Consider the following 115343-nt stretch of genomic DNA (forward strand, 5'->3'; position numbering starts at 1 on the left):
AGCCCCCTATTATAATTTGCTATTCTGCCAGAGTATTCAGCAATGAAACTATCTCTAGCTGCATTCAACATTGACTTCAACCAGATTTTCTTGCTCTTATTTAATTCTTCTTCATTTTTTCTTGCTGTAATATCTGTTACTGCACCAACAAATCGTTTTACTTCTCCTTTACGATTATAGATTGCCCTGCCTTTGATATTAATAAACTCAATACCTGATGCTGCATTTAAATTATTATTGCATTTAATATCAAGATCTATAGGTTCATGAAATAAGGATAGCTTCTTTATTGCGTTGATCATTGGAAACAGATAAGGTGTATCAACGAAATTTAGAATAGCCTTTAATGATAGATTTCGATGTTTATCATCTTTTAGTCTAAGCATACTAATAAGATGATCTGACCAGTAAAAACGATTATTTTTTACATCAAAAACCCAATTCCCAACTTTGGTGACTCTTTGAATTTCCTTTATATAGGATTCGTTCCTTTTCAAAAGGTTTAAAGAATGCTTTTGCTCGGTTATATCTTGCAATGCTCCATACAAACCAACAATTCTTTGATGTCGTACAATAGGTTTTCCGTTTAACCTTACCCATTGTTCTCCTTTAAATTTTGAATTTATTTTTAATTCAAAATTGAAGTTAGTTTTATTTCTAAAAGCAGATAATAAAATTTCTTTAGCTTGTTCTTTTGATGTTTCATCAGAGTTATTTAAAAGGAATGTAGGATTTTTTTCTACAAACTCTTTTGACACTCCTATAACTTGTGCCACTTCTTCTGTGACTAGCATTTTCTTAGAAAAGCGATCATATACCCATCCACAAGCTTTAATTAGCCTTTGCATCTCGTGAAGTATATGAGAGTTTCTTTCTTTAAGGGTTATATTTTTAAGCGTTACGAATAAGGCTGATTTATGATCAGACAAAATCACTTTCTTATTCTCCAACTCAAACAATAAGGAATCGTTGTCTTTCTTTTTAAGATCAAGAAACATATTGTTTTTATTGACCAACCACTCTTTATTACGGAGTAATTGGGAAAATTCACCTTGAACCTCTTTTTTAATGGTTGAATGAACAAAATCAACAAAATCTCTATTGATAAATTCTTCTTCCTTGTACCCCAATAAATCCTGAAGATGTTTATTGATCTTTATGATCTTTCCTGTATCACTCACTAATACATATCCAGTATTACTACTATTAAGCATTACACTGAACATATCTTCAATGGAATTCCTAGCGGTAACATCTCTTGACTTTACTAGACAAGCGATGACATTATTTTGATAATCGTGTAGTGGTGAGTAATCTGTTCGAATAAATACCAAATCATTTGATTCTGACAAATAGGTTACTTCTGTTTGGTATTTTTCTCCATTTAAGGCTTTATTGATCCCAGTATTTACCCTTTTTGATTTATTGAGTAATTCTTCAAATCGATTATTTGATGAAATTGGCTTTCTAATTAACCGTTCCAATAAATTTTCTAAAGGGATATTCTTTTTTATCATCTTCTTATCGGAACTAATAATAGCAATTGCATCATTTGTTGTTTTTAATAAGTGATCAAAAAGAGTATGAAAGTTGAAAGTTTTTGATTCAGTTAATAACGGATTAATTCTAAATATCTTAAAAGTGTTTTCCTCATTTTCTATTCTTACAAGCGATTTGTTACCATCGTTATCATATAATTCCTTGATAATACAAGTGTTTCGGATAACTTCTTTAAATGCTCCTCTAAAAATCCCTTGCCATTCTTTTGGACAAACATCAAAAAAAGAATTTAATTTGTAGTCGTGTTCACTCACAGAAAAAACAAACTGCTGCTCATCATAACCCGAAAGCAATAGGAAATCTACTTTCTGAATTATCAAAAAGGGATAATTTTGTATTTGCTCATTGTATATTTGAGGAGAAAAATTCATTTCGCAGTTAATTTCTGGGCCGTCGAACAGTAGTTAAATACAACTTAATGATCACAATTTAAAGATTAAATTGGATAAAAAGAAAAATATTGACCGTATTATGATTTCAAAAATAGTCACAGGTGTTTGGAATTGGGGAGCTCATACCCCTCAGCAAATCAACGAATTAATTCAAAGAAGTATTGATGCAGGGATCACTACTTTCGATCATGCTGATATTTATGGCGGTTATACCATCGAAAAGTTATTTGGAGATGCTTTATCGCTTACTCCTTCTTTAAAAGATAAATTACAGATTGTTACAAAATGTGGAATTAAGTTGGTTCACCCGAATCGTCCTAACCATGCTATCAAATCTTATGATACAAGTAAACAACATATTGTTACTTCTGTAGAAACTTCTTTAAAGAACCTTCAGGTAGATACTCTAGATTATTTACTTATTCACCGCCCAGATCCTTTGATGAATATCGATGAGGTGAGCGAGACTATAGAGGGTTTGAAAAAAGAAGGTAAGATCAAGGAGTTTGGTGTGAGTAACTTCTTACCTCATCAGGTAGAGATGTTGAAATCAAGAGTTGATATTAAAATCAACCAAATTGAGATTTCTCCACTAAAGACAGATGCATTATATGATGGATCATTAGATCAATGCCAACAATGTGGTATCACACCAATGGCTTGGTCTCCGCTTGGAAATGGCAAAATCTTCACTGGTCAAGATGAAAAAACGCTTCACCTAAAGAATACTTTAGCACAGGTTGGAGAGAAATATAACTTGGCATTAGATCAAACAATCTTTGCATGGCACTTAACGCACCCTGCCGGAATTACTCCTGTTTTAGGAACAACAAAAGCAGAAAGAATTGAGACTGCCGCAAAAGTAATGTCAATAAAACTAGAAAATGAAGATTGGTTTAGAATATTAGAGGCGGCTGAAGGAAACGAAGTGCCTTAAAAATATGGCAGATAAAAATAAAAAAATATTAGACCCAGGGGTTGGTGCTTCTTACAGACAAAGAACGAAAAGAATCATCAACCCTGATGGTACATTTAATGTTCGTAGAATTGGGACGCTTAATGTAATACAAGATGCCTACCACTGGTTAATTACCATTCCTTGGCTACCTTTTATTGCTGTTGTAACGTCTGTAATTCTTTCAACAAACTTTTTGTATGCCTATATCTATTGGTTTATTGGCATTGAATACATCGGTGGTGCACCTACGGGATTCTTTTGGGATGACTATGTGAGTGCCCTCTTTTTTAGTGTGCAAACTTTTACTACCGTTGGCTATGGAGCAATGTCGCCCGATGGACAATTTGTAGGTTTAATTGCTTCTTTGGAAGCATTCAACGGACTTTTGCTTTCGGCATTTTCTACCGGTATTCTGTATGGTCGATTCTCACGTCCAATGTCCAAAATCAAATTTTCTGAGGTAGCACTGCTTACACCTTATAAAGGAACGGATGATTATTCTATCCAATTTAGGATTATCAATAAACGATCGAATACCGTACTTCATATGAAAGCGTCTGTATTTTTATCACTAAATGATAAAAACGATAGAGATGGAACGTATTCACATCGTAGGGATTTTTATGATCTGTCTTTAGAAAGATCGAGTATCATGTTTATGCCTCTTTCATGGACGATCGTACATATCATTGATAAAAATAGTCCTTTATATGGCATCACTCTTAAAGAGTTGGTCGAAAGGCAGGCCGAAATGTTGATTACCTTAAACGGTTATGATGAAACATTTGGGCAAGACACCTATTCTTATCACTCCTATGTTGCCGATGAGTTTGAAGAAAACAAACGATTTATTAGAAACTTTAATGTTGCTGATAATGGTGATATTCTACTTCATGTAAATGATGTGGACCTAAGAGAAGACATTCCGCCAAAAGAAGATAAAGAGTCATAAAGTAAATCCCCCTTTCAAATTGATATTTATGAAAGGGGGATTTTTTTATGCTAAACCGTCTTTTACTTTTTGCGCTTTACTCTGACCAACCACATGTGCTACTTCTTCTATGGGAGCAGATTTAATATTTGATATCGTTTTAAACTGCTTGAGTAATTTTTGAATAGTATTCGGTCCAATACCTGGAATCTCTTCTAGTTTAGATTGAATACTTCCTTTACTTCTTAGATTCCTATGGAATGTGATGCCAAATCGATGGGCTTCATCTCTAAGTCTTTGAACCAACTGTAAAGACCTCGACTTTTTACTCAAATGTAATGGAATGGGATCTTCAGGAAAGAAAATTTCTTCTAGCTTTTTAGCAATACCTATAACAGGTAGCTTACCATAGAGTCCTAAACGTTCCAACGCTGTAACTGCAGAACTCAGCTGACCTTTACCTCCATCGATAATCACCAATTGAGGGAGTTTCTGTTTTTCATCAAGTAGTCTTCTATATCTACGATAAACTGCTTCTTCCATTGATGCAAAATCGTCTGGACCTTCTACTGTTTTCACATGAAAATGTCGATAGTCTTTTTTCGATGGCCTTCCATCCTTAAATACCACACAAGCAGATACAGGATTTGTTCCTTGAATATTGGAGTTATCAAAACACTCGATATGAACAGGTATTTCACTTAACTGAAGTTCATTTTTCAGTTGAACGAGTACTTGATAATTACTTTTCTTATCACTTATCTCCCCTCTTGACGTTTCCCTCTCTCTCTTATAATACATTGCATTCTTAAAAGAAAGTTGAATCAGCTTTTTACCATCACCTATTTTCGGAACTGTAAATTCTAACCTTTCATCTTCGTCCAATTGATCACTTAAATCGATGTTTGTATATATTTTTTGAGAAGAGGTGTTATATCTATTTCTAAACTCCATGATGGCATAAATCAATAACTCTTCATCTGATTCGTCCATCTTTTTAGTCAGCTGTGTGGATTCTGTCACCATAATTCCACCGTTGGTGATTTTGATGAAGTTGACATAAGCGAACTTCTCATCTGAAACGATGGCGTACACTTCACAATCTCTAAAAGTAGGTGATACCACTAGCGATTTTGATTGGTAGTTGGTCAGTAAGTCTAATTTTTGTTTCCATTTTTGTGCCTCCTCGAAAGCCAACTGTTCCACCGACTCTTGCATCTTTTGGGTGAAATAATCCTTTGGTATACTCAAATTACCTTTCAAAATTTGTAATACCTGATCGATATCCTGTTGGTAATCTTCCTCTTTTTGTTTCCCCTCGCAAGGTCCTAAACAGTTATTGATATGAAATTCCAAACATACACTATACTTTCCTGCTGCAACATTTTCTTGGGATAAATTGAAAGTACAGTTTCTTATTTTATATAACTGTTTGAATAGATCTAGTAAAGCAGACATTTGTCGACCATTCGGGTATGGTCCAAAATATTTATGTCGTTTGTCCTGAATGTTCCTTGTAGAAAACACTCGTGGAAAACGCTCCCGAGTAACACATATATAAGGATACGTTTTATCGTCCTTAAGAAGAATATTGTATTTAGGCTGATTCTTCTTGATTAGGTTATTCTCCAAGAGTAATGCATCGTACTCTGTATCGACCACTACGAATTCTAGCTTTCTAATTTCGCTAACTAACCGTTGGGTCTTTCGATTTAAACCAGCTTGTTTTAAAAAATAAGAGGATACTCTATTTCTAAGCTTTTTGGCTTTTCCGATATAGATGATTTTCCCTTCATCGTTAAAATATTTATAGACTCCAGGTTGCATTGGTAAATTCTTTACCGCATTCATTAATTCCTCTTTGTACGACTGCATTATATATATTTTATCATTCGATACCTGATGTAAAAATTGTACATCAAATACTTTTTGAGACGGTTATTGATGAGTGTCTATGTAAATTTATTGGTTATTTATAAGAATCAAAAAACGTTTTTAGTTACTATTTATTGTATTTCTTTGATAGAAAATGAATCAAAAGTTGAATTTTTTGAGGTTTATTCGTTAAATATCAACCAAATACATTGATATCATTTTTGTTTTACATAAAAAAAACAGAAATTTATAATACTGAATCTATCTTCTGATAACATTGAACAAGTAAACGCGACAGTTTGTTCCATGCTATTTAACCGTGATTACCATACAATTACCTAATACGCCTTCACTAGATGATTATAAATTTTTTAAAAAGATTATTCTATTTCTTCTTAGGATTACACCTCCTTTTCTGCCTTTATATCGGCTTGGGCACTTTATATGTAAAGTGGGCTAATCCTACGTTATCTCCTTATATGTTAGCGAGAGCAAATTTTGATGCCTCAAAAATAATTACTCCTCAATTCAGACCGATCGGTAGTATTCCAACAGATTTAAAAACGGCTGTAATGGGTGTTGAGGATCCTGACTTCTACTTACACAATGGAGTTGCTCTAGAGAAAAAGCCTTTGATGAATGCTACTATTTCTCAGAAAGTAGTGAGAAATATGTTTTTAATGCCACACGATAACAATTTAGGTATGTACTTAGAAAGTATTGGTGCGGTAGAAATGGAATTGTTCTTAGGTAAGGAACGTATATTCGAACTATTTATGAATTACGTAGAGTGGGGCGATAATATTTATGGTATTGGTGAAGCTGCTGATTTCTATTACAAGAAAGACCTGCCTTACTTATCAAGAACTCAAAAATTAAAACTAGCCTCAGTTTTAGCAGACCCTATTAAAGTAGAACCATCTACTTATAATAAGGATGAAGTTATTGAAGCTAGATTTAAATTATTGAATTCTTTTATGGAATAAGCTTATTCCTCTTCAGGTTTTCTTATTGGAATCACTATAGATATTCTTTGCCAAATAGCCACCAAGTTACACCCTTCATCATCTTCTTGAAGAAAAATGGAGAACTTCTGAAATATTCTAAAGGAGTTCAACGCAGGTGTCTTTATTCTAAAAACATCCTCTTTTTTATTGTACTTAAAAGTACCCCATGCTCCCTGAGCTTTATTTACAATAAGGGTCCATTCCGCTGTATCTGGAATAGCATATAAAGAATATGTTCCTGCTTTTAGGTGTTGCCCTCCAAAATTCACGTCTTTAGATACTGTGATTTCAGTAGCATCATCGTCGCCAAAACGCCATAATTTTCTCCATGGAACAGACACCCCGAATTTAGTATCAAAATCTGATCTCATTTTTGGACGACCATAAGTCACTTTTACATAAGTACCGTCCTTCATTTTATAGGTAGCCAAACCTGTTTCACTTTTCCTAGGTTTGTGCTTTAATTCTTGTCCGAAGAGTTGGAAACTGCAAAGGACAAATAATGTTATGTATAATGTTTTCATGTGTTTTGATATCTTCAAAAGTCGATTGTCTGATATGATTTAGTTTAATAGTAACTCTTCAACTTCAGCTTTAAGCTTGGGTAAATGTTTAGTAATAATGCCCCATATTACAACATTATCCACTTTATCATACCCGTGGATAACCCAATTTCGAGTATCAACAATCTGTCTTGAATTTTCAATATTGATATTTGAATCAATTTTTAATATTCTATTAGTTGCTTCCCCTATTATCTCAATTTCTCTCTCAACAGCCCTTCTAAGAAGCTTATTTTTCTGGTATTCGAAAAAATTTCGTTCATCTCCTAAGTATTCAAAAATAGAATCTATAGAGACTTTTATATCAAATAAGTATTTTTTTATTTCACGCTTCATAAATCAACTGTTTAGATTCATCAACGCTTTCAATAAAATACGGATTAGAAAGAGACGATTCTGTCACTAGATCAATTTTTCTCTTAAATAATTCTTGAAGTTTATAATGAAGCGAAAAATAATTTTCAGTGTATTCCTCGATTGATAATTTATCAGTAAAAGATATTAAAAAATCTATATCGCTCTTTTCAGTAAATTTTCCTTTAACCGCAGAACCAAATACATACATTTTCTTTACCCCAAGCTTAGAACAAAGAGCCTTTAAATCTGCTAACTTATTTTGAAGTATTTTTTGCATGATTACTCATTTAAGTTTGGAAAATAATCTATTCTAATGATACTAAATTCTTGGTTGAATTAGAAATTTCAATCAAATTTATAAAAAAACAGAAGAAAGAAAGCATTCCAGCTCTCCAACTTCTGTTTAAGAAAAGATTCAATATATCTTATAAAACCCCTTTAGTTGATGGGATTTCGTTATTCCCTTCTTCTACTTTTATCGCCATTCTCATGGCTTTAGCGAATGCTTTAAAAGTTCCTTCAATAATATGGTGGTCGTTATCGCCTTCTGTTTTGATGTTTAGGTTACAACCGGCAGCATCAGAAAACGATTTAAAGAAGTGAGAGAACATTTCTACTGGGAAATCGCCTACACTTTCTCTTTTCAATGGAGCATCGCAAACAAACCAAGGGCGGCCAGAAAAATCTAGTGCTACTTGTGCCAATACTTCATCCATAGGAGCGATGAAGAAACCATATCTTTCGATACCTCTCTTATCCCCTAATGCTTTTTTGATAGCTTCGCCGATAGCCAAACCTGTATCTTCAATCGTATGGTGTTCGTCGATGTATAAATCGCCTTCCACTTTTACAGTAAGGTCAATTTTACCATGACGTGCTACTTGATGTAACATATGGTCGAAGAATCCGATACCTGTTGATAAATCAGATTGTCCTGTTCCGTCTAGATTAACACCAATAAGAATTTTTGTTTCGTTGGTAATTCTTTCTACTCTAGCCATTCTACCTGCAGGAGAGTAGTTTTTCAAGAATTCATAGATTTCAATCCAAGAAGTTGTTTCTAAAACTGCTTCTTTCGACTGACCTTTCTCTCCTATGAAAATACCCTTAGATCCTAAGTTTTTAGCCAATTCAACATCAGTTAATCGATCACCGATCACAAATGAATTTTCTAAATCGTAGTCTCCTTTCATGTATTTATCTTCTAGTAAGCCCGTTCTTGGCTTTCTAGTTGGAGCATTTTCTTTTTCGAAAGTTTTATCAATTAAAATATCATCAAAAACAATCCCTTCTCCCTTAAGTGTGTCCAGCATTTTATTTTGTGCAGGCCAGAAAGTATCCTCAGGATAGCTATCGGTACCCAATCCGTCTTGGTTGGTGACCATTACTAATTCGTAATCTAATTCCTGAGCAATTTTTTGTAACTGAGAGATGGCTAAAGGAACAAATTCTAACTTTTCTAAAGAGTCCACCTGATAATCCACTGGCGGTTCTACGATTATTGTTCCATCGCGGTCGATAAATAATGCTTTTTTCATAAAGCTTGTCTGTAGTTTTTGATTACACTTTAATAGAAGCACTTATCAAATATGCCTCTTGAACACGCAATATAACACTATTGAGTAAGAAGTGTTTATTGTAATGTTCCATTTCTCCACTTCTTCACAGTATCAAACCAAATTCTCTTGTAATCATAAGATCTTTTTAGTTCGTAATGTGATCCCGTAAACTGATTATCCTCTTCGAAGAAATCAAATTCTACCTGACCGTGGTTTAAGTTGCTATTGTACGACCATCGTATTCCACCATCTATGTTACTAATTGTATCGGGTGATCCAAAAATGATATATATAATTCCTCTATCTGTCTTCCATCCTTCCTTGTAATCCGTAAACTTAATATTCGCTTCCGTTACTCTCTCAAAGTATAATTTGATTAACCTTTTGGCATTATCCGGCGACCCTGCCACGTTCAACCAAAAGTTTTCGAAGGCCAATCGAGGTCTTTCTCCCTGAACAAAAGACATCATTTCATTCTGAGTAGAGATATACACCATCGTTGGGTAAATGTTTTTCATTTTTCGGTATTTCGGAAAATCTTCCGTTACACCAATAAAACCCTCTCCAGCTTTTGCTGTTGTATCCGATTGAATAAAATACAAACCTTTCTTATTTACAGAAATTGTCTCATTGGCCGTTACCTGAAAAGTAGTATCCACAATCATAGGATTTCCCATATTGGCATTTTCCACCATTGGAGGTGGTGCAGGCATAAAGTCTGTCGAAAAATGATACACAAAATAAGGCGTCCCAGGATTTCCTTTTACAGAAAACGTTTCTCCCGGTTTGGCATAGTTCGTATTATTACTCAAACCAATAGAAAAGCTATTTTGGGCATTTACCGTTTGAGTGATAAGAATGATGTTGAATATCAGATAGAATATTGATGTCGTCTGTCTCATCAAAAAGTTTTGAATGAAGGATTACTAGTTCTTTATGATATTAAGTTAATAATTTTTTGGAAGTTTAATAAGGTTACTCCTGTAATTCTCCATATCATTTGATATAAAATAAAAAAAGGAATCCATTACTGAATTCCTTTTTCATTGAAGCGATTCACTTCTATATATTCGTTTTGAATAATTTGATAGCAATTGCCAACAAGATGATACCAAATACTTTTCTCAAGATATTGGCGCCACCTTTACCTAATTTTGTTTGAATCCATCCCGAACTTTTCAGAACGATATACACGAAAATTAAGTTGATAATGATACCGAGTAAAATACTCCAATTCGAGTATTCCGATTTCAACGAAATAATCGTTGTCATACTACCTGCACCTGCAATTAGTGGAAACGCAAGTGGAACAATCGATCCTGACCCTCCTTCATCGGGTTCACTTTTAAAGAAAGTGATTCCCAATATCATCTCCAATCCTAATAAGAATAGAATAATTGCACCTGCAATGGCAAATGAACTTACATCAATACCAAAAAGATTAAGAATCTGCGTACCTACTATCAAAAACAAAATCATAATCACACCCGCTACAACGGTGGCTTTTAACGATTCTATTTTTCCTTCTTTTTCTCTTAAATCAATAATAATTGAATAATATCAATTACTGAAAAAAGAATAAGTGAAACAGACGCTACTGCTTTAAAACTGATGTCTAAACTTATATCCATATGTATTACTCTTCTGTAACAAACCCTGCAGCTGCGAGGTCTTCCCAATACGATGGGTAAGATTTTGCCACTACTTCAGGTTCGTCGATATTTAACTCACCTAACATAGACAAAGGAGCAAAAGCCATGGCCATTCTATGATCTTCATATGTATGAATGCTTTGTCCTTCGATTTTTATACCGCCTTTCGGCACACGGATTTCCTCATCACCGATCACCTCAATCTCCAAACCTAATTTTCTGATTTCGTTTTGAAGTGCTGCAATTCTATCCGTTTCTTTAATTCTTAAACTTTGAAGCCCGATCATTCTACCTTCCATACCCATCGCTGCCACTAAAGACACAATTGTTTGTGCCAAGTCAGGACAGTGCGTAAAGTCGAAATAGAATTTCTCTGCTTTCTCCATTTTTGATAAGCGAACGCCATCTGCCTCAAAAGTAGATTTCACACCCAATTGCTCCATCATCTCTACAATTGCCTTATCCCCTTGAAGTGAATCTTCTCTTAAGTGCATGATTTTGATATCACACTCTTCAGATAAAGCGGCAATTGAATACCAGTAACTCGCACCCGACCAATCCGACTCAATAGTGTATTCGCCTGATTGATAATCTTGAGGGGTTACTTTAATGATATTTTCTTCCCAAGTATATTTCACTCCAAAACGTTCCATCAAGCTCAATGTCATCATGATGTATGGTTTAGAAGCCACAGTGCCTTCTAAAGTCAATTCCAAACCTTTTGGTAAAGTTGGAGCGACTAAAAGTAAAGCGGAGATATACTGACTACTTACATCACCACGGATACTCACTTTCTCAGAAACTTGATCAAAGCTTTTGATCTCATGAGGAGGATATCCATCGTTTTTCTGATATTCAATTTCAGCACCTAATGTTCTAAGTGCATCCACTAAAATACCGATAGGACGTTCTTGCATACGTGCCGTACCTGTCATTAAAGACGGACGGTTATTTGCCGCAGTATACGCCGTTAAAAAACGCATTGTTGTCCCTGCATCCAAAACATCTAGCGTATGATCGCCAGAATCTAATAAACGCATCATTGTCTGTGTATCTCTAGCCATAGAGATATTTGACAACTGAATACTTTCTTTCGCACACGCTTGAATAATCAAAGCTCTATTACTCTCTGACTTTGATGATACCAATGGTACATTCAAGCTAACCTTTTTAGAAGGGTGATGTATTTTCATAGTCTATTCTGTTAGTTCTCTTGGTTTTCAAACAACTCCATTTCGAATAGGGTAGCCAAATGATTTTTCAATTTGCCTTCCACTTCGCTCATTTCAAGTTGATGTCCTAATTCTTGTTCCATAGAAGTAACTGCTTTATCAGAGATACCACAAGGAACAATATTGCCGAAAAATTTTAAATCTGCATTTACGTTTAAAGCAAAACCATGCATTGTTACCCAACGCGATGTTTTTACTCCCATAGCACAGATTTTTCTAGGATTAGGATCGTTTTCCTCTCCAATCCACACACCTGTTAGTCCATCAATTCTTCCCGACTTAATACCGTAATCGGCCAAAGTAAGGATAATTGCCTCTTCCAACAGTCTTAAATATTTATGTATATCTGTAAAAAAGTTATCAAGATCTAGGATAGGATAACCTACAATCTGACCAGGACCATGATAAGTAATATCTCCTCCACGGTTGATCTTAAAAAACTCTACATGTTCTCTATCCAATCCTTGTTGATCCAATAAAAGATGTTCCTCTTTACCGCTTTTTCCTAATGTGTACACATGAGGGTGTTCCACAAACAATAAATAATTATTGGTTGTTTCCGCTTCTTCTCCTCTATCTGTTCTTCTTCTATTTTCGAGCTTGGTCTGAACAATACCATCAAACAATTCCGTTTGATAATCCCATGCTTGGGCATATTTCATATTACCAAGGTGACGAAATTCGACTTTTTTGTTCATCATATTCTTCTCCTACAAATTACTTGATGTTGAAAAAGATAAATGCCATCATCAAGTAACATTAAAGTGAAACTCATTTACTGTAAAGTATCATCAAAACACCATTTGAAATACTACTTTACTATGAGCCTTTCTTTTCCAACTGCGAAATTGCATAAAAAAAACCTCTTCTGTAAATAGAAGAGGTTGATATATTGAAAATTTCTTGATTTTTCTAGTTTGTGGACTTTATATACGACAAAAACTCACCTTGAATACCCAAGGTGCTCGCTAATTTTAACATAGCAGTAGCTTCCATTTCACTAATGTAGCCTTTCCTATTGTTGGCATCCCAAGCAAGGGAAATATATTTAAGTCGTGTTTCTTTCGGAAACTCTAGCATAACCTCGGATAAGTACTGTTTCGCATTATCAAAAGCATTTACATAATCTTCAGCTATAAATTTGGTCGCCCATTCAAGTTCAGCATGACCGTCAATATTAGTCGCAGTTTCGTCAAGAATTGCCTGTTCATCTTCATCAAGTCCATGATAATGGAATATTACAGATTTTATGAGAAGGTAGGCTTTTTTCTCTTCACTAGTCATTTATTTCAATAACAAAGTTTACTTGACAAATATAACATTATATGTCATCTCACCAAATAAACGTTAATGTTAATACGTTGATCAAATGAATAATTATTCAATCAACTTATTGTTAATTAAACAGTTATACAAAAATCATTTCTAACAAAAAAAACTGTCATATAGCAAAAAAGAAGCTCTATTTATACAATAAAGCTTCTTTTTCCATGAACAGTGGAATGTTATTTTACTTTTTTCTGAAAATAGTCCAAAGTAAGTTTCAAACCTTCTGCTCTATCTACTTTTGGAGTCCAATCCAAAATTTCTTTCGCTCTTGTGATATCTGGCTGTCTCACTTTTGGATCATCTTTAGGAAGATCTTTGTAAATCACTTTTGATTTAGATCCAGTAAGTGCAACAATTTCCTCTGCAAATTCTTTGATCGTAATTTCTTGAGGATTACCAATATTTACTGGTTGGTGGTAATCTGACATAGTCAATCGGTAAATACCTTCTACCAAATCGGCTACATAACAGAAAGATCTTGTTTGAGAACCATCACCAAATACAGTAATATCTTCTCCTCTTAATGCCTGACTCATGAATGCTGGTAGAGCGCGACCATCATCCAGACGCATTCTTGGACCGTATGTATTGAAGATACGAACCATACCTGTGTTCACACCATGGAAAGTATGGTACCCCATTGTGATTGCCTCTTGGAATCTTTTTGCTTCATCGTACACACCACGTGGTCCAATTGGGTTTACATTACCCCAATAATCTTCTTTCTGAGGGTGAACATTTGGATCGCCATACACTTCTGAAGTAGAAGCAATGATAAATCTAGATTTTTTTACTCTAGCTAATCCTAATAAATTATATGGTGCCAAAGATCCTACTTTTAGTGTTTGGATAGGCATTTCCAAATAATCAATTGGGCTTGCAGGCGATGCGAAATGTAGAATGTAATCCACTTCTCCAGGAACGTGAACAAACTTAGTCACATCATGATGGTAAAATTCAAAATTAGAGTTACCGAATAGATGAGAAATATTGTCTTCGCTACCAGTTAAGAAGTTATCCATTCCGACAACCTTAAAACCGTTGTCCAGGAACTTATCGCACAAGTGTGATCCAAGGAAACCTGCTGCTCCTGTTATTAGGACTCTTTTCATTGTATGTAAATAATTTGGTTATTGCTTATAAAAAATCAGAGATGTCGCCTGCTCCTTCCCTTACTACATCAAAATCTCCGTTGGTTAAATTGACTACCGTTGATAGATGAATATTTCCGAAGCCGCCATCGATAACAGCATCTACTTGTTTTTCGTAATCTTCGTAAATCAATTCAGGGTCAGTTGGATATTCTAAAATATCATCATCTTGTTTAAGAGAAGTAGTCACAATAGGGTTACCCAGCAATCGTACTAATTCTCTTGGGATATTATTATCAGGCACACGAATACCCACTTCTTTTTTCTTAGTATCTACCAACTTTGGAACAGCACTACTTGCATTCATAATAAAAGTATAAGGACCAGGAAGGGCTTTCTTTAATATTCTGAATGTAGGTGTTTCTATATGTTTCACATAAGTGGTGATATCAGATAGATCGTAACAAATAAACGATAGATTCATTTTATTTGCCTTCAAACCTTTAAACCTCAATAATTTTTTTAAAGCGGCGGTATTATTTAAATCGCAACCCACACCATATACAGTGTCGGTAGGATAAATCACTAAACCTCCTTTCTTTAATATTTTTACTACCTCATTAAGAAGTCTCTCTTGAGGATTATCTGCATTGATTCTAAAAAATTCTGCCATGACTCGTCAAAGTTAATATGTGTGCTTAAAGGTTCAATTAATTTACTTAAAAAATGCTCTTTTTAGAAGAAGATTTACTATATATTGCTAACTCTCCTAAGTACGATGAAAATTATCGTGTAAATATAGAACTGTTTTCATCATAGTTTAATGGATTACATTATACACAAGAGTTTATTTTTTAAAGACTCTACTTAATAATCTAACCACGTTATAATGGGATATATCACCATCAAAGTTAAAACTACCTATCTAGAATTAAAAAATAATCTAGTAACACAATATACTTTTCCTTTTGAAGTAGATGTTCTTCCTTGGCAACCTAAAGACACTCAAGAATACTTAAAAGTGTATAAGGCAGTGGGTGATGCTTGGGGATGGACAGGTAGCACTTTATTAGATGAAGAAACACTTTCCCGTAGGATTCATTCTCCTTCGAGAATATTCTACCTTTTAAAGGTAAGTGATGAAGTAGCTGGGTTTATTGAGTTTGTTCTTGATGATAAAAAGGAAGTTGAAATATTATACTTTGGCTTAACGCCTAATTTTATTGGTAAAAAACTTGGATTACCCTTTTTAAGTACAACAATTGATAAAGTAATCCAACTATATGATATCAAAAAAGTGTGGTTGCATACTTGTGAATACGATCACCCTTCTGCGATAAAAAATTATAAAAAAGTAGGCTTTGAAGTCATCAAAGAAGAACTGGTGGAAGAACCCTACGATGAAGACTATTTAGAAGAATTTAAAAAGAAATATCATGGATAAGATCTGTTTTGCGACAAACAATCCGAATAAATTAAAGGAAATTCAAAGACAGCTTGAAGGGCAATATCAAGTAGTGAGTTTGAAGGAAATTGGATGTGAAGAGGAATTGCCAGAGACTCAAGAAACATTGGAGGGAAACTCTGCTCAAAAAGCACAATATGTTTGGGATAATTATAAAGTAAGTTGTTTTGCAGACGATACCGGATTAGAGATTAATGCACTAAACGGAGATCCGGGAGTTTACTCTGCTCGATATGCCGGACCTCAAAGAGACAGTGATGACAACATGGACCTTGTCCTTAAAAACTTAGAAGATAAAGCTGACCGATCAGCAAGATTTAGAACCGTCATCACTTTAGTTTGGAATGGAGAAGTAAAACAAGTGGATGGCATTGCTGAAGGCGAAATCATTACAGTAAGAACAGGTGATGATGGATTCGGTTATGACCCTATTTTCCGTCCTAATGGATATGACAAAACATTTGCTCAAATTTCTGCAGATGAAAAGAATAAAATTAGCCATAGAGGTAAAGCAGTAGAAAAATTAATCACTTTATTGAAAAATCTATAAAAATATCACCTTCTAGACTCTATTAATGAGTGAAGAAGGTGATACCCCTCTAATTTTACTTTTAGTTTAGTATATTGACTCATCAGTGTTTCATCAATGATGTCACCTATCATATTTTTTAAACGTTCTACTACATGTTACTAACATTACAAACAAAGAAGCAGTATAGAAATTTTGGTTTGGCCTTTGGTATCGCTTCTTTAGCGATTCAGATTCTTCCATTATTCTATGCTATGGCTACAAAAGACAATGTGCAGATCAATATTATTGGTCGATTTGTGATTTCATTTTTTGGTGCTCCTACCATCTTATTTTTTGGGTTAGCGTTATTAAAATCATACAAAGAAAAAGCACTTTTTTGGATAGGAATATTGGGCGTTTGGCTCACAGTGATGCTCAATATTTATATTTTTAAGTGGGGAGAAGAAGTATACCTTCAAAATATTTTGCACGACCTTTCTAGAAAAGTCATGGCTATGATTCTAGGATTACTAGCTATTCGATACTTTATACAATCGAAGAATTTTCTTCATTTAATCGTAGGCTTTAGTGTTATCGTATTGATGACGGTAACTAATAGTGTTTTACAAACCTATAAGATGTTACCTCTAGGAGATATATTAGAACAATCTCTTTTAGGAGCAATGTTCTATGTACTTACACTTGGTTTTGGATATATATTATTCAAAATATTTTCAAGTAAAGACGATGCAGAAGATGATTTGGCTGAGGATTTATTTACTCCATTCTCTAAAGCACATTTAGTATTCTACTTTATGATTATCGGTCTTTATTTCTCAGATTTTTGGAAAGGAAATATTGCATGGCAGACAGAGCTTAATATTCTATTTATGTCTTTATTTGCCATGATTGGAATAATCTACTTCTCAAAAAATATCATTACGATTGGTATGGCAATTACGTTAATCTCTTTGATTGGACGAATTATCGCTTTCTATCAAACAAACTCGATGGAAGCGACTTTCTCTATTGTTTTCTCATTGATGATATTGGGATTATTCGAATTCTCAAGAAGAGCAAATAATGAGGAGGAAAAAGCTTTGAAAAAAAGGGGTGGGCGTAAAACCACTTAGATATATACTGAATATCAACTTAAAAAAACAGGCTACCCCAAACAAAATTGAGGTAGCCTGTTTTACTTTTGATACTTATCAAATTACATTTTCTTCTGAAGTACCTGCCATAACACTACGCCGATGGTTACCGATACATTCAAAGAGTGTTTCGTTCCGAACTGAGGAATTTCCAAAGCTGCATCCACTTCTTCAATAGCTTCATCGCTTACGCCCATCACTTCGTTACCAAAAACCAATGCTATTTTTTCATCTTTAGTGGTTTCTAAATCTTGAAGCATTGTACTTCCTTCTACTTGCTCTACTGCATAGACTTTATATCCTTCTTCTTTTAGTTTTTTGATGGCATCCACAGTTTCATCAAAATGTTCCCAAGCAACAGTATCTTGTGCTCCTAAAGCTGTTTTATGAATATCTCTATGAGGTGGTTTTCCTGTTATCCCGCAAAGCACTACTTTTTCAATGGCAAAAGCATCACCCGTTCTAAAGGAAGACCCCACATTGTTTAAGCTTCTAATGTTATCTAAAACAACAACAATATTATTTTTTTCTTGACTTTTGAACTCTTCAGCACTCACTCTGTTAAGTTCGTCCATACTTAATTTTCTCATTATTCTGATCTATTTAATCCCCCTCAGGGTAATGATGACTCATTCTTCTTTTTTCAATTTTATTCATTGCCAACTCTCTGTTGCTCGATAAAATTCTATAGGTCTCTTGATCTTCCAACAATTGGGTATCCCTTTCCATATACTTAAATATCGTTTCGATAATTCCAGATAATTCTTCTTTTATGGAATAAAAAGACCATTGATCTATTTTTCTTACACTTAACAAACCTGCATTTTTCATGTAGATTAAATGCCTTGATGTTTTTGTTTGTGTAAAATCAAGTACTAGTTCGATATCTGAAATACACATTTCTGTGTTTTCATAGAGTAAGTGCATGATACGAATACGAGACTCCTCTCCGAGGGCCTTCATTATCTGTGTGCCTATTGACAAATTGAAGTGTTTCAGCTTCATTTTCTACCTTTTTAAATTCGCTTTCACAAATATGCAAAATATCTTCATTTAAACACATTTTTGAAATAAATAAGGAAAAAATAGTAGTTATGGGTTAACGACATGGTAAAATTCTAAGATTCTATATTTTTTTCACTTGATGTCTTCAATGTTATTAAATAAAATAGTAACATTGTACTAGGTAAAGATAATAGACGTAATGTCTATTATATGGCATGATACACCAGTAACATTAACCAGTTGTGGAAAGACATTCAATATTGTTGGATGTCTTTTTTTATTTAAATAATCAAAAAGTTACTTTTTAAACTACATTTTTCATCTATATCAAATTCTTCACTTTATTTTGAGGATCCCTCTCTTTTTCAGCCATCAAAATTTATTATCTTCGCATTCTGAGTACACTTACTCAAATTTGATTAGACAATATGGTAGAAAGAACAATAAAAATCGGTACTAGAAAAAGTAAGCTCGCACTTTGGCAAGCTGAATATGTAAAATCACTTTTAGAAGAAAATGGTCTAAAGGGTGAATTGGTATTGATTGAAACGAAGGGGGATAAAATCTTAGATAGATCATTATCGAAAATTGGTTCGAAAGGTGTATTTACAGAGGAGTTAGAAGATCAACTAAGAAACGGAGATATTGATATTGCCGTTCACAGTGCTAAAGATATGCAAGCTTCTTTGGGCGATGATTTCGAATTAATTGCCTTTACTGAAAGAGAAGAATGTCATGATGTATTCGTAAGTCACAAAGAAGGTTTTACTGTAGATACAGAAAAAGAATTTGTGATCGGTACTTCATCTGTCCGCCGTGTAGCAATGCTACAGAAACACTTCCCTAACGCCAAAATTGTTGATGTAAGAGGAAACTTACAGACTAGAATTCAAAAAATGAAAGATGGTCTTTGCGATGTACTCATGCTTGCATATGCGGGTGTACACCGTATGGGATACGATAATATTATTGTTCACTCTCTTCCTTTAGATACTTTCACTCCTGCTACAGGACAAGGTTGTGTGGCTATTGAGTCAGCAACAACTCTTGACCCTGAAGTAAGGGAGGCCGTAAGAAAAGCAATCAATAATGTAGATACAGAAACTTGTGTTCGTTCGGAAAGAGCTTTCCTTAAAGAATTACAAGGTGGATGTAGTATTCCTGCTTTCTGTTTGGCTACTTGGACGGAAGACAAACAAATTAATATTACTGGCGGTTTAGCTAAACCAAATGCTAGTGAAATTAGATATACATATACTTGTGCTCCTGAAGATGGAGAAAAGATAGGGACGCAGATTGCTAAGGATACTTTGGCGAATGGTGGAGCTGAGGTGCTTGCGGAGCTAAAAGGAAAGTAAGAGGTAAGAGGTAAGAGGTAAGAGGTAAGAGGTAAGAGGTAAGAGGTAAGAGGTAAGAGGTAAGAGGTAAGAGGTAAGAGGTAAGAGGTAATTTAAGCTTCTAGACAGATTATCTAAAATTTTGAACCCTTTATTCTAGTAAAAATACTATTTATATCTCCGTCTTCAACGAGTTGGCCTTGGCCACTCGATACACGAACTAAGTAGCAGGTAGCAATTTAACAAACAAAAAACTAATCGCACTCAACTATGAAAGGTCTAATGGATCAACGCTTTGGACAAGGCGAAATTGTAATATCAAAAGTAGATGACTTAATCAACTGGGCGAGACTTTCTTCGTTTTGGCCTTTGGGTTTTGGTCTAGCATGTTGTGCAATCGAAATGATTACAACTTGGTCTTCTGCTTACGACTTAGACCGTTTTGGTGTGATTCCTAGAGGTACTCCTAGACAATCGGACGCCATGATTATTTCCGGTACGGTTACTTTTAAAATGGCAGATAGAGTTCGTCGCTTATACGAGCAAATGGCGGAACCTCGTTATGTGATTTCTATGGGTAGTTGCTCTAATTGTGGTGGACCTTATTGGGAGCATGGTTATAATGTAGTGAAAGGTGTGGATAGAATTATTCCTGTGGATGTTTATGTTCCGGGTTGTCCTCCAAGACCTGAAGCACTAATTGGTGGTATTCTTAAGCTTAGAGAAGAAATTCGTAAAGAGACTTTGATGGCACCAAAAGCAGTGGAACGTTTATTAAAGAAACAAAAGGCATAATCATGACTACAGAAGAAATTGCACAATTAATTCAAGAACATGTGAATGTTGAGGTGGAAGTCAATACAAAACAACCTCAACACGAAATCATCGTCAAAAATGTAGATATAGAAAAGGTATGTCGTTTTCTTAAATCAGATAATCGTTTGATGTTTGATAACCTTTCATGTCTAACTGGAATCGATAATGGACCAAAAGCCAATACCATGGAAGTGGTCTATAATCTATACTCTATCACCAAATCTTTTCGACTTACATTAAAAGTGATGTTGGATAGAGAAACTCCACTTTTACCATCAGTTACTTCTGTTTGGAAAGCTGCCAATTGGCACGAAAGAGAAGCCTATGATTTAGTAGGTATGACTTTCGAAAATCACCAAGATTTAAGAAGAATCTTATCTCCTGATGATTGGGAAGGGCATCCACTTCAGAAAGACTATAAAGAACAAGAAAAATATCACGGTATCACCGTTAAATATGAGAGAGATTAATTTATCTCTCTTTTTTTTATTCAAAACTTTAGTAACTTATCAATGCTCTCACTAAATCGTTTAGAAAATGAGAGTGTCTTTTCAATTTTTTATCATTAAACAAACAACATTAAAATGATTATCAGCACAACGGAAACTATACCAAACAGAGAAATTTCAGAAATTCTAGGTATCGCTAGAGGAAGTACAGTAAGAGCAAGAAGTGTAGGTAGCGATATCTTTGCTGGTTTAAAAAATCTTGTGGGAGGTGAAATCTCTGAATACACAAAATTGCAAGCCGATTCTCGTGAACAAGCTATTCAACGTTTGATGGAGGATGCAGATCGTTTGGGAGCTGATGCAGTAGTGAATATCAGATTGACTACCTCTACAGTTATGCAGGGAGCATCTGAGATTTTAGCTTATGGTACGGCAGTAAAATTAAGATAATATGGAATTTGTTGGATTGGGTATGATGTCTCTTTATTTTGGATTCTTCGCTTTTTGCGGAGTCGCATTGATCTATCTTATTATCAAAAGGATAAAGAATAAAGATAGGGACGATAATTTTGAACAAAGAAGTAACTGATATTCTATGTTCAACAAAGTATGCTAGAACGTTGAATTATAACGTCCCAACTCATATTAAAGATAAAAAAAGGCGAAGAAAATTCTTCGCCTTTGTTGATTGATGTTAACCCCTAGGAGAGTTAACTAGTTAATATAGATAAGACTAGATTATACTATTCCCACTCAATCGTTGCAGGTGGCTTAGAGCTGATATCGTAAACTACTCTGTTTACTCCTTTTACTCTATTGATGATGTTATTACTGATTTCAGCTAAGAACTCATATGGTAGGTGTACCCAATCTGCAGTCATACCATCCAAAGATGATACAGCTCTAAGAGCAACAACCTTTTCGTAAGTTCTTTCATCACCCATTACACCGACTGATTGTACAGGCAACAACATTGCTCCCGCCTGCCATACTTGATCATACAATCCGTGATCTTTAAGACCCTGAATAAAGATATGATCAACTTCCTGTAAAATCGCTACTTTTTCAGCAGTTACATCACCCAAAATACGGATACCAAGACCTGGACCTGGGAATGGATGACGTCCTAAAATTTCATCAGGGATATTTAGTGTTTTACCTACTAAACGTACTTCGTCTTTAAACAAAGTGTTTAATGGCTCCACCACTTTTAATTTCATGTAATCTGGTAAACCTCCCACATTGTGGTGAGATTTGATCGTTGCCGAAGGACCTTTAACAGAAACCGACTCGATTACGTCTGGGTAGATAGTACCCTGACCTAACCACTTTGCGTTCTCCACTTTCTTCGACTCCATTTCGAATACATCAACAAAAACTTTACCGATTGCTTTTCTTTTATCCTCCGGATCAGTTTTTCCTTCCAATTCAGAATAGAATAACTCTTTAGAGTCTACACCTTTGACATTCAGACCTAAACCTTTGTAAGATTCAAGTACTGATTCAAATTCGTTTTTACGAAGAAGACCATTATCCACAAAAATACAGTAAAGGTTTTTACCGATAGCTTTGTGTAATAATACAGCGGCTACAGATGAATCAACACCCCCAGAAAGACCAAGGATTACCTCATCATCGCCTAACTTCTCCTTTAATTCTGCTACTGTAGCATCCACAAAAGACTCAGGAGTCCAATCTTGTTTACAACCACAAACACCAACAACAAAGTCTTGAAGCATGAACTTACCATCTGTTGAGTGAGTTACTTCTGGGTGGAATTGAATTCCGAAAGTTTCCTCACCAGTGATTCTGTAAGCAGCTACAGGAATACTGGTAGTACTAGCAATTACCTTAAAGTTTTCAGGAAGGTTAGTGATTGTATCACCATGTGACATCCAAACTTGAGATTCAGCTGGAATGCCTTTAAACATTGGACTTGTATGATCAATAAAGTCCAAGTTAGCACGACCGTATTCACGGTGCTCTGAACGTGCTACAGTTCCCCCATTCTGATGGGCAAGCATTTGTGCACCGAAGCAAACACCCAATAATGGCATTTTACCTCTAATGTCAGATACATCAAAATTTGGTGCATCTTCTTCTAACACTGAGTGAGGAGACCCCGAAAGGATAACACCTTTGTACTCAGAGTGGTTAATTTTAGGTTCGTGATTGTAAGGATAAATCTCACAATAAACGTTTAACTCTCTTACGCGTCTCGCGATCAATTGTGTATACTGCGATCCGAAATCGTAAATCAAGATCTTGTCCATAATAAAGAATGGTATTCAGAGATTATATTTTGATGCATGCAAAGATGACGTTTTTTATTTAAAAAGTGATATTTATTACCATATAAAAACTGATTTTTTTAAAAGTGACATGAGAATTACTTATCAAAAAATTGGTATAACATAATTTATATTTAATAATAAAAAATCACCCTAGAAAAGGTTCTAAGGTGATTTAAGTTTATTTGATATTTATTAAAGTGTTAAATTACTTTACGAGTAATTTAATTGATTTCTGATAATTATTAATGCTAACAATACCTACATAAATTCCTTTGTTTGCATTAAAATCAAACGGTAATTTATTCTGACCTGCTTTAACATTACCAAAAGATTTTTCTTGAATTAAAGAACCATTTAAATCGATGATTTTTAATTCTACTTCTGCATTTTGTTTTAGATCGATAAATAAATTCGAAGAACCATTTGAAATTACTGTAGGACCAATTTTTATGCTTGAAGCATTCGTATAATCCTCTATACTAGTAATATCACTTACTTCTCCTTGGATATTAATTTGACTAATAGCCCAACCCCAAGCTGGAATATTATTGCTTGCTTCTAAGACAAAACGGACAGCAATATTATCTCCTGCTTCAAAATAGTCTAAAAGATTTACTTCATGTTGAACAAACATGTTATCAAGAGGATCAGAATTAAAGTTTACATAAGAATTCCAATCTGAATTATAAGATGCATCATATGGTGCTACAATATCAATCCAATTTGCCCCATCTTTAGAACCTTGAACCGAAACTTTTGATCCATTTGCAATAAAAGCTATATCACTATAAATTAAATGAGCATCTTCTTCTGCAACTTTAATGATATTATTTAAATAAGAAATCTCTGTAAGCCCTGCTGCATATGGATGTTGGGAGTGAAAGGCTGGTGTTTTCAACGGATTATTAACTGAGAATTCTTTAAATAAATCTCCATTGAAATCATCAACTACGTTTTCTTCTGGATTTGAAGAAACATATTCATCGATTACATCACCAAATTCTACAAGATCAAGAACAGCGGCATATGATTTTCTTTCTACTTCATTTGTATAAGCATATACTTTAATCTTATCTATATTAGAGAACAGAGATCCTAAGAACATTAGTTGATGATCCCCTTTATCATAAGCTTCATTAATAGCAACTATTCTACTACCTAAATCGTCATAGACAACCAATGAATCAACATCAGATTTTAAATGTACATCCACAGTTACATCTCCTGTGAGAGTAGATGATATTTGTGTAATACTAGGATACTTTACAATTGCTGGAATTTCAGCGATTGTAGCTGTCCAAATACCTCTACCATGTGTACCAACAACAACTTGATCATCTACAATTTTCATATCCCAAATTGATGTTGCAGGAATACTTCCAGATAACCTATGCCATGAAACAGCATTATCAGTGGTTTCGAAAATTCCGACTTCAGTACCTACCCAAATCTTATTTTCGTCTTGCGGGAATACCATTAAATCATAAACTGCAACATCTGGGAAACCAGTTGTTGAAGACGTACCATTGCCAAAACCTGAAATATCTTCCCAAGATTGACCATAATCTTCCGTTTTGATTATTTTTGGTGCATTTGCATAAGAGAACAAAATGTAGGCAACATTTGGTTTATTAGGATGAGTAGCTAAACCTGAAATTTGTCCCATTTCACGTCCATCATGCAAGAAATTCTCAACCGCTGTAAACGTTTTTGCTTGATCTTTTGATACATGAATTCTAAAGTTGTTTGTTAAAGCTGCACCAGCCCAAACAACATCTCTATCTGCATCAGAAACTTTTACATCTATAAACGAACCAAAAGCCCAAGCTTCTGAAATTCTAGATAATGACCAAGAATCTCCAAAATTAGTTGATTTCCAAACTCCAGAACCACCAACTGCATAAACTACGTCAGGGTCCGTTTTGGTGTTTGATAATTTTGTAATGAATGGACCTCCATCATCAGTATCAGTAATTCCTGAATTTGAAGAAGAGAAAGAAGAACCGCCATTTACAGATTTATAAATAGCATTATTATATATAGTACCTAATATTAAATCTGGATTATCATGATTCCATATCGTCGCAAAACCATCACCTCCTAATGAACGCTTGTATTTAGCATCTGCACTGCCTTCTTCTCCAACCTGAGACATCCAAGTACCATTATCCTGAGAACCACCAATATATCTGCTTTCACCTGGAGCTTTGTCTACATCATAAAACTGAGTTGTATTATAACCGTTTCCAGCAAAATACCATGAATCGTCTGCAATACCTGGATTTGTACCTTTGTCAGAATAGTATATACCTCCATCGTTACAATCGATAAACATAAATTCATTACTTCCTGTAACGACAGCCATAATATTATGGTGATCTGGGTGAACTCCTTCTACTGTAGTTGAATTTTGAGTTTGAGCAAATGAGTTATTTCCATCATATTGACCATAAGCATCTGTTACAGTTCTAATATCTGCAGAAACACTTGTTACATTACCCCATTCTAAAACAATAGTACTTGATGGAAGATTACTTTCATCCCATGATGAACCATCATCTAATACAGGCCATAAGAAGTACATATTATCATTTTCCATTCCTCCATCTTGTGCCATCTCACTGCTTGCAGTTTCAGAATAGTCAATATTATTGATATATAAGTACTCTCTTGATTGATCTGCTGATGGAACATCAGCATCTGTAGCATTCGCTAAATTAAACTTACCATCTTCTTGTTGGTCTCTAAACCCAACCATTAATTGACGATTATTTGTTACATCCCAAACTTCAAATGGAACATCAACATAATCCTCATAAACATAATCTGAAGATGGTACTCCAGCACCTGCTCCACCTACTGTATACCTATGTGCTTTTTGTGTTAAACCAGGGCCGAATCGAACTTCAACAGAAACCATATCTGTATTTGGTGTTTCTCCTTGAGAAATAATTCCTCCAGCCAAATCACCACTGAAGTTAATAAAGCTATAAAAAACATCGCCTGTAGCAGATGCCCCAATAAAGTTACTTGAAACCTGTTTAGTATCAGAAAGTTCAATTTTAAAGATATTCACACCAGCGGCATAAACCACTTTTTCATCGAACGGATGTGCTGCTATTGTATTATCATACCAACCCTGACCTCCAAGGAAGTTGACTGAACCTGTAGTTTTAGAAGCTATCCAAGTAGCTCCTGCATCTTCAGAATAATATAAGTTACCATCTGTACTATTTACTCCACTACCTGCGATTGAAGCGTAAATATAATCTGTATTTTTGGGAGAGATCGCTAATTCTATACGTCCGCCAGCAGATAATCCGCTACTAGAATTTGTCCATGTTGCCCCAGCATCTGTAGATTTAAATACACCTCTTGAGCGTACTGCTGCATATTGAATATTAAAATCGTTTGGATCAGCAATAACTTGTTGGACATATTCTGTCGCTTCCATCGTTTTTGTCCAAGACGTTCCTCCATCTGTAGATTTAAATATTCCCGATGTAAAAGCTGATGCCCATAATGGATCGTTGCTTGTACAAACTACGATGTTGTTTTCATTATTCGGGTCAACAATAATTCTATTGGTATTTTGAAAATCTTCATTTGCAACCGTAGAAGTTAATTGAGTCCATGTAGTACCACCATCAACAGATTTAAGAACACCATCTCCTTTGATAAAACCAGCAGAACCTCCAAATCCTTCACCTGTTGTTGCATACATCACATCATGGTTTGAAGGTGCTATAACTAAACTTGAAATAGCAATATTTGGTAAGTCAGGAGTAAGGTTGGTCCATGACTGTCCTCTATCTGTTGTTTTCCAAATACCACCACCAACAGATCCTGCAAACCACGTATTCATGTCTGCATCATCTGGATCTAAAGCAAAAGCTCTGGTTCTACCAGGGACATTTCCTGGTCCTCTTTCTATCCATTGAACAGTGTTAGCAGTTCGTGCATTACTAAAGCCTCCAACTTTTAACGATTTCGTCAACTCTTTCGATTTATATCCCATAAGATAAGAAGGCGATGATTCTCCTTTTCTTGTTTTCATATCTCTAAGAATTGATAAAAACTTATCTGGCTTATCTGCCTTAGCATAGCCATTTAAGCGTTTTTGTCTTTTCTTGGCGTATTCGATTCTTGCTACATCATCACCTGTAAATTCTTCAGGCAATGAAGTGCTTGTATCTTCTTTAGTTTCTATTTTTTGAAGCAAAACCACCGCTCCAAAAATGAAAATAATAGTAAAAAAAGCGATTAATTTTTTCATTGATTGTCTATTGAATTGGATTGAAGTTGTTTTATTTAAGAGTATAAGTCAGTTTTTTTATATTGGTCCCGTTTTGGTCGATCCCCATTTTCTCTATTGTCTCAATGGTATTTTTATCCAACCATTGTACTTTTCCATTAAATATTGAAGTCTTGTCTTTTATAATTTTTCCTTCTTTATCAAGAACAACAAATTTATAAGAAGTAGGGTTAGTTTGAGTTTTTTGTTTGGGATAACATAAAAAAAATGAACTGTCCTCGTTTGGTATTATTTCTAGATTATCATTTTCAAAAAGTGATGTTGCATTTTCTTTAACTATATCCATGCTACCGCCTTTTTGATTGATTACCTTATTAGAGCATCCAAATATGGATGCTGTAATAAAAATATAAAATAAGAAAATGTTTTTGTAGTTCAACATGTCAATTTATTGTTGATTCATCCATTGAAAAAGTTGTACTAATTCCTCTTTATTTCTAAGAGAAATCTTATTCTTCTTCATATATGTTTTTAGTTTTTCCTTGTCTTCAAAAGGGACCTTTTGAATGAAAGTTTTCTTTGAAGTAGTTACTAAAGATGCAGCTAATCCATCAAAATAGACAAAGCTTTCTTTCACCTCATATTTTTCGCCAGGCGAACCAATATCAAGAGCTGCTACATAAGTACTTTCTGTTTTAATTACTTTGTACATTTCCATTAAAGTATATTTTTCACCTTGTGTCAATACTTTAACGAAACCTTGACTGATACCAGGAAATTCTTTCACATTAGTGTAAACATCTTTACTTCCTGTCGACGGGTTTAATATGTAAAAACTTTTTACCTGATCTCCTTTTAACCATAGGTTCTGATTATTTTCCTGATATTCTACAACATTATTTTCAACATCATATCTAATCGGAATATTTACTCCTTCTTCCTTTTTATAGGTTTCAATTCCTCCTATAAGCCATGTTGCAGTAAGATATTGAGATCCTATTACTTTTCTTTCAGTGTTGTTAAATGTACTGATTCCTTGACTTCCTGCTGTGGTATTAGCCACTACAAATGTTTTGTTTTCACTTGAGTATTGAGAGAATACTTGAAATGGGATGCTTAACAGAATAAAAATTATGAAATGTCTCATTTTTGGTGTTTGTATGTTTAAATGACTAAAGGTGATTTTAATTAAAAAATCACCTTTAGTCTGCTTTTGTTTAGTATTTCTTACTTTTTACCTACTTTTAATGCTTTTAAAGCATCAATAGATTTTGAAGGTATTTGATCTGCAGAGAATTTTCTTGCTGAAGAAGCTGCTGCTTTCCACTCATAATCTTTATCACTTTTGATGATATCATCAATAATGTAAAGTGTACCCGCTGCATCAGATAACATTGGTACCGAAGGTAGTACTCTATTACCATTATTTTCTGGTACGCCACAGTTTTCATATTCTCCACCTAGAGAAAATGTTAAATCTCCCGCATCACCTGGATCAAAATCTGAGTACTTTTCTGCTACTACTTTGTAAGTACCATTAGGTACATTAACATCAAATACTAGGTGTTCAGCACCACCTGTCCAAGAGTATGGGTATCCAGCATAACCAGCACCAAATTGATAAGCAAGAGCTGCTGCAAGACCTGCAGGATCATCAAGATCATGACCATATGCTGCAGCTGTATCAGCATTAACAGCATACATATCTAAATCCATTAAATCATACTCGTCATACTCAGTAAAAGGATTATCCTCGTTCAAAGTCCACTCTTGGTATGCATCAAATCCCCCTGTGATGTTATTAGAAATTGTAAATTCTAACATTTGTGGATTAGCAATTGTTGCATTTGCAGAAGGTTTATTACCTACTGAAAATTTAATTTGGCTATCAGCTCCAGACATACAGTCTAGTTCCATACCATATACAAAGCTTCCTACTGTATCTCCAGCTGCAATAATCACTCTTTCATCATGGTAGAAGTTACCTGTATTTGCAGAACCTTCTTCTTCCTGAATGTAAACAGCAATATCGAAAGGATAAGCTTTTGAAAGTACGACATTAACAGTTTCTTCAAAGTCTGTCTCCATCACTGTTTCAGGAATCGTAATTTCTTGAATTGTAATACTTGGACCTGCAGGTACAGCTGGGCCAGAATATTTATATTGTTCTTTTTCACATGATGATAATACTGAAGCTAAAGCTACTGTAACACCACATGCTATTTTAACTAATGATTTCATGTAAATTTTCTTTTGTAGGTTAGTATTAGTTGATTGGAACTAATTCGTCCACATATTCTACTGGTCCAGCAGAAAAACCAATTGTATAATTCAATGTGATCACTCCAGTATTTGGATCAACTGAAGACTCACTTGTTAGTGATACCTCATTACTATACTGACCTAAGTTTAGTTGTTGATCAGGTACTTGTAAATCACCACATACATCATTAAATACCATACGAGCACCTCCCATAGGACCAGTAAAGAAGCTATTACCATAACCCCAGTTACCTACTGCGGTATGAATGTATTCACCTGGAGCAACTTCTTCAATAATGATTTCTAGGTTATCTCTTGTTCTAGTGTATGTACCAGCTAAAGCAGATCCACATTGCACAGTTAATGCAAATGTTCCATCAAACTGTGATTGGTTAGCAGAAGCAGTAACTACTCTACCATCTGTTAACGTCATTTCAACAAAGAAATTGAAAACGTCACCAATTTGTAAATCAGATTCATTTACACCGTCCATACCTTCAATAAACTCAGTAATTGAAGTATATTCAACTTTAAAAGGATTATCTAAAGAAGCAGTTTCTCCTAAAGTAGATACTCCCAACTGTGAACCTCCTCTTGTAAGTTCTTTTTTAACAGTATACTTAGTAACTGTACCATTAGAACGGTGAGCTCTAGCCTCAAAATTTAATTCCACATCTGTAAATACTACAGAACCGTCAGCTTGTGGGCTACCTAAAACTTTACCATCTGAATAGTCAAGTTTTAACCAATCGCCTCCTTCTTGTGCCGAACTCATCATGTTTTCAGGCTCGCTATCACATGACATTACTGCAAACGCTAACGCGAATACTGCAAAAAATGATTTTATGTTTATTAATTTCATATTTCAAAAGTTTTGATATTCCTGTTTCATAAATGAAACAGGAAATTAAAGATCATCGAATTACTTATTCCACCAAATTTTAGTAGTTAATTCATCATCTCCTTGTTGAGATACCGCTGCTTGGTAACTTGTACCATTCAACGACTGCTCTGTAGCAGGATAGAAATAACGAGATGGAATCTCAGTTACAGCACCGTTAACTGCTGGAGACAAAGCAGGAATACCTGTTCTTCTTTGTTCTGTCCAAGCTTCAATTCCTTGAGAGAATAGTGCAATATACTTTTGAGTATGAATTTTTTCTATTTTGTTACCTGCACCATAAGCTACAGTAGATTGTGCCATATAAGCAGGAAGTGCTAAAGAAACTTCATTTTCAGTAAAAGAAGCTGCAACACCTGCATTATAATATTCTTCTGCAACAGTAGTACCGCCTGTAATGAATCCTCTTTCAGCTGCTTCAGCAAGTAAAAATTGAGTTTCAGCAAAAGAAATGAAATAACCTGAAGCTGTTGCTTCTAAATATTTCTCACCTAAACCAGAAACCGTTGCCTTATTATAAAGAACAGTATTTTCTGCAACAGGAGGTTTACCCATATATTCACCTGCATCATTCAATTCAGCCATCGTTGTTAAACGATCATCATTCAATGATTTTAGAAGTTCAACAAAAGCTTCACCCATTCTGTATTCAGTACGGTTACCTTGAACAACAGATTCAAAAATTGGATTAGCATTTGGAGCACTTTCCAAATAAGCTAATTTAGCTTCATCATCAATGCTTGTAAAAGCACCATTAGCTGCAGCCTGAAGTTGTGCATTAAAGTTTGTGATTTCAGAACTCTTATCTGAAGCTCTCATCAAAATTCTTACTTTTAATGAGTTGGCAAACTTGATCCATTTAGTAACATCTCCACCATACAATAAATCTGAAGAAGGAGTGATTAAACCAGGACCGTTTAGATAAGCAATTGCTTCATCTAACTTCATCAACATATCATTGTAGATATCTACTTGTTTGTCATAAGAAGGTGTAAAAACACCGTCTGTTCCACCTAAAAGTGCTTGAGAGAAAGGTACATCACCGTAAACATCTGTCAATAGTGCAAAGCCGTATACTTCTAGTACAGTGGCAACACCCGCTAATTGCTTATCTCCTTCAGGAAAATCAGGAGTTGTTTGTGCTAATGCTAGGTTACGCATTACTTTAGCATTTGACAATACAGCAGAATAGATATTATCCCAAACACTACCAATTGCCGATTGACGAGGAATATATAATTCTTCATCAGTATACTGAATTTTTGACCATTGTTGAGACCAAACTGCTCCCATATCTCCGCCAATACCAGTACTGTACATTGTGTTAGCTGTAACTCTGATAATATCAGCTGTCATCAGACCTGCAGGTACCTCATTTGGCTCATTTGGGTCTGTGTTAATTTCTTCGAATTTGTCTGTACATCCCACTGCAGCTAATCCAATAGCAGCAGCAAGTGTCCATTTCTTTATATTTTTAATCATTGTGATATCTCTTAACTATTAAAGTTTGAAACCGATGTTGAAACCATAGCTTGCTGCCGATGGCAATTGACCGAACTCAATACCTTGAGCGTTACCATTGTTAAATGCTGTCTCAGGATCGATGTGTGGGATTGTAGAGTAAAGTATAGCTAAGTTACGACCTACAAAAGATACTGAAACATCACGGAATGGAGTTCTACCCATTAATTTATTAGGTAAAGTATAACCTAATTGTACTTGACGTAGTTTTACATATGAAGCGTCAAATACTGAAGATTCTGCTACAGAGTTTGAATATGATCTTTGGTTGAAAGCTTTCGCAGTAACTGAAGTTGTGTTTGGTACATAAGTACCATCACCTTGTAGCACTACACCTTCACCAACAATACCGCTTTCACGACCTTGTAATGTTTCTTCTAAAACACCTGCATAACGACCCCATGTAGTAGTCATTGAATAAATGTCTCCACCCATTTTGGCATCTACTAAAACGTTCAATGAAATACCTTTGTAAGTGAATGTATTTGAAATACCACCTGTCCAATCTGGAGTATAATTACCTAAAACAGCATACTCTGAATCAATTACTGGTAAACCGTTTGCATCATAGATAATTTGACCTGCATATTCACCTTCTTCAACTCTTGAGAATTTAGGACCAAACAATGAACCATAAGTTTCACCTGGACGAGCCTGAACTGAAACGTTCCACTGACCACCTAAATCTAAAGATTTAAGATCTTCAACACCTAAAGTTTCTACTTTGTTGATGTTTCTTGCAAAGTTCAACATAACATCCCAAGAGAAGTCAGTCTTTTCAATAGCTCTACCTCCAATGCTAAGCTCAAGACCTTTGTTACTCATACTACCTACATTTTGGATAGCTTGTGTATAACCTGAAGCAGCTGAAACAGTTACAGGCACAATCAAGTCTTCAGACAATGCGTCATAGTATGTCATATCCACTGTCATACGACCGTTGAATAAACGTACATCTACACCAAATTCTAAAGATGTTGTAATCTCAGGACGTAATGTAGGGTTGTTCAAAGTAGAGCTTTCGAATGGTAGTAAAACACCATTCCAAGGAGTATCTCTGAAACCGAAAGTTTGACGTAAGCTGTAAGGGTTTGTATCTGAACCTACTTGTGCCCATCCACCTCTTACTTTCAACATTGAAAGAACTGGAGAATCAATTTGCAACATGTCTGAAAGAACTGCTGAAACTGTTACTGAAGGATAGAAGTAAGAATTGTTTTCTTTTGGTAAAGTTGAAGACCAGTCGTTACGAGCAGTAAAATCAACGAATAAGTAGTTTCTGAAAGCTACTTGACCTGAAGCATAAAGAGAGTTGATTCTCTTTTCTTCTAAGTAATTTGAAGTAGTTACAGGAACACCAGATTTAGCATTTGATAAGTTGTATAAACCAGGTAATTCTAACTGAGAAGCAGTACCACCCACATACTTATATACTTGTCTCATCATGTTACCACCTGCAGATAATGATAATGCAAAATCATCATTAATTTTCTTATTGAAAGATAATAAGAAGTCAGTGTTGTACTCATAACGAGTTCTGTTAGAGTTTGCATAGTAACCGTCAGGGTAATCTAACAAACCATGTGCTCTTTTGTACTCTCTATTGTCTGTGAAGATATCACCACCTGTTCTTACGAAGAAAGATAACCAGTTTGTGATGTCATAATTCAAACGAACGTTACCAATTACACGATCTTTGTCTTGTGAATTCGTTGAGTTATCCATTACCCAGAATGGGTTGTTTTGGTATTGAGAGTTCCAGTTTAGTGGAGTACCTGCACCAGGAGCTCCTTCTGGAGTCAATGGAAGGTTTTGGTAATCTTTTAGCTTAGCAAAGTCAACTTGACGACCTGACCAAATAAACTGTTGTACTGGGTTTTCTCCAGTATAACCTTGTGTTGGACGGTTACCTGAAATTGTTTTAGTATAGTTTACTGAACCGTCTACTCTTAATTTGTCTGACAATTTAGCTTGACCTGATAAAGTAAATGTGTTACGATTTAAATCAGTATTTGGTACCATACCTTTTTGATCCATATAAGTATATGAAGCACGAATAGAACCAAAGTCACCACCGTTTGTAGCTGCTACATTATACGACTGAGTCACACCAGTTTCAAAGAATTCTTTGTAGTTATCTGGATTTGATACCCAAGGAGTTTTTACTCTCTTAGTAGGATCTGCATTGTAACCTTCGAATTGATAGAATTCAAGACCTGCGTCTAATTTAGGACCCCAAGACTCATCTACAGCATCACCGTAACCATTTGCACCGTCAACATACTCGAAATAAGTATCAGAAGAACCTTGACCATAAGCGTTTTGGAAATCAGGAGATCTCAATGGATTTTCCATTGTTACAGTAGCATTTACTGAGATACCTAAACCTTTCTTTGCACTCTTACCTTTCTTAGTAGTGATTACAATCACACCATTTGATGCTCTTGAACCATACAAAGCTGCTGCGTTTGGTCCTTTTAGGACAGTCATTGACTCGATATCATCTGGGTTGATATCCATTGCACCGTTACCAAAGTCAGCTCCACCATAAGGACCTGAATTTGAGTAGTTAGAGTTATCGATTGGCATACCATCAACAACGAATAAAGGTTGGTTGTTACCAGTTAGAGATGTTGCACCTCTAAGTACGATACGTGAAGATGATCCTACTGATCCTGAAGAACTTGTAATTTGCGCACCTGCCACTTGACCTGATAACGCATTTACAATGTTTGTTTCTCTAGCTTGTGTTAATTCATCGCCAGATACAGATTGAACTGCATAACCTAATGACTTTTCTTCTTTTTCTAAACCGAATGCAGTTACTACAACTTCTTCAAGTTGCTCTACATCCTCTTCTAAAGAAACTTCAATGATTGATTGTGTACCAACTTTGATTTCTGTGTCCTTGTAACCTACAAGTTTGTACACTAAGACTTGGTTTTCGTTTGAAACCATAAGTGAATACTCTCCACTAATGTTCGAAACTACTCCTTGAGTAGTTCCTTTAATTACTACGGCTACGCCTGGTAAAGGCTCCCCTGTTGGGTCCTTAACTACACCAGACACTTTTCTCTCCTGAGCACTAGCAAAAATAGAAATACTCATTAGCAGAGAGATTAGCAAAAGTGCTTTTCTCATAATAAAAAAAAATAATTGAATTGGAACTTAAAAGTTTAGTTCTAGGGCACCTTAAAAAAGTAGCTTAAAGATGCGTTCCCCTAGAAAGTCTTCATGAAATTGAAATAATGGTGTTATAAATTAACGGTTTGAAAGATTGATTGTAATCGTTGTAAAAAGTAGAATTTTGTCATATAGTATTAATGAAAGTATGTTTAATAATTGAATCTTAAAGTAGAAAAGGATCGCCTTTTCCGATTAGTCATATGCAAGTATATGACATTAACTTTAATTATCTAAATTTTTTGTGAATATTTTTTTATGAAATTTAACACAAAGACCGCAATGTGTAATGTTTTTATAAAAATAGTACAATTTTAAGTCAAAAATTGGAACAAAATAAGGGATTTAAGAATGTAAAAAAAGATGTTTTTATGTTCTTTTTATTTCAAACAAGCACATAACTATCTACTATTCTGTACATTATTATCAGAATAATAAAAACTCTTCACTTTTAATAAATATGTGTTAAGCATGGGTATGGTAAAATCTATCATTTATAAAGTACAAATGAAGAATAAATACTATTATATTCGAATAGATAATTTATCAAAATAATTTAATTCAAAATTCTAATTCTAAAAACTAAATTATTGATTCTTCTCAATTTATATTATCTAAAAAATCTTATTCTTTATAAAAAATGAAATCTTTTTTTTAGTTAGATGTATCTATTATACTGATTAACGGACATCAAAAAAAGATGTAATGCACCTTTTTTTAGAAGTTCACATCTGATAGTTGACTATTAATAAACGGGAATGTCTTAGGTTTTATAGTAGTTCTTAAATTCAATAAAATCTATATCACTACCTAGAAAAATATAGTATTTCCAAAATCAATAATGAAATACAAAAAGAGCAATTAATTTATAAAAAATATAAGTGATATAGAATATTACTTTTCAGAAAAATTTAGGTTTATGCAATATTTATTTGAAATCTTAATAAAAACACAAATATCATTAACCCAAAATTCAAAAAAAACTCCTAAGAAGTAAAATAGAACTTCTTAGGAGTTTTTAATAAGGTATTAATTAATTTATTATTGACCTAAATTATCTTTACCACCAGCCCACCATACGTTCTCTGAGTAAACGTGGCGACCGTCACCTTGTGCTGCTTTTACATTAGGATTGTTGTTCACATCTCCTGCTCCATAAGTAAATCTTAATGGGAAGTTTTCTGGAATAGCATGCTGTAAAGTAATGTAAGAAGTTTCACCCATTGCACGAAGTCTTCTTAAATCATTATAAGCTTCAATTGACTCAGCTTCAAAGAAAGAAATATATTTTTCTCTCATGATTCTGTCAATACCAAAATCAGTAATTGAATTGATATAAGCATCAATCTCTGTAGCATCTTCAAAACCTGACGCTTTGAAAGCTTCAGTAATTGCTTCTTTTGCAGCAGTTTCACCAGAACCAGCAGACATTCTTTCTTTAGCTTCTGCCTCCAGGAACTTCAATTCATGGAAACTCATCAAATAAGATGGTTGCAACGCATTTTTAAAATGAGATGACCAACCGTATTTATTTGGATCTGGCTCCATAATAGAACCATCTGCATTTCTTAATCCATTAGGTGCTAATTCTACAACTCCTGCATCGTTGTTTGGATTTGGAATAAAGAATTTTGCAATTCTTGGATCATTATCATCAAGGTTATCTCTAAAACTCTTTGAAGAACCATAGTAATATCTGTTTGCATTGTTGAATAACAAGTAAACAGGGTTAAAACTTGTTGCTCCGTTATATTCATAACGTGCTTCGTCTTCTACAGAAGTAAATGATAAAGCTACTTCATCCAACACTTTTTGATATGAATGATTTGAAGGATCTACAAAAGATAAACGCATATGTGCTCTAGCTTTTAAACCATGAGCAAACTTTAACCACTTTGCAGCATCACCACTGAATAAAACATCTTGATCACCTGGAGAAGCAAAAGTTGTTTCTTTGCTTAATTCAGCAATTGCTTCATCAAGAATTGAGAAAATACTTCCATAGATATTCTGTTGTTTATCCAAAGTTGGATTTCTGAATTCATCTGGATTTACCGCTTGAGAGAAAGGTACTTCGCCTACACCATCTGTTAAAACAGAAATAAAGTAAGCTTTAAGAACAAGAGCCATACCTTTTGTATGATGATTACCTTGCTCGATACCTCCTTCACTACAAATTGCAATGATATCCTCAGCATCTCTTAAACCTGTGTAAGCAGCAACCCAAGCGTTGTTATAGGTAGTCGTTTGGATTTCTGAAATACCAGTTCTAATCTCAGAGTTGTAGAATTGATTATCAACACCTACTTGATGCTCAACAAACAATGATGCATACATATTGTAATCACCACTTGCTACAGATGCAGCAGATCTGTTAATTACATCCGTAAGTACCAATCTTGATGGCACTTGAGTCGGGTTATTTAGGTTTTTGTTAATATCATTCATGATCTCATCTGTACATGAAGTTGTTAACATTAAACCAAATAATCCAACAGCTATATATTTTAAAGAATTTTTAATCATAATTTGTGCTAGTTTAGAAAGTTAAATCTACGCCAAAACCAAAGCTTGATGTGTTCGGTAAAGAGAATCTTTCGAATGCTCCCGACATATTATTATTACCTTGAGATGATTCAGGGTCAAAGTTTGGAAGCTCTGTCCAAATTAAAATGTTACGAGCGAAAGCTGAAAGTCTTACATCTGTTGTTCCTTTGATAAATTTCTTAGGGAAGCTATAACCTAATGAAAGCTCTCTTAATTTAACAAATGAGTTATCATAAATTGCACCTTCATCGATTGAACCTTCTACACCATAGTATCTTTGGAAATAAGCACCTTCGTCTCCTTCTCCACCTCTAGCGATGTCATTTGGTTGTCCATTTTCTTTGTAACCAGGCCAAACAAAAGGATCTGTTCTATTTTCAGTATCTTTACCTACACCATAAAGGTTAAGCAAGTTGTTTGAACCGTGATACATCTGACCACCATGTTTCCAATCTAATACTGCTCCTAAGTTCCAGTTCTTATATCTTACATTTGTATTGAAACCTAAGATAAATTTAGGCATTACATCACCAATGATACCTTCACCATCCGAGTAAGGCATACCGTAAGAAGCACTATTAGGATTCTCATCTACTAAAATTCTACCTTCATCATCTCTAGCGTATTTTGTACCGTAAATAACAGGGTAAGCATATCCAACACCTGCTCTTACTTGTGGGTTAACAAAACCACCTAAGAAAATTGATTCTACTCCTTCAGCTAATTCATCTACATAAGATACAATTCTTGAATAGTTGAAGTTAACATCCCAAGTCAAGTCTTTTGTCTCTACAGGAACTAATGTTAATGTAATTTCATGAGCATCTGTATGTAAACGTCCGCCATTAGTAATCATGCTAGAATAACCTGTTGATGATGCCAATGGAACTGGGAAGATTTGGTCTGAAACATTTTGTCTTGAATAAGTATATGATAAGTAAATTCGATCATTAAAGAATCCAAGGTCAGCACCAGCTTCGTAAGACAATGTATTTTGTGGTTGTAATTGAGGATCGTAAATAGTTGAGCTTCTTGTATAAGCACTCAAACCATTCATTGGATAAGTTACAGGGTATAGTGAATTCCACCAACCTCCACCATATGATGGAATATTATAGAAGTTCTCATAGTATTGTCCTGCTTGTCCTACTTGTGCAAATGAACCTCTTAATTTCAACATGGAAACTTTATCCATTTGATCCATGAAGTCCATTTCACTAACTACCCAGCTCAAAGATACTGAAGGGTAGAAGAATGATCTAGCTCCTTCTGGCATTGTTGAAACATAGTCATTACGACCAGTAACAGTAGCGAATAGAATATTATCATATGATAAAGAAGCACTACCAAAGAAACCAACTGTTCTATTACCAAATTGACTTTCAGAAGAAGTTTGAGTTCTTGTGTTATCAATATGTTTCCAACCACCAAAGTTGAAACCATAACCCATTTGATCATAAGTTTTTCTTCTAGAATCGTTTAATTCTTTACCTAGAACAGCACTTAATTTTAATTTATCAGTAATTTCCCAATCATAGTTCACTGTTAGTAATGAGTTGATTGTTTGGTTAGTGATGCCATAGTTATTGATATTACCTGTTGATCCACCACTACCAAATTCATAAATATCTTGATAGTGTGTAGTATAAGCATCAACACCAAGTTGGTATTTCACCTTAAGGTTCATATTTGACCTTAATTTAGTATCGTATTGAACGTAAGTATTACCAAAGAAACGGTTTGAAACTTCATTAAACACATTATGATCAGCAATCCAATAAGGGTTATCAAAAGTCAAGTTTCTGTAATAGATCTGACTATAAGGATCAGAAGGTAATGCAGAAGGGTTTCCTTTCAAGTTGTAAGAAACTGGAGCAGCATAAACACCTGCTAATGCAGCATCGTTACCAGCTGATAGTTTATCGATATCTGTTTTTACAAAATTTGCAGAAACACCTGTAGAGAATTTATCATTCAAAGACGCATCAAAACGACCTTTAACATTCCATCTTTCCATACCTGTATTTAATGCAATACCTTTCTGAGAAGTATTTGTCAAACCAATACTATAATTCACTTTCTCAGTTGCTTGGCTAATGTTAGCTGAAGTGTTTATAGTATGACCAGTTTGGAAATAATCATTAAAGTTATCATATGCTTGTGGTTTTACCCAAGGATTCAATCCTGCTTCCTCTAATTGAGGTACTTTATACATACCTTCATGCCCTTGACCATTTCCTCCAAATGTAGGGTCATTTGGTAAATCTGAGATTTTTGGACCCCATGAAATTGAAGTATATGGATTAAATACACCTCCACCACCTTGAGCGTAAGTTGTTTGATACTCTGGTGAACGAGAAACTTGTTCAAAACTAGTAAAGTTTGAAACCTTAACTACAGGCTTACCTTTGCTTCCTTTACCTGATTTTGTTGTAATGATGATTACACCATTTGATGCACGAATACCATATAATGCTGCTGCAGCTTGACCTTTTAATACGTTGATACTTTCAATATCATTAGGATCAATATCGACAGCACGGTTTGCAATATCAGTACCTGTTACAGAACTTCCTGTAGAAAAATCAGGATTTGATGAAATTGGCATACCATCAATTACATATAATGGAGCGTTATTCCCTGTAAAAGAACGTGCACCACGTATGTTTATTTGTGTAGAAGCACCAGGCATACCTGAAGAAGGTTTAATATCAACACCTGCAATCTTACCTTGAAGTGCACCTGCTAAACCAGGATTACCTGTTTGTTGAAGTGTCTCTGTGTCAACTTCTTGAAATGCATAACCAATTGACTTTTTGTCGGTTTGCTGTCCTAAAGCAGTTACAACAACCTCATCCAATTGTTCTGCGTCTTGCTCTAGTGAAACATTAATCTCAGATTTTGTTCCAACTGGGATTTCTTGTGATGCGTATCCTACAAAGCTATAGATTAGTGTAGATTCGCTTGTTGTTGAGATAGAATATTTACCATCAACATTAGTGATCGTACCTTTCGAAGTACCTTTTACTAAAACAGTTACCCCTGGAAGTGGAAGACCAGCTTCCGTTACCTGACCCGTAACTGTTCTTTCTTGTGCTAAAGCACTTACACAAAATGCCAGTGTAAGTACCAATAAAGATAGAAGTCGTTTGTACATAAATTAAAAAAATTAAGCTAACAGAAAGTCATCTAGATAAAATAAATCAGATTGTATGAAGACAAACTAAAATGTAAGATGAATTTGTTATAATTGAATTGGTTCAACAAAGAGCGAATAGATTTTAGTTTATTCTCTTTATCAAACGTTTTGGTATGGTTACAATATTAATTAAAAAGGTTTTATCAATTTAATTATTTTTAGTTAACGTATTTAAATTTTAATATTAATTACACTTATACAGTTAACTATCAAGCACTTACAAGATGATAGTAATTTAATATTTCACAAAACATTAACTACACATAACATTTAATACTTTTAGTCTAAAGAATTTGATTTTACAATAAATCATTTTTATATATTTTGTTTTTCAAACAAATATTAATCGCAGAATTATATTCTACAAAAATACCATATAGTTTATATTTTAACATTATTTCAACTAACACGTGTTAATAAAGTACTTTTTTACACTTAACTAAAAATTGTACAAAAAATTTCTTGTCGTGAAATAACCAAAGATATATGCTGAATTTGACACAAAACCAGGTCTATTTATTTAAGAGAAGGTATCAAAAAGAAACAATATTAGGATCAAACAAAAAAACACAAACAACTGATTACAAGATAAATAAATAAAATTCTGTACTGTGTTATAGTAACATAAAATAGATTGTGATAAATCTATAAATTATCGAATCTGATTAGATTTATTTTGCTCAAATTTTTAAATAAAATTAATAAAAGGAAAATATGAAAATTGTAAAAGTACATTTTCAGTGTTTTTAAATAATTTCATCAATAACTCTTTTTAAATATAAAACTCACAAAATTTCATTCAGATGTTTAAATAATTCCAAAATCGTTAGCTGTATTTCTAAAAACTAAATACTTCATAACTCAACAAAGTTTAGACATAAAAAATCCCATCAAGATAAGTTTCCTTATCCTGATGGGATTAATAATTATCTCAAATTTAACCTCAAATGCTAGTACTGGCCGCCGGCCCACCAAACATTATCAGAATAAATATCAATTTTTAAATAAGCTTCTCTAACGTTAACGTTATTGTTAACATCATCTCCACCATAAGTATATCTTAATGGGAATTTCTCTACTTTAGGGTTTTGGAAATTCACGTAAGAAGGATGCGTTCCTCCATTCATTGCTTTCAATCTACGGAAGTCATTATAAGCTTCAATCGCTTCTGATTGATAGAAAGAAATATACTTCTCCCCCATAATTCTATTAAGATCAAAATCTGTAATAGTAGAGATATAGTCGTCTGCTTCCTCAGATGTTAAATTAGCATATTCAAAAGCTGCTTTAACAGCTTCAATAGCGGCTGCTTTTCCAGAACCTGCAGCTTTTCTTTCTAATGCTTCTGCCTCTAAGAATTTCAACTCATGAAAAGATAAAAATTGAGTAGCATTTTCTCTGTCTTTGAAATAAGTAGAAATACCATACTTATTTTGATCTTGCTTGTTTTGTCCATTTTCACCTAATTCCAATACTTTATTATTAAGGTTAGGAATAAAATAGGCTGAAATTCTAGGGTCATTATTTGTACTCATCATATCATGTAAAGATTTTGATGAACCGTATTGATTACGTGATGTCCATAATAAAGCATATGGATTGATACTTGACCCTCCATTATATACATATTTAGCTTCCTCAGTTGCATCTGTGAATGATTTTGCAACTTCAGAAAGTACCTCATCATAAACATTTGGTCTTACATGAGAAAGACGCATTAAAAGCCTAGCCTTTAAACCATGAGCAAATTTAGTCCATAATTCTACATCACCTCCATAGATAAGGTCATAAGAACCAATGCTATTATAATCATTAGAAGTACCTAAATTTTCAATACCTTCATCGATATAAGTGAAGATTTCTTTGTAAATATCTTCTTGCTTATCAAGGTGTGGTAACATATGATCTTCTGCATTTAGAGCTTCCGACCAAGGCACATCACCACAAACGTCTGTAAGAACTGCTAAATTGTAAGCCAATAAAATTTTCGCAATACCCAAGTTACCTGTATTACCCTGTTCTTTTCCTTCAGGAGAACAAATTTCAATAACATCTTTTGCATCTCTTAATGCAGTATATGCACCATTCCAAGAGTTATTGTAAGTTGATGAAACAGCCAATTGTCCATCCTCTCGAGTTTCAGCTTGATAAAACTGGTTATGAGTACCTACATAATGCTCTACATATAATGAAGCATAAAATGCAAAATCTCCATTAGAAACTTGAACTGCTGTTCTATTAATCAAATCCGTTAGAATCAAATTAGTTGACATCTCTGTCGGGTTATTTGGATTCTTATTGATTTCATCCATCTTATCCTCTGAACAAGAGAATAAGGCTGTGCTTGCCAGACATAAAATGGCAAACTTGTTTATATATTTTTTGATTGTCATGTTATGTAATATTAGAATGTTAAGTCAACACCAAAACCAAAGCTTGAAGTGTTTGGCATAGAGAATCTTTCGAAAGATCCACCCATATTATTGTTACCTTGAGATGATTCAGGGTCTAAATTTGGTAATTTAGACCATAATAAGATGTTACGTGCAAAAGCTGATAATCTAACACCAGTAGTTCCATTAAATACTTTCTCAGGGAATTGATAGCCAATAGCCAATTCTCTTAACTTAATGAATGAGTTATCATAAATAAATGACTCATTGATGTTATTCTGTCTATTATAGTATCCTTCGTGAGAAACTGCTCCGTTTGGTCCAATCACGATATCATTTGGTGTTCCGTCTTCTTTTACACCTTCGAAAACAAAATCTTCATCTCTGTTTTCAGTTCTTTTTGACATACCATAAAAATCCATCAAACCATTAGTACCTGAGTACATTTCTCCACCATGTTTCCAATCAAATACAGCAGATAAATTCCAGTTTTTGTATTGAAGACTTGTATTGAATCCTAAAATAAAATCAGGAGTAACATCACCAATAATTTCTTCATCACCCATCATTGGTAAACCATTTTCGTCAACAATAATATTGTCGTTATCATCTCTTAGATACGACGAACCATAAATTACAGGATAAGCGAATCCTTCAGCTGCTCTAACTTGAGGAGTAACAAAACCACCTAAGAAAATTGACTCAACACCTGGAGCTAATTCTTGAACTACAGATACGATTTTCGAATAGTTGAAAGTCATATCCCATCTTAGATCTTTTTTCTGAATTGGTACTAAAGTCAAGTTGATCTCGTGTGCATTTGTATTAATACGACCACCATTTGTCAATTTCTGAGAATAACCAGTCGATTTAGCTAATGGAACAGCAAAAATTTGGTCTTTTACATCTTGGTATGAGTACGTGTAAGAGAATACGATACGATCATTGAAGAAACCTAAATCTGTACCTACCTCAAAAGACATTGTATTTTGAGGCTTCAATGCTGGGTCGTAAAGTGTTCCTGATCTATTAAAACCCGTAATACCATTCATTGGATAGTTGATTGGATATTCTCCAGACCACCATCCACCACCGTAAGAAGGGGTACTATAGAAATTTTCATAATAATCTCCTGCTTGGCCTACTTGAGCAAATGAAGCTCTTACTTTAAATAGGGATAATTCGTCTACCTTATTTAAGAAATCCATTTCGCTTAAAACTACCGAAGTTGAAATAGAAGGGTAGAAGAACGATCTATTATTTCTCGGCATCGTTGAAACGAAGTCATTACGACCTGTAGCTGTCAAGAAGAAAATCTGATCATAAGAGTATGTTAAGCTACCAAAGAAACCAACCGTTCTAGTCATTCGTTGGGTTTCGTTCATTGATTGAACTTGAGTATTCGTAATATGTTTCCAACCTCCACCGTTGAAATTAGAACCATATTGATCATAAGTTTTCTTTGTTTGATCGTTTAATTCATTACCAACAATTGCTGTAATTTTGCTCTTTGAAGTAACGTCCCAATTAAAATTAACTGTTGCTAAAGAGTTCAAAGTATTATTACTTACACCATAATTGTTGATAGAGCCTCCACCAATACCATTCACAATACCCTTATTACCATATTCAAAAATATCTTGATAATGTGAAGTATACGCATCAATACCCAACTGGTATTTCACACGGACATCCATATTATCTCTCAACTTAGTTTCATATTGTAAATATGCATTACCGTAGAAACGATCTGTTTTTTCGTTGAAAACATTGTTTTCTGCTGCCCAATATGGATTAGGGAAAGTTAAAGATCTATAGTAAATCTGGTCATATGGATCCGTAGGGTTTGCTGAAGGAATTCCTTTCAAATTATATGAAGGAGGAGCAGCATAAACACCTGCTAGAGCCGCATCGTTACCTGCAGATAGCTTATCGATTTCAGATTGTACATAGTTTGCTGAAGCACCTGCACTAAAATGATCATTCATGGTAGCATCAAATCTTGCTTTCGCATTCCATCTACCCATTCCAGTGTTTGGAGCTATACCTTTTTGATCTACATTTGAAATACCAACACTATAATTTACATTATCTGTAGACTGACTAATATTTGCTGAAGTATTAATTGTATATCCTGTTCCAAAGTAATCGCCAAAATTATCGTATGAACCTGGAGTTACCCAAGGGTCCATACCTGCATGTTCTAATTGAGGTACAAAATATTTTCCCGGGTGACCTTGATGATTACCTCCATATCCAATTCCATTTGGACCTGTAGGCTTTTCAGGATCAGTATTAATATCGTTCGGTATATCTGAAATTTTTGGTCCCCAACCCATTGATTGATAAGGATTAAAAACACCTCCAGCACCTTGTGCGTAAGTTGTTTGGTACTCAGGAGATCTAGAAACAACATCAAATGATGTGCTATTTGAAATATTCACTACAGGCTTTGAGTTTTTACCACCTTTTCCTGATTTTGTTTCAATAATAATAACACCGTTTGATGCACGAATACCATAAAGTGCTGCGGCAGCTTGACCTTTTAAGATATTGATGCTTGCGATGTCGTTAGGATCAATATCAACTGCTCTGTTGGCAACATCAGCACCTGTTACTGAAGATCCCGTAGAGAAATCTGGATTCGAAGAAATCGGCATTCCATCCACTACATACAATGGTGCATTGTTTCCAGTAAATGATCTTGCCCCACGAATATTGATTTGTGTTGATGCACCAGGCATACCAGATGATGGTTTAATATCAACACCTGAAACTTTACCTTGAAGTGCACCTGCTAAACCCGGATTACCCGCTTGTTGTAAAGTTTCTACTTGAACTTCCTGAAAAGCATAACCGATTGATTTCTTATCGGTTTGTTGCCCCATAGCAGTAACAACCACTTCCTCTAACTGCTCAACATCTTGCTCCAAGCTTACATTGATTGTAGACTTGGTACCTACTTGAATTTCCTGATTAAGGTAACCGACAAATGAAAAAACAAGAACATCTTGTTCTGATGCAAGAATTGAAAATTGTCCGTTAAAATCGGTAATAGAACCTTGTGAAGTTCCTTTAACTAGAACAGTAACACCTGGTAAGGGTTGGCCATTTTCGACAACACTACCCGTAACTGTTCTCTCTTGTGCAGCTGCATTAATGCATAATGCAAGCATAAGCACCCATAAAGATAAAAGTCGCTTAAACATAAATTGAATTTTAGTCACTAACGTTTAAGCACTCAAATACATAGAAAAAACAAATAGTAAGTTTTCCTTCTATTGAATAGATAGTTTTAGTACTCTTTTTTAGTTGAATATATTTGAGAAACGTTAGTATAAATTGGTTTTAATAAATGAGATGAAAGGTTTGGTTTTAGTTGTATTTATCCTTCATCCTATAATTAGCTTTGTTACAATATTATAAATTTAACAAGTGCGAATTGTTTTATTTTAGTTAACGTCTGATAATCAAAATCACAATAAATTGAAGTACAACAAATTATATTTTCATTTACTTTATACATTTAAGTTCAAAACAAAAAAACGTAAATAAATACACGTTTTTTTTTAAAATTAATGTAAAAAAATAGCTAATTATTTATGATACATAAAAAAAACGTCAGTTGATCATTTAATATCAACTGACGCTTAATCAATGTTATAGGTAATTATAATACCTGTTTTTTAGACTTAGTATTGTCCACCAGCCCACCAAACATTATCCGTATAAACATTTACTTTTTGATATGCTTCTCTAACGTTTGCATTATTGTTCACGTCGTCTGCACCATAAGTATATCTTAATGGGAACTTGTCTTCTTTAGGGTTCAAGAAATGAACATACGAAGGATGGTTTCCTCCGTTCATCGCTTTCAATCTTCTGAAGTCGTTATATGCTTCAATAGATTCAGATTGGTAGCTTGAAATATATTTTTCAGCCATAATTCTATCGATATCTAAGTTGTCGATTGTAGCAATATACTCCTCTGCTTTCTGAGCACCTTCTTCCATATCTGCATAAATGAATGCTGCCTTGATTGCTGCAGTTGCTGCTTCAGCACCCGACTGACCTTTTCTCTCCAAAGCTTCAGCTTCTAAGAATTTCAACTCGTGGAAACTTAAGAATTGAGTAGGGTAAGTACGATCGTTGAAGTAATCTGACATACCATAAAGGTTTTGATTCTGCTCATTCTGACCGTTCGCTCCTAATACAAGTTCTGTCACATCATCATGATCATTTGGAATGAAGTATCTTCCCAAACGTGGGTCGTTATTCGCTGTCATCATATCATGCATAGATTTTGATGCACCATATTGTCTACGAATTCCCCAAAGTAATGCATAAGGATTAATCGTCGAACCACCGTTGTATAAATACTTAGCTTCTTCAGAAGCATCAGCAAACGACAATTTGATTTCTTCTAAAACTTGATCGTAAACAGAAGCATCAATATGCGACTGACGCATTAATAACCTTGCCTTTAAACCGTGAGCGAACTTCACCCAAAGGTCTAATTGACCTTGGTATAAGATATCATACATACCAATATTGGCATAATTGTTTTCCGTTTCCAAGTTGATGATTGCATCATCAATCATTAAGAAAATTTCTTTGTAAATATCTTCTTGCTTATCCAAGTGAGGAAGCATATGTTCGTCTGGATCTAAAGCTTCAGACCAAGGTACATCACCACACATATCCGTTAAGATTGCAAGATTGTAAGCCATCAATACTTGAGCAATACCTGCGTTTGATGTATTCCCAGCCTCATGACCTTCCTCAGAACAAATTCTAATAACATCTTTAGAATCTCTTAATGCAGTATAAGCACCATTCCAAGAGTTATTGTAAGTAGAAGATACAGTCAGTTGTCCATCGTCTCTAATTTCTGCTTGAAAGAACTGGTTGTGAGTTCCTACAAAATGCTCTACATAAAGTGATGCATAAAATGCGAAATCACCATTCGCAATTTGTACTGCAGTTCTGTTAATCAAATCTGCTAAGACCAAGTTCGAAGCCACCTCTGTTGGGTTGTTCGGGTTTTGATTGATCTCATCCATCTTATCCTCTGAACAAGAGAATAAGGTTACAGTTGCCAACAATGCAATGGCAAACTTATTTATATATTTCTTGATTGTCATGATAAGTCTAATTAGAATGTTAAGTCAACACCAAAACCAAAGCTCGAAGTGTTCGGCATAGAGAATCTTTCGAAAGATCCACCCATGTTGTTGTTACCTTGAGACGATTCTGGGTCAAAGTTTGGAAGTTTAGACCACAATAAGATGTTACGAGCAAAAGCTGATAATCTAACACCTGTTGTTCCATTAAATACTTTCTCAGGGAAACGGTAACCAATAGCCAATTCTCTTAACTTAAGGAAAGAGTTATCATAGATAAACGACTCATTGATATTGTTTTCTCTGTTATAAAGATCTTGGTGAGAAGCTGATCCACCAGGTCCGATAACGATATCGTTAGGAGTACCATCTTGTTTCACACCGTTGTAGATAATGTCCTGATCTCTGTTTGCTGTTCTAGCAGAAACACCATAAACATCCATCAAACCGTTTGTACCTGAGTACATTTCTCCACCATGTTTCCAATCAAATACAGCAGATAAACTCCAGTTTTTGTACTGAAGGTTAGTACTGAAACCTAAGATGAAGTCAGGAGTAACATCACCGATAATTCCTTCTTCACCTACCATAGGAAGACCATTGTCGTCTACTACCACGTTACCATGATCGTCTCTTAAGTAAGTCGTACCATAGATTACTGGGTAAGCAAATCCTTCAGCAGCTCTTACTTGAGGAGTTACGAAACCACCCAAGAAAATTGATTCAACACCTGGAGCCAATTCTTGAACTACAGAAACAATTTTCGAGTAGTTGAATTGCATATCCCATCTCAAGTTCTTCTTCTCGATTGGAACAATCGTTAAGTTGATCTCATGAGCATCAGTATTTAAACGACCGCCATTCGTTAACTTTCTAGAGTAACCTGTTGATGCAGCCAAAGGCACTTCAAAAATTTGGTCTCTAACATCTTGGTGAGAGTAAGTATATGAGAATACTATTCTATCGTTGAATAAACCTAAGTCAGCACCCACCTCGTAAGAAGTCGTATTTTGAGGCTTCAGGTTTGGATCATAAAGAGTACCAAATCTATTGAAACCTGTAACACCGTTCATTGGGTAGTTGATTGGGTATTCAGCAGACCACCATCCACCAGAATACGATGGGATTTGGTAATAGTCTTCGAAGTACTCACCTGCCTGACCTACCTGAGCAAATGATGCTCTCACTTTTAACAATGATACATTGTGTGCATCATCCATAAAATCCATTTCACTCAACACCAATGATGTTGAAATAGAAGGATAGAAGAATGATCTATTATTTCTTGGCATCGTCGATACATAATCGTTACGACCTGTAGCTGTCAAGAAGAAAATTTGATCGTATGAATACGTTAAGCTACCGAAGAAACCAACTGTTCTCGTCATACGTTGGTTCTCGTTCATCGATTGAACTTGGGTGTTTGTGATGTGTTTCCATCCACCACCGTTGAAGTTCGCACCATATTGATCGTATGTCTTTTTCGTTTGATCGTTCAATTCGTTACCCAAAATTGCTGTGATCTTACTTTTGGGAGTCATGTCCCAATTAAAGTTCACAGTGGCTAATGAGTTCAATGTATTATTTGATACACCATAGTTGTTGATAGATCCACCACCAGCACCATTGATGATACCTCTTGAACCATATTCAAAAATATCTTGGTAATGTGAAGAATAAGTATCAATACCCAATTGATATTTCACACGGATATCCATGTTGTGTCTCAATTGTGTTTCGTACTGCAAGTATGCATTACCATAGAAACGATCTGTTCTTTCATTAAATACGTTATGTTCTGCCGCCCAGTAAGGGTTAGGGAATGTCAACGATCTATAGTAAATCTGATCGTATGGATCGTTTGGATTCGCTGTAGGAATTCCTTTCAAGTTATATGATGTTGGTGCAGCATAAACACCTGCTAAAGCTGCATCGTTACCACCAGAAAGTTTATCGATTTCTGATTGCACATAGTTCGCCGAAGCACCCGCTGAGAAGTTTTCGTTCAAAGTAGCATCAAATCTTGCTTTTGCGTTCCATCTTTCCATACCAGTACCTGGTGCGATACCCGATTGGTTCACATTGGACATACCCACACTGTAGTTCACATTTTCCGTTGATTGGCTAATGTTCGCCGAAGTATTTACTGTATGACCTGTTTGGAAGTAATCTCCAAAGTTATCGTAAGTGCCTGGAGTTACCCATGGGTTCATTCCCGCTTTCTCTAATTGAGGAACGAAGTACTTACCATCATGACCTTGACCGTTACCACCATAAGTAGGATCGTTTGGAAGATCTGAAATTCTTGGACCCCATGCCATTGATTGGTTAGGATCGAAACGACCGCCTGAACCTTGAGCATAAGTTGTTTGGAATTCTGGAGATCTCGAAACTACATCAAATGATGTACTGTTGGAGATGTTCACCACAGGCTTAGAGTTTTTAGATCCTTTACCTGATTTTGTATTGATGATAATCACACCGTTTGATGCTCTAATACCATAAAGGGCTGCTGCAGCTTGCCCCTTCAATACGTTGATGCTTTCGATATCGTTTGGATCGATATCCACTGCTCTGTTAGCAACGTCAGTACCTGTTACTGATGAACCTGTTGAGAAGTCAGGATTTGAAGCAATTGGCATACCATCAATTACATACAATGGAGCGTTATTTCCTGTAAAAGATCTCGCACCACGAATGTTGATTTGAGTCGATGCACCTGGCATACCCGAAGATGGCTTGATATCCACACCAGAAACTTTACCTTGAAGTGCTCCTGCTAAACCAGGGTTACCTGCTTGTTGTAAGTTATCTGCTTTTACTTCTTGGTAAGCATAACCAATCGATTTCTTATCGGCTTGCTGTCCCATTGCAGTAACAACTACTTCTTCTAGTTGTTCAACATCTTGTTGTAAGTCGATATTAATGACTGACTGAGTTCCAACCTCTACTTCTTGAGAGTTATAACCAACAAAAGAGAAAATAACGACATCGTTGCTGCTCGCTTGAATAGCGAAATCTCCATCAATGCCTGTAATAGCTCCTTTTGTTGTTCCTTTAACCAAAACGGTTACACCCGGTAATGGTTCTCCGTTCTCAGATACTACACCTGTAACGGTTCTGTCTTGAGAAAAAGCACTAGTTACTGAAAACAGCAACAGTACCAAAAAAGGTAATAAATGTTTGTTCATAAACAGTGGTTTTAGTTAGAGTACGCTCCTAATATTATTTAGCAAATGATAGTTACATTTCAGTAGGAGCTTCAATAACAAATTGGTTTTAAATAATTGATAAAATGCCTTGGTTAGTTATAATTTTCGCAAGTATCAAGCTTAAATATTCAAAATGTTCAAAAAAAAGTTGCAATAAGATTGTTAACCACATCAAACAAAAGTGCTAACTCATTCTAAATCAAATCAATATTATTTCATTTTAACTTATTGAATATCAGTTTGTTATATTTAAATAATTTTAAGGATGTAATTTTAATATTGTTTAAATATTAACATTAATATCATACTGTTTATTAATCAAACTAAAAAAGCATTGGATTTTCATCCAATGCTTTCAAAATCAAATAGTAATATCTAAAAACTCAAGATTAATTAGGACTTGCCCACCAAACAGGATCGGTGTAGACGAATTGACCATTATCTTTCTCTTGTGCTTTTCTTACATTTTCATTGTTGTTTACATCATCAGCACCATACGTAAATCGCAATGGGAATTTTGCTGGTTGAGGGTTTAAAAGCTCAATGTAATCGTCCTCTCCCATTGCTTGCATTCTTCTGTAATCTGCATACGCTTCTAGAGGTTCTACAATATAAAATGCAACATATTTTTCTTTAAGAATGTACTTTGCATCAAATGCTTCACCGTCAATTGCTGTGAGATAAGCTGTAATATCAGCAGCGTCAATTTTAGCTGCAGTCATTGCTGCTGTAATCGCTGCTTGAGCAAGAGTTTTTCCAGTACCCGCACCTTTTCGTTCTGTTGCTTCTGCTTCCAAGAACTTCAATTCATGGTAACTCATTAGATAAGTAGTTTGAACGGGATCTTGGAAATAAGATGAGATACCGTATCTACCTTGAATTTGATCTGGCGTTCCATTAGGTGCAAATTCAGGATTTACCTGATCTGTTGCATCTGGGTGAGGAACAAAATACTTCGCTTTTCGAGGATCTGCAGCATTCATATTCAAAGAGTCTAAACTTTTACTCGATCCATACATGTCTCTTTGAGTGAATAGTAGATAGAAAGGGTTAAATGATGTTGCTCCATTGTAAGTATACTTTGCCTCTTCATCTGCAGAAGCAAAAGACAAACCTACATTTGTAAGTACATCATCATAAGTTGCTTTTCCTTTATGCACCAAACGCATTGCATATCTCGCTTTTAAGCCATAGGCAAACTTTGTCCAATATTCTGTAGGATCGGTTTGAAGACCATAAATTACATCTTGAGCACCTAGTGCGGCGAAATTCGATGTTTTTGCAAGATTTGCAATACCATCATCTAATAATTGATCGACTGCTTCATAAATACTCTCTTGAGTATCTAAGTTTGGTCTCAAGAATTGTGTTGGATCTAAAGCTTCTGTCCAAGGCACATCACCACAAGCATCTGTTACCACTGCTAAATTATAGGCCATTAATACTTGAGCAATTCCCAAAGTATGGTAGTTTCCATCTTCTGATCCACCTGGAGAACATTTTCCAATAACATCTCTAAGGTTTCTCATTGTAGTATAAGAAGCCACCCAAGCATTATTGTAGGTTGTCGCTGAAGTTACAGATGCATCATTACGTGTTTCTGTATTGTAAAGTTGATTAAATACACCCACTTGATGTTCGATAAAAACAGAAGCATAAATTGCATAATCGCCATTGGCTACTGATACTACAGAACTGTTCATTGCATCTGTAATAATCAGTCTTGAAGGTACTTCAGTAGGGTTATTGGGGTTCTTATTGATTTCATCCATTATATCTTCAGTACATGAAGCAAGGATGGTCCCTAACATCAATAAAATTATATATTTTAGTTTTTTCATTTTATCCAATTAGAAAGTGATATCAACACCAAAACCAAAGCTATTCGTATTAGGCATAGAGAATCGTTCGAACGAACCTGCCATGTTTGTGTTACCTTGAGATGACTCTGGGTCGAAGTTTGGTAATTCTGTCCAAATCAAAATGTTTCTTGCAAATGCAGATAAACCAAGAGTGGTTGTTCCTTTAATTAATTTCTTAGGGAACTTGTAGCCTAACGATAACTCTCTTAATTTGATGAAAGAGTTTTCATAAATGTATGCCTCATCGATGTTACCTTCGATATCAGAATATAAATACTGATAAGCCTGTGGATCAGTTGATCCCCCTCTTACAATATTGTTTTTAGAGCCATCTGCTAAATAACCATCATAAACGAAAGTAGATGTTCTGTCTTCTGTTACTTTAGATACACCGTATAAGTTGTTCAAACCATTTGATCCAGAATACATCTCTCCACCTTGTTTCCATTCGAAAGTTGCTCCCAACGACCAGTTTTTGTAATTAAATGTATTGGTAAAACCAAGAATAAAGTCAGGGTTTACATCTCCAATAATTCCAGCAGGACCTGGCTTAGGCATACCTCTGTATGGGCTATTAGGATCTTCTTCTACTAAGATTCTACCTTCATCATCTCTTAAGAATGTAGAACCATAAATTACAGGATAAGTATACCCTGCCGCTGCTCTCACCTGAGGAGTTACGAAACCACCTAAGAAGATACTTTCAACACCATCAGCTAATTTATCTACCTTCGATACAATTCTTGAGAAGTTCAAGTTGATTAACCAACTGAAGTTTTGAGTCTCTACAGGAATCGCTGTTAAAATCACCTCATGTGCATCCGTATGTAATTCGCCACCGTTGGTATATAATTCAGAGAAACCAGTTGATGCCGCTAATGGTACTGCGAAAATCTGGTCTGTTACATTCTGTCTTGAATAAGTATAGCTTAATGTGATTCGATCATTTAAGAATCCTAAATCTGCACCCACCTCATAAGAAGCTGTGTTTTGAGGCTTCAAGTTAGGATCATTGATTTGTTGAAATCTCGTAAATGAGTTCACATTATTGTTGTTGATATTCAATGGGTATTGAATCGGATATGGATTTGACCACCATCCGCCAGCGTAAGATGGCGTTTGATAATAGTTATCCAAGTAATCTCCTGCTTGACCTACTTGAGCGAATGAAGCTCTTACTTTCAATAATGATACTTTATCTAAATTATCCATAAAGTCCATTTCGCTTACCACCCAAGAAGCTGATATTGAAGGATAGAAGAATGATCTATTACCTCTTGGCATATTAGAAACATAATCGTTTCTACCTGTTAACGTAAGGTACAACATCGATCTGTAAGAGTAAGTTAAGGAAGCAAAGAAACCTACAGTTCTTGTATCTCTTTGATTTTCATTGGCTGTAATTACATTGGTATTTGTAATGTGTTTCCAACCACCAAAGTTGAAAGCATTACCGTTTTGCTCATAGGTCTTTTTTCTTGTATCGTTAACCTCATTACCTAAAATAGCTTGGAACTTTGATTCAGAAGAAATATCCCAGTTAAAGTTCAATGTAGTTAATGAGTTGATCACATTATTGGTTACCCCATAATTCGACATATAACCTGCACCAGCTCTATGACCATATTCAAAAATGTCTTGGTAGTGAGTAGTATAAGCATCCACCCCTAACTGATACTTGAATCGGATATCCATGTTGTCTTTAATATCCGTTTCATATTGAATGTAGGCATTGCCATAAAAACGATTTGTACTTTCTGTAAACTCGTTATTTCTTGCTGCCCAATAAGGGTTATCGAACGTAGGAGAACGGTAGTAGATTTGAGAGAATTGATCTTCAGGTTCAGCATCAGGAATGCCTTTCAAATCGTATGATGTTGGAGCTGCGTAAACACCTGCAAGAGAGGCATCATTACCTGCCGATAATTTATCGATGGTTGTTGTTACATAATTGGCACTTACCCCAGTAGTAAAATGCTCATTTAATGTAGCATCGAATTTACCTTTAGCATTCCAACGATTCATACCTGTACTTGGAGCAATACCTTGCTGTGTAGCATTCGATAAACCAACACTATAATTGGCATGTTCTGTAGCTTGACTCACACTTGCTGAAGTATTAATAGTATAACCTGTTCTAAAATAATCTCCAAAGTTATCGTAAGTAGCAGGTGCTACCCATGGATCGAGTCCCGCTCTTTCTCTTTGAGATACTCTATATAAACCAGGTCTACCTTGAGAGTTACCACCATAAGTAGGATCATTTGGTAATTCTGATACTAAAGGACCCCAAGCCATTGATGAACCTTGAGCGTGTGCTCCATTAAAACCTTGAGCATAAGTGGTTTGATATTCTGGCTTTCTAGATACTCTTTCAAAACTGGTAAAGTTGGCAATTCTTACCACTGGTCTTCCACCTTTTTGTCCTTTACCACTTTTAGTATTGATAATGATTACACCATTTGAAGCTCGAATACCATAAAGTGCTGCTGCTGCCTGACCTTTCAGGATATTGATACTTTCAATATCGTTCGGATCAATATCAACTGCTCTGTTAGAAATATCGGCACCCGATACAGAGTTTCCTGTACTAAAATCTGGATTTGAGGCGATTGGCATACCGTCAATCACATATAAAGGTGCATTGTTTCCTGTAAACGATCGAGCACCACGAATATTAATCTGAGTTGATGCTCCAGGCATACCAGAAGATGGTTTGATATCCACCCCTGAGATTTTACCCTGCATTGCTCCAGCTAAGCCGGAATTACCTGTACGAGTTAAATCTTCTGTTTCTACACCTTGTACAGCATAACCAAGAGATTTTTTGTCTTGTTGCTGACCTAGGGCAGTGACTACCACTTCATCTAACTCTTCGGCATCTACTTCCATTCCTACACTAATATTAGATTGTGTACCTACTGGAATGGTTTGAGTTTTATAGCCTACAAAGCTAAATGTTAGGGAAGCTCCTTCCGGAACTGAAAGTGAGAATTTGCCGTCTAAATCTGTAATTGTACCATTTGATGTTCCAGATACAATTACTGTTACCCCCGGCAGAGGGTCTGATCCGTCAGCTACCGTACCAGTTACTGTACGTTCTTGGGCATAGGTTGTTCCCCACAAGAAAGCGAGTAGCGACACAAACAGTAAAATGTGCTTTTTCATATAAAATAGAATAATAAAATAGTTATTTAAGGCATAGGTGTTCCAATAAAATATTACAGATCATGATGATTAGTAATAACCATTTAAGGTGATACAGATAGGATTGGAACATAGTAAACAATGAAAGAGTGAATAGTAATGAGTATTTTGTTTATTTATGTCTTTCAGTTAATGTTTACGAGCAATTGAAGTTACCTATTACCTTCATGAAGAATTGAAATAGTAAATCATTTATTTAATTGATATTCTTGAGTTAGTACGACTTAGAAACAATAATTAGTGACCAAGTAGCTATTTATTTACGATTGAAAATAGAGTACTTTCAAAACCTCATTTTATACATTATTTATGATCATACAGAATTAAAATGAGTAAGAAAGTTGTAGACTCATTAAAATTAAGGATTTATTGATAAATAAACTGATTATCAGTTAATTAAATAAAAATACTAATAATCTAAATTAGAATTCTACAAAAAATTGGGAATAAAAAAATGAACTATAACTAAATACAGTTCATTTATCTTAGAATAATTCAAAATATGCCTATTGAATCTTCTATCTATATATTCTTTGAGACCACTTCTTTGATTGTATTTTCATGAAATTGATAACCAAATTCTTTCTCAGAAATTACTTTGCTACTATTCAAAACCAAAGCAGCACTTTCTCCTAACATTACTTTTAATATAAACTCAGGCACATTCGGCATAAACAATGGCTTATTGATACTTTCCGCAAGTTGCTTTGTCATTTCTGCATTAGTAATTGGTTTAGATACAACAGCATTAAACACTCCTTCTACTTCATTATCCAATGCATGAATAAACATATTTGACAAATCGTTTAAACTAATCCAAGACATCCACTGATTTCCTGATCCAATTGCTGAGCCAACACACATCTTTATGGGGGCAAGAATTTTGGGTAAGGCTCCTCCTTTCTGAGTAAGCACTACTCCTATTCTTAACTTTACTAATCGTGCTACAGTAGACTTATTTTGTTCGTCTTCCCATTTTTTTACCACATCAGCAAGGAAATCATGACCGTATTTAGAACTTTCGGTAAAAGATTCGTTTTGAGTATCTCCATAAATTCCCACAGCAGATGCACAAACCATTACTTTAGGTGGATTTTCTAACTTACCTATATATTTATTCAAAAGTCTTGTTGATAGAACACGGCTATTCAAAATTTCTTTTTTAGCAGCATCCGTCCACCTTCCTTCACCAACACTTTTTCCAGCAAGATGAATGACTGCATCTACACCATCAAATGCTTTTTTGTTGATGTATCCCTCTTTTATGTCCCATTTGTATCTTTTGATTTGAGAATTGAGGTCTTCTTTTCTACTTAACCACACTACTTCATCACCTCTTTTTAATAGTTTTAGGGATATATCTTTTCCAACTAGTCCTGAACCTCCGGTTATTAAAATTTTCATGGTATTCTATGTATTTTTATCAAATCCATATCAGTTATTGATATCAAAACAAATTATGGACACAAATGTTTGATCAAGGAATCTATCTTACTAAGTTAGAGGTATTAATTTAACAAACATCCAATTCAATTCAACTGATGTCAAAACTCCATTATTTACTCTTATCATTTTTGGTATGGAGTAATGTTATTTTCGCACAAGAAACTTTTACCATCAACGGTATAAAGGATCATCGAAATTTGCATTACGCATTTACTCATGCCACTGTTCATGTCTCTCCTCAACAAACCATCGAAAATGCCACTTTAGTCATTAAAGAAGGTAAAGTTGTTTCTGTAACCAAAGGCGGTAATGTCCCCAAAGGAGCTGCAGAAATTAATGTAGAAGGTAAACACATTTACCCTTCATTTATTGATGCGCACTCTAGCTACGGAATGCCAGAAATTAAAAGAGGTAGTTTTTGGACGTTTTCAGAACCTGAAAAAATCGGTTCTCAAAATCCGAAGGCTTACAATGCCAACGACGCCATTCACGCAAATACTTCTGCCGCCGAATTATTTAAAGCGGATGAGAGTAAAGCCAAATCCATGAGATCAATTGGTTTTGGTACTGCACTTACTTTCCAACCAGATGGCATATCAAGAGGTACTTCTGCGTTGGTGACTTACGGTAAGGGAAAAGCCAACGATTTAATTTTAAAATCGGAAGTCGGTGCTCATTATGCTTTCGATAAAGGTTCTTCTAAGCAAATGTACCCTGTAAGTACAATGGGTTACGTGGCTTTATTAAGACAAACGTATTATGATGCTGATTGGTATGCTAAAGGAGGTAATCAAACATTTACTGACCTTACATTAGAAGCATTCAATAGAACGCAATCCCTTCCCCAATTTTTTGATGCCAACGATGTATTCGATATTCTTCGTGCCTCTAAAGTGGCTAAAGAATTTAATAAGCAATATATCTATGTGGGTAAAGGAGATGAATATCAAAACCTTCCTGCATTAAAAGAACTATCTAGTCCTTTGGTAATTCCTGTGGATTATCCTCAAGCATTGAATGTGAAAGATCCATTGGATGCCAGAAATGCTAGTTATGCCGATTTGAAACACTGGGAGTTGGCGGCATCCAACTTAAAGATGTTAGCTGATGAAGACATCAAGTTCTCTATTACGGCAAGTAAACTAGAGAAAACTTCTGATTTCTTGAAGAACGTAAGATTGGCCGTGAAGAGAGGTTTATCAGAAGAAAAGGCTTTGGCCGCTTTAACGACTGTTCCTGCTGCTTTTGTAAAGGAAGAAAGTCGTTTGGGTACTTTGGAACAAGGTAAAATGGCCAACTTCATCATCACTTCAGAGAATATTTTCGAGAAGGGCGATGTGTTGGAAAACTGGATCAAAGGAAAAAGATTTGTGATCAAATCTTGGAACAAAAATGATGTTAGAGGTGAATATCAATTGGCTATTAATGATCAGAAATATTCTTTGGAAATTAAGGGAGACGATCTGGAATCATTAAAATATTCAATCAAAAAAGATTCTACTAAACTGACGACGAATGCTAGTCTTCAGAACGATTTAATCACCATCACTTTCACTCAAGACACCACTAAAACAGCTGATAGAATTCGTTTATCAGGATGGATAGATCAAGAAGGTAATTTTAAAGGTGAAGGTAAGGATGCCAAAAACCAATGGATTTCTTGGAGTGCGGTAAAACAAGGTGATGTCGAAACTTCATCAAAAGAGAAGAAAGAAGAAAATGAAGACAAAATAGGCAATGTAGTCTATCCGTTTACGGCTTATGGTGATACTGATATCGCACAGCAAGAAACTTTATTGATTAAGAACGCGACAGTTTGGACCAATGAAGCAGATGGTATTCTTGAAAATACAGACGTTTTAGTAAAAGACGGAAAAATAGCCAAAATAGGTAAAGATCTTAAGGCTGGGAAAAAGACCAAAGTAATTGATGGTACAGGCAAGCATCTTACTGCCGGAATTGTCGATGAACACTCGCATATCGCTTTATTCTCAGTAAACGATGTCGCAGTGATGTCTTCTATGGTAAGAATGGAAGATGTAATTAACCCCAACGATGTACATATGTATCGTCAGTTAGCGGGTGGTGTAACTTCTGCTCAATTGCTGCACGGTTCTGCCAATCCGGTGGGTGGACAATCGGCGATTATCAAATTGAGATGGGGTAAAACGAATCCTCAAGATTTATTATTTGAGGGTGCTGATCCGTTCATCAAATTTGCTTTGGGTGAGAATGTAAAACGTTCTTCATGGCCCATGTCTCATCGTTTCCCTCAAACCAGAATGGGTGTAGAAGCGGTATATATGGACGGCTTCAGCAGAGCGAAAAAATACAGAGAAGATATGAATAGCTTCGATGGCAATGGCATTCCTCCAAGAAAAGATTTGCAATTGGAAGCATTGGCTGAGATCATCAATAAAGAGCGTTTCATTTCTTGTCACTCTTACGTGCAATCGGAAATCAACATGTTGATGCACGTAGCAGATGATTTCGATTTCAATATCAATACGTTCACACATATTCTTGAAGGTTATAAAGTAGCCGATAAAATGAAAGCACACGGTGTGGGAGCATCGACTTTCTCTGATTGGTGGATGTACAAATTTGAAGTGTACGAAGCGATTCCTCAAAATGCGGCATTAATGACGAGCCAAGGAGTGACTGTAGCCATTAATTCTGATGATGCAGAAATGGGCCGTCGTTTAAATCAAGAAGCCTCTAAGTCGGTAAAATATGCTGACATGTCTGAAGAGGAAGCCTTGAAGATGGTCACTTTAAACCCTGCAAAACTACTTCATATCGATGATCAGGTAGGATCTATCAAAGTCGGCAAATCAGCTGATATCGTATTGTGGACAGATCATCCTTTATCGGTTTATGCGAAATCAGCTTACACTATTATTGATGGTACAGTGTACTTCTCATTGGAAAAAGACAAGGAATTACGTCAGAAAATGAGTGAGGACCGTAACCGATTAATTCAGAAAATGCAGGTAGCGGAGAAGAATGGAGCGAAAGTGAAAGACATTGCTCCTAAAATCAATCATCATATGCACTGTGATCATTTAAACCTTGACTAATACAACGATGAAAACATTGAATAAAATTATAGCAATCAATTTTGTTTTGTGGATGATTTCAGGCTTGGCTTTTGGTCAAGTTCCTACACCTGCAAAACCTCAATCTACTCCTATCCTTATTAAAGGAGCAACACTTCATGATGGAAAAGGCAAAGTGATTGAAAACAGTGTAGTGGCTTTTTCAGATGGAAAAATCACTTATGCAGGAGATAGCTTTTCTGAGGAAGGTTATCAAGTCATTGATGCCACCGGGAAACATATTTATCCTGGAGCTATTTTACCTACATCACAACTAGGTTTAGTAGAAATTGAAGCTGTTTCCGCATCAAGAGATGATTATGAAACAAGCTATGTAAATACAGAAGTGAGATCTGTTGTGGCCTACAATACCGATTCTCACGTGATTCCAACAGTGAGATCAAATGGTATTCTTATTGAACAAGTGATCCCTGCCGGTGGTGTTTTCTCTGGTAGATCGTCTATTGTTCAATTGGATGCTTGGAATTGGGAAGAAGCCATCATCAAAGAAAATGATGGACAGTATTTGAACTGGCCTTCGAAATACAGACATCCGTCTTGGATGAATCCTGACAAAGGGGTGAAACCGAACAAAATGTATGCTGAAAGAGTAAAATTTATCCGTCAGGTCTTGATGGATGGATTGGCTTATTCTCAAGCAGAAAAACAGGAGGTACCTAACTTTCCGTTAGAAGCCTTAAAGGGAATTTTCACAGGAGATGAAACATTATTTATTCGAGTAAATGATGCTAAGTCAATTATCGAGGCCATCAAATTAGGTCAAGAATTTAAGGTAAAAAAGATGGTGGTTGTCGGTGGAGACGATGCTTGGATTGTAGCTGATTTCCTAAAATCGAACAACATTCCAGTACTTTTATCAGATATTCATAGCTTACCTAACCTAGAACACGATGATGTCGACCTTCCTTTCAAACGTGCCCAGCTACTCAACGAGGCAGGTGTAAAAGTAGGCTTAACCCACAGTTCTGTATCCAACGCTAGAAACTTACCTTTCTATGCTGGTACTTGTGTCGCCTACGGAGTTGATAAAGAAGATGCCTTAAAAATGATTACTTCATACACAGCAGAAATCTTAGGCATCGACCAAAATTACGGATCCCTAGAAAAAGGAAAGTCTGCCACCCTCATCATCACAAAAGGCGACTTCCTAGACATGAGAAACAGCGTCGTTGAACATGCCTTTATCGATGGTCGTAAAATCGATCTAAACGATAAGCATAAGATGCTGTATGAGAAGTTTAGGGGGAAGTATGAGGAATAAGTAATAAGGAATAACTAATAAGTAATAGGGAAATATAGATGTAATTCTATTGGTTAGAAATTAAAAGTTCGACTAATAATAAAAGATTTAGTTGGTATTTTATTTTATCGATAAGTAATTTTATAATCAATAAGTTAAAATCGCTTTTTACCTATTCCCTATTAGTTATTCCCTATTAGTTAAAATATTATGATCCACATCTCCCCAAAAGAAAAGAAGCATAAAAACCCTATCATTTTGATTCATGGTGCCTTGTTTAATGGGAAACTATGGGAAGGCAACTTTCTGGATTATTTTCCGGAACAAGGGTACGAGACGTATTCGATTAATCTGAGTGGGCATGGGCAAGAGGCCAACAAATTGTTGTTGAACTTTTATGGTATTGACGACTTTGTTGATGATGTGGTGAACTTAATTACTTCTTTGGAGGAAAAGCCGATTCTTTTTGGATATTCTATGGGTGGTATTGTGGCTCAATTAGTAGCTCAAAAGGTCAGTTTGCATAAAGTGGTTTTGTTGGCTTCAGTACCTCCTTACGGTATGTTGAATTCCTCTTTTAAGTATTGGACAAAAAGTCCTTTGAGTTGGGGGAAGTTTATGGCTTCGACGGTATTTCCTATCCTTAAATATGTAGATTCCGATGCTCCTGAGGGTATTTATCATACGGCACCTTCGAAGCGTGTGCAACGCTTTATTGGACAAAACATGCAAGCTGAGTCTTTGCGTGCTTTAGTGGAATTAATTATCAGAGATTTTAAAATAGACCCAAAAGGTATCGATATTCCAATGGTGCACATTGGCTTTAAGAGTGATCAGATCATTTTTCCTGAAGAGGTCGAAAGGACTGCTTCATTTTATGGACATGAAGTAAGAATATTTGATGAAATGGCTCATATGTTTATGTATGAACCACGTTGGAAAGAGGTAGCAGATTTTATATCACAATGGCTTCTTGATGAAAATGACTAGTTAAACTGATTATTGTAGAACTCTACCAATTGTCTCAATCCTTCCTTGGATTTATAGTAGGTATCCATGGTTTTCATATATTCTTTCATTTCTTCTTCACGACCGATAAAGTCTTTCACTATAACTTTTTTCTTTTTATCTGTAGGTATTATTTCACCAGCCTGAGTTAGAAAATATAATTTTTCCTTTAGCTGATAAGAATAGAAAACCTCTTTGTTGTTCATGTTATAAGCACCATAACGCTGACGTTGAATCTCGTTTTGCTCTTTGCTCATGCTATTATAAAGGTGTGCCGTTTTTAATAAAAATGGATAAGCCAATACTCCCATCTTTCCTTCTCCTCCAGCCACTAATTCGTAAATACCAATAGCAGGAACTCCTTCTCTTGTAAATTGATCGCCATTCACAAAATGATAAATAGAAGTGGAAGTCACATTTTCATTACTATCATCTATAAAAGTGATAGAAAATTCTTTTACTTCACTCACCTCAACGACATTGATAGTGGTGTCCAACATCTCCAAGCCACCATACATTTGCTGTAACTTAATCTCTTGGTATTCGATTTGATCATGTTCCAAATCAAATAATAAGGGCACTTGCTTTTTTACTTTTCCATTCTTGAAAACAATATTACCCATCATCCAATTTTCAAAATAAAAAACAGAACTGTCTCTTTGGATTTCGCCTTGTTTTTCAATTTCATCTTGTGCTTCGGTAATTAATGTTTTTTCCTTTTTCTTCTTTTTTGTTTTTTGAGCAAAAACTGTAGAAGAAACTAAAGTAAATAGTAGTAGAATATAAAGAGGAAGACGTTTCATAACAGTTAATTATGTTGATTCAATATACTTATTGATGTCTATATTAGTAACCTTACTTTGACTTAAAATGTTATTCACAATCAAGATCAGTGCGTAAGTTTTTATCTAATATTCAACACCTGTTAGTTTTTTATTTTCTGGTTTAATGTTGTTTACATGAAAATACTAAAATACACAGTCGATAAAAAATAATTGGATAATTAGAAGGGCAATTGGTTAAATACCACCCAAAAAAAGGTTATTTGATGTTGATTTTCATAGAGTAAAATAAAAGGGTTGCCTAAAATAATAGACAACCCATTTTGGCTTAATAAAAATTATCAAGCACATATTCATGATATATCAAAATTGCTCCAAGGCAAATTTTAATTCAATTAGTATGATTTAGAGATATCGATGAAATCTCTAGATGCTAAAGAAGCTCCACCGATCAAACCACCGTCAACGTCTGGCTGAGCGAAAAGCTCTTGTGCGTTGCTTGGCTTAGCAGAACCACCATAAAGGATTGGAGTAGCGTCTGCTACTTCTTGTCCGTATTTAGCAGCGATCATGTCACGGATATCTTTGTGCATTTCTTGTGCTTGTGCAGAAGTAGCTGTTTTACCAGTACCGATAGCCCAAACTGGCTCGTATGCTAAAACTACTTTACCGAAGTCCTCAGCAGAAAGGTGGAAAATACCTTCTGATAATTGCTTCTCTACAACAGCTTTTTGAGTACCAGCCTCACGCTCTTCTAATACTTCACCGAAACAGAAGATTGGCAACATACCGTTAGCAATAACTGCATCAGTTTTAGTAGCCAACATTTCGTTTGACTCACCAAAGTACTCACGACGCTCAGAGTGACCCAAGATCACGTAGTCGATACCGTAAGAAGCTAATTGTTGTGCAGAAATTTCGCCAGTGTAAGCACCTTTTGGCTCTGTGTAACAGTTTTGAGCACCAACAAAAACGTTTGCAGCGTCACCGATTAATGATTTAACCTTGCTTAAGTGAATAAAAGGAGTACACATGATAACTTTTACGTCAGATGGAGTTTCATCTTTCGCCATGTTTACTACTTCTGATGCTAAAATTTCAGCTTCTTCTTTATTCAGGTTCATTTTCCAGTTACCTGCTACGATTTTTTGTCTCATAGTTATAAATTCTTTTTGAATGTATATAATTTAAAAGTCGAGTGCGAATATACTACCCTAATAATGCTTACAAAATGAGTTTCGTCATAGTGTATCAGCAAGTTGAGTATTTAACACCTTATTTATTTGATAATAGATCTGAATGAAATGTATTTTTTTCCAAATTTTGGAAAATGTGTTTCATTTTGAAACTATTTATTTTTTGGCACAGTCCTAAAACTGCCCTATCTATATCAAAATCAATGATTAATAAATATTCACAACTAGTGGCACAGTTCATGGAATATACTTATCGGGTAAAGAATCATAGGTTAGTCACCTATTGTATGGCATGATACACCAGTAACATTAACCAGCTGTGGAAAAACACTTGAATCATTTTCAAGTGTTTTTTTTATGCACAATGGTTTAGCAATTATAACCCATAAAAAAACAGATACTATAAAGTATCTGTCTTTCCAACAACTAACTATTACTATTATCTAATTACCTAATCATAATATATCTAACGGCCTTGATTTATAGAGTTTTATCAAATTCTATCTAAAAACTATTAGATTCTAATTCTTAATCATTTACTTCTCATCAATCATAGAAAAAACTTCAAGACACAAAAAAGCAGTCAATTAACAACCGACTGCTTAGAAATCACTATTATATAACCTTTCTTCAACAAATGAAGTTTTAATTTTAGAACCCAAAGGCAATACCAATATTAAATTGCCACATTCCCATTGAATCGTATCCAGAACCACCTACCGAATAATTATATTTCACATTCGAAAGGAAGGAAATACCACTATCACCCAGAGGAGCCAGAATACCTACCTCTGGAGCCATAGAAAATGCCCAATATTGGTCCGTCACCAAAACACTTCCTACCTGACTACTGAAATACTGTCCAGAAGCTCCAATTCCTAATCCTACATAAGGTCTAATACCTCCTCTTTCTCCAAAATAGTAATGGGCAGTAGCATAAGTGGTCATCATATCAAAATCCCTATATTCTTGTCCAGAAATTGCTCCCTGTTTCCCATAATAGGTTTGGTATCCGTTGGACTGATTAAAGGTGTTCAAACCGAAGCTCATACCTACTGACCAATTATCGTTTAAAAATTTTCGATATTCTATATTCCCTCCCTGAAAAGAGGTACCTGATACAAAATCGCTCATTCCGGTGGATGGAGTACCCATACTGTAGGTCACTCCAATTAAATTATCTTCTTGAGCGTAAGTGGTGATGCCAATGAATAACATCAAAAGCATCAAATAATATTTTTTGATTGTGTTCATGACTATTTCGATTGAATGTAAGGTGATTGAATAAACATCTGCTGTATCCCATCTTCTACACGTGTTTTATCATCTATAGTATTGGATTGAGTACCGTTTATGATTCCTTGCCATAATACTGGAATCTTCTCATCTCCACCCTCTTGAATATGTGCTCTGTTATCTACTATTTCTAAAATCACAGAACCTTGAGAGAAAGTATACACTCCAGAAACAGGATAACCATAATAAGGAGGGTAACCGTACCATCCCCAATAGTTCCACCAATAACCACCCCAGTAATCGTACATATTCCAAGTACCTACATAAGTTACTTCTACCCCATAAGGTAAAACCACAAGATCGGCTTCTTCTCCTGTATTGGGATCTACATACTGATACCCTGCCATTTCCATCTGAGATTTGGCTTCGGCAAGGATCACTTCATCTAATGGATTTACCACTGGATTACTTACGGAGTCTTTTCCAGGATGTGTCACATAATTTGGCATACTGAAGGTTTTGGCTGTACCAAACTGATCCGACATATTCGGTTCATATTTGGTCACTACAGTATCGTAGTCAGAAATCTGACTTGGTTGATCGTCTTGATTACTGCAGCTGAAAAGAGCAAAGCTGCCCAAGGAGATCGCAACGAGTGTTTTGATTATTTTTTTCATGTCGTTTTCTCTTGATATAAGATGATAAACGACATTTATTCTGTATGCTTTTTATAAATTCTATTCTATTTCTATCAAATACTGTTTTTCTTTAAAAATTATGGAACCAATTAATATTTGATATTCATTTCTCCATGTAAGGATGTTGCAATACAACGTCCCTACAAACCACTTCGCATAAAAAAACACTGCCTGAATTAACATCAAACAGTGTTCTTGCAAAATTATATTTTGCGATATTAGAGTCGGTATTTTTCAAAGATTATCAAAATTCACCTCTTACTTCTTACCTTTTACCTCTTAACTAAACTCTTATTCCCAAGAATAAATTCCTAGGCTTTTGATACGTTTTTTTATTAGTTATTAATTAAAACTTATTAGTTAAAACCGAGCGTTAACTCAGCCAACTCCTACCTCCTAATTCCTAACTCTTCCCTAAACTTATCTTAATCGATTAATCAAATCTGCATATTTTTCAATCGCAAAGTTATTATCAGAGAAAAGGTTTTGCATTCTAAGAATGGTAATACCAGAATAACTTGTATTCGATCTTGTCAAAGCTTTCTCGATTTGTTCCCAACCCGTCTCAGAAAATAATTCATGGAATAGGGCATTCTCACCCATTACCTGAATTTCTAATTCTTTAGCGGAATTACTGAACCACATCACTAAGTCCTCGGCTCTAGAATAACCTTCCCAGTCTTTGTTTACTTTTTCTAAACATGTAAAGTGAAGTACGATTCTATCTTTAAAGTCTTTATCGATAATCTTCTTCAACATATCTTTGTATTCACCTCTATCCACAGCTCCAATACCTGGATAAGGAGCAATAAGACCAGCAGTAATTTCTGCTACCCTTGGTAGGTTTGGATCGGAGATATTCCAATGTATACCTGGCATTTTAAAACCAATTGGTGTTGTTCTGAAGTCATCATCGTTAAAGATATCCATTGCTTCACGAAGGACACGATTACCATGATCTGCAAGACTTTGGTTGTACCAGTTAAAGAAGTCAATACCAATTCTTGATTTCGAATAGTTGTTATTTTTAAACAACTCTTCAGCATCTGGCATTTGGATATCAGACACATCTTTGTATTGTGTTTGCCACAATTCATTTACATAATCAAGGTTTCTGTAAGCTTTTAGAATGTACCTTTGGAAATCTTCTTTTGCTAGTCTACTGTAGCATTGTAAAGTTCCTCGGTTAGGGTAATCACCCCAATCGTGCGCATTGTAAGAAGGGTATCTTAACTCACCTGCAGGTCCAAGACTGACATTAATTTCGTCGGTCATCCAAGCATACTTGCTATAACGTTGCTTGAAGGCCTCCATAAAGCGTTTATAATAAGGAAGTACAAACGTATCTGCCCATAATGAAACGTATTCAACACTTACATCTCCTGTTTCAGAAACATATTGTAAGTCTTCGATAGTCTCTAAAGTAGGATTTTCTTCCACTAGTTTACCCCATAACCATAATGGGATCATCTGTGTAAAATCGTCGTTTACATTACCTCCTGCTTGGTGGAATGATAAAATTGGCACCCAGTTCAAGCCTTTCGACTCGATAAGTTTTACCATATTATCGTAGTAACTCCAATCGAATACATTCGAAGTCGTTCCTTCTACTAATCCCCACCATATATCTATAGAAACCGAACTTACTCCGATTTCTCTCATTTTATCTAATTGTTTAGAAACTGTTTGCCAGTCTCTATCTTCTAAAAGTCGACGAGCATTGTGAGTTTTCACGTGAAGTGGTCCCATTACTCTAAACGACTTTTGTTTTCTTTCGATGTAGCCGTCTCTGTCTCTAATTTTAGAGATTAATTCTTGCAAACGAGCACTACCAGTGGAGATCTTATCAAATATTGATTTTAGGTTATTGACAATAAAACCATTTACATTCGGCTGTTTCAATATCCACATTGCAGCATTGTCCCAAATTAAATGGGAGTTGATCCCTTCAACACTTTCATTTTCAAAGAAAAACTGTGCTTTTTGGGTATCAGCAAATTCAAGAATACTTTTTACTTTCCCTGCAAAAGAAGAATCGACCTTATATTCTTTTCTACTTTTTGTAGGAATAATAAAGCCAAGACGTTTATCATCAATTCCATTTCCTAGAGATGATAAAGTATGGTGATAGGCAGCTTTATGATCTCTTTCATCACTAATTGCAATAATACCTGCACCCACCTCGGTCTGACTCGACATATTTTTTAAGTTCTTCTCTGCATAAGCAATTGGAAGTCTTAAACACAATAAACTTTTCTCGTACCCATTGGCAGAGAAAGCCGATTGCAAAATATGTAACCCTCTATTACCATGTCTAATTAGGCACTCATTGTACCATTTTGTGACATCATTTCCGTATTTGGTATCGTTATATTTTCTTGATTGAAGAACATCATTGCTTTTGAAAACTTCGAACAAATGTTCTCTATTATTTACTTCAATCCCCCAAGCATCACCTGCCTCACCGTAAGAATGATAATTAGTTCTTACAAACTCATCCCAGCTATCTAAAGCAGTAGACGAATAGCACTGCATGTTTCTTTTAGGAAAAGAACACTCATTAATAGGATAACTCAACTCTCCTTGAGGTGCAGTAGAAATAATAAATTTACAAAAGTGATTGGCTTTGTCTTGGAAATGATTTTTGAAGGAATGAATTAAACCTTCATAGTAAGGCATGACATAATGATCTGCCCAAAGAGATACTGCATCTTGCGTACTACCTCCCGCTTTATTTACATATTTAAGCTGACTTAAGTACTTTATTTCATGATGATCGGCCATTAGTTTACCCCAAAGCCAATCGGGTAATGTACATAAGAAGTTTTGCTCATAGTTGTTGATCATATGGAAATTAAACTCCACAGCCAACTCTAATTCATAACCAACTAAGGTATCAATAAGACTACGGTAATACGACCAATCGTATTGAATATAATGTCCCGGATCATCTGATGCTTTTCCCTCTCCTTCGACTAATTTCCAAAGAATGGGAACCAAAACTTTTTTGACACCAATTTTTTTTGCTCTCACAATCCACTTTTCAAGCTCACTCCAATCGGGAGCTATTTGAGAGAAGCAAGTGTCAGTTTCTAGAATTGAATAAGGCAATCGGATTTCAAATGACTTCATAAACAATATAAGATGATGCTATCGTGTTTTCTACTTGATTAGACGGTGTAAAATTATCTAAACCAAGCTTTTTAGTTTTTAATGCAAACAAATATAGGGAAGAAATGATATGATTTTCATGAATACTATTAATCTCAATAATTTCAACCGTTTGCAGTGATGAAAATTAGTAATTGTTCATTTTTCACGGTGAAAATCAGTTGAAATATTAATTTCTTGATATAAAATTTCGATATTTTTATTCGATTATCAAATGAACTCTTAACAAGATCTAATTTGCTATGTATTTATTTGATAATCCAGTAAATTTAATGCAACAATTTCTTTACCAAATACCCTTTTCATCATTTCACCTAATAAATGATGAAGATTCTTTATCCAACAATCATGAAACTACATACAAGCATACTGACTTTAGTTATGTCATTTTTCCTGAGCATAAATGTCTTTGGAAACGAACCGTATTACAAAAATGTCCAATCTAAATATCTAAAAGAGGAGATGCATATTGGCATTGGAGGCGATTTTAATAAGGATTTACCTACAGTGAGTAATACTTTTCTCTTAGAAAAAGAGTTAACTGTTGCCGGCATCAAGGTGTTGGTTTACAAAAATGAAGACACCCAAAACCTTTTGGTATTTACTGAAGGATTCCAACAAAAGTATGGATGGGTAGTTTTACATCATACCGAGTCAGACAAATTGGGAGTAGTAATACAAGAACTTATTCTCAATATATACAATGCATAAACCTAAATAATAATCAAACTTTATTTACCCATCATGAAAAACCTATTTACATTTATCTTGATTAACTTCTTTTTGCTGGTCGTCATCTGCATGTTTTCAACGACAACCAAAACCACTGATGTTACAACCGAAGTATCGAAGGAAAATCAAATTGAAAATGTGAGTGTAAGCACTGAAAACACTTTGGATCAACATCAAATTGAGAGTGAAGAAAAACTGTCGATGAATATCAAAAAGATAGATCTGTAGACGCAGTTGGGATAAAATGAGGGTTGGATTCTTCATTTTTATACTCATCCATCATTTTTTTTACTTAAAGAACCTTATTATCAACAGATAGTTATTGTGAATCAATACATCAATTGATAAAAAATTATATTTTTGCGTGAATTAAAATTTTAAAAACTCAGTAGAGATATACATGGACGCAAAAAGTATTCGCCGCACGTTCCTGGAGTTTTTCCAGAGCAAGCAGCACGCCATCGTTCCTTCGGCACCACTTGTAATTAAAAACGATCCTACGTTGATGTTTACTAACGCAGGTATGAATCAGTTCAAAGATTACTTCTTAGGAAACAAAGCCGCCGAGGACACACGTGTCGCCGATACTCAAAAATGTTTACGTGTATCTGGTAAACACAACGATTTGGAGGAAGTGGGTATTGACACTTACCACCATACAATGTTCGAAATGCTAGGTAACTGGTCTTTCGGAGATTATTTCAAAAAAGAGGCAATTGAGTGGGGTTGGGAACTTCTTACTGAAGTTTACAAGCTACCAAAAGATAGATTATATGTTACAGTATTCGAAGGTGATGAAGGCGACGGTACTGAACTAGATCAAGAAGCTATTGATATCTGGAAAGGGTTAATCGACGAAGACAGAATTATCCCTGCTAACAAAAAAGATAACTTCTGGGAAATGGGTGAGACAGGTCCTTGTGGTCCTTGTTCTGAAATCCATATTGACCTTCGTAACGACGAGGAAAGAGCAAAAGTAGATGGTCTTTCTTTAGTCAATGAAGATCACCCACTAGTGGTAGAGATCTGGAACCTTGTATTTATGCAATTCAACCGTAAAGCGGATGGTTCTTTAGTTTCTCTTCCTAACAAACATATCGATACAGGTATGGGATTCGAACGTTTATGTATGGCGATTCAAAAGAAAGAATCGAACTACGATACAGACGTATTCCAACCAATGATTCAATTCTTGGCTGCTAAGTCGGGTAAAGCGTATGGTGAGGACGAAAAGATAGATATCGCTATCCGTGTGATCTCTGACCACATTCGTGCAATTTCATTTGCTATTGCAGATGGTCAATTACCTTCGAACAACAAAGCAGGTTATGTAATCCGTCGTATCCTTCGTAGAGCGGTACGTTACGGTTATACTTTCTTGGAGTTCAACAAGCCATTCATGTATGAGTTGGTGGATATTCTTTCAGACCAATTCGAAGAAACTTTCCCTGAGGTAATTTCTCAAAGAGATTTCATCAAGAAAGTAGTGATGCAAGAGGAGCAAGCTTTCTTAAGAACATTGGAGAAAGGTTTATCTATTCTTCAAAAAGCAATGGACGGTGCATCGGACAAAACGATTGCAGGTAAAGAAGCCTTCACTTTATACGATACATTCGGTTTCCCTCTTGATTTAACACAATTGATCGCTTCTGAAAATGGATTCACTGTAGATACAGCAGGATTCGATGCAGCTATGAAAGAGCAAAAAGACAGAGCTCGTGCAGCATCAGCTTCAGAAAAAGGCGATTGGATTGATGTAAATGATGGTGACTCAGTAGAATTCTTGGGTTACGATGCATTAGAATCAGACGCTTCTATCTTACGTTACCGTGAAGTAACAGAGAAGAAGAAAACAATTATACAATTAGTACTTGATCAAACTCCTTTCTATGCAGAAAGTGGTGGACAAGTAGGTGATAAAGGTACTTTAGTTTCTGGGGATGAGACGATCACTATCTTCGATACGAAGAAAGAAAACGATTTGATTATCCACTTCGCTAACAAATTACCTTCTAACCCAGCTGCTCCTGTAATGGCTAAAGTAGATGCTTCGCGTAGATCTCTAACAGAGAACAACCACTCGGCAACTCACTTATTACACGCTGCTCTACAAGAAGTATTGGGCGATCACGTAGCTCAAAAAGGTTCATTGGTCAACGAAAAACACTTACGTTTTGACTTCTCTCACTTCCAAAAAGTGGAAGCGGAAGAAATCGAAAAGATTGAGAAAATCGTTAACCAAAGAATCCGTCAGAATATCCAATTGAACGAGCAAAGAAACGTTCCTATCGAAGAGGCAAAAGCAATGGGTGCTACTGCATTATTCGGTGAGAAATACGGTGACTTCGTTCGTGTAATCACTTTCGATAGCGATTACTCAGTAGAACTTTGTGGTGGTACACACGTTCCTGCTACAGGTAAAATTGGTTTATTCAAAATTACTGCTGAATCATCAGTTGCTGCAGGTGTACGTCGTATTGAGGCAATTACTGCAGATGCTGCTGAAGAATATGTAGACGAGCAAATCACTTTACTACAAGAGATTAAAGAGCTATTAAAAGCGAAAGATCCTAAGAAAGCAGTAGCTGACTTAGTAGAAGCTAAAGCAGCTTTATCTAAAGAAGTAGAAACGCTTCGTAACAAAGAGTTACAAGCAGTGAAAAACGAATTAGCTTCTAAAGTAGTAGCTAAAGACGGCTTCAACTTTATTGCAGCTAAAGTTTCAGTAGCAAATGCTCAAGGATTAAAGCAATTGGCATACGACCTAAAAGCAGTTGTAGAGAACATGTTCTTGATCTTAGCTGCAGATGTAGACGGTAAGCCTCAAGTAGCTGTAATGATCGATGAAGAATTAGTGAAATCTAAAGACCTTCACGCTGGTCAAATCGTTAAGGAATTAGCGAAAGAGATCAAAGGTGGCGGAGGTGGACAACCTTTCTTCGCCACTGCAGGTGGTAAAGACATTACAGGCTTGGATGCTGTTGTAGTGAAAGCACAGGAGTTGGTATAATCGACTTAATTCGAATAGCTTAGGCTGTTCTTAGATATATGAAAACGGTCTATCTCAAAAAGGGATAGACCGTTTTTATTCATTGATTACAATAGTGAACAATACCCATCATATTATGATGTTTATTACACTTAACTATTAATTATTAGTTCAATTGCAAGTTTTCATTAATCCTATAATATCCTTCTTTACGCGGAATTGAATTCCTTTCATAAGTAGAAATTATTCTGTTAATTGAATTACTTGATATATTCTCAAAATGTTTATTGAATACTTCATTTGCTTTTATTCCTGAACTAATATCCAATTCAACAGCACTATCACCAGGTGCTGATTTTATTATTACATTCGATGACAAAGTAAATTTACCTTCCATTCCTGTATTAAAAATCCCTTCTAATATTAGAAGATCTTCATCATACATAAAGTCTTTCCTTGTAATAGAATATATTCCATCTTTTTGATATAATTCATGATTGATATTAGTAATGAAATCTGTTCTTGACCAATCAATCATTAAAGTGTTCGAAAGTATCGTACTATAATAATCCATGAAATTATCATAATCAACAACAAATTTTGAGAGTGAAAATGTTTTTATTTCAGAATCTTTTGGTAGGTAAACATATGAAATTACTCCTTCAGAAGTGTTTTTTCTTATAAAGTTGGAATAATAGACCTCTTCTCCATTTAAGTCTATAACTCCAAAAGTAGAAGGGAAAAATTGAGATATATCATAATATCCACTTTGAATTGCATCTTTTAAATCAGATTCTTCAATAACTATTTCAGTATTATCAGAATATAAAATTGGTAATATAGAAATACCTTTACTATAATCATTAGAATAAATAGTATACACATCTGTTATGATATTATGAAAATTCAATCCCACAGAAACAATGTCATAATATGTATAATCTCCTTCAGTTTTAGGGTCTACAAAGTTTCTACTTAAAATAGAATTGTCAATTACAGCATTTGCTACTTTTATGACAATTTTAATATCATTTGAATTAACTTCCCCTCCATATATTTGTTCTTCTAAATCTGCAGAAGTAATATTATTATAAGTTAAAAGAGTAGACAGTGTAGCTGAATAGTTATCAGGGTTACTCCTATATTCTATTTTTCTTCTTGTTGCATCAACAAAGAAGAAGTTTTGACTTTCATTAGATTCAGGTATTTCTATTTTAATTTTATCATTGAAAGTTGATACATCATATACTTCTGAAATAGGATTTTTTTTATCATCAGCAAAATAAACTTGCTTCTCATAATCATATTGATAATTTAAATAATAATCCTCATCTTCCACCTCATTTTCTTCTTCATGAACCCCTAAATTATCAACGTATCCTGACAGATACTGATAAACAGGCAAGTAATTATCTACTTCAACTTCAAAGACTTCTTTTAAAGATATATTCTCATCTAAATCATCACTTTTTAAAATCACTTCTAATGATAATTGTTGGAAACCTTCCTCAAGCTGCTTAGAATCAAATTCTATGGCATAAGAATCTGAATTATTTGTTAAACTAGTTTCTAGAGTGGTACTTCCATTTGTCAGGGTCACTTCGTTCATATCAAATGATAACTCCTTTTCTGAACTTATAGATATTTTTAAAGTCTCACTTCCTCTAAGAAACGAGTTTGGTCTATCAACACTAAGTACAAAATCAGATGTTAAGTCAGGTTTGCTTGGTACATCTTCTTCCTTACTACAAGATTGAAATAGAAAAATAGATGTACAGAGTAATAATAGATAAAAAAATCTACCACTTTTTGAGTAATACGACATAATTAAGGCTTTAGTAATTAATAAATTGAAAAAATTAGCTCTAAATAATTATCCGAAATAATAGTACCATTTTTTTATTTATTTGAAGCCGTATAACATCGTTCACACATATTAAGATTATTTATTTTCTTTCATTGAAAATCTCCCCACCTTCGTTGAATTAATTCCCACGTTCTCAATCCCTTTTCTACTTTTGAAACATCACAAAAAATCAAATTGAAATGATAAAAAGATATATAATACTGCTCAATGCCTTTCTGATTCTATTTATTGGTACTTCTTATACATTAAATAGAGGATCAAAAAACAATTTAAAATATCCTATTGTAGGAACGAATCAAACCAAATCATTTGATAATAAAAAGGTAATTGATTTGCCAAAAAAAGGAGATGCATTTTATGGCCAAAATGCTAATCACCTTGGAAACAGTCCACAATATCAAGATAATAATGACGGAACTATTACCGACCTAGTCACGGGATTAATGTGGCAAAAATCTTTAGATCACAATGGGGATGGTAAGATTGATGTTAACGATAAATTATCCTATAAAGACATTATCAAAGAAGTCAATAAGGCAAATACAGGCGGATACAACGATTGGAGATTACCTACGATAAAAGAATTGTATTCTCTCATCATGTTTGATGGTCAAGATCTAAATCCTCAAGCAAATAATTCAGGCAATATAAAACCATTTATAAATACAGATTACTTCGATTTTGCTTATGGTGATGCTTCCGCTGGCGAACGATTAATTGATGTTCAATGTGTAACATCTACAATACACGAAGGAGAATTAACACTAATATATGGCGTTAATTTCGCCGATGGGCGTATTAAAGGTTATGGTCAAAAATTACATGGAAAAGCTAAAAAATTTAATTACTTCCTTGTTCGAGGAAATGAAGCATATGGAGAAAACGATTTTAAAGACAATAACAACGGTAGCATCTCTGATGTTAATACTGGATTAATGTGGCAAAAAAGTGATGCTAGAGAGAGTATGACTTGGAAAGAAGCTCTTAAGTATGCTGAAGAAAGTGATTTAGGAGGGTATTCTGATTGGCGACTACCTGATGCTAAAGAACTACAAAGCATCGTTGACTATGAAAGAGCCAACCACTCTTCTGGAGCTCCTGCTATTCATCCAATATTTGATATTACCTCAATTAAAAACGAAAAAAATGAGAACGATTACGCTTTCTTTTGGAGTAGTACTACCCACGAAAGACAAGGAAAAAATGGTGGAGGAGCTGCTGTCTATTTTGCTTTTGGAAAGTCATTAGGAAATATGCCAAAACGACCAGAGGGACGTGGACCCAATGGAAAGAATAGGACAATGGGACCTCCACCTAGAGAAGAGAATAATCAAATCTCTAATCTACCTGCAAATTGGATAGATATACATGGTCCGGGAAGTCAAAGAAGTGATCCAAAATCGGGTAATCCTTCAAAATTTAAAGATGGAAAAGGGCCACAAGGAGATGCCGTAAGAATTTATAACAGTGTCAGATTAGTCAGAAATATTTAGTCAAGTGAACAGATTGGTTTTAGTTTAAAACAGAAGAAGTCATACAACATTTTGTATGACTTCTCTTATTTTTATCAATATTGACAATTCATCAATTATGTTCTATCTGAATTAGAAATTCATAAAGGTTTTTAGAATCAATTTTTCAAGAAGGCAAAACCCATGTCTAAAACATACTTTGATGTTGGAAAAATTATTTAATAATATCCTCCAAGCTTGAAACTAATTGGCAATACAAATATTTGTTTCGTCTTCTGACCTCTAAGTTTTGCAGGTATCCAATCTTTTACCATTTTCATTACTTTTAAGGCCTCTTCATCAAGTGATGAATGTACGCCTTTCACTACTTTATGATTAGTTATTTCACCTGATTCAAGAACAATAAACTTAACAAAGACTTTACCTTGGATTCCATTTTTCTTAGCGATTGATGGGTATCTTAATTTTTTTCCTATAAATCTATATAGTTTTGATAAACCTCCTGGGTAACTAGCCATTTCTTCTATTTCAGAATAAGTGTATTCATTCGTGTTAATATCCCAACTGACACCTCTAATTAATTCCCCTCTTAAATAATTTTCCTCAAAATATTTATCACCAGATGATAACTTTCCTTTCCATAAGCCGTCTTTTAAAGCCTTTTTTACATTGCCTTCAACAGTAATCCTAAGCTCTCCATCACCACTGTGTATAACATTTGATTTTAAAGTATTGAACCGAATATACCCTGTCCCAAAAGTCAATGTTTGAACTCCAGTATTATCCCATCCATTAATTAATAGCATTTTTTGTGAAGCTGGATCTTCGATATATTTCATTTCATATTCTAAATTCAACTGCCCATTTTCATGGTATTTTTTCCAAACTCCTACTTTTTCATAATCGAGGTAATCTCCTTCCTCCATTTTATTCCCATTTTCAAAATAAGAAATAAATAACCCCATTTCTGAACTATTAAATTTTGGTTTTTCTGTATTATAAAATTGATATAATTGACCATTTAAATAATAGACAGAATGTTCAAAGGTTTGTCCATTAAAATTGCCTTCTTCTGATAGAATATAATATTTTGCATTATTTTCATCTTTGGTAACATATTTATGTTTCGTTAAAAATATTTTATCCTGTGCAAAAGAAAAAACTACATATAAAGAGCATAGAATAGTCAGAATCAATTGTTTCATATAAAAATTCAATTTATTGAATAAAGTTTGTTTGTTTAAAAAAGATGATATTCAGTGAGGATCGATCTACTCCACCCCCACCTTTCTCAACTCATTATTTCCGTAAAATGTAGGGAAATACATCAACTCCGCCTTGGCCGGATTTAAGTGATATTCCCCCGAATATCTTGGGTCCAATTCGATCTTAAAAGTATACTTCCCTTTCGGCATTTTCTTACAGAAGATCGCCGTTTCATTCTTAAAATACTCTCTATGCACTTCCACCCCATAATACGACTGTCTTTTGGAAGCATAAGAACAACCCGCAGGTATCGGCACATTGATCATCACATAATCCGATTCCTTTTTCACCTCTACTTCTGCAATTAGCGTAACATTTTCCCCTGCTTCTAACCTATCGTTTTCGATGCCTTCAAAATGAGTATTGACGATAAAATCATCGGCTCTTCTCTCAGGGTTTTCATCCCAATAATATTGATAGGAACTAAAATACACAGGGAAAGTCCCTTCTTTTTCAATAGTTATTTGATGTACATTTTCTAGCGTCTTTTCGTAAGGGAATTCCGATACTGTTTCCTGAATATCTCCAGAGATTACTAGTTTGGTTGATCGTTCTTTTCCATCGGCATCCAACAAATCAGGTAAGATCGTTTCTACCACATTCGCTGATGAGTACGTATTGCCCCAATTTCCTTCCGATCGTTTTTCTAAAAGATAATTTCTCATCTTTTTCAATTCAGAAGAATGGTCATTTACCGAGTCTAATTTTAATATTTGATACACCAACAAAGTATTCTGCACATCATTATTTACAATTGGGTTTCTCCACGTATAATGGTATTGCTTTGTGGTATCCGAGTAAAAGTAATTTCCAAAAATAGTCACTTGCTTAAATGCAGCCACCGTATCCATTGAATACGATAAGCTACTTTGAGCCTGTACCTTCATCAATTGTAATTTCTGATAAAGATCTAGTTTACCCATCTCATAAATTTCATCAATCCATTTTTGATAATCGACTTTTGCATTTAACAACGATAAAGTTTCAATAAGTGTAATTCTTTGATGTTTCGATTTAGATACTGCCAATCGATAGACTAAATCATCAGTGATGACCTCTTTATCTATTTCGACCTTAAAACCTAAACGTTCAGCCTCCTGTAATGCCTCAAGTACATGTTGAGTAATCCATTGACTACTTGCTGAATTAGGCCACCATCCCCATCTATATTTCTTATCTGCTCTTTCTACTATCTTTTTGATGATCCTTTTAATATCACCCTCTTTTTTATACTTCTTCCCTTTAAACTTAGCGATCTTCATCTGCGCTAAATGTGCTTTGAGTTTTGAAGCCAATTGTTCATTACATAAGTATCGATAAGAAATTAAAGAACGGACTTCATCTTCCACTATATTTAAGTAATCTGATGTCGCATACAATTGGACTTTACTCTCATTATCATCAAATGATAATTGAATAGTGGTGTCTCCATCCAAAACAGAGAAAGTACCCTTAGCTTTTTCCAGACCTATTGGGAAAACAGGAATACTGCGCTTTTCTCCATCAAAATAACCTGATGAAGTATTGATTGTATATTTTAAATGAAGAGAATCAGCTTTAGAAGTCACTGATACCGTATCGATATGAATGTCTTCAATCTCCATTTCTTTTTGAATGATATTTTGATCATCTACAGAGAAATCAACAGATACATTGACTGTAGACGGTGAGTAATTTAAAGTTTTACCCAAAACCATTGCCGTATCCCCTGCCACCAAGAATCTTGGTAAGTTCAATTGAGTCATCAACGGTTTATACGATTTAATAGCACTTGATACTTGACCGGTTTGCTTTTTATTATTCATGGCCAAGTAGTGGGTATCCCATTTCGTGATATCATCAGGGAAAACTACTTCGAACTTCACTTTTCCATCTTTATCGGTGGTTAATTGAGGTTGCCAGAAAGCATTATCACTAAAGTTATCTCTTAGGGAATTTGTCGCATCACTTTGTACAATTAACTGATCTTCGACTTTCTTATCCTCTAGCTTTAAGCCCATTTTTGCGACTTCTTCATCGGACATACTAATAATCATCACTCCATGTACTGCTCGAGTACCGTATATTCCTCCCGCTTTTTCAGCACTAAGGATTTCAATAGAAGTAATATTATTTTTATTTATACTTGCGAAGTCCCCGGTAAATACTTTTCCATTAATGATGACCAATGGTTCTCCTGATTTAGCTGTAGAAGAAACACCTCGAATAGTTATATTTGGACTACTGCCAGGAGTAGCATTCACGCTAACTCCAGCTACTTGACCATACAAAGACCTTGAAGTCACTGAACTTACAGATCCAGTAATTTCATACTTTTTCTGAGTACCATAACCAATTACAACAATTTCGTCTAGTTGTTCTAAAGAAGGTTCTAAAAGAACATCTATTGTGCTTCTATCCATAAGGTCTATTTCAACAAACTCATAACCGATGTAATTAAATTCTAAGATACCAGAGTATGGCGTTCTAAGCTCGTAATAACCATCAAAATCTGTTGCAGTACCATAAGTTGTTCCTTCTATCAAAACGTTTACCCCTGGTAAAGGCTCGTTGGTATCTTTTTCTAAAACATAGCCAGAGACTACTTTCCCTTCTCCTGTATAGCCATATTCTCGTTGGTAACTCTTAGTGATGCTTTCGAGTCTTTCTTGTTTTTTATAGTAATTCTGTGAAGGTTCAAAGATAATTTTTTCAATTATTTTACTTACCTCTTTACTGAAATTGTCTTTCTTAAATTCTCTAGGAAAATCAAAAGAGTAATAATTAATACCATCTTTTTTAACCCAAACTTCGTCTTCGATATGGTATTTTTCTCCATTAAAAAATAAAATCAATTTATAGCCTCCTTCTTCAAGGTTACGTATCGAATACTCTTTTTTACCTCCCTGATACACCCTTATAAAATTGATGTCATCATTTTTCATCATGACTACATTCAATAGTAAATCATTCTTCCTCTCCCCGTAAGTTTCCAGTTTAAAATTGAGTGTACCTTTACCTTCTTCAGTACTACTAGGATTGCGATATGTTGGGATTTTTATTTTCGAAAGTGCTACCTCTTGTTCCCACATTTTATTGATTTTCTCCAAGGTGTATACCTCATCATCTAATTGAAAATCCCAATTATCTAAGCCAAATTCATATCGTTTAACTTCTCTCATTTTGAGAAGCTGATTACCAAACTCAAATTCAAATTGATAATCTTGATTAAAATGAGTTTCATATTCATTGATGAGATTAAACTTATAGTCACCTAATACAGGACCTGTGGTAAATCTTTTATTTTTAGATTTTGCCAAAGATGTTCCCAATAAATGTAGCTCATCATAATTCTCAAGAAAAGCATATTTACCATTAAAGGTATTTCTAAAAGAGAATAGATATCTCTTTAAATTATTCTCTTCTGAAGACGTTGGAAAGGTTAACTTTTCCCTCACTTGAATACGCTCATTTCCATGTTCATTTGCCGCACTGATAATCGTTTTCTTCCCTTTTTCGAAATAAACCGAATCAATGTGTATTTCTTGTCTTTCTGTTCTGATTCTAAGATTGTGTTTTCCACTACTCACTAAAATAGAATAGGGTTTTGCAACACTCGTGAAAGAAAAATAAGCAGGTTTACCATCTACATACACCACTTTGATAGGTTCTACTTTTCCATTATTTGTAATGAAAGGTGCAAACTGAGTCACACTATCTTCTACTGGATAGGAAGTATAATACATACTGTCGGATGGATAAAGAAATTGATAGTATTCGATAGAATCTAAACCAGCCAAAGCATTCCAAGTAGGGTAATCCATTGTTAATGAGCAATTATTAGTTTCTATATCATTCACAGAAAAATTATTGATCAATTTTTTATCCTTTTTCCTTTTTGATAAATCATTTAACTCAGGAGCTTGTGCATCGAACTTATTCGTTAAAGAATAAGCCGTCACATCCACATTCTTTACAGGTTTCCCTTTATAATCTGTCACCAACACTTCTATTTCTGCTTTCTGACCAGGGTAAATTAATGATGGTTCCTTTACTTCTACATTTAGTTTTTTCTCAGCAATAGGGATAAGATAGTTTTCAGTTTTCATTTCTCCTCCCCACAAATAATTCAGCATGATGTAGTAGTTCTGGAGATGAGCAGCCTTTTTCGCATAGTTTAGACTATCTGAATATCCCTCTGCCTTTTTATTATTCTTCTTATAAATATGATAATCGAAGGGTAATTTTCTAGGGTTATCGATTTGTATAAAAACGGAATCTGATGTTCGATGCGTATAACAAGACAACATTGGAGACTCTTGGTGCAATCGTAAATAACTAGAAAGACTATCATTTTTCATCTTATAATCTGAATAGTAAGAAGACACTGCAGTAGCAAACGGCAATTCTCCTTCAAAAATAGAGGTCTGATTTCCGAAGTTATCGTAAGCCGTTATTTCTACTTTCTCTGCTTTTGATTTCCCGTTCTCAAAATAGTCGAAGTGAATAGAATCTGCCTGAAGTGATATATCAAAATACTTTTCTTTTGAGAAGTAATGAAAGTCTCTTTTCTCAATAATGTTTTCATTATCAGAAGTAAACATTTTCACTTTGACCGTATACTTCATATTCACATTCTCAAATAAACTATCTGGAATGATAACCTCTGTTTCTCCTTGAGGCTTCAGATCTTTTTTTATGGATGTAATTTTATTTTTGATAAAGACAGAGTCATCAAAATAATTCAACACATTACGACTAATGACATCAATTTCCACTCTCGCATCCATCAACTGTAAATCGTTCTCATCAGTCCCTTTGATGTACATTTTCAGATCTTCTCCTTTGTATTGTTTTTCTGAATCTGTTCGAACATGCAGCTTATTTTTCCCTAACTCATAGTCCTCAAAATAGAAATATGTCGACAGAAACTCATCTTCATATTCCGTTTCAAGCGATAGCGTATATCGTTTATCTAAAGTGAGGTTTAAAGAATCGAGAGGAAATTCAAAGCTATACCCGCCTTTAACATATGGGACAATCATTTTTACGGGCTTTTTATTCGATGAACGATAACCATATCCATCCCTAATAAAAAGATGTACATTTCCTTTAATTGGTTTTCCTTTTTTATTCGTAATAAAGGCCTTGAGTTTTAAAGTATCTCCTGGCTTGTACTTTGGTTGACTTAATGTAAAATAACCGTGATATTTTTTACTGTAATAACTTCCTCCATTACAGTAATAGTCATCGAATATGCAGGCGACCCTCTCGAAGGTTCGTATCGAAAAGTATTTTATTCTACTTATGGTACCATATGTTCCACGTCTGAAAATCGATTTCACCCCATCAACGGGAATATGTATGATAAAATTGACAGGTATTGTAACATACTTTAAAGGTGAACGGAACAGAACATTATTAATACCTCTTCTAAACCTAGAGTACTTGATATCTTTCTCTAGATTTCGATAAGTAGTAAATCCTTTATAGGTCACTTCTAATAATCCCTTTTTATCTGATTTTTTATCTACAAATGCTTTTAGTTTTTTATCAAAACGAAGTGTTTTATTTTTCACTTTCACTTCTGCATCTGTAACCAATGCACCGTTAATATCAAATAACTGAACAATAAGATCCGTGCTGTTTTGTACTATAAATACATCAAGATTTTCTACAGTGACTACACTCGATTCCAACTCTCCACCTTTCGCAAAAGCATAGAGATAATGACCTTCAGGTAGGTTTTTAGCATAATATCCATCGGTGGCAAAGGAGTCTACTAGGGTATGAAAATAGGTTTCATCAATTTCAGAGACTCCCTCTTTATAGATTGTTTTCGCTTCCTCTTGGGAAAGCTGAAAAACATAGGTATGTACACTTGTTTGTCTGCTCTCTAAAAGTTTTTGCCCCCATGTAGATTGACAAAAAATAAAAAAAGAGAATAAAAAAAATAATCTTTTGATGATTAAAAAAATTGATTTCATAAGTTAGTTTGCTTTTTGAGAGTAAGCTTGTTTGTTACCTTGTATTACAATTTATAAACTTATATTTTCTAATCAAAAGAATTCATAAATACTATACTTTCAATAGATTATAATTCAAAATATCAATCCTCAAAAAAATACCTTGTACCCCCTCTTAGAAATTAAAGTGTAATAATTACGTATTATTGTAGTAATATTGAAAACCACTTTATTTCCAATTTAAATTATCACCAATTATTATTAAAAAATGATGAATTATTACCACGATGTATGAAATGAATGAACACTATTACTACGACTAAAAATTTCTAAATAGCATTCTGCGGTAATCATCATTCACTTAATTATTTGATAAGAATACGACACTTTTTTGCTACTTATTTTTCTATTCTACTAAATAAAGCAACTGCATTTAAGGCTAGGAACTTCTTATCACCACTATTAATAATAATTGATGATGGAACGTTTATTAACTAAAAGCTTTCACATAAAAAGAATCTTACTTTTTGTGTTGATTAGCTACTTCACACACGCTCATGTAATGGCCCAGTACAATGGTGAAATGGGCCCAACAATGACCACCCAAACCTGGCCTGCAGGTACTTTCTTGGCCCACTTCCCTGAAGGGGACAGAATCAACACCTATCACAGAAACTATTTAATGATTGCCGGACAGGCCGGTACTGGAATTTGGGATGTCTCTAGTCCAACTACTCCTAAAAGAATACAATTCGATGAAAGAGCCAACAACGGTCACCGATGGTGGAAAATTAACGACTTGTATTGGAGAGAATATTCGGTACCACAAACCGATGGTACTGGATATAAATATTTAGACATGTCGAACATGTTAGATCTAAAGCCTGTTACTACTTCAGACGTTTTATACACTGTTGAATCTGGCAACCCTCATTACGACAAACTAGAAACTTTTCCTCATACTATCGATGGTAACCGAATCTACGATATGAGATCGGGTGAGTTCCTTGGTACAATGCCTGAAGCCATCGCAAAACCCGATATCGTGATGCGTATAGGTAATTACGTTTTCTATATCCCACAAACTGGAGCTATGAGTGTTTACGATTTTGGAGATCCAACAAACGTAAAATTCCTAGGCTCTTTTGGAGGTGATATTCCCCACGAACAATACAGTACTGGTATACAAGTATGGCGAAATAATATTATATACATGAGTGGTAACGAAGCAGTAAATAGTATGGTGGGTTTTGATATCTCAGACCCAACCAACGTAAAACATGCATTCGATTTATCATCAGACGAAATAACACTTGGACGCTATATGATGTTCCAAGATGAATACGGATTTTCTGGAAGATTTGACCGTGGGGTGAAATTCAATTTCGAAACTATGAAAGTAGAACTTGAGTTCACCCCAGCCTCAGACGACGAGGTGCTACAGTTTATCGATAACCAATGGATGCCCCTCGGACATATATTGGTGGCAAGTGGAGATGGTAAAACTACCATATTTTGTCACCAAGATGGTTTGGATACTAAACCTCCAACAGTTGGTTTTCAATTCCCTGCCGCAGGTGCAACCAATTTACCTGTGACCAGTACTTTGGGTTTCGTTATCAACGAGACTTTACAAGATATTACGCTAACTGACAAAACAATTCAAGTTAGCCCTCTTGGGGGAGCTCCTATTGCAGGAGATGTGACGTCTACATCCTATAATGTAGTAAATTATGCTCCAAGAGAGGCTTTACTTCCTAACACAACCTATGAGGTGAAATTTATAGAAGGCGGTATCAAAGATGCTGTGGGTAATGGAATGGAAGAATACATTTTTTACTTCACAACTGGCGGTGATGCATCAAATAAATCTCCTGAAATATCTGCTATCGATATGGATATAGCTTCTCCTTTACTTGCTGGTAATAAGGTGAATTTTACAGCTGCTGCTTCAGATTTTGAAAATCAGACCATGTCTTATAGATGGGATTTTGGCGATGGTTCACCTCAGACATCTTGGGGAAGTGAAGCGGTAAGTCATACTTATGCATCAGCAGGAAACTACACTGTTCAAGTGCAAGTATCTGATAATAATGGTGGTTTTTCTGTAAAATCACTTCATGTAAATGTTATTACTGATGTACCTCTTGAGCTTCCAACACAATCATCTCCTATTCTAGTTGATGAACTAAAAAGAAACGTTTGGGTGGTTAATCCAGATAATAATTCTGTCAGTATTCTTGATGCTGATTTAATGACTTTTGTGAAAGAATTACCCGTATCAACAGATCCTGTAAGCATTGCAATGGACGGCAACCGCAAAATTTGGGTGACTTGCCGGGATAATGACAAAGTTTATGTAATCGATGCTGATACAGAAGTGGTCGATCAGATAATTAGTTTACCAAGAGGAACATCGCCTTTTGGTGTAGTGTTTGACTCAGATGGTTCTAGAGGTTTTGTTGCCGGATATGGTAGCGGTAAGGTGATCGAATTATCCACCGTAGATTACTCGATTACTCAAAGCATAACAGTTGGATCCACTCCAAAAGCAATGGCAATAGATCCAACTACCAATACGCTTTATGTAACTCAGTTTATCTCACCTCAAGACCAAGGAAAAGTGTGGGAGATCGATTTAACCACCTTTTCACTAAATACGGATATTGCTTTACCTATTGATGATTTTTCTATCGATAACGGTAATCAAGGTAGAGGTATTCCTAATTATATCTCTGGTATTAGTATTCACCCTAATGGAGGGAATGCATGGACGGTTGGTAAAAAAGACAATGTACTTAGAGGAGGAATGAGAGATGGAAAACCACTTACTTTCGATAACTCAGTAAGAACCGCTATTTCTCATTTAGATCTTGGTTTATCATCAGAAATTCTTGGCGATCGATTGGATATCGATAATCATGGTCAGCCTTCATCGGTTATACATACACCTAATGGAAACTATGTTTTGGTGACGATGCAAGGCAATAATCATGTAGTAGTAATTGATCCTAAAAAGGGATTGGAATTACTACAAAAGGATGTTGGGCTTGCACCTCAAGGGATGGTATTTGATAAAGTCACTAACAAACTATTCGTCAAAAACTTTATGGATAGAACTGTTTCTGTCTTCGATGCCGATGCTATGGTAAAGAACGGTAATCTTCAATTAGAAGAATTGGCAACAATCTCTACAGTGACCACCGAATTACTTACAGCTCAGGTGCTAAAAGGAAAACAGATTTTCTACGATGCTTCCAATCAGAAAATGGGTAGCGATGGGTATATTAGCTGTGCTTCTTGTCATAACGACGGTGCGGAAGATGGTAGAGTTTGGGATTTTTCTGATCGTGGTGAAGGCCTTAGAAATACAATCACTTTGAAAGGTAGGGCTGGTACTGCACACGGTCCTGTTCACTGGTCTGCTAACTTCGATGAAATTCATGATTTTGAAAACGATATCAGAAATAATTTCAACGGACAAGGATTTATGACGGATGCTGATTTCCATGATAAAACAAATGCACTCACTTTAGGAACTCCAAAAGCAGGCCTTTCTCAAGACCTTGATGCATTAGTAGCTTACATCGAATCGTTGGATGGTTTTGCTTCTAGTCCTTACAAAGAAGAAGATGGAACGCTAACCGCAGATGGACTTGCAGGAAAACAGATCTTCCAACAATTAAAATGTGCTAGCTGTCATGGTGGAGATCATTTTACAGATAGTAATTTAGGCATTCGACACGATGTCGGTACTCAAAATGCCAATAGCGGAAACCGATTAGGAAAAGATTTATTGGGTATAGATACTCCCACCTTAAGAGGCGTTTGGAACACTGCTCCTTATCTACACGACGGTTCGGCACTTACTTTAGAAGATGTTTTCCTCTCGAAAAACCCGACGGATGGACATGGAGCTACTTCTACTTTAAGTCCTAAAGAGATGGACCAACTGATCAGTTATCTAAAACAAATTGATGGAACAGAAACGATCTCTGATTTGCCAGAAGTTTCTCAAATTGTTTCTCCTGCTAATGGGCAAGTTATTGATAAAAACAAAGAGATTCCATTAGAAATAAGTAGTGCTTTACCAGACATCACTAAAGTAGAATATTATGTTGATGGAGAGTTAGTAAGTACTGTAGAAACAGCTCCTTTTGTAGGGGCATGGACTCCTGTAGTATGGAAAAACTACAAACTCAATGCTCGTATTTTCTATAATAATGGAAATACCTCATCACTTACTCCAGAAATTGAAACTACCTATAAAGGCGTGATAGATGTGATGTTTATTGTTGGAGATAAAAACCTATCGGCAGACGATTTACTTATCAAAAATAGAATTCAGCAACAGTTTGGTTTCAATGTTCATGTTTTTGATGATAACGACGTTTCTGGACCAACAATGACCAATGCCTACGATCTCATTTTAGTGTCATCAACAGTAGAGCCAAGTATCATTGGACAAAATATCGAAAGAACGATTATTCCTGTGATGACTTGGGATCCATTCATGTACAATAAACTTGGATTGGCCGATGGAGATCTCGACTTAGGTTATGGATTTACCACCAACGGTCATGCAAAAGCTAGTATAGCTAATTCACTTCACCCAATTGTAAGCGGTATTTCGGCCGCAGATTCTGTAGAACTATATAGCGTACTACAATTCTTACCCTTTGCCAATGTTTCAGTAGAAGCAACGGTAATATTAGAAGCAGAGGGTCAACCTATATTATTTGGATATGATCAAGAAAGTGGAATCGCTTCTTCGAGAAGGTTGGCCTTCCCGCTTCGAGATCAGTTTATGCACCTTTTCTCAGAAGATGGATGGAAAATGTTTGACGCAGCTGTTATTTGGACATTGCATGGTGGAGATGCTGACACTCCTGTTAAACAACTACCCGATATTTATTTCACATCGCCAACAGACAACGAATTGGTCAATGCTCCTTTAAAAATCTTCTTCGAAACAGAAAATTGGTCGTTACCTTCGACAGAATATAAACTCCGATTTAAAATTGATGGAAGTGATCGCGGTTTAATTACAGAAGATAGCGTATTTCAAGACAATTCGGCCTTATCAGAAGGTCCTCATTTACTTACTTTCTTAATGGAAAGAAGCGATAATTCAGCTACAGACATTACCGATTCTATCTGGGTGAATGTCACGAATGATCCCTTGCCAGAAGGACCTACTGCTATATTTAACTCACCTTCCAATGGTGGGTATGTTGGACCAGATTTCGATATCAGATTCTCTCTATATAAATTTGATATTACCCCTGACGGACCACATGTCGATTTATATATTGATGATGTTTACCATTCATCACATTATACATTGGCATCCATTCCTATCACTGCACTTGCAGGGGGAGATCATACCTTAAAATTGATATTGGTAAATGCCGATGGTACCAATCATGGCTTAGAAGCAAGCATCACTATTACAGTCGATCCTTTATTTGCCAATATGCCTCAAACACCTTTCAGTATTCAATACAGAGATAATTCTGCAGGTGTACTTACACAGGAACTAAAACCAGTACTTCGAATCCATAACGATTCTGCTGATGCTGTGCTTCTGGATGATTTTACAATCAGATATTGGTTCTCGAACGAAGAAGTCGCACCAATGAGTTTTGGTACCGATTACAGTAGTGTAAAAGGTGTGAGTGGAACTTTCGCCACTTATCAAGGTGAGCAATTCGTAGAACTTGGTTTTGCTTCTTCAGGAATGTTGAATGCCAAATCTAATACCGGTGAGATACAATTGAGAATGCATCAATCGGGATATCAAATGAACGATCAGAGCAATGATTTCTCGTTTAATGCAGCTCAGACAAGCTTTGGCCCTAATGTAAAAATTACTTTATACAGAAAAGGAGAATTGGTGTGGGGTATTGAGCCCGTGAATGTCAATCAACCACCTAAAATACAATTAGTCACTTCGGCTACAGAAGGAAAAAGTCCTTTAATTGTCGATTTCGATGCAAGTGCTTCTTCAGATCCCGAAGGTACCTCTCTAACGTATTTATGGGATTTCGGTGGAGGAATTACTAGTACTGATAGTATCACATCTTATACCTTCACAACAGTAGGAACCCAAAGCGTGACATTAACTGTTACCGATGCTGATGGCCTATCTTCCAAAGAAGTAATTGATATTAATGTATTGCCGGATCAAGTACCTCCAATAGCTAAAATAGTTACTGACGTAAGCAGTGGAGAAGCTCCTTTGGTAGTCTCTTTCGATGGATCAACATCAAGTGATATGGATGGAGTGATTGCTTCTTATTTATGGGAAATTGATGGAACAACAGTAACTACTGCACTCACGAATTATACTTTCACTCAAGTTGGAAATCAAAAAGTATATTTAACAGTTACTGATGATAGCGGGCTAACATCAACGGATTCTATTACTATCTCTGTACAAGATGCGAATCAATTACCGACAGCAGCATTTACTTCTTCTGTCACTTCAGGCTTTGCCCCTTTGACAGTCGATTTTGATGCGAGCACCTCTTCGGATCCAGATAATGATCCTTTGACTTACACTTGGGATTTTGGTGGAGGTTCTCCTGCAACAGGAGTCACTGCTTCTGCCACTTTCGGTGTGGGTGTACATGAGGTCACTTTAACCGTAGAAGATGGTCGAGGTGGAACTGCAAGTATTTTACAAACCATTACGGTTGATGCTAATCCAAATGCTCCAAGTTGTGCTTTCGGAACTCCTTCGGCAACAGCAATTCCTGATTTATCGAACGTGACCTACGAACATATCTATGTACTTGGAAATGATTCCTGGAATCTAGATCAGGTAAAAGATGCAACTATTAACTGGAGTTTAGCGAATAATGGATTATGGCAATTCTCTCTTAATACAAGCAATGGAGTACCAAGTTGGTGGGTTGATCTAACGTCTAGTATCACCCATACTTTGGCCGATGCACAGCCAACACTTACGTTTACCTCTTCAGGAATACCAGAAATGGACGGTACTTACTATGCTACTATGGAAGGTAATGATTTCGTATTGGTGGAAATCACTGGTAAACAAACCTTGTATTTCACGAATAGTGCAACTGCACCTAGTTGTGGAAATACTGCAAATGCCAGAAAACGTGCGACTCTAAACTTAGAAGAAGAATTGAACTTGAAAGTCTATCCTAACCCATTCTCGACATCGATTTATATCGAAGCGATAGAAGGTTTAGAAGAAATATGGGTTTACGATTTAGTTGGTGTGCTTAAAAAACATATTCTTTTGGAATCAGATCAAAAAGGTCTGATCGAATTGGAAAATAAATGGGCCAATGGATTATACATCATAAGGATGAAAGTCGATGGTCAGTTTATAGATAAGAAAATTATCAAACACCAATAACTAACTACAAAGGGAATCAGATTAATTTCTGATTCCCTTTATTTATACACTCCACTCGTAAAAGTTTGACTCGGTATTTAATGTAAATCCGGCTCTTGGATAAAGTTGGTTGCCTATATTATTCGTTTTTTCTGTTTCCAACATCACAGCACAGGCGCCCGTTTCTACTGCCAATTCTTTGCCTTTATCAAGAAGCTGAAGTGAAATTCCTTTTCCTCTATATTTTGGATCCACAAAAAGATCATTCAATAACCATAATTTTTTCATTCTTGTAGAAGAAAATAGAGGATACAATTGAGTGAATCCGGTTAATACCCCCTCTTGGTCGTCTACATAAATTATACTATCGTTTAATTCTAAACGCTCTTTTAAAAAAATTCTTGCTGAATTGATGTCTGATTCTTTTCTATAAAATACTCTGTATCCATCAAAAAGAGTGGTTAATTGTTCGAGGTCTTGAAGAGTTGCTTGTCTAGTCATTTTCTTAAAAGTTTATTTGATGAAAAATAGTTGAAAAAAAAACACCCAACTGACGAATCAATTGAGTGTTATAAAAATAAGGATATTTTATCTTCAATACCGAAAACTAGAATAAATCTTCGATAGATAAGTAACGCTCACCTGTATCATAGTTAAATGATAACACTTTGCTTCCTTTTGGAATCTCAGGTAATTTTTTCTCGATTGCAGCTAAAGAAGCACCTGTAGAAATACCTCCTAGGAAACCTTCTTTTAAGGCAAACTCAGCAGCCAATTGTTTCGCTCTATCGTTATTTACTCCGATAGCACCGTCAAGTAATTCCACATCGAGGTTACCCGGAATGAAACCTGGTCCGATACCTTGTAATGGGTGAGGTCCTGGGCTTCCACCACCAATCACAGCACTACCTTCTGGCTCTACTGCAAAAACTTTTAGTTCAGGCCAGAATTTTTTCAATACTTTAGCCACACCTGTAATGTGTCCACCTGTACCTACACCTGTAATTAGATAATCTACACCATCAGGGAAATCGGCTAAAATCTCTTGAGCTGTCGTTTCTTCGTGAACAGCTACATTGGCTGGATTGTCAAACTGAGATGGAATCCAAGCATTATCACTTGCTTCCAATAATTCTTGTGCTTTGGCAATTGCTCCTTTCATACCACCTTCTTTAGGTGTTAGCACTAATTTAGCACCATAAGCCGCCATCAACTTTCTTCTTTCGATACTCATCGATTCTGGCATCACCAAAGTAAGTGAATACCCTTTTACTGCAGCTACCATAGCCAAACCAATACCTGTGTTACCAGAAGTAGGTTCAATTATGGATGTATCTTTATTGATCACTCCATCTTTTTCTGCTTGGTTAATCATCGATAAAGCAATTCTATCTTTGATACTTCCACCAGGATTAAATTTCTCCGCTTTCATATATACTTCATGATCGCTTCCGAAAAGTTGGTTGATACGAATGATGGGTGTTCCTCCAATACTATCTAGGACGTTGTTATAAATCATTGTTGTTAGATTTTGGTTACCAAATATATTATTTCAATTTACTACATAAATATGGATTCAAAAAAGGCAACCGAAAGTAATTCAGTTGCCTAATGCAGAAAATTATCACTCAACTATAGTACTTCTACCACACTATCTAATTCCAATCTAGATTTAGCTGTTTTAGCAGGTTGGTTACCATCTTCTTCATCACGGTATCCAATCATTACCGCTACTAATGGTTGATAACCATCTAAACCTAAAATTTCTTTGTATTTATCGTTTTCGATGCCTTCCATAGGTGTTGAATCGATATTCATCGAAGCAATAGCAGAAAGGAAATAACCTATAGCAAGGTACACTTGTTCAGACATCCAATTTTGTACTTTCTCATCACCTTGTGGTTTTAAGAAATTGTTGTAGTACCAAACTGCACCCTCCGCTAAATATGATTCCATATTTTCTTCGAAATTAGCTGCGCTTTCGACTACACTGAAAACTACTACATGACTACCTTCAACTAATTTTTCTTCATTGAAATATGAAGCTTTTCCTAATTTTTCTTTCAATTCTTGGTTACCCACAATCGTAAATTTCCAAGGCTGAGAGTTAATTGAAGAGGGGCTGTATTGTAAAATCTCTTTAATTCTTTCGATATCTGCTTCACTTACTTTTTTAGAAGCATCATATTTTTTTGTTGTGTATCTTGATTTAGCGATGTCAATAAATTCCATAATTGTATTTTTTTATTTGATGATTGATTCAACGGCAATGAGTTTTATTTGTTTAAACAAATCATCAGGATTAAACTTTATTCACTTTATCATCAAAAGTTTTACATAAATTATTAATGCTACTATACTTTTGATAGTTACAAACATAAGTACCGTTGAAATAAGAATCAATAACGGGCAAAAAGGTTAGTTTAAATATTAACTTTTGTTTTATCTGAGTAAATTCAAACATCATTAAATAAAGTAACTATACTTTTGTTAGTTTCGTATATTTATATAATTATTGAGTATTAGAAGTACGAAATACTTCTGTTTATAAAAAACGTAGTATCATGAAATTTAAAGTAGACGATAAAGAATATCCTTGTTGTACAAGCCTAACCATGAAATACATTGGAGGTAAATGGAAGACTGTTATTCTTATTCATCTTAAAACACAACCTCATCGCTATAACGAATTAAAAAAAATTATATCGACTATTAGTGAGCGAACTTTGAGTCTACAATTGAAACAATTGGAAGAAGACGGTCTCATTAATAGAAAAGTATTAGCTACAGATAAACCTCCATTAAAAGTAGAATATTCATTAACTGATTTTGGAAAGACTTTAATTCCATTATTAGATGCTATTTCATCTTGGGGTGAACAAGCCGCTAGTCTGGACGATAAAGTTGAAGTTATTGGATAATCAAAAAAACAGTCACTAAAAAGTGACTGTTTTTTTTCTGACTGATCTACGATAAGTTAATATTTCTCTCTTACTGCTGTTAATTGATATGGGTCGGTTATTAAACAAACTACTAGTTATCTTACTAAAGATATATATTTTGATCTGTAGGCATAAGCTAAGTATATAACCATACCTAAGAATACTGTCGCACCACCAATACCCGCTGGATCTAACGTAGCATGGAAAAGGAAAGCGTTAAAACCAATTGCACCTAATACAATTAGAGTGATAGGTACTTGCTTCTTTATTGCTAACATTATACCTCCTACAAGTTCTAGAACACCTGCGATAGGTAAAATTCCCATCATCATTAATGAACCAAAAACTTGTGCTACTTGATCATTTGCAGGAGGCATTGGAATAAATTGAGCAAATTTGTTCGCTCCAAAAACAATCATCATTAAAGCTAATAAATAGCGAACGGCCATTGTTGCTTTTGATTCTTCAAATGTTTTCTCTTCTGAATTGGTTATTGCTTGAGTTGACATAATATTAATTGTTTTAACTTTATTTGTTTAAACAAATTTATTCAATTTACACCATCATAACAAGGATTAAACAATATTTGTTTAAACAATTTACGTAAAAAAACGGAATCCACACACTAAGACATTCTTAATCAGTTGATTACATTTGATATATGTTTATTTTTATGAGAGGTAAGAGGTAAGAGGTAAGAGGTAAGAGGTAAGAGGTAAGAAGTAAGAAGTAATTAAAATTGTTGGGATAACTTAATCAAACATTGGTCTTATTATTCCGAGGCGGTGGAACCCCTCGTTTCCATGAACTATTAGCTTTAGCTATAATGAGCAGATATAAATTTTAAAACACAAACAACTAACTACCAATCACTTATAAAATAATTTTATTTTTTTTCATCAAAGAATAGGGGTAACTAAATAGTGGAGGGTCATTACTATGAAAAGCGGTAAAGACGTCTATCGCAATTCAAAATATGATTCAGAAAAAAAAGAAATTAATATAAATATGAAAAAGTTATCCTTATATATCGTTTTATTTATCCTTGGTTTAACTACAACTTTTGCACAAAACGATTCAACTAAAACAAATCAGTTTACTGGACAAGTTTCTTTCTTATATCCTTTAGGTACAAATGGTACTAGAACTGATCAAGTAAACGATTTATCTTTTAATATTTTATGGGGCGTTAATGGTGGCGTAAATTATTTCGAATTAGGTGGTATCGCTAACGTTAATAAAGGAGATGTTAAAGGTTTTCAAATGGCAGGTATTACCAATGTTACCACAGGTGAAAATAAAGGCTTTATTGTTTCAGGAGTAACCAATTATGCTAATAAAGGGTTAGATGGGATGCAAATGGCAGGTATCAATAACTTTGCTAGAGAAAATGTGAGTGGTGCTCAAATTTCTGGTATTTCCAATGTGGCTAACAAAGATATGGATGGTGCTCAAATTGGTTTAACCAATACTACAAGAGGTAAAGCTACAGGTATGCAATTAGGTTTAATCAACTTTACAGATTCGTTAGTAGGTACTCAAATTGGTTTAATCAACGTGGTTTCATCAGGTGCTGAGGGTACGCCAATTGGTTTAATTAACGTAGTGAAAGATGGTTACTATGCTGTTGAGGTGAGTGCTTCAGAAACACTTTGGGCAAATATCAACTTCAAAATGGGTACTGAAAAGTTCTATACTATTTTCAAGGCCGGTTATTCAGAATATGATAGTAAAGTAGTAAGTAGTGTAGGTGCTGGTTTTGGTACTTTATTTAACCTAAACAAAACAGTAGGTATCGCATTAGACCTTTCTGCAAACCAAATTATTTACGATAACTCTTGGGATACTGGAAGCTTAAACTTATTAAGTAAAGCCGATTTGAATGCTCAGTTCCACATCACAAAAAACCTAACTGTTTTTGCTGGTCCATCATTTAATGTATATACAGTAGATCAAAAAGTAAATGGAGCAGAACAAGCAGGTACATTAAGCGTTCCAGAACATGCTTTCTATGACAAGACTTCTAGCCATGGTACAAGAACTGCTCTCTGGATTGGTGGTCAAGCTGGTTTGAACATCAATTTCTAATAATCTCAGTTTTTAAGTTAAATATACAAGCAAGGCAATTGGTCTAATTTGAGATCCAATTGCCTTTTTTAATTTCTAAAGTTTACTCTTATTTCATAATCAAGTATTTCTTTTTTTAGCCCTTTATTATTAAAAAATTGGTAATGCCATTCAATAAAAAATAGTATCATTTTGATATGAAAAGTTCAATAGTACGCCAAAAGAGGTTTTAGCACTAAATCAGAAATAGACTTTGCTTTTAGAAAGAAGTTATATTCTTATTTTAATTAATTTCTGAAGAGACAAAACAAAAAAACTAGACATTTGATATAATTGTTTACCCAAAAAATTAACCGTCTAAAGCTATGTATTGTCTTTGTTATATAAGTACAAGAAATGAAAAATTGAACGATGATGTTCTAAAGGAAATTTTAACCCAAAGCAGAATAAGTAATCAAAATAAGGAGTTAACCGGCCTATTGGTTTTAATGGATAATCAGTTTCTACAAATCTTAGAAGGAGAAGAAGAGGAAGTCAACAGTCTTTATAACAAAATCTGTAAGGATACAAGACACTCCTATGTCCAGAAAATTTACTCTGGTGAACTCGATAAAAGAAACTTCGCTTCTTGGGATATGGCATTCCATGAGATTCATTGGGAAGATCTGGAAGACGCTGGCTTATTAACTCAATACGAAAATGGAGGAAAACTTAGCGATTATCTTAAGGATAAAAATCATTATGTGATAGAATACCTGAAATCTTTAAATGGAATCGAAAAACTGCAATTAAATTTACCTAAATAAAAAATGGACGTAGTATCACTTCGTCCACATATATTTTATTTTCTTCTTAAGCAGCAGAAAGTGAAATTCTGAATGGTATCAAACGGTGTGGTATGATCTACTTCTAGCGTATTGATTAATTCAAAATCAGCATCAAATGTTTTGGACAATTGATCTACTGAGTATTGTTTGATTGGTATTCCACTACACTTCTTCGGCCCATTTTCCGAAAATGTACCAATAACTAACAAACCATCCGATTGAATACTTTTACCGACAATTCTTTTATACTTTTCTATATCATCCGCCTCTGTTAGAAAATGAAATGCGGCCCTATCATGCCAAAAATCAAATTTTTTATCCGATTCAAAAGTAGTCACATCACTTTCTATCCATTGCACTGCATTGGCCTTTTTGTCCAATCGTTGTTTGGCCCTATCCAAAGCTTTTTTAGAAATATCTAAAACGGATACATCAGTAAAACCTTTTTCTAATAAATGATCGACCAAAAAGCTATCGCCACCCCCAACATCAATAATAGAGGCATCTTTTGACAGCACCGATCGTTCTATAAAATCCAAAGATGTTTGAGGTACTTTCTGATACCAACTCACTTCTGTGATTAATTTTTTAGAATATATTTCTTCCCAATGTTGTTTCTTATTGAACTCTTCCATTAAAATCTGATGTTTGATATATGGTGTAAATAGGTTTGATAAAGATACAATTAATCTTAAATTCCTCACCTATTTACCTTTAAAGGAAATCATTACCAACTATTAAATGATTATTCACTCATTAATATTACGCTGATAATCAATTAAATATTTAAATGAAAAGCTAGATTCTTAATATTAATCATCTTATTTTTCATTAAAAAGCATTTAATTTGTATTGACTGTGTGTACACCTACACGGTTATTACAACTAGAAAACATATATACATAAGCATTTATATCAATCGTTTCATGGAACTAAAACGAGTATTTGATTTTATTGACCAGCAAAAATCGCTATACGGTGGTTTAGAGGTGTGTTTTGCAAATAAAGTAAACGAAGAATGGGTTACTTACTCTACTGAAAAGACATCTAATATTCTATATCAATTAGGTAGTGGCTTATTACGTTACGGCCTAAAGAAAGGCGATAAAGTAGCAATTGTTTCGGAAAACCGTCCTGAATGGAATTTTGTAGATTTGGCCTGTGCTCAAATTGGAGTAACAGTAGTGCCTATTTACCCCACCATTACAGAGGACGATTATTTATATATTTTCAATCATGCTGAAATCAAGGTAGCATTTTTAGAATCGCAACACCTTGTAAACAAAATCAGAAAGATTGATGAAAAGCTTCCTGAACTAGAAAAGGTCTATACCTTTAATGACGTAGAAGGAGAAACCTCATGGAAGACTTTACTTTCTGCATCGGAAGAAGAAATAGCTAACATTGATAAGATCAAAGACAGCATTCAAGAAGAAGATCTTTACACTATTGTCTATACCTCTGGTACGACAGGCAATCCTAAAGGAGTGATGCTTTCTCATAGAAATGTGGTTACGGATGCCATTGCTGCCGCAGAAACTCTTCCTGTAGATAGAGGGAATGCAAGAGCATTAAGCTTCTTACCCTTATCTCACGTATATGAACGTACAAGTTTGTACTCTTATTTATGTGGTGGTGTATCGGTTTATTTTGCAGAAAATGTAGCAAAAGTAGCCGACAACTTGAAAGAGGTAAAACCTCATGTTTTCTGTACGGTTCCTCGTCTTTTAGAAAAAGTATACGATGCTATTCTTAATAAAGGAATGGCCACAAAAGGTTTAGCAAGGGCTATTTTCTTTTGGTCATTAAACTTGGGACTGCGTTATAATCCAAGAGAGAAACAATCGCTTTGGTACCGTTTCCAACACTTTATTGCCGATAAATTGGTCTTCAAGAAATGGAGAGCAGCTTTAGGTGGTGAAATTAGAAATATGAACGTAGGTGCTGCAGCACTTCAACCACGATTGATTCGTTCTTTCTGGGCTGCAGGTATTAAAGTATGCGAAGGTTACGGTATGTCTGAAGCGGCTCCTGTAGTTTGTGTGAACAGAGTAAATCCGCAAGACATGATGATCGGCACAGTCGGTCCTGTTCTAAATGGAATTGATGTTAAAATTGCACCTGACGGAGAGATCTTGATTAAAGGTCCAAACGTGATGATGGGCTACTACAAACAACCCGAATTGACGGCCGAGACGGTTGTAGATGGTTGGTTACACTCTGGAGATATTGGCGAATTAATTGATGGAAAATTCTTAAAGATCACCGATCGTAAGAAAGAATTATTCAAGACTTCGGCTGGTAAATACATTTCTCCTCAGTTCTTAGAAAATAAACTGAAAGAATCGTTTTATATAGAACAAGTAGCTGTAATTGGCAGTAACCAAAAGTTTGCTGCTGCTTTAATCGTTCCAAATTTCGAAGCATTATCAAATTGGTGTGAGGAAAACAATATTTTTGAGGAAAACCCTCAGAAAGTGATTGAAAACCCTACTGTCTTGAAAATGTTCAAAAAGGAAATAGCTGCGGCCAACAAATCATTTGCTCGTTATGAACAAGTACAAAAGTTCAGTTTACTAGAAAATGAATGGACGGTTGATACAGGTGAAGTAACACCAACGCTGAAACCTAAGCGAAAAATCATCAACGAAAAATATGAAAAAGAGATTGAGGAGATTTACTCTTAATCCCTTCAATATCATCAAAATATAATGGATTAATTTGAATTTAATCTTTAAAAAGCCTGTGAGAAATCATGGGCTTTTTTTATTGACTTCATCCCTTCAAAAAATATTTTCATTTTTTTCTCATTCCTGGCAACTATCTGATAACAAATAGCGTATTACTAGCTCTCAACATAGTTTTGTGATGAAAAATAAATAAGCCTTCATCCAAAACTCATCTTAATTTATTCAAAGATGCCTAGTGATAAATTTGTCCTTTTAGGTAAGGAGATTAAAAAGGGAAAAGGTGCGGTACTAGAATTAGAAGTCGCTAAACTTCATACAAGAAACAGTCTGAAGGTTCCCGTAATTGTAGAAAGAGGTAAGAAAGACGGACCTGTGCTTTTACTTCTAGGTGGTGTACATGGAGATGAATCCAATGGGGTGGCTATTGTACGTGATATCATCAGAAAGAAGTACCATAAACCAAATTATGGTACCATTATCTGCATTCCTGTATTCAACGTTTTTGGTTACCTCAACTTATCCAGAGCTTTTCCTGATGGAAGAGATTTAAACAGAATCTTTCCTGGATCCAAAAGAGGTTCTTTGGCGAGTCAGTTTGCTTATACTTTTACCAAAGAAATTGCTCCATATGTCGATTATGTATTGGATTTCCACACCGGTGGTGCCGATAGAAGTAACTATCCCAACATTCGTTGCAACTTTGATGAGGAGAAAGAGTTTGAAATGGCCAAAGCTTTCGGTGCACCTTTTATGATGCACTCCAGCTACATACATCATTCTATTCGAGAAACCATCCATAAAATGGGTAAACCTATTATTCTTTTTGAAGGAGGGAAATCTCTTCACTTGGATAATGAGGTGATCCAATGTGGAGTGACTGGAGCACTTAATGTGATGAAACATCTTGGCTTACAAGAAGGTGAAATTGATATTCATCAACCTACCGTTTTCATCAAAAAAAGTAAGTGGTTGAGAGCTCCTTATTCTGGAATCTTCGAGTCGATGATTCAGAATGGAGAATATGTCACTAAAAAACAATTGATAGGTCGTGTATCAGATCCTTTTGGAGAATTTGAGAAGAAAATTTACGCTCCTTTTAATGGACATATTTTTGGATTAAATACTGCTCCAAACGTGTATAAAGGTGATGCCATCTTCCATATCAGTGTAACCAAATAAAAATGATATTGTCTGAACCACTATTCAGATGTTTTACTTTCATATAATTTGTGTCAGGACATGTAAGAGCGTTGCTTTGCGGCGCTCCTACCATTTTAATCATCTACCAATAATTTTACTTTTTTAGCAAGGTATTCCATACTAAACGGATGGATAATAAGTGATACTAAAACGATAAAACTCACGATATAAAATATCATTTCCGAGTTAGGCAGGTTGGATAAAATAGGAATCAATGCAAACACAATAGGTGTTGCTCCTTTTAACCCACTCCAAGAAATAAATATCTTTTTATTCATTGGTGTTTTTAAAGGCAGGTAAGAGATAAACACCCCTAATGGCCTTGCTATAAAGAATAGGAATAATGTTGGTAATATGGCTATTGGAATAACTTCTACCAAGTTTTCTGGGAATATCTGTAAACCCAATATAAGGAACATCACCGATTGAGCCAACCAAGAAAAACTATTGAAAAAGTGTAGAGAATTGTACTTGTTTTGGTAATCTAAAGTGTTTAATAATACCCCCAAAATATAAGCCCCAATCAATGCATTTCCACCCATCAACTGACAAATTTTCAAGAAGACAATCAGTGTACTGAATAATAAAATGGGTACTAAACCTTCCTCCTGGAAATGGAATTTCTTGAATATAAATTTGATGATATAAAAAATCACAAAAGATAAACCTACACCAACTGAGAGTTGCTGAACAAAGAATTGAATGTATTCCACATAATCAATTGGTAAATCTGGAGTTTTTAGAATACTGACAAAAATTAATGTAAGAATCATTGCCATTGGATCGTTAGTTGCCGATTCGAACTCCAATACCTTATCAGAAGCAAACTTTAATTTCATCTGTTTGGCTTCTAATACCCCAAAAACAGCTGCTGCATCTGTGGAAGAAACAATAGAACCCAACAATAAGCCCTCTAATAATGATAAAGGTGTAACAAATGAGGCAAATACACCCAAGGCCAATGAGGTGACTAAAACTCCTACATTAGAAACTAACAATCCTTCTTTAAATACCTTTTTGATATCCAATACTTTGGTATGCAATCCCCCCACAAAAATGATGAGTACTAAAGCCGCCTGACTAATAAAGTCGGTGAGAACAGGATTATCATATACTTCAAAAGAAGATTCCCCATTTCCTAAAAATAACCCCACACCTATAAAAATAAATGCCGCAGGTATCCCTAAGTTTTTACTCGGATTATAAAGTAAAATACCAATGATGATTAAAACAGCTAGCAATAGCGTCATCTCGCTTCCGATCATGTTGTAGTTATTTTAATTAGTGAATTTTTAGTTGAGCCTCTTTTTCTGAATTGGGTAATTTATGGAATATATAGTTCAAATTGGTTTGTTCAGTCATTTAGCTCTAATTTTTTAACGGAAAAAACGATAACAGGTATTCATTGATACCATTAAATAGTATTAAAAAAACAACGATCAAAGAAAATACGCCTTTCTTTGACCGTTGATAATAAGAATTTCTATAGCGATATAGATATCTTTTTATTCGGATTATTCACCACTAATTTTTGCGGTTGAAATTCTTCTATTGCATGCAAAGCAAAACCTTTTCCTGCTTCTCTATAAACATTAAATACTGCGTTAACTCCTATTTCTTTTAAAGGTGCTACCTGATCGGCATATTCAACAATCGCTGTAGACATTCCTTTGAAATTTTGCTTATACAATTGTTTTGCCCCCAACTCATTGGCATGATGATGAGGCATAGCAAAAAAGATTAATGTGATATTATTTAAGCTCTTCAACCGCTCCCAAAAATCACTATCTACGGCATCACCTTGAATTACATTTCTGCCTTCGGTTTTTTGTTTATCGACAGTATGATCGTTTACTTCAATTCCTAGAACAACATCTCCAAATTGTTTTTGCATTTCATCATAAACACCGGATCCAATACGCCCCATTCCTACTACCAATACTTTTGCCTTTCCAATGTCTATCATCTTATCCATTGTATTCAGGCGGCTGCTTTCACTTTTAAACTGAGACAATCCTAAATACACCTCATTACTCCAATTATTAATTGGTGCCGATATCAAGAAAGATAGGGAAACTGCAATGGCAATACTTACTAACATTTCTCCAGGTAACCATCCCATTTTGTAAGCCAAACCACCAACGATAAGGCCAAATTCACTATAGTTCATCAACATCAAACTACCGAAAACGGATGTTCTTACCCTGAAGTTAAAACGATCGAATACTTGAAAGTACAACCAGCCTTTGATGGGTAAGAGTATCACTAAAGCGATAGCAAATAACAAAGCATTTAAGGTCACTGAGGCAGTCAATCCAATATCAAGGAAGAAACATACCAACAACAACTCTTTGATGTTGAATAAAGCTTTCGATAATTCTGATGCTTTTTTATGGCTAGACATCATCACTCCCATCACTAAAGCACCTAGATCTGCTTTTAATCCTACAATAGAAAACAAGCCTGCTCCTACTACCAATGCCATAAATACTCCGAAAAGCACTAACATCTCCCCGTGTTCTACAGTATCTAAAATCCTAAAGAAAAGTGGTCGAATTAAAGGAAGGGTAAACAGTAATAAAGCCCATACTTCTGGAATTTTGCCCGAACTGACGGTCATGAACACTACTGCGAAGATATCTTGCATAACCAATACTCCAATAGCTAATGATCCATATACGGCATTCATTACCCCTTTATCTTGAAGTGTTTTAATGGCAAATACAGTACTTGAGAACGATAAGGCAAAAGCAATTAATACCAATTGCATGATCTCTAAATCTTGAAGAATGGATAGACCCATCCATTGCAGTGCCCATAATGCGGCTACAAAATATAGTGAACTGAGTAAATTATGAATTAAGGAACTTAACCAAATATGCTTACCTATAAGCATTTTGATATCTAACTTTAATCCAATGGTAAATAATAATAAAGTGACCCCTAAATCGGCTAATTGCTTAATTTGAGTGGTATCATCGATGCCAAAATAATGCAATAAGAAACCTGTTAATAGAAATCCTACTAGCGGTGGAAACTTTAATTTTAAGGCCACATAACCTGCGATAAATGCAGAGAGAATAATAATAATGTGTGTGGTCATATATAAAATCGGTTAGTAAATTATTTAGTTTTTAATCGCTACTGATTATATGAAAAAAACTTCATATTAAAAAGTTTAAAAATGATGTAAATAGTTAAATTTTAACCACTTATTTATCCACATTACCCAATTGAAGGAGTAATATATGAAATCAGTGTATTTATCTTAATATTACTACCTGATCTACTTTTTATAAGAAAAAAACTAATTATCATGCAAGCTAAACCAATCTTCATCATCACATTAATATTGGTTCTTCTTCAATCGACGAATCTATTTTCTCAAGTATCCTTTCAAAGTGGATATTATATCAATCTAGAGAATGATACTGTATCGTGTTATATCAAAAACTTAGATTGGAGAACAACTCCTCAAAAAATACAGGTAAAGAAGAGTTTATCTCAAACCGAACATCAAGTAGTTAAAAAAGAGGAACTACTTGAATTTGAAATTTATGGTGAACTGAAATATATCAAAGCAACCGTACCTGTGGATAGAACTTCCCAGTACACCGATGGTTTATCAGATTTTAGAAAGCCCGATTTTAAAACTGAAACCATATTGCTCAAAGAACTATTTAGCAATACTTATTCCTTGTATCTATTATCTGATAAAAACATCAAATATTTCTATTATAAGGGTAAGTATACTACTATTCAACCGCTTGTCTTTAAAGAGTATTATAATGAAAAGCAGTTAGTATTGAATAAGAACTTACAATATCAACAGGATCTCTACAATCTTTTCGAAGACAAAGGCATTAGTAGTAATTATGTGAAAGACCTTTCTTATTCTACTTCATCTTTAAGAAGATGTTTTCAGAAATTTGACCCTATTGAGAAAAAAGAAAAGAACGATGTCTCTAAAAAAAGCTTCAGAATAAATATCCGACCAGGGCTTTCAATTGGTAATTATATCGATGAACAGAAAAATAAATATAACCTACCTCTCGATGGTCCCAACAACTATGGCACTAAATTGAATTTTAAATTTGGTATTGAACTTGAAAAAGCCTTTTCTGCAAATCACTATAAATGGAGAATTTATGCAGAACCTTCTTACAGAAGTTATTCTTCGGCTATTGTTGTCAACGATTTAAACATCAGTATAGATTATCAATCATTTCTTATTCCTATAGGCCTTCGTTATTATTCTTATTTAAAAAATGATTGGGCGGTGTATTATAACGTTGGTGCTACTTTAGACAACCCAATCAATTCTTATGTAGATCATAATGTGTACACGGCTCCTACGACAATCCGTTTCAATATGGCCTATCACTTAGGTATTGGATTGAAACACAATGAAAAATGGGGCATAGAGTTTAGATATACCAAACATGGATCTTTAATTCATGACGCTGAGCAAATAGATCGATTTAAAGCATTTGAGATTAATTTGATTTATACCATCATTTGATTATGAGCGTTTATTTTCGCAAAAAAAGAGTCACCTTTTTATAGGTGACTCTTTTTTGAATATTATTAATCTATTTCTTCTCTAGATATCTCTGCATTAAATCTAATGAAGCCATCTTGAACTGTTCTTCATTACGTATTTTGCTTAACTGTCTAGCTTCATGTTCTAATAGATTCACTTTACTTGGTACAATGATAGGATTTCCATCTTTATCAACTGTATAATTAACCGTGTAAGAATTGATTTCATTAAGAAATGTGAAGTTAGAATTCGATGAGCTATGCATTGAAATTTCTGTGATATCGTTGGTTAAAAAATCAGCAAACTTACCATTATGAATAGTAGAAATACCATCAATAGAAAGTTTTCTAGGTAAGGATAATGATTCGTTTTTTTCAGTGCTCATAGAGACTCCAAGGTAGAATTCTGTTTTACCTTCTGAAGGTTTAACAACAGAATATCCGATAATATTTTCTACATTTTCTTTTTCAATATCATGTTGGTAAGGAGATAAAACAATATCGCTTTCTGTTATGTCAAAACCAAAAGAGTTATTAGCATATGGTTCTTTAAACGAATCATCTAAATTTTTTATTTCTGATACAAATCCACTAAAATTGTTATTTGTTACTTTCTCTTTACTTCCGACATGAGAAATATCTTCTTTATCTATATTTATATATTCATATAAAGTATACTCATGTGGCCCTTCTTCAGAAAGATATTTTTGATTACTAGAAAAACCCTCAACAAATTTTATTCCCTCATGCTCATAAGCAAATCGATGAAAATTACTTGACAACATCACTTTAGAAGGCACTTTTAAATCTGATTCTTCTATAAAAATAGTATCACCATCATTCATCATTTCAATTGATATCATTATTCCTTTTTCTTCATTTGTAACATGAACAGAATAACTCTTTACACTATTTAAATCTAATTCTGATACCCAAGAATAGTCTGTAGATCTAGTAATTGTGAGATAATCATAATTATCATCTGAAGTTAATGTCTCATCTATTTGTGATAGGTGTCTTTCAAATGATTTTGAAACGGCTACAACTACTGTTTTTTCATTGGCCATTACTCTTGATGGACGTACTATAGCATCTAATTTTAAACCTTCTCCTTGAGAATAGAATTCTTTTATTCTAATATATCTATAATCTTTAATATGATCCCATAGTGGAGATGAACCTTCAAACCCTGCAAAAGCTTCTACCACTTTGGTGTCAAACTCTACCAATTTAAAATCTTGTCCTTTAATCGATTTTGGTATTTCTATTATCTCATTAATTCCATTGCCATCTTCGTGTAAGAATTCAGTCACTGGGTTTAAATCTTTGTCTAAAACCATATAAGAAAATAATGCCTCTTTTATTTCCGATCTAGAAGTCCATTCCCCTTGAATTATCTCATTATAATCATTAAATGATGCAGAGTACCCTGCTTCAACAAAAATTAGAGGTAGGTAATTATCAACATCTACCTCAAGTTCTTTAGAAATTTCATTTTTTTCTAAAGTTTCATCACTCGAAAATTTCACAGTAGCTGATATTGTATAAATACCGTCATCAAGTTGTTTGGAATCAAAGATTACTTGGTGTTTGTCATCTTCAAAAGAATAGTCCGATTCTAGAACTTTATCATTAAGGGTAAAATAGATATCATCTATATTGATAATATCAGATGAGTAAGTTCCTAAATCTACCTCAATAGTATCTTTACCTCTTAGATAATCGAGTTCTTGGATGGACATTTCGGGTAAATTGATTTCTACCTCTTCTTCGATTTTTTCTTCAATCTCTTTTTTCTCAGAACAAGAAAAGAAAAGAGCACACAATAAAATAGTTATTGCTGACAGTCGTCTATTGTATAGCATTTGATTAAGTAGTTTTTGTAAAAAATTGAGAGCAAAGTTTTTAACTCAAAGTTCTTATAAAAATAAAAGAGCAAGATGTAACTTTAACATCTTGCTCTTCAATCTGATAATATCAGAGAATAAATGGGTAAAATAGATTAGTAAATAATCTTCGGCCCTTCTTTATTTACTTTAGAAACAAATTTATCGCTATCGATACCAATAGCTTTGAATGCTTCTACTTTTGCATTTGCAATTCTTTCTGCCTTTTCCATTCCCTTACATAAAGAGAAAACAGATGGTCCTGAACCTGAGATGGCTGTTCCCATAGAACCCGCATAAACTGCCGCTCTTTTTACTTCATCGAAGCCTGGAATTAACATTGAGCGAATAGGTTCAACGACTACATCTTGTAGAGATCTACCGATAAGATCGTAGTTTTCTTGCTCTAAACCAGCAATTAAACCGCCTACGTTACCCCACTGTCTTACTGCATCCGCCAAAGGCACTTCACCTCGAAGAATGTTTCTAGCATCTTTTGTGGATACTTCGATGTGAGGATGAACTACTGCACAGCATAATTCTTCCGGCACGTTCAACCTTACTACATCTAAAGGATCGTAACTTCTTACCAAAACGAAACCTCCATATAAAGCCGGAGCCACGTTATCGGCGTGTGCAGCACCACAAGCTACTCTTTCTCCTTCCATAGCGAATGGAAGTAATTCTTCCATACTCAAAGGATTATCAAATAGTGCGTTTACGGCAAAAGCACCTGCTACTGTACTTGCAGATGATGACCCCAAACCACTACCAAAAGGCATTTTTTTATGAAGAGTTACTTCAATACCTGCTTTTTCAGCTCCAATTTTTTCTAAAAACTGATACACTGAAACAGTGGCTGTATTTTCTCTAGGATTTCTAGACAAACGTCCTTCATCTCCTGTAATATCTTTAATAACAATACCCGGCTTATCGACTAATTTCATTTCGATTTCGTCGCCTGGGCTGTCTACGGCAAAGCCGAGGATATCAAAGCCACAAGCTACATTGGCTACTGTAGCTGGGGCAAAAGCTTTTACTTCTTTCATGACGTTATTCGTCCAAAGTGAGTAATAATTATTTTTAAATATAATGAGGACGAAGCATCGCCTCGTCCCCACTTTATAAATAAAGAAGTAAGTTATTTGATAATTAGAAATAACAACCTATTACTTATTACCTATTACTTCTTACCTATTTTCTAGTTGATTAAGAAGTTTCCAATGGTAATGATCTCTGCAAATACACCTGCAGCAGTCACTTCCGCACCAGCACCAGGTCCTCTGATCACCAATGGTTCGTTAAAGTAACGACGTGATTTGAAAACTACCATGTTATCAGAACCTACCAATCCGTAGAATGGGTGAGTGCTATCTACTGCTCTTAGTGCAACAGTTGCCTTACCTTCTTCATCAAGAGTAGCAACGATTCTAAGTGCTTTACCATCTAACTCTGCTTCTGCTCTCTTCTCTTCGAATAAGCCATTGGCTTTTTCTAATTCTACGAAGAAATCATCTACTGATGGAGCATCTAAACATGCTTGTGGTAAGATCGGTTCTACAGTTACATCAGAAGGTTCTAGATTGTACCCTGCCTCTCTAGCTAAGATCAAAATCTTACGGGCAACATCTACTCCACCTAAATCATCACGTGGATCTGGCTCAGTATACCCCATCTCTTTGGCTTGTTTTACCAAGTCAGAGAATTTCATACCTGCAGCAAACGTGTTGAACAAGTAAGAAAGTGTACCTGAAAGGATACCTTCAATTTTGATAATCTTGTCACCTGATCTACCTAAATCTTGAAGAGGACCGATAACAGGAAGACCTGCACCAACGTTGGTCTCATACAAGAATTTTACTCCTCTACGTTTTGCAGCTGCTTGACACTTCAAGTAGTAATCTAAGCTACTTGAGTTCGCAATTTTGTTTGGAGTAGTGATCGAGATAGAGTTCATCAAGATCTTTTCGTAAAGTTTTACAGCACTTTCGCCTGGAGTACAGTCTACGAATACTGAGTTTGGCAAGTTCATTTCGATCATTTTCTCCACGAACAATGCTGCATTCGATTCCTCTCCATCAGCTAGGATCGCCTCTTTTTCTAAAGAGATGTCCAATCCTGTATCACTAAATATCATTTTCTTAGAGTTCGCCGCACCTACTACGTTCAGTCGTAAATTACGCTCTGTTAGTAAGTATTCTGCTTGATCTCTCATTTGGTTCAATAGTGTACCACCAATCAAACCTAAACCTAACATGAAAACGTTCAACTCTGCCATATCCGACAAGAAGAAGATTTCGTGAAGGGCGTTTAATGATTTATTCAGGTGTTTTTTCTCAATCACTACAGAGACGTTCAATTCTGATGAACCCTGTGCAATTGCTGCGATGTTTACACCGTTTTTACCCAATGCACTAAACAGCTTTGCTGCCACACCTGGGCGTTCTTTCATGTTTTCACCGATAATGGCTAAAATAGAAAGGCTATTTTCTACCTCTACCGGATTTACTTTACCAGAAGCCATCTCATTGAAGAATTCCTCTTCGATAATCTTCTTACTAGCTGCTGCATCGTCTGGAGCAACGGCAAAAGTAATAGTATGTTCTGATGATGCTTGAGTAATCAAGATCATAGATACACCGCCTCTAGCTAATGCACCAAACAATCTCGATGATACACCCGGTACACCGATCAAACCACTACCTGATAAAGTGATTAAAGAAATATCTTTGATAGAAGAGATTCCTTTCACTGGCCAATCTTCCTGTCCTGATGTACTTGTTACCAATGTACCTGGGAAAGAAGGATTGAATGTATTTCTAATCCTTAATGGAATATTCTTTTTAATTGCAGGCTGCAATGTTGGAGGATAAATAACTTTCGCTCCAAAGTGAGACATCTCCATTGCTTCTTCGTAAGAAAGCTGCTGTAAAGAGAATGCTGTTGGTACTACGCGAGGGTCTGTAGTCATCACCCCATCAACGTCTGTCCAAATTTCGATTTCTTTCACGTTCAATGCTGCACCGAAAATTGCTGCAGAATAGTCAGATCCACCACGACCCAATGTCGTTGTTTCACCACTTTCTGAAGAAGCAATAAATCCAGTAACGATTTGCATTTTATCCGTCTCACCAAAATGTTTAGTGATCGCAGAGTTCGTCGTTACAAAGTCAACTTTTGCTCCACCGAATACAGCGTTCGTACGAACGATCTTACGAGCGTCCAGCTGTTCTGCTTCTACACCAATTTGAGTTAAGTATTCGGCAATAATGAACGATGATAAACGCTCGCCAAAACTTTGAAGAATATCTAGAGAACGAAGAGACAATTCTTTCAACAAGAAAATACCTCTCAAAATATCCTCAAGATCATTAAGTAATAACTTCACAAAAGCGATCGTCTTACTTTGTCTTCTTACCTCAATCAACTCGCGAATACAGGTCAAATGGGTAGACTCAATGTCTTTTAATAATGACTTATAGGTCTCATCTCCAGAAGCGGCTCTTTCGCCTACTTCTATTAACTTATTTGTGATGCCACTCATTGCCGATACGACTACGGCAACCCTTTGTCCGTTTTGTTGATAATCGGAAAGGATACTGGCTACTTGTTGGATATTTTTCGCACTTCCAACTGACGTTCCTCCAAACTTGAGTACTTTCATCCTTGTTCCTGTTCGCTAGTCTTAAAAAAATAAACAATTCGCAATAATTAGCGATATAAGTTATAAAAGTAGTAATAATATTACTGAATCGCCAAAAATTTATCAAAAATGCAACGACTTCAACTCAAAGTGGGGTAACTATTGCCTTTTTTTAAAATTAATTACGATTTATCATGAGAATTAGGCACATCACTACATTATAGTGAATGATATTTCACTATTGCGAAATTCTTTCTATTATTGTAATAACAACACACATATAACACCACATAAACACACAATGAAAACAATTCTTATTCTAGGAGCTGGGCGTTCTGCCTCGTCTCTAATTAACTACTTATGTGAACACGCTAACGACGCATCTTGGAAGATTCTTTTGGGTGATTATCAATTGGCTTTGGCCAAAGAGAAAATCAAAAAGTATCAAGGGGTCGCTACGGCCTTTCAATTTGATATAAACAACGAAGAACACAAACAAAAGTACATCCCTCAAGCAGATATCATTGTCTCCATGCTACCGGCGAGATTTCATATAGAAGTCGCTAAAATTGCTGTAGAACATGGGATTCCTATGACCACGGCTTCTTACATCACCGAGGAAATGCAAGACTTGAACGAACAAGCCAAAGAAAAAGGAATCATTTTATTAAATGAAATAGGACTTGATCCGGGCATCGATCATATGTCTGCGATGAAGATGATTGAGGAGGTGAAAGAAAAAGGAAACAAGATCGAAGGTTTCGAGTCGTTTACTGGCGGTTTAATGGCCCCTGAATCAGATAACAATCCTTGGAATTATAAATTCACTTGGAACCCTCGTAATGTAGTCATTGCCGGACAAGGTGGTGCCGTTCGCTTTCTTCATAATGGAAAATACAAGTACATCCCGTATCATAAATTATTTAGAAGAACGGAGCGTATCGAAATTGATCATTACGGGAGTTTTGAGGGATACGCCAACAGAGACTCTCTAAAATATGTCGAGAAGTACGGTTTAGAAGGTGTACCTACAGTCTACAGAGGTACATTAAGAAGACCTGGATTCTGCAGAGCATGGAACTGCTTTGTAATGTTAGGAGCCACAGATGATAGTTATGTAATGGAAGATACCGAAGACATGACCTACCGTGAATTCATCAATTCTTTCTTACGTTATAACCCTCAAGACTCTGTAGAATTGAAGCTGATGCAGTATCTAAAATTATCTCAAGATGATTTGGAAATGGACAAACTGAGATGGTTAGACATATTCTCTGATAAAAAAGTAGGTTTAAAATCGGCTACCCCTGCCCAAATTCTCCAAAAAATATTAGAAGAAAAATGGAAATTGGCGAAAGACGATAAAGACATGATTGTGATGTATCATAAGTTATTCTATCAATCAGGTGATGAGAATATCATGCGAACATCACATATGGTGGTCAAAGGAAAGGATCAAACTTTTACAGCAATGTCGGATACAGTAGGGATTCCTCTTGCTATCGCTACTAAATTGATATTGGAAGGGAAGATTACCAAAACAGGAACGTGTATTCCTGTTCACAAAAATATCTACGAACCTGTATTGGAAGAATTGAAACAGCACGGGATTGAGTTTGTGGAGAAAGAAGTGAAAATGAGTCCTTCTGAGCTTTCAAGTTTATAATCATTTTATCATCTTTGCGGCCAACACAACTTACCATTATTTTTCTATGAAAGAAGCCATCACATATGGCCTGTTGGCCTTTACTTCTTTCTTCACTCTGATCAACCCGGTAGGAATTATGCCGGTTTTCATGACGATCACGAATCAGTTGGAGAAAGACGAAAGAAAAAGAACGGCACTTAGAGCCACTTTAATTGCCTATTGTTTCTTGATTTTCTTTGCGATTTCAGGACAATCGCTTTTTAAATTTTTCGGGATTTCTATCGATTCTCTGAGAGTTGTAGGAGGTATTATCTTCTTCTTAGTAGGTTTTGATATGCTTCAGGCAAGATTGGGTAGCGTGAAGGTAACCAAAGATGAAATTCATGAATATGCCAATGATGTAGCAATTACTCCTTTGGCAATTCCTATTATATGTGGTCCCGGTTCTATTGCCAACGCCATTATCTTAATGGATAATGCAGGTGATAGCCCTTATAAAATGGGTGCTTTATTTATTGCAATCACTCTTGTATTGGCCATTACTTGTCTAAGCTTATTAGGGGCAAGCCCAATTATGAAAGTACTAGGTGATACCGGCAACAAGTTAATGCTTCGTTTAATGGGTCTTATCGTTATGGTCATGGCCGTTGAATTCTTATTTGCAGGATTAGGACCGTTGATTCATCGATTTATAATGAATCCATAAGGTGATAATTATATAAAACAAAGGGCTTCAAGTTGATTGAAGCCCTTTATTTTTTATCAGTTTTTATATATTCTTCACCTTCAAATGATAATCAATTTTATCAATTCTTTGGCGACCATATAACGTAGTATATCTCACATAAATAGGTACCACCTTGTCAATGTAACTGTTTTTAGGTAAAGGAATTTCTACCACTCCTCTGTGGCCATACATTTGAACAAAAGATAGATTGGGATTCCATTCTTCAGCAGTGATCACTTCCTTACTTTCATCCTTCACTAAAAAGAACTTGGTATTCTTCCTTCTCACATCAAGATTTAGCTCCAATACCACTTTATTGTAATCTTTAGTATCATTATTCATCGTTACTAAGATTTCTGGATATTGGGATTTTTGTTTTCCTGACTTGAGATACTCTTTTAAATGAATAGTTGGCTCTCCATCAACATAG

76 protein-coding genes and 1 pseudogene (2 of these 77 only partly in view) are annotated in these 115343 nt (G+C 35.0%); 26 read left to right on the forward strand and 51 right to left on the reverse strand.

Features of this window, described 5'->3' with window-relative positions; genetic code table 11:
• Window positions 1-1931: the 5' portion of a PAS domain-containing sensor histidine kinase gene (locus tag KMW28_RS19810; protein ID WP_169666279.1), read on the reverse strand. 979 nt of this gene lie to the left of the window's left edge; the window shows 1931 of its 2910 coding nt (coding positions 1-1931); its start codon is at window positions 1929-1931; its stop codon lies off the left edge, out of view.
• Between the two features lie 100 nt (window positions 1932-2031).
• Between KMW28_RS19810 and KMW28_RS19815 the strand changes: the two genes are divergently transcribed.
• A complete protein-coding gene (locus tag KMW28_RS19815; protein WP_205958228.1) occupies window positions 2032-2889 on the forward strand; it encodes an aldo/keto reductase in 858 nt (285 codons plus the stop codon).
• A gap of 4 nt (window positions 2890-2893) precedes the next feature.
• A complete protein-coding gene (locus KMW28_RS19820) occupies window positions 2894-3862 on the forward strand; it encodes an ion channel (RefSeq protein WP_169666281.1) in 969 nt (322 codons plus the stop codon).
• Between the two features lie 45 nt (window positions 3863-3907).
• On the opposite strand, the gene uvrC is transcribed toward KMW28_RS19820, so the two are convergent.
• The gene (gene uvrC / locus KMW28_RS19825; RefSeq protein ID WP_169666282.1) at window positions 3908-5716 is read right to left on the reverse strand and encodes an excinuclease ABC subunit UvrC; all 1809 of its coding nucleotides are present in this window, start codon (window positions 5714-5716) and stop codon (window positions 3908-3910) included.
• A 356-nt stretch (window positions 5717-6072) separates the two neighbouring features.
• On the opposite strand from uvrC, the gene KMW28_RS19830 reads away from it, so the two are divergent.
• Window positions 6073-6702: a transglycosylase domain-containing protein gene (locus KMW28_RS19830; RefSeq protein ID WP_169666283.1), complete on the forward strand. Its 630-nt coding sequence runs from the start codon at window positions 6073-6075 to the stop codon at window positions 6700-6702.
• 2 nt (window positions 6703-6704) lie between these two features.
• Here the strand turns inward: KMW28_RS19830 and KMW28_RS19835 are convergent, their stop codons facing one another.
• The 11 genes and pseudogenes from KMW28_RS19835 to KMW28_RS19885 all read right to left on the reverse strand — a co-directional run bounded on the left by KMW28_RS19835 (window position 6705) and on the right by KMW28_RS19885 (window position 15179).
• On the reverse strand, window positions 6705-7247 hold the full coding sequence (locus tag KMW28_RS19835; RefSeq protein ID WP_066211632.1) for a DUF2911 domain-containing protein: 543 nt from the start codon (window positions 7245-7247) through the stop codon (window positions 6705-6707).
• Between the two features lie 39 nt (window positions 7248-7286).
• Window positions 7287-7622 (reverse strand): HepT-like ribonuclease domain-containing protein, encoded by a 336-nt coding sequence (locus KMW28_RS19840; RefSeq protein WP_169666284.1) that lies wholly within the window; start codon window positions 7620-7622, stop codon window positions 7287-7289.
• Window positions 7612-7920, reverse strand: coding sequence for a nucleotidyltransferase family protein (locus KMW28_RS19845; protein ID WP_066211629.1), 309 nt, complete (start codon window positions 7918-7920; stop codon window positions 7612-7614). Before KMW28_RS19845 ends, KMW28_RS19840 begins: the two co-directional genes overlap by 11 nt.
• A 148-nt stretch (window positions 7921-8068) precedes the next feature.
• Complete coding sequence (gene hisB / locus KMW28_RS19850) at window positions 8069-9181, reverse strand: bifunctional histidinol-phosphatase/imidazoleglycerol-phosphate dehydratase HisB (RefSeq protein WP_169666285.1); 1113 nt, start codon at window positions 9179-9181, stop codon at window positions 8069-8071.
• Window positions 9182-9276: 95 nt separating this feature from the next.
• Window positions 9277-10104, reverse strand: a complete 828-nt coding sequence (locus KMW28_RS19855; RefSeq protein ID WP_066211625.1) for a GWxTD domain-containing protein — start codon at window positions 10102-10104, stop codon at window positions 9277-9279.
• Between the two features lie 160 nt (window positions 10105-10264).
• Window positions 10265-10833: pseudogene (locus tag KMW28_RS19860) on the reverse strand (MarC family protein).
• A gap of 5 nt (window positions 10834-10838) precedes the next feature.
• Window positions 10839-12047 (reverse strand): 3-phosphoshikimate 1-carboxyvinyltransferase, encoded by a 1209-nt coding sequence (locus tag KMW28_RS19865; protein ID WP_169666287.1) that lies wholly within the window; start codon window positions 12045-12047, stop codon window positions 10839-10841.
• An 11-nt stretch (window positions 12048-12058) separates the two neighbouring features.
• Window positions 12059-12787 carry a lipoyl(octanoyl) transferase LipB gene (lipB, locus tag KMW28_RS19870; RefSeq protein ID WP_169666289.1) on the reverse strand — a complete coding sequence of 243 codons (729 nt, stop codon included), beginning with the start codon at window positions 12785-12787 and terminating at the stop codon, window positions 12059-12061.
• A 211-nt stretch (window positions 12788-12998) separates the two neighbouring features.
• Window positions 12999-13370, reverse strand: coding sequence for a hypothetical protein (locus KMW28_RS19875; RefSeq protein WP_169666291.1), 372 nt, complete (start codon window positions 13368-13370; stop codon window positions 12999-13001).
• A gap of 221 nt (window positions 13371-13591) precedes the next feature.
• The gene (locus KMW28_RS19880; protein WP_169666293.1) at window positions 13592-14527 is read right to left on the reverse strand and encodes a UDP-glucuronic acid decarboxylase family protein; all 936 of its coding nucleotides are present in this window, start codon (window positions 14525-14527) and stop codon (window positions 13592-13594) included.
• Window positions 14528-14552: 25 nt separating this feature from the next.
• Window positions 14553-15179, reverse strand: coding sequence for an L-threonylcarbamoyladenylate synthase (locus KMW28_RS19885; protein WP_066211613.1), 627 nt, complete (start codon window positions 15177-15179; stop codon window positions 14553-14555).
• A gap of 216 nt (window positions 15180-15395) precedes the next feature.
• Between KMW28_RS19885 and KMW28_RS19890 the strand changes: the two genes are divergently transcribed.
• From KMW28_RS19890 to KMW28_RS19900, 3 genes are all read left to right on the forward strand, one after another.
• Window positions 15396-15950 carry a GNAT family N-acetyltransferase gene (locus KMW28_RS19890; RefSeq protein WP_169666295.1) on the forward strand — a complete coding sequence of 185 codons (555 nt, stop codon included), beginning with the start codon at window positions 15396-15398 and terminating at the stop codon, window positions 15948-15950.
• The gene (locus tag KMW28_RS19895) at window positions 15943-16521 is read left to right on the forward strand and encodes a non-canonical purine NTP diphosphatase (protein WP_169666297.1); all 579 of its coding nucleotides are present in this window, start codon (window positions 15943-15945) and stop codon (window positions 16519-16521) included. The genes KMW28_RS19890 and KMW28_RS19895 overlap by 8 nt, the downstream gene beginning before the upstream one ends.
• Before the next feature lie 134 nt (window positions 16522-16655).
• On the forward strand, window positions 16656-17615 hold the full coding sequence (locus KMW28_RS19900; RefSeq protein WP_169666298.1) for a hypothetical protein: 960 nt from the start codon (window positions 16656-16658) through the stop codon (window positions 17613-17615).
• A gap of 83 nt (window positions 17616-17698) precedes the next feature.
• Here the strand turns inward: KMW28_RS19900 and KMW28_RS19905 are convergent, their stop codons facing one another.
• Both KMW28_RS19905 and KMW28_RS19910 read right to left on the reverse strand, forming a co-directional pair.
• Window positions 17699-18226, reverse strand: a complete 528-nt coding sequence (locus KMW28_RS19905) for an RNA methyltransferase (protein ID WP_066211605.1) — start codon at window positions 18224-18226, stop codon at window positions 17699-17701.
• Between the two features lie 13 nt (window positions 18227-18239).
• The gene (locus tag KMW28_RS19910; RefSeq protein WP_066211604.1) at window positions 18240-18641 is read right to left on the reverse strand and encodes an ArsR/SmtB family transcription factor; all 402 of its coding nucleotides are present in this window, start codon (window positions 18639-18641) and stop codon (window positions 18240-18242) included.
• 428 nt (window positions 18642-19069) lie between these two features.
• On the opposite strand from KMW28_RS19910, the gene hemC reads away from it, so the two are divergent.
• The 4 genes from hemC (at window position 19070) to KMW28_RS19930 (ending at window position 21693) form a co-directional block, all read left to right on the forward strand.
• The gene (gene hemC / locus KMW28_RS19915) at window positions 19070-19999 is read left to right on the forward strand and encodes a hydroxymethylbilane synthase (protein ID WP_169666300.1); all 930 of its coding nucleotides are present in this window, start codon (window positions 19070-19072) and stop codon (window positions 19997-19999) included.
• A 249-nt stretch (window positions 20000-20248) separates the two neighbouring features.
• A complete protein-coding gene (gene nuoB, locus KMW28_RS19920; protein ID WP_066211599.1) occupies window positions 20249-20773 on the forward strand; it encodes an NADH-quinone oxidoreductase subunit NuoB in 525 nt (174 codons plus the stop codon).
• A gap of 2 nt (window positions 20774-20775) precedes the next feature.
• Complete coding sequence (locus KMW28_RS19925; RefSeq protein ID WP_169666302.1) at window positions 20776-21264, forward strand: NADH-quinone oxidoreductase subunit C; 489 nt, start codon at window positions 20776-20778, stop codon at window positions 21262-21264.
• A gap of 114 nt (window positions 21265-21378) precedes the next feature.
• The gene (locus KMW28_RS19930) at window positions 21379-21693 is read left to right on the forward strand and encodes a YbjQ family protein (protein ID WP_066211595.1); all 315 of its coding nucleotides are present in this window, start codon (window positions 21379-21381) and stop codon (window positions 21691-21693) included.
• 293 nt (window positions 21694-21986) lie between these two features.
• On the opposite strand, the gene guaA is transcribed toward KMW28_RS19930, so the two are convergent.
• The 17 genes from guaA to KMW28_RS20015 form a co-directional block, all read right to left on the reverse strand.
• Complete coding sequence (gene guaA, locus KMW28_RS19935; RefSeq protein ID WP_169666408.1) at window positions 21987-23519, reverse strand: glutamine-hydrolyzing GMP synthase; 1533 nt, start codon at window positions 23517-23519, stop codon at window positions 21987-21989.
• Window positions 23520-23742: 223 nt separating this feature from the next.
• Window positions 23743-27813: a VPS10 domain-containing protein gene (locus tag KMW28_RS19940; protein WP_169666304.1), complete on the reverse strand. Its 4071-nt coding sequence runs from the start codon at window positions 27811-27813 to the stop codon at window positions 23743-23745.
• A gap of 31 nt (window positions 27814-27844) precedes the next feature.
• Window positions 27845-28234, reverse strand: a complete 390-nt coding sequence (locus KMW28_RS19945) for a hypothetical protein (protein WP_169666306.1) — start codon at window positions 28232-28234, stop codon at window positions 27845-27847.
• A gap of 6 nt (window positions 28235-28240) precedes the next feature.
• Window positions 28241-28939 carry a hypothetical protein gene (locus KMW28_RS19950; RefSeq protein ID WP_169666308.1) on the reverse strand — a complete coding sequence of 233 codons (699 nt, stop codon included), beginning with the start codon at window positions 28937-28939 and terminating at the stop codon, window positions 28241-28243.
• A gap of 80 nt (window positions 28940-29019) precedes the next feature.
• Window positions 29020-30033, reverse strand: a complete 1014-nt coding sequence (locus KMW28_RS19955; RefSeq protein ID WP_066211551.1) for a hypothetical protein — start codon at window positions 30031-30033, stop codon at window positions 29020-29022.
• Window positions 30034-30058: 25 nt separating this feature from the next.
• On the reverse strand, window positions 30059-30916 hold the full coding sequence (locus tag KMW28_RS19960; RefSeq protein ID WP_066211548.1) for a hypothetical protein: 858 nt from the start codon (window positions 30914-30916) through the stop codon (window positions 30059-30061).
• Between the two features lie 60 nt (window positions 30917-30976).
• Window positions 30977-32437 carry a SusD/RagB family nutrient-binding outer membrane lipoprotein gene (locus KMW28_RS19965; protein ID WP_169666310.1) on the reverse strand — a complete coding sequence of 487 codons (1461 nt, stop codon included), beginning with the start codon at window positions 32435-32437 and terminating at the stop codon, window positions 30977-30979.
• Between the two features lie 18 nt (window positions 32438-32455).
• A complete protein-coding gene (locus KMW28_RS19970) occupies window positions 32456-35617 on the reverse strand; it encodes a SusC/RagA family TonB-linked outer membrane protein (RefSeq protein WP_066211539.1) in 3162 nt (1053 codons plus the stop codon).
• A gap of 1083 nt (window positions 35618-36700) precedes the next feature.
• Window positions 36701-38185 carry a SusD/RagB family nutrient-binding outer membrane lipoprotein gene (locus KMW28_RS19975; RefSeq protein ID WP_169666312.1) on the reverse strand — a complete coding sequence of 495 codons (1485 nt, stop codon included), beginning with the start codon at window positions 38183-38185 and terminating at the stop codon, window positions 36701-36703.
• Window positions 38186-38198: 13 nt separating this feature from the next.
• The gene (locus KMW28_RS19980) at window positions 38199-41363 is read right to left on the reverse strand and encodes a SusC/RagA family TonB-linked outer membrane protein (protein ID WP_169666314.1); all 3165 of its coding nucleotides are present in this window, start codon (window positions 41361-41363) and stop codon (window positions 38199-38201) included.
• A gap of 992 nt (window positions 41364-42355) precedes the next feature.
• On the reverse strand, window positions 42356-43798 hold the full coding sequence (locus KMW28_RS19985; protein WP_169666316.1) for a SusD/RagB family nutrient-binding outer membrane lipoprotein: 1443 nt from the start codon (window positions 43796-43798) through the stop codon (window positions 42356-42358).
• An 11-nt stretch (window positions 43799-43809) separates the two neighbouring features.
• A complete protein-coding gene (locus KMW28_RS19990; protein WP_169666318.1) occupies window positions 43810-47007 on the reverse strand; it encodes a SusC/RagA family TonB-linked outer membrane protein in 3198 nt (1065 codons plus the stop codon).
• Window positions 47008-47490: 483 nt separating this feature from the next.
• Window positions 47491-48942, reverse strand: coding sequence for a SusD/RagB family nutrient-binding outer membrane lipoprotein (locus KMW28_RS19995; protein WP_169666320.1), 1452 nt, complete (start codon window positions 48940-48942; stop codon window positions 47491-47493).
• A gap of 11 nt (window positions 48943-48953) precedes the next feature.
• Window positions 48954-52112 carry a SusC/RagA family TonB-linked outer membrane protein gene (locus KMW28_RS20000; RefSeq protein WP_169666322.1) on the reverse strand — a complete coding sequence of 1053 codons (3159 nt, stop codon included), beginning with the start codon at window positions 52110-52112 and terminating at the stop codon, window positions 48954-48956.
• A 410-nt stretch (window positions 52113-52522) separates the two neighbouring features.
• On the reverse strand, window positions 52523-53974 hold the full coding sequence (locus KMW28_RS20005) for a SusD/RagB family nutrient-binding outer membrane lipoprotein (protein WP_066211528.1): 1452 nt from the start codon (window positions 53972-53974) through the stop codon (window positions 52523-52525).
• A 9-nt stretch (window positions 53975-53983) separates the two neighbouring features.
• On the reverse strand, window positions 53984-57163 hold the full coding sequence (locus KMW28_RS20010; RefSeq protein ID WP_169666324.1) for a SusC/RagA family TonB-linked outer membrane protein: 3180 nt from the start codon (window positions 57161-57163) through the stop codon (window positions 53984-53986).
• A 561-nt stretch (window positions 57164-57724) separates the two neighbouring features.
• On the reverse strand, window positions 57725-58606 hold the full coding sequence (locus KMW28_RS20015; protein WP_169666326.1) for a TIGR01777 family oxidoreductase: 882 nt from the start codon (window positions 58604-58606) through the stop codon (window positions 57725-57727).
• 137 nt (window positions 58607-58743) lie between these two features.
• Between KMW28_RS20015 and KMW28_RS20020 the strand changes: the two genes are divergently transcribed.
• The 3 genes from KMW28_RS20020 (at window position 58744) to KMW28_RS20030 (ending at window position 63997) form a co-directional block, all read left to right on the forward strand.
• Window positions 58744-61728 (forward strand): amidohydrolase family protein, encoded by a 2985-nt coding sequence (locus KMW28_RS20020; protein WP_169666327.1) that lies wholly within the window; start codon window positions 58744-58746, stop codon window positions 61726-61728.
• A 7-nt stretch (window positions 61729-61735) separates the two neighbouring features.
• Complete coding sequence (locus tag KMW28_RS20025) at window positions 61736-63028, forward strand: amidohydrolase family protein (protein ID WP_169666328.1); 1293 nt, start codon at window positions 61736-61738, stop codon at window positions 63026-63028.
• 189 nt (window positions 63029-63217) lie between these two features.
• Window positions 63218-63997, forward strand: coding sequence for an alpha/beta hydrolase (locus KMW28_RS20030; protein WP_169666329.1), 780 nt, complete (start codon window positions 63218-63220; stop codon window positions 63995-63997).
• On the opposite strand, the gene KMW28_RS20035 is transcribed toward KMW28_RS20030, so the two are convergent.
• The 5 genes from KMW28_RS20035 to KMW28_RS20055 form a co-directional block, all read right to left on the reverse strand.
• Window positions 63994-64818: a hypothetical protein gene (locus KMW28_RS20035; RefSeq protein ID WP_169666330.1), complete on the reverse strand. Its 825-nt coding sequence runs from the start codon at window positions 64816-64818 to the stop codon at window positions 63994-63996. The genes KMW28_RS20030 and KMW28_RS20035 overlap by 4 nt on opposite strands.
• 374 nt (window positions 64819-65192) lie before the next feature.
• Window positions 65193-65954 (reverse strand): triose-phosphate isomerase, encoded by a 762-nt coding sequence (gene tpiA, locus KMW28_RS20040; protein WP_066211507.1) that lies wholly within the window; start codon window positions 65952-65954, stop codon window positions 65193-65195.
• 690 nt (window positions 65955-66644) lie between these two features.
• Window positions 66645-67247 (reverse strand): OmpW family outer membrane protein, encoded by a 603-nt coding sequence (locus KMW28_RS20045; RefSeq protein ID WP_169666331.1) that lies wholly within the window; start codon window positions 67245-67247, stop codon window positions 66645-66647.
• Between the two features lie 2 nt (window positions 67248-67249).
• Window positions 67250-67906: a DUF4136 domain-containing protein gene (locus tag KMW28_RS20050; RefSeq protein ID WP_169666332.1), complete on the reverse strand. Its 657-nt coding sequence runs from the start codon at window positions 67904-67906 to the stop codon at window positions 67250-67252.
• Window positions 67907-68347: 441 nt separating this feature from the next.
• On the reverse strand, window positions 68348-71059 hold the full coding sequence (locus KMW28_RS20055; RefSeq protein WP_169666333.1) for a family 14 glycosylhydrolase: 2712 nt from the start codon (window positions 71057-71059) through the stop codon (window positions 68348-68350).
• Window positions 71060-71446: 387 nt separating this feature from the next.
• On the opposite strand from KMW28_RS20055, the gene KMW28_RS20060 reads away from it, so the two are divergent.
• The 3 genes from KMW28_RS20060 to alaS all read left to right on the forward strand — a co-directional run bounded on the left by KMW28_RS20060 (window position 71447) and on the right by alaS (window position 74840).
• Complete coding sequence (locus tag KMW28_RS20060) at window positions 71447-71809, forward strand: hypothetical protein (protein ID WP_169666334.1); 363 nt, start codon at window positions 71447-71449, stop codon at window positions 71807-71809.
• A gap of 33 nt (window positions 71810-71842) precedes the next feature.
• Window positions 71843-72058, forward strand: coding sequence for a hypothetical protein (locus tag KMW28_RS20065; RefSeq protein WP_169666336.1), 216 nt, complete (start codon window positions 71843-71845; stop codon window positions 72056-72058).
• Between the two features lie 172 nt (window positions 72059-72230).
• Complete coding sequence (gene alaS, locus KMW28_RS20070) at window positions 72231-74840, forward strand: alanine--tRNA ligase (protein WP_169666338.1); 2610 nt, start codon at window positions 72231-72233, stop codon at window positions 74838-74840.
• A 145-nt stretch (window positions 74841-74985) separates the two neighbouring features.
• Here the strand turns inward: alaS and KMW28_RS20075 are convergent, their stop codons facing one another.
• The gene (locus KMW28_RS20075) at window positions 74986-76644 is read right to left on the reverse strand and encodes a hypothetical protein (RefSeq protein ID WP_169666340.1); all 1659 of its coding nucleotides are present in this window, start codon (window positions 76642-76644) and stop codon (window positions 74986-74988) included.
• A gap of 221 nt (window positions 76645-76865) precedes the next feature.
• Between KMW28_RS20075 and KMW28_RS20080 the strand changes: the two genes are divergently transcribed.
• Entirely contained in the window at window positions 76866-78179 is a 1314-nt protein-coding gene (locus KMW28_RS20080) for an Lcl C-terminal domain-containing protein (RefSeq protein WP_169666342.1), read from the forward strand.
• Window positions 78180-78376: 197 nt separating this feature from the next.
• Here KMW28_RS20080 and KMW28_RS20085 read toward each other — a convergent pair whose 3' ends face one another.
• Window positions 78377-79363 (reverse strand): energy transducer TonB, encoded by a 987-nt coding sequence (locus KMW28_RS20085; RefSeq protein WP_169666344.1) that lies wholly within the window; start codon window positions 79361-79363, stop codon window positions 78377-78379.
• A 66-nt stretch (window positions 79364-79429) separates the two neighbouring features.
• The gene (locus KMW28_RS20090; protein ID WP_169666346.1) at window positions 79430-85390 is read right to left on the reverse strand and encodes an alpha-2-macroglobulin family protein; all 5961 of its coding nucleotides are present in this window, start codon (window positions 85388-85390) and stop codon (window positions 79430-79432) included.
• A gap of 541 nt (window positions 85391-85931) precedes the next feature.
• Between KMW28_RS20090 and KMW28_RS20095 the strand changes: the two genes are divergently transcribed.
• Window positions 85932-92762, forward strand: a complete 6831-nt coding sequence (locus tag KMW28_RS20095; RefSeq protein ID WP_169666348.1) for a PKD domain-containing protein — start codon at window positions 85932-85934, stop codon at window positions 92760-92762.
• Between the two features lie 42 nt (window positions 92763-92804).
• Here the strand turns inward: KMW28_RS20095 and KMW28_RS20100 are convergent, their stop codons facing one another.
• The 3 genes from KMW28_RS20100 to KMW28_RS20110 form a co-directional block, all read right to left on the reverse strand.
• Entirely contained in the window at window positions 92805-93242 is a 438-nt protein-coding gene (locus KMW28_RS20100) for a GNAT family N-acetyltransferase (RefSeq protein ID WP_169666350.1), read from the reverse strand.
• Between the two features lie 106 nt (window positions 93243-93348).
• Window positions 93349-94260 carry a cysteine synthase A gene (gene cysK / locus KMW28_RS20105; protein WP_169666352.1) on the reverse strand — a complete coding sequence of 304 codons (912 nt, stop codon included), beginning with the start codon at window positions 94258-94260 and terminating at the stop codon, window positions 93349-93351.
• Between the two features lie 113 nt (window positions 94261-94373).
• Window positions 94374-94973, reverse strand: coding sequence for a nitroreductase family protein (locus KMW28_RS20110; protein ID WP_169666354.1), 600 nt, complete (start codon window positions 94971-94973; stop codon window positions 94374-94376).
• Window positions 94974-95305: 332 nt separating this feature from the next.
• Between KMW28_RS20110 and KMW28_RS20115 the strand changes: the two genes are divergently transcribed.
• On the forward strand, window positions 95306-95662 hold the full coding sequence (locus KMW28_RS20115; RefSeq protein ID WP_066211465.1) for a winged helix-turn-helix transcriptional regulator: 357 nt from the start codon (window positions 95306-95308) through the stop codon (window positions 95660-95662).
• Between the two features lie 116 nt (window positions 95663-95778).
• Here KMW28_RS20115 and KMW28_RS20120 read toward each other — a convergent pair whose 3' ends face one another.
• Window positions 95779-96192: a DoxX family membrane protein gene (locus KMW28_RS20120; RefSeq protein WP_084005931.1), complete on the reverse strand. Its 414-nt coding sequence runs from the start codon at window positions 96190-96192 to the stop codon at window positions 95779-95781.
• A 499-nt stretch (window positions 96193-96691) separates the two neighbouring features.
• On the opposite strand from KMW28_RS20120, the gene KMW28_RS20125 reads away from it, so the two are divergent.
• Together KMW28_RS20125 and KMW28_RS20130 are read left to right on the forward strand one after the other, a co-directional pair.
• Window positions 96692-97771: an LA_2272 family surface repeat-containing protein gene (locus KMW28_RS20125; protein ID WP_169666356.1), complete on the forward strand. Its 1080-nt coding sequence runs from the start codon at window positions 96692-96694 to the stop codon at window positions 97769-97771.
• A gap of 344 nt (window positions 97772-98115) precedes the next feature.
• Window positions 98116-98556 carry a BLUF domain-containing protein gene (locus tag KMW28_RS20130; protein ID WP_169666358.1) on the forward strand — a complete coding sequence of 147 codons (441 nt, stop codon included), beginning with the start codon at window positions 98116-98118 and terminating at the stop codon, window positions 98554-98556.
• A 35-nt stretch (window positions 98557-98591) separates the two neighbouring features.
• Here KMW28_RS20130 and KMW28_RS20135 read toward each other — a convergent pair whose 3' ends face one another.
• Window positions 98592-99212, reverse strand: coding sequence for a class I SAM-dependent methyltransferase (locus KMW28_RS20135; RefSeq protein WP_169666409.1), 621 nt, complete (start codon window positions 99210-99212; stop codon window positions 98592-98594).
• Window positions 99213-99503: 291 nt separating this feature from the next.
• On the opposite strand from KMW28_RS20135, the gene KMW28_RS20140 reads away from it, so the two are divergent.
• Window positions 99504-101264, forward strand: a complete 1761-nt coding sequence (locus KMW28_RS20140; RefSeq protein WP_169666360.1) for an AMP-dependent synthetase/ligase — start codon at window positions 99504-99506, stop codon at window positions 101262-101264.
• 231 nt (window positions 101265-101495) lie between these two features.
• A complete protein-coding gene (locus tag KMW28_RS20145; protein WP_169666361.1) occupies window positions 101496-102446 on the forward strand; it encodes a succinylglutamate desuccinylase/aspartoacylase family protein in 951 nt (316 codons plus the stop codon).
• Window positions 102447-102541: 95 nt separating this feature from the next.
• On the opposite strand, the gene KMW28_RS20150 is transcribed toward KMW28_RS20145, so the two are convergent.
• Both KMW28_RS20150 and KMW28_RS20155 read right to left on the reverse strand, forming a co-directional pair.
• A complete protein-coding gene (locus KMW28_RS20150) occupies window positions 102542-103732 on the reverse strand; it encodes a potassium/proton antiporter (RefSeq protein WP_066211449.1) in 1191 nt (396 codons plus the stop codon).
• A 218-nt stretch (window positions 103733-103950) separates the two neighbouring features.
• Entirely contained in the window at window positions 103951-105570 is a 1620-nt protein-coding gene (locus KMW28_RS20155) for a cation:proton antiporter domain-containing protein (protein ID WP_169666363.1), read from the reverse strand.
• A 213-nt stretch (window positions 105571-105783) separates the two neighbouring features.
• Between KMW28_RS20155 and KMW28_RS20160 the strand changes: the two genes are divergently transcribed.
• Window positions 105784-106989: an outer membrane beta-barrel protein gene (locus KMW28_RS20160; protein WP_169666365.1), complete on the forward strand. Its 1206-nt coding sequence runs from the start codon at window positions 105784-105786 to the stop codon at window positions 106987-106989.
• Window positions 106990-107059: 70 nt separating this feature from the next.
• Here KMW28_RS20160 and KMW28_RS20165 read toward each other — a convergent pair whose 3' ends face one another.
• The 3 genes from KMW28_RS20165 to thrA all read right to left on the reverse strand — a co-directional run bounded on the left by KMW28_RS20165 (window position 107060) and on the right by thrA (window position 112559).
• Entirely contained in the window at window positions 107060-108874 is a 1815-nt protein-coding gene (locus tag KMW28_RS20165; RefSeq protein WP_169666367.1) for a hypothetical protein, read from the reverse strand.
• A gap of 137 nt (window positions 108875-109011) precedes the next feature.
• Window positions 109012-109944 (reverse strand): homoserine kinase, encoded by a 933-nt coding sequence (locus KMW28_RS20170; RefSeq protein ID WP_169666369.1) that lies wholly within the window; start codon window positions 109942-109944, stop codon window positions 109012-109014.
• 152 nt (window positions 109945-110096) lie between these two features.
• The gene (thrA, locus tag KMW28_RS20175) at window positions 110097-112559 is read right to left on the reverse strand and encodes a bifunctional aspartate kinase/homoserine dehydrogenase I (RefSeq protein ID WP_169666371.1); all 2463 of its coding nucleotides are present in this window, start codon (window positions 112557-112559) and stop codon (window positions 110097-110099) included.
• Between the two features lie 280 nt (window positions 112560-112839).
• On the opposite strand from thrA, the gene KMW28_RS20180 reads away from it, so the two are divergent.
• On the forward strand, window positions 112840-114204 hold the full coding sequence (locus KMW28_RS20180) for a saccharopine dehydrogenase family protein (protein WP_169666373.1): 1365 nt from the start codon (window positions 112840-112842) through the stop codon (window positions 114202-114204).
• Window positions 114205-114250: 46 nt separating this feature from the next.
• Window positions 114251-114892, forward strand: coding sequence for a MarC family protein (locus KMW28_RS20185; RefSeq protein ID WP_066211432.1), 642 nt, complete (start codon window positions 114251-114253; stop codon window positions 114890-114892).
• A gap of 63 nt (window positions 114893-114955) precedes the next feature.
• On the opposite strand, the gene KMW28_RS20190 is transcribed toward KMW28_RS20185, so the two are convergent.
• A protein-coding gene (locus KMW28_RS20190) for a toxin-antitoxin system YwqK family antitoxin (protein ID WP_169666375.1) crosses the window boundary here: on the reverse strand, window positions 114956-115343 show its 3' portion. The gene runs 344 nt beyond the window's last position; the window shows 388 of its 732 coding nt (coding positions 345-732); its start codon lies beyond the right edge, outside the window; its stop codon occupies window positions 114956-114958.

Source organism: Flammeovirga yaeyamensis, assembly GCF_018736045.1.
In the GTDB taxonomy this organism is placed as follows: domain Bacteria; phylum Bacteroidota; class Bacteroidia; order Cytophagales; family Flammeovirgaceae; genus Flammeovirga; species Flammeovirga yaeyamensis.

What these genes read in the sequence shown, in the direction of transcription:
- KMW28_RS20065 (WP_169666336.1), top strand. Translation starts at nt 71,843, where the DNA reads ATGAAAAACCTATTTACATTTATCTTGATTAACTTCTTTTTGCTGGTC.
- KMW28_RS19930 (WP_066211595.1), top strand. Translation starts at nt 21,379, where the DNA reads ATGATTATCAGCACAACGGAAACTATACCAAACAGAGAAATTTCAGAA.
- KMW28_RS19950 (WP_169666308.1), bottom strand. Translation starts at nt 28,939, where the DNA reads ATGAGACATTTCATAATTTTTATTCTGTTAAGCATCCCATTTCAAGTA.
- KMW28_RS20005 (WP_066211528.1), bottom strand. Translation starts at nt 53,974, where the DNA reads ATGAAAAAACTAAAATATATAATTTTATTGATGTTAGGGACCATCCTT.
- KMW28_RS20145 (WP_169666361.1), top strand. Translation starts at nt 101,496, where the DNA reads ATGCCTAGTGATAAATTTGTCCTTTTAGGTAAGGAGATTAAAAAGGGA.
- KMW28_RS20025 (WP_169666328.1), top strand. Translation starts at nt 61,736, where the DNA reads ATGAAAACATTGAATAAAATTATAGCAATCAATTTTGTTTTGTGGATG.
- KMW28_RS19940 (WP_169666304.1), bottom strand. Translation starts at nt 27,813, where the DNA reads ATGAAAAAATTAATCGCTTTTTTTACTATTATTTTCATTTTTGGAGCG.
- KMW28_RS20155 (WP_169666363.1), bottom strand. Translation starts at nt 105,570, where the DNA reads ATGACCACACACATTATTATTATTCTCTCTGCATTTATCGCAGGTTAT.
- KMW28_RS19945 (WP_169666306.1), bottom strand. Translation starts at nt 28,234, where the DNA reads ATGTTGAACTACAAAAACATTTTCTTATTTTATATTTTTATTACAGCA.
- KMW28_RS20085 (WP_169666344.1), bottom strand. Translation starts at nt 79,363, where the DNA reads ATGAAACAATTGATTCTGACTATTCTATGCTCTTTATATGTAGTTTTT.
- KMW28_RS19925 (WP_169666302.1), top strand. Translation starts at nt 20,776, where the DNA reads ATGACTACAGAAGAAATTGCACAATTAATTCAAGAACATGTGAATGTT.
- KMW28_RS20095 (WP_169666348.1), top strand. Translation starts at nt 85,932, where the DNA reads ATGGCCCAGTACAATGGTGAAATGGGCCCAACAATGACCACCCAAACC.
- KMW28_RS19820 (WP_169666281.1), top strand. Translation starts at nt 2,894, where the DNA reads ATGGCAGATAAAAATAAAAAAATATTAGACCCAGGGGTTGGTGCTTCT.
- KMW28_RS20135 (WP_169666409.1), bottom strand. Translation starts at nt 99,212, where the DNA reads ATGGAAGAGTTCAATAAGAAACAACATTGGGAAGAAATATATTCTAAA.
- hemC (WP_169666300.1), top strand. Translation starts at nt 19,070, where the DNA reads ATGGTAGAAAGAACAATAAAAATCGGTACTAGAAAAAGTAAGCTCGCA.
- KMW28_RS19980 (WP_169666314.1), bottom strand. Translation starts at nt 41,363, where the DNA reads ATGTACAAACGACTTCTATCTTTATTGGTACTTACACTGGCATTTTGT.
- KMW28_RS19885 (WP_066211613.1), bottom strand. Translation starts at nt 15,179, where the DNA reads ATGGCAGAATTTTTTAGAATCAATGCAGATAATCCTCAAGAGAGACTT.
- KMW28_RS19875 (WP_169666291.1), bottom strand. Translation starts at nt 13,370, where the DNA reads ATGACTAGTGAAGAGAAAAAAGCCTACCTTCTCATAAAATCTGTAATA.
- KMW28_RS20015 (WP_169666326.1), bottom strand. Translation starts at nt 58,606, where the DNA reads ATGAAAATTTTAATAACCGGAGGTTCAGGACTAGTTGGAAAAGATATA.
- KMW28_RS20140 (WP_169666360.1), top strand. Translation starts at nt 99,504, where the DNA reads ATGGAACTAAAACGAGTATTTGATTTTATTGACCAGCAAAAATCGCTA.
- KMW28_RS19855 (WP_066211625.1), bottom strand. Translation starts at nt 10,104, where the DNA reads ATGAGACAGACGACATCAATATTCTATCTGATATTCAACATCATTCTT.
- KMW28_RS19995 (WP_169666320.1), bottom strand. Translation starts at nt 48,942, where the DNA reads ATGACAATCAAGAAATATATAAATAAGTTTGCCATTGCATTGTTGGCA.
- hisB (WP_169666285.1), bottom strand. Translation starts at nt 9,181, where the DNA reads ATGAAAAAAGCATTATTTATCGACCGCGATGGAACAATAATCGTAGAA.
- KMW28_RS20030 (WP_169666329.1), top strand. Translation starts at nt 63,218, where the DNA reads ATGATCCACATCTCCCCAAAAGAAAAGAAGCATAAAAACCCTATCATT.
- KMW28_RS19990 (WP_169666318.1), bottom strand. Translation starts at nt 47,007, where the DNA reads ATGTTTAAGCGACTTTTATCTTTATGGGTGCTTATGCTTGCATTATGC.
- KMW28_RS19985 (WP_169666316.1), bottom strand. Translation starts at nt 43,798, where the DNA reads ATGACAATCAAAAAATATATAAACAAGTTTGCCATTTTATGTCTGGCA.
- KMW28_RS19835 (WP_066211632.1), bottom strand. Translation starts at nt 7,247, where the DNA reads ATGAAAACATTATACATAACATTATTTGTCCTTTGCAGTTTCCAACTC.
- KMW28_RS19865 (WP_169666287.1), bottom strand. Translation starts at nt 12,047, where the DNA reads ATGAAAATACATCACCCTTCTAAAAAGGTTAGCTTGAATGTACCATTG.
- uvrC (WP_169666282.1), bottom strand. Translation starts at nt 5,716, where the DNA reads ATGCAGTCGTACAAAGAGGAATTAATGAATGCGGTAAAGAATTTACCA.
- KMW28_RS19815 (WP_205958228.1), top strand. Translation starts at nt 2,032, where the DNA reads ATGATTTCAAAAATAGTCACAGGTGTTTGGAATTGGGGAGCTCATACC.
- KMW28_RS19900 (WP_169666298.1), top strand. Translation starts at nt 16,656, where the DNA reads ATGTTACTAACATTACAAACAAAGAAGCAGTATAGAAATTTTGGTTTG.
- KMW28_RS20080 (WP_169666342.1), top strand. Translation starts at nt 76,866, where the DNA reads ATGATAAAAAGATATATAATACTGCTCAATGCCTTTCTGATTCTATTT.
- KMW28_RS20160 (WP_169666365.1), top strand. Translation starts at nt 105,784, where the DNA reads ATGCAAGCTAAACCAATCTTCATCATCACATTAATATTGGTTCTTCTT.
- KMW28_RS19830 (WP_169666283.1), top strand. Translation starts at nt 6,073, where the DNA reads ATGATTATAAATTTTTTAAAAAGATTATTCTATTTCTTCTTAGGATTA.
- KMW28_RS19955 (WP_066211551.1), bottom strand. Translation starts at nt 30,033, where the DNA reads ATGAAATCATTAGTTAAAATAGCATGTGGTGTTACAGTAGCTTTAGCT.
- KMW28_RS20125 (WP_169666356.1), top strand. Translation starts at nt 96,692, where the DNA reads ATGAAAAAGTTATCCTTATATATCGTTTTATTTATCCTTGGTTTAACT.
- KMW28_RS20020 (WP_169666327.1), top strand. Translation starts at nt 58,744, where the DNA reads ATGTCAAAACTCCATTATTTACTCTTATCATTTTTGGTATGGAGTAAT.
- KMW28_RS20045 (WP_169666331.1), bottom strand. Translation starts at nt 67,247, where the DNA reads ATGAACACAATCAAAAAATATTATTTGATGCTTTTGATGTTATTCATT.
- KMW28_RS20010 (WP_169666324.1), bottom strand. Translation starts at nt 57,163, where the DNA reads ATGAAAAAGCACATTTTACTGTTTGTGTCGCTACTCGCTTTCTTGTGG.
- KMW28_RS20120 (WP_084005931.1), bottom strand. Translation starts at nt 96,192, where the DNA reads ATGTCAACTCAAGCAATAACCAATTCAGAAGAGAAAACATTTGAAGAA.
- KMW28_RS19910 (WP_066211604.1), bottom strand. Translation starts at nt 18,641, where the DNA reads ATGAAGCTGAAACACTTCAATTTGTCAATAGGCACACAGATAATGAAG.
- KMW28_RS19905 (WP_066211605.1), bottom strand. Translation starts at nt 18,226, where the DNA reads ATGAGAAAATTAAGTATGGACGAACTTAACAGAGTGAGTGCTGAAGAG.
- KMW28_RS20050 (WP_169666332.1), bottom strand. Translation starts at nt 67,906, where the DNA reads ATGAAAAAAATAATCAAAACACTCGTTGCGATCTCCTTGGGCAGCTTT.
- KMW28_RS20180 (WP_169666373.1), top strand. Translation starts at nt 112,840, where the DNA reads ATGAAAACAATTCTTATTCTAGGAGCTGGGCGTTCTGCCTCGTCTCTA.
- lipB (WP_169666289.1), bottom strand. Translation starts at nt 12,787, where the DNA reads ATGATGAACAAAAAAGTCGAATTTCGTCACCTTGGTAATATGAAATAT.
- KMW28_RS19880 (WP_169666293.1), bottom strand. Translation starts at nt 14,527, where the DNA reads ATGAAAAGAGTCCTAATAACAGGAGCAGCAGGTTTCCTTGGATCACAC.
- KMW28_RS20170 (WP_169666369.1), bottom strand. Translation starts at nt 109,944, where the DNA reads ATGAAAGAAGTAAAAGCTTTTGCCCCAGCTACAGTAGCCAATGTAGCT.
- KMW28_RS20100 (WP_169666350.1), bottom strand. Translation starts at nt 93,242, where the DNA reads ATGACTAGACAAGCAACTCTTCAAGACCTCGAACAATTAACCACTCTT.
- tpiA (WP_066211507.1), bottom strand. Translation starts at nt 65,954, where the DNA reads ATGAGACAAAAAATCGTAGCAGGTAACTGGAAAATGAACCTGAATAAA.
- KMW28_RS19895 (WP_169666297.1), top strand. Translation starts at nt 15,943, where the DNA reads ATGGATAAGATCTGTTTTGCGACAAACAATCCGAATAAATTAAAGGAA.
- KMW28_RS19965 (WP_169666310.1), bottom strand. Translation starts at nt 32,437, where the DNA reads ATGATTAAAAATATAAAGAAATGGACACTTGCTGCTGCTATTGGATTA.
- KMW28_RS20090 (WP_169666346.1), bottom strand. Translation starts at nt 85,390, where the DNA reads ATGAAATCAATTTTTTTAATCATCAAAAGATTATTTTTTTTATTCTCT.
- KMW28_RS19960 (WP_066211548.1), bottom strand. Translation starts at nt 30,916, where the DNA reads ATGAAATTAATAAACATAAAATCATTTTTTGCAGTATTCGCGTTAGCG.
- KMW28_RS20055 (WP_169666333.1), bottom strand. Translation starts at nt 71,059, where the DNA reads ATGAAGTCATTTGAAATCCGATTGCCTTATTCAATTCTAGAAACTGAC.
- KMW28_RS20035 (WP_169666330.1), bottom strand. Translation starts at nt 64,818, where the DNA reads ATGAAACGTCTTCCTCTTTATATTCTACTACTATTTACTTTAGTTTCT.
- KMW28_RS19975 (WP_169666312.1), bottom strand. Translation starts at nt 38,185, where the DNA reads ATGATTAAAAATTCTTTAAAATATATAGCTGTTGGATTATTTGGTTTA.
- alaS (WP_169666338.1), top strand. Translation starts at nt 72,231, where the DNA reads ATGGACGCAAAAAGTATTCGCCGCACGTTCCTGGAGTTTTTCCAGAGC.
- KMW28_RS20185 (WP_066211432.1), top strand. Translation starts at nt 114,251, where the DNA reads ATGAAAGAAGCCATCACATATGGCCTGTTGGCCTTTACTTCTTTCTTC.
- KMW28_RS19840 (WP_169666284.1), bottom strand. Translation starts at nt 7,622, where the DNA reads ATGAAGCGTGAAATAAAAAAATACTTATTTGATATAAAAGTCTCTATA.
- KMW28_RS19890 (WP_169666295.1), top strand. Translation starts at nt 15,396, where the DNA reads ATGGGATATATCACCATCAAAGTTAAAACTACCTATCTAGAATTAAAA.
- KMW28_RS19845 (WP_066211629.1), bottom strand. Translation starts at nt 7,920, where the DNA reads ATGCAAAAAATACTTCAAAATAAGTTAGCAGATTTAAAGGCTCTTTGT.
- thrA (WP_169666371.1), bottom strand. Translation starts at nt 112,559, where the DNA reads ATGAAAGTACTCAAGTTTGGAGGAACGTCAGTTGGAAGTGCGAAAAAT.
- KMW28_RS20110 (WP_169666354.1), bottom strand. Translation starts at nt 94,973, where the DNA reads ATGGAATTTATTGACATCGCTAAATCAAGATACACAACAAAAAAATAT.
- KMW28_RS20130 (WP_169666358.1), top strand. Translation starts at nt 98,116, where the DNA reads ATGTATTGTCTTTGTTATATAAGTACAAGAAATGAAAAATTGAACGAT.
- KMW28_RS20115 (WP_066211465.1), top strand. Translation starts at nt 95,306, where the DNA reads ATGAAATTTAAAGTAGACGATAAAGAATATCCTTGTTGTACAAGCCTA.
- KMW28_RS20000 (WP_169666322.1), bottom strand. Translation starts at nt 52,112, where the DNA reads ATGAACAAACATTTATTACCTTTTTTGGTACTGTTGCTGTTTTCAGTA.
- nuoB (WP_066211599.1), top strand. Translation starts at nt 20,249, where the DNA reads ATGAAAGGTCTAATGGATCAACGCTTTGGACAAGGCGAAATTGTAATA.
- cysK (WP_169666352.1), bottom strand. Translation starts at nt 94,260, where the DNA reads ATGATTTATAACAACGTCCTAGATAGTATTGGAGGAACACCCATCATT.
- KMW28_RS19970 (WP_066211539.1), bottom strand. Translation starts at nt 35,617, where the DNA reads ATGAGAAAAGCACTTTTGCTAATCTCTCTGCTAATGAGTATTTCTATT.
- KMW28_RS20150 (WP_066211449.1), bottom strand. Translation starts at nt 103,732, where the DNA reads ATGATCGGAAGCGAGATGACGCTATTGCTAGCTGTTTTAATCATCATT.
- KMW28_RS20060 (WP_169666334.1), top strand. Translation starts at nt 71,447, where the DNA reads ATGAAACTACATACAAGCATACTGACTTTAGTTATGTCATTTTTCCTG.
- KMW28_RS20165 (WP_169666367.1), bottom strand. Translation starts at nt 108,874, where the DNA reads ATGCTATACAATAGACGACTGTCAGCAATAACTATTTTATTGTGTGCT.
- KMW28_RS20075 (WP_169666340.1), bottom strand. Translation starts at nt 76,644, where the DNA reads ATGTCGTATTACTCAAAAAGTGGTAGATTTTTTTATCTATTATTACTC.